Source organism: Streptomyces sp. NPDC020299 (assembly GCF_044387825.1).
Lineage (GTDB): Bacteria > Actinomycetota > Actinomycetes > Streptomycetales > Streptomycetaceae > Streptomyces.
The window spans coordinates 1-114315 of record NZ_JBIRWL010000006.1; the positions used below are offsets into that span (position 1 = coordinate 1).

Consider the following 114315-nt stretch of genomic DNA (forward strand, 5'->3'; position numbering starts at 1 on the left):
GTTGATAGGCCGGATCTGGAAGCCAGGTAACTGGTGGAGGTGACCGGTACTAATAGGCCGAGGGCTTGTCCTCAGTTGCTCGCGTCCACTGTGTTAGTTCTGAGGCAACGAACAGTTGCCGGCTAGAGCTGAACACACAAGTAAAAAGTGTGCTTGTTCGCTCGAAACCATTAGGGTTTCGGTGGTCATAGCGTGAGGGAAACGCCCGGTTACATTTCGAACCCGGAAGCTAAGCCTCACAGCGCCGATGGTACTGCAGGGGGGACCCTGTGGGAGAGTAGGACGCCGCCGAACAATTTTTGAAGGGCCCCTGGTCACCAGCGTTCAGCTGGGACCAGGGGTCCTTTTCTTTTTTCCGGAGCGCATCGGGTACCCGGCTTGCGCGAGAATGACTTGCGGTACCGAAGACAGGAGTCACCATGTCCACCAACTCTCCCGGCGACCGACCGGAGCGCGACCCGCGGCGGCGGGACAGTGGTGACCGCGGTGACCGTCGTCCCTACCAGGGTGGCCAGCGCCGTGACAACGACCGTGCTGACCGGGGCGGTTACGGCCGTCGTGACGACCGCCGTGATGACCGTGGTCCCCGCCGTGACGACGACCGCGGTGGCTATCGTCGTGACGACCGTCGTGACGACCGGGGCGGATTCCGGGGCCGTGACGACCGTGACCGTGGATTCCGCCGTGACGACCGGGCCGAGCGTCCCGAGCGTGGTGGCTTCCGGCGAGATGACAACCGAGGCGACCGCGGCGGGTTCCGCGGCCGTGACGACCGCCGTGACGACCGCCGTGGTGGCGACCGTCCCGAGTTCCGTCGTGACGACCGTCGTGACGACCGGCGTGGTGGCGACCGTCCCGAGTTCCGTCGTGACGACCGTCGTGACGACCGCCGCGACGACCGCCGTGGCGGCGACCGGCCCGGCTTCCGTCGTGACGACCGGCGGGGTGGCGACCGTCCCGAGTTCCGTCGTGACGACCGGCGGGGTGGCGACCGCCCCGAGTTCCGTCGTGACGACCGGCGGGGTGGCGACCGCCCCGAGTTCCGTCGTGACGACCGTCGTGACGACCGGCGGGGTGGCGACCGTCCCGAGTTCCGTCGTGACGACCGTCGTGACGACCGGCGTGGCGGCGACCGTCCCGAGTTCCGCCGCGACGACCGGCGCGACGACCGGCGTGGCGGCGACCGGCCCGGCTTCCGCCGCGACGACCGGCGGGGTGGCGACCGTCCCGAGTTCCGTCGTGACGACCGCCGCGACGACCGCGGTGGGTTCAGGGGCCGTGACGACCGTGGCCGCGACGACCGTGGGCGTGGCCCTCGCCGGGACGACCGCGGTGGTCGCCCCGGTGGCTTCCGGGGACGGGACGACCGTAGGGACGACCGCCGTGGCGGCGGCCGCTTCCGGGACGAGCGGGACCGGGACCGTGAGCCCATCAAGCGGCTGCCGATCCCCGAGGACGTCACCGGCGAGGAGATCGACAAGGACGTACGGCAGGAGCTCCAGAGCCTGCCGAAGACGCTCGCTGAGGATGTCGCCAAGAACCTGGTGATGGTCGCCCGGCTCATCGACGAGGACCCCGAGGGTGCCTACGGCTACTCCAAGGTGGCCCTGCGGCTGGCGTCCCGTGTCGCGGCCGTACGGGAGGCCGCCGGGTTCGCCGCGTACGCGAACCAGAAGTACAACGAGGCGCTCGGCGAGTTCCGGGCCGCGCGGCGGATGACCGGCAACGTGGACCTGTGGCCCGTGATGGCCGACTGCGAGCGTGGGCTCGGGCGGCCGGAGAAGGCGCTGGACATGGCCGGGGCGCCCGACGTGCAGAAGCTCGACAAGGCCGGGCAGGTCGAGATGCGGCTCGTCGCCGCTGGCGCCCGGCGTGACATGGGGCAGCTGGACGCGGCGATCGTGACACTGCAGAGCCCCGAGCTGGCGTCCAGCTCCGTTCAGCCGTGGACCGCGCGCCTGCGCTACGCCTACGCCGACGCGCTGCTCGCCGCCGGCCGGCGGGACGAGGCGCGGGACTGGTTCGCCAAGGCCGTCGAGGCCGACCGGGACGGCAGCACGGACGCCTCGGACCGGCTGGCGGAGCTGGATGGCGTGGAGTTCGTCGACGCTCTCGACCAGGGCAAGGACGAGGAGCACGCCGACACCGAGGAGACCGGCACCGACGGCGACGGCACCGACGGCGACGACACCGACAGCGACGACGACTGACGCACGTGCAGCGAAGGGCGGGACCCCCAGGGTCCCGCCCTTCGTCGTCTCCGAGCGGGCGTCAGAGATCCAGCGCCCGCAGCACCAGGCCCGACGCCGGCTTCGGGCCGAACGACGTCGACTTGCGGGGCATCGTCACGCCCTGCCGGGCCAGGTCGCGGACGACCTCCTCGCGGACCGGGTGCAGCAGGACCGCCGTGCTGCCGTCGCCCTCCGCCTTGGCGACCGTGGCCCCCGCGTCGTGGATGTAGGCGATGTGCGCGGGAGAGTCCTCGGGGACGTGCCAGACGTGCTCGAGGAGCGTGGCGTGCAGGACGGTGGCGTCGAGGGTGCGCCAGGCGGCCGGACGGTCCGTGGGGACCGTACGGGCCAGGAGGTCCTGGTCCGGGCGGTCCACCAGATGGAAGGCGCCGTCGCCGGCGAGCAGGAAGGCGTTGCCCGCGCAGGCCGCGTCGGCGAGGGTCGCCAAAGCCTCGGGCAGCGGCTTCTCCAGGCGGGTCACGCGGAACAGGCCGTCGAGGGCGGACAGCGCGTCGGCGACCGGCAGGCCGTGCAGCAGGCGGTGAATGGCACGGACGCGGAGCGGATAGCGGACCGTGTCGACGAGGAGGACCAGGCCGTGGTCCCAGGGGCTCGGGGAGGGGTGCTCCGCGCGTAGCAGCCGGTACGTCGCCCAGCGGTGGTGGCCGTCGGCGATCAGGGCCTGATGGCCGGCCAGGTCCGACCGGACGCGAGCCAGCTCGGCGGGGTCGGTCACCGACCAGAGGCGGTGGTGGAAGCCGTCCTCCGTGGTCGTCGACAGCAGGGCAGGGCGTTCGGCGGTGCGTTCGATCACCTCGGCCGTCACGCCGTCGCCCCGGTACGTCAGGAGCAGCGGCTCGAGGTTCGCGCAGGTCGCACGCATCAGGGCGGCGCGTTCCGCGACGACGGGCGGCATGACGTCCTCGTGCGGCAGGACCACCCCCTCCGCCGGGTCCGAGACGCGCAACGCGCCGATGAGGCCGCGCTGGACCATGCCCGCGTCGTCGCACTGCTCGTAGACGTAGAGGCCCGGTTCCGGGTCGGCGGCCAGGACGCCCTCGGCCAGCCAGCGGCGCAGCGTGTCGGCCGCCTGTTCGGTGCGGGCGCTCGGGGTACCTGCCTGGGGCAGGATCAGCCGGACGATGTTGTACGGGTCGGCGGACTGGAGGTGGTGCAGGCCGTCGGGGCGTACGACGACGTCGTACGGCGGGGAGGTGACGGCGGCCAGGCTGCCGACCCGCTCGGGGTCGTAGCGAAGGCCTCGGAACGGGGCGAGTTCCAGGCCCCGGCGCGCCGTTGCTTCCGAGTGACCTGCAGTGTTCATCCCGGCATCGTACGTGTGTCAGTGGTGTGCGGCATGATCTGGGGAAGAGCGATCGAACGAGGAGCGATGCGGAATGAGCCAGGGCGTCAGGACCCGGCCCGAGGGCAGTGCCCGCCCCCTGAACAGCGCGTACGACACGGCACTGCTCGATCTGGACGGAGTGGTGTACGCGGGTGGGAGCGCGATCGCACACGCCGTCGACTCGCTGGCGGTTGCCCGGGACGGAGGGATGCATCTGGCGTACGTCACCAACAACGCGCTGCGGACGCCGGACGCCGTGGCCGGGCATCTGACGGAGCTGGGCATACCGACGGGGGCCGGTGACGTCATCACCTCCGCGCAGGCGGTCGCGCGGCTGATCAGCGAGCAGGTGCCGGCGGGGGCGCGGGTGCTGGTGATCGGCGGTGAGGGGCTGCGGGTGGCGCTGCGCGAGCGTGGTCTCGAGCCCGTGGAGTCGGCGGACGACGATCCGGTGGCGGTCGTGCAGGGGTACGGCGGGCCCGATCTGCCATGGGGGCGTTTCGCGGAGGCGTCCTACGCCGTCGCGCGCGGGGTGCCCTGGTTCGCATCCAACACCGACCTGACCATCCCCAGCGGGCGGGGCATCGCGCCGGGCAACGGCGCGGCCGTGGAGGTCGTCCGGATCGCGACCGGCGCCGAGCCGCAGGTGGCGGGCAAGCCGCTGCCGCCCATGCACCGGGAGACGATCCTGCGCACGGGCGCCGAACGGCCGCTGGTGGTCGGGGACCGGCTGGACACGGACATCGAGGGCGCCTTCAACGGGGACGTCGACTCGCTGCTGGTCCTCACCGGCGTGACCGACGGCGCCCAGCTGCTGGCCGCGCCGCCGCAGCACCGGCCGACGTATGTGGACGCCGATCTGCGCGGACTGCTCACCGGACAGCCGGAGGTCACGGAGGCGGGCGGCGGCTTTGGCTGCGGCGGCTGGACGGCGCGGGCCGGGGACGGGCGGCTGGAGCTGGAGGGCGAGGGTGAGGCGCTCGACGGACTGCGGGCGCTGTGCGCCGCGGCCTGGACGGCGGCCGGGGACGGCTCCTGCGAACTGGACGGGGAGAAGGCGCTGGCGCGACTCGGACTCTGAACGCGGGACTCCGAGTGAGGGACGGAGGTCGAACTACCGCGCGCGCCACGGGATCGAAACCGGATGCGAGGGTAGGCTAACCTAACTACGTGTTGGTCGACAGTCCCCCCGTACAGCGCGCGGATGCCGCCCCCGCGCCCCCAACCCGCCGGGCGGTACGGTCCCTTGGGCTCCTGGTCGCGCTCGCGATCCTGGTGCTGGTCACCTTGGCCAGCATCGCCATCGGCGCGAAGGAGCTGTCGCTGGATCAGGTCTGGCACGGCCTGTTCCACGACACGGGGACGTACGGCGACGTCGTGGTCGACGAGCGGCTCTCGCGCACCCTCCTCGGACTCCTGGCCGGTGCCGCGCTCGGCCTGTCCGGGGCGATGCTCCAGGCGCTCACCCGCAACCCGCTGGCCGACCCCGGACTTCTCGGTATCAACGCGGGTGCGTCGGCCGCGGTCGTCACGGCCATCACCTACCTGGGCGTCACCAGCCTGACCGGCTATGTGTGGTTCGCGTTCGTGGGCGCCGCGGTGGTCGGGGCGCTGGTGTGGTTCCTCGGCGGCAGCCGGGGAGCGACGCCGGTACGGCTCGCGCTCGCCGGCACGGCGATCAGCGCCGCGCTCTACGGCTACCTCCAGGCCGTGATGATCATGGACGACGCGGCGCTCGGCAAGATGCGGTTCTGGACGGTGGGTTCGCTGTCCTCGGCCACCGACTCGACCATCACGCAGGTCCTGCCGTTCCTCGGGGCCGGCACGCTGCTCGCGCTGCTGCTCGCCCGGCCGCTGAACGCCGTGGCGATGGGCGACGACACCGCCCGGGCCCTCGGCGCCAACCTGGGCCGCACCCGCGCCCTGGCGATGCTCGCCGCCACCGTGCTGTGCGGGGCCGCGACCGCCGCCTGCGGCCCGATCATGTTCGTCGGCCTGATGGTGCCGCACGTCGTGCGCTCCTTCACCGGCCCCGACCTGCGCTGGATCCTGCCGTACGCCACGATCCTGTCCCCCGTGCTGCTGCTCGGCGCCGATGTCATCGGCCGGATCGTCGCCCGGCCCGCGGAGCTCCAGGTCGGCATCGTCACCGCGCTCATCGGCGGCCCGGTCTTCATCTTCCTGGTCCGACGGCGGAGGACGGCGCAGCTGTGAGCACCCATCAGAAAAGCCCCGCGGTCCGTGCCCTGCGCGGTCCCGGAGGGCTCTCCGTCCGCGTGGACGTCCGCGCGCTGACCGTCGTCGTCCTGCTGCTGCTCGCCGCGCTCACCGCGAGCGTGCTGCTGATCGGCACCGGTGACTTCCCGATCTCCGCCACCGACGTCCTCAAGACGCTGACCGGCAACGGCACCCAGATCCAGGAGTACATCGTCCGCGACCTGCGCCTGCCGCGCGTCCTGGTCGGCCTCCTGGTCGGTGCCTCGCTCGGCCTCGGCGGCGCCCTGTTCCAGTCGGTCTCCCGCAACCCGCTGGGCAGCCCGGACGTGCTGGGCCTCTCCCAGGGGTCGACGGCCGGCGCGCTCGTCGTGATCGTGCTGCTGTCCGGGAACGCCACCGAGGTCACCTTCGGCGCGCTGATCGGCGGCCTGGTGACCGGGTTCGCCATCTACCTGCTCGCCTGGAAGCAGGGGGTGCACGGCTACCGGCTGGTCCTGGTGGGCATCGGCGTCTCCGCGGTCGTCACGGCGGTCAACGGCTACCTCCTCACCAAGGCCGACCTGGTCGACGCGGCCCGCGCGGTCGTGTGGATGACCGGCTCCCTCAACGGCCGTGACTGGGACCAGGTCTGGCCCCTGCTCGGCCTGTGCGCGGTGCTCGTACCGGTGGTCCTCGCCAACGCGCGCGGCCTCAGGGCGATGGAGATGGGCGACGACGTCAGTTACGCCCTCGGGGTGCGGGTGGAGCGGGTACGGCTGGTGCTGATGGTCTCCGCCGTGCTGCTGACCGCCGCCGCGACCGCCGCCGCGGGGCCCGTCACCTTCGTGGCGCTCACCGCGCCGCAGCTCGCCCGGCGCCTGACCCGCTCGCCCGGGCCCAACCTGGTGGCCTCCCTGTGCATGGGCGCCACGCTGCTGGTCACCGCCGACTGGGCCGCACAGCGCGCCTTCGGCGCCGACCAGCTGCCCGTGGGCGTCGTCACCGGTGTCCTGGGCGGCCTCTACCTGCTGTGGCTGCTGGTCACCGAGCGCAAGGCGGGCCGGATATGAGGCCCACCCACGGCACCACCCGAGACGCGACCCGCGACACCACCGGCGAGACGACCAACCGAAGGAGCACCGTGAACCGCCTGTCCGCCGAGAACGTCACCCTCGCCTACGACCAGCGCGTCATCGCCGAGCAGTTGTCGGTGGAGATCCCCGACAACTCCTTCACGGTGATCGTCGGCCCGAACGCGTGCGGCAAGTCGACGCTCCTGCGGGCGCTGTCGCGGATGCTCAAACCCAGCGAGGGCCGGGTGCTGCTCGACGGGCAGGTCATCCAGTCGATGCCCGCGAAGAAGGTCGCGCGGACGCTCGGTCTGCTGCCGCAGTCGTCGATCGCACCGGACGGGATCACCGTCGGTGACCTGGTGGGCCGCGGCCGGTATCCGCACCAGGGGATCCTCAGGCAGTGGTCCGCCGAGGACGAGCGGGTGGTGCGGGAGTCCATGGCGCAGACCGGGGTCGCCGAGCTGGCCGACCGGTACGTGGACGAGCTGTCCGGCGGTCAGCGGCAGCGCGTGTGGATCGCGATGGCGCTCGCCCAGCAGACCCCGCTGCTGCTCCTCGACGAGCCGACCACCTTCCTGGACATCCAGCACCAGATCGATGTCCTGGACCTGTGCGCCGAGCTGCACGAGACCCAGGGCCGCACCCTGGTCGCCGTCCTGCACGACCTCAACCACGCCGCGCGGTACGCCACCCACCTCGTCGCCCTGCGCGGCGGCCGGGTGATCGCCGAGGGGGCGCCGGGCGACATCGTCACGGCCGAGCTGGTCGAAGAGGTCTTCGGGCTGCGCTGTCAGGTCATCGACGACCCGGAGACGGGCACGCCGCTGGTGGTGCCGGCCGCGCGCAGGGCACGCGAGCGGGTGAGCGCGGCCGACGCTACAGAAGCTTCCTGAGCCGGAACAGGTCGAGCAGGCTCGCTTCCAGCCTGACCCGGCTCGACCCCCAGGCCTTCGCGAAGTTCAGTTCGCCGTCGACCATCGCGACCAGGTCGTCGCCGGTCATGGCCAGCCGGATCTGGGCCTTCTGAGGTGGAGGGCCCTGAAGGGTCCTGTCGATCTCGATCCGGCCGCCGGTGAGCCGGCCGACGAAGGTGACGTCCAGGTCCGTGACGTGGCAGCTCACCGAGCGGTCCATGGCCGCGGCCGCGCGGACGTCGCCCTCGGCACCCTGCATGTTGTCCGAGAGCTTTTCCAGCGCTGCCCGGCACTCATCGATCGTCGCCATCGCGATCGACGGTACCGCAGCCCTTCGCGGTAGCGTCGGGGCATGAGCGACAGCGACTCCGTGCCCCGGGCCGAGGCGGGCGAAGAGGCGGGGGCTCCGGTCGAACTCGAGTACGAACCTGAGTGTGAACCTGAGTACGTGCCCGAGTACGACCCGGCCGCCCCCGCCCCCCTGAACGTGGCCCGCACCCCCACCGGCGACGCCGAGGTGGACGCCCTGCTGGAGCGGCTGGCCGATGCCGGCCACCTCGCCACCGCCGGGCATCTGGAGGTGTACGAGGATGTACACCGGGGGCTGCGCGACGCGCTCACCGCGCTCGACGCCCGCCCGGGACCTCCGGCTCCCGCCCGCCACCCGACCACCACCCCTCAATGAGACCCTTCGGGTCACACCTATTGATCGCCGTACCAGAGCAGGAGCTGAACCGAACGTGGCAGGAGTCGCACGCCGCCGTCTGGACGCGGAGCTGGTCCGCCGGGAACTCGCGCGCTCGCGCGAGCACGCCAGCCAGCTGATCGCCGCCGGGCGGGTCACCGTCGGCAGGACCGTCGCGACCAAACCGGCCACGCAGGTGGAGACCGCCGCCGCGATCGTCGTCGCGGCCGACGACAGCGACCCGGGGTACGTCTCCCGGGGCGGCCACAAACTGGCCGGCGCGCTGGAGGTCTTCGTCCCCCGGGGGCTGGTCGTCGAGGGGCGGCGGGCGCTGGACGCCGGCGCGTCCACCGGGGGCTTCACCGATGTCCTGCTGCGGGCCGGTGCCGCGCAGGTCGTCGCCGTGGACGTGGGATACGGACAACTCGCCTGGTCTCTGCAGAACGATGAACGCGTCACCGTCAAGGACCGTACGAACGTACGCGAGTTGACGCTTGAAGCGATCGATGGGGAACCTGTGGATCTTGTCGTGGGTGATCTGTCCTTCATCCCGCTCGGGCTGGTGCTGCCGGCCCTGGCGCGGTGCGTGAAGCCGGACGCCGACCTGGTGATGATGGTCAAGCCGCAGTTCGAGGTGGGGAAGGAACGGCTGGGCAGCGGGGGTGTCGTACGGAGTCCGCAGCTGCGGGCGGAGGCCGTGCGGGGCGTGGCCGAGAAGGCGTGGGGGCTCGGACTCGGGGTGAAGGGTGTCACCGCCAGTCCGCTGCCCGGGCCCTCCGGGAACGTCGAGTACTTTTTGTGGCTGCGTGCCGGGGCGCCCGCCCTGGACGCGGCTGAGGTTGACCGTGCAGTGGCGGAGGGGCCGCGTTGACACAGAACCGAGCTCGTACTGTTTTCCTGCTCGCGCACACCGGACGGCCGGCGGCCATCCGCAGTGCCGAACTGGTGGTCAAGGGGCTGCTGCAGGCGGGCGTGGGGGTGCGGGTGCTCGAGTACGAGGCGCGTGACCTGCCGCTGCCCGAGGAGGTGGAGCTCGTCGAGGAGGCGACCCCGCAGAGCCTCGACGGCTGTGAGCTGCTCATCGTGCTCGGCGGCGACGGGACGCTGTTGCGCGGCGCCGAGTTCGCCCGGGCGTCCGGCGTGCCGATGCTCGGCGTCAACCTCGGCAGCGTCGGGTTCCTCGCGGAGGCCGAGCGGGACGACCTCGACAAGGTCGTGGACCGGGTGGTGACGAAGTCGTACGAGGTCGAGGAGCGGATGACCGTCGACGTCGTCGTGCACCGCAACGGCGACATCGTGCACACCGACTGGGCGCTGAACGAGGCCGCCGTGCAGAAGGCGGGCGCCGAGAAGCTGCTCGAGGTCGTGCTGGAGATCGACGGGCGGCCGGTGACCGGGTTCGGCTGCGACGGGATCGTGCTGTCGACGCCGACCGGGTCCACGGCGTACGCGTTCTCCGCGGGCGGGCCCGTGGTGTGGCCCGAGGTGGAGGCGCTGCTGATGGTGCCGATCAGCGCGCACGCGCTGTTCGCGAAGCCGCTGGTGACCTCGCCGAACTCGGTGCTAGCGGTCGAGGTGCTGCCGCACGTCCCGCCGGGGGTCCTGTGGTGCGACGGCCGGCGGACCGTCGAGCTGCCGCCGGGGGCGAGGGTCGAGGTGCGGCGCGGGGCCGTGCCGGTCCGGCTGGCCCGGCTGCACCACGCATCGTTCACGGACCGTCTCGTGGCGAAGTTCGCGCTGCCGGTGTCGGGATGGCGGGGGGCGCCTCACTAGACCTCCACCCGCCCGGGTGACAGGGCACCTCGCACTTCCGTGGCCGGACCTCGTATGGTCTTCTCCGTGCTGGAAGAGATGCGGATACGGTCACTCGGGGTCATCGACGACGCCGTCGTCGAGCTGTCGCCCGGGTTCACCGCCGTCACCGGTGAGACGGGTGCGGGCAAGACCATGGTGGTCACCAGCCTGGGATTGCTGCTGGGCGGGCGGGCTGATCCGGCGCTCGTGCGGATCGGGGCCGGGAAGGCTGTTGTCGAGGGGCGGATCGCCGTGCCCCCCAAGGCCTCGGCCGTCGTACGGGCCGAGGAGGCCGGGGCCGAACTGGACGACGGGGCGCTGCTGATCAGCCGTACCGTCTCCGCCGAGGGGCGCTCCCGGGCGCACCTCGGCGGGCGGAGCGTGCCGGTGGGGCTGCTCGCCGAGCTCGCCGACGACCTGGTGGCCGTGCACGGCCAGACCGACCAGCAGGGGCTGCTGAAGCTGACCCGGCAGCGGCAGGCGCTCGACCGGTACGCGGGCGACGCCGTCGCCGTGCCGCTGGCCAAGTACGGCGAGGCCTACCGGCGGCTGCGGGCCGCCGCCGCCGAGCTGGAGGAGATCGTCACGCGCGCGCGTGAACGGGCCCAGGAAGCCGACATCCTGCGGTACGGGCTCGACGAGGTCGCGGGCGTGGAGCCACGGGCCGGCGAGGACGTGGAGCTCGCGGAGGAGGCGGAGCGGCTGGGGCACGCGGAGGCGCTGGCGTCCGCCGCCACGGCCGCGCACGCCGCCCTCGCGGGCAATCCAGAGGACCCCGAGGGCATCGACGCGGCCACCCTCGTGGCGGGCGCGCACCGGGCCCTGGAGGCCGTGCGGTCGCACGACCCTGCGCTGGCCGCCCTCGCCGACCGCATCGGTGAGATCGGGATCCTGCTCGGCGATGTGGCGGGCGAGCTCGCCGGGTACGCCGACGACCTGGACGCCGATCCGCTGCGGCTGGCCGCCGTGGAGGAGCGCAGGGCCGCACTGACCGCCCTCACCCGGAAGTACGGGGACGACGTCGACGCCGTCCTCGCGTGGGCCGAGCAGGGCGCCGCACGGCTGACCGAACTGGACGGCGACGACGAGCGGATCGGTGAGCTGACCGCCGAACGGGACGCGCTGCGCGCCGAACTGGGCGGGCTGGCGCAGGCCCTGACGGACGCGCGGACGGAGGCCGCCGAGCGGTTCGCCGCCGCGGTGACCGCCGAGCTGGCCTCGCTCGCCATGCCGCACGCGCGCGTGTCCTTCGACATCCGGCAGACCGAGGACCCGGAGGGCGTCGAGGTCGGCGGTCGGACGGTCGCCTACGGGCCGTCGGGCGTGGACGAGGTGGAGCTGCTGCTCGCCCCACACCCGGGCGCCCCGCCGCGGCCCATCGCCAAGGGCGCGTCCGGCGGTGAGCTGTCGCGCGTGATGCTCGCCGTCGAGGTCGTGTTCGCGGGTACGGACCCGGTGCCGACGTACCTCTTCGACGAGGTCGACGCCGGCGTCGGCGGCAAGGCGGCGGTCGAGATCGGGCGGCGGCTCGCCCGGCTCGCGAAGACCGCGCAGGTCGTGGTCGTCACCCACCTTCCGCAGGTCGCGGCCTTCGCCGACCGGCAACTGCTGGTCGAGAAGACCAACGACGGGACCGTCACCCGGTCCGGTGTGAAGGTGCTCGAGGGCGAGGAACGGATCCGCGAGCTGTCCCGGATGCTGGCCGGCCAGGAGGACTCGGAGACGGCCCGCGCCCACGCTGAGGAACTGCTGGCCACGGCTCGGGCGGACATGTAGCGGGCGGGGCGTTCCGGGGAGGCTCGGGCGGGTGGGCGGTTATTCACTCGTGTGGGTGATGGTTGTCGCCGTGTGGGCCGTGCCCGGCGGGATCGGGGCTCCCCGGGGCGCCCGGAACACCCGTACGTGCTGGCATCCTTGGCAGGGAACCCGGTAGGCGTAGGAGGCGCGCGGTACACCCCTCCGCCCGATACCTTCTGTACGTCCCTTCGCGACCGCCCGACGCCGAACCAGGAGCCCCGGCCACGTGAGCCCCGCGAGCAGTACCTCACCGCACGGTCAGTCGCCGCTGCGCACCGTGCAGGTCCTGGGCGGAGGCAACGCCGGCAGCAGCGCGCACGTGCGCTCCCTGGCCGCCGGACTGGTCGCGCGGGGCGTGCGGGTCACGGTGTGCGCCCCCGTCGAGGCGGATCACACCTACGACTTCACTGGCGTCGGCGCCGACCACGTGCACGTGCCCCGCAGCAGTGACCCGGTCTCGGTGGCGGCGCTGCGGGCCGCCTGCTCGCACGCGGACCTGGTGCACGCGCACGGGCTGCACGCCTCCTTCCGGGCCGTGCTGGCGCTCAGCGGCCGGCACACCCCACTCGTCGTCACCTGGCACAACCGGGCCGAGGCCGAGGGCGCGCGGGCGCATCTGCTGCGGGTGCTGGAGCGGCGGGTGGCGAGGACGGCCGCCGTGGTGCTCGGTACGACCTCGGACCTCGTGGACCGGGCGCGCCGCACCGGAGCCCGCGACGCCCGGCTCGCCGCCATCGCCCTGCCCGGGTCGCGCCCACCCGTGGACCAGGACGACCCCGACCGGCTGCGCCCCAAGGCCCGGGCGGAACTCGGCGCCACCGGCCGCCCGTTGCTCATGGCGGTCGGCTCGCTCGACCGGCGGCGGGGCTACGACGTCCTGCTGGACGCGGTCCGTCTGTGGTGCCGCCGGGACCCCGTGCCGCTGCTCGTCATCGCGGGGGAGGGGCCGTTGCGCCCGGAGCTCCAGCGGCGGATCGAGGCGGAGGAGCTGCCGGTCCGGCTCATCGGATGCCGGGACGACATCGGTGAACTGCTCGCCGCCGCCGACATCGCGCTGCTGTGCAGCAGCTGGGAGTCCCGTTCCGTCCTCGCCCAGGAGGCCCTGCACGCGCGCGTGCCGCTCGTCGCGACCGCCGTCGGCGGTGTCCCCGACCTCGTGGGCGACGCCGCCGAACTCGTCCCGTACGGGGACGCGGAGGCGCTCGCGGGCGCCGTCGTCGGGCTGCTCGGCGACCCCGGGCGGTGCGAGGAGCTCAAGGAAAGAGGCGTACGGCAGGCGGCCACCTGGCCCACCGAGGACCAGACGGTCGCCCAGGTCCTCAGCGTGTACGACGAGCTGACCCAGCCTCTGCCGCTGCCCTGAGCCCTGCGGCGGGGCTGAAGCGATCCGCCCCGCCCGCGCGGTCCGGCTCTCCGCCGGCGGCCCGTGGTTCCGGTCCGTGGTCCGGCCGGCGTCGACGCGGCTCCACCCGTTTCCCGCGACCCGAACCGCCGTACAGGTCTACGGCACGTGCCGGCGGGCCCGTAGCGCCAGGCTCAATGCCAGTACCGTCTGCGGGTCGTCGAGGTCTGTGCCCAGCAACTCGCCGATGCGGGCGAGGCGGTTGTAGAGCGTCTGGCGGTTGAGGTGCAGCTCGCGGGCGGTCTCGGCCTTGCGGCCCGCATGGGCCAGGTACGTCTCCAGCGTGGGCAGCAGCGGCGGCTTGGAGCGGTGGTCGTGGTCGCGCAGCGGGCCGATGGCCCGGTCCACGAAGGCCGCCAGGTCCGGGTGGCCGCGCAGCCGCCACAACAGCAGGTCGATGTCCAGGCGCCGGGCGTCGTACCAGGGCCGGTCGCTCAGGCCCTGCGCCGCCGTCGCCGTCTCCGCCGCGTGTCTGAGCCCGGCCGACGCCGCCGCCCAGCCACCGGCCACCCCGACGACCACCACGGGCGGCTGGGCCCCGGGCCGCTGCATCCCCGCCCGTTCCACCCCGGCCCGCAGCGCCGCCGCGACCCGGTCCGCGACCGCCGGCCGCTCCGCCTCCGAGCGCAGCCCCACCAGCAGCGGGACCCGGCCCTCGACCGGCCGCACGCCGAGCAGCACCGGCACCCCGACCGAGGCCAGCTCCTCGCCGACCGCGCGGGCCAGGACCGCCCAGCCTCCCCCACTCTCGAATCCGCTCGAGCGGGCGGTGCCCCCTCCCGGGGAGAGCGTGTCGCCGAGCCGCATCACGACCGGCAGCAGCGGGCTGTGGCCCGGCTTGAAGCCCAGCACCCGGGCCTGCGCCGGGGCGTCCTCCGCCGCGATCCGCCCCTCGGCGAGATCGGTGAGGAAGTCGCCGCGCCCCCGCGCCGCCAGCTCCTCCTCCTGCCGGGCCTGCATCAGCACCACGGCGAGGATGCCCGCGGCCCGTTCGGCGGCCATCCGGTGCACCGGGGCGAGCTGCCCCAGCACGGGCAGCAGGACCAGCCGGGCCCGCACCGAGCCCGTGCCCGGACCGCCGCCGGGCACGTCCACGAGCACCGAACCGGCCGGTGGCGGGGCGTCCTTGTGCGGGCCGCGCAGCCCCTCCCACACCTGAAGGGGATCCGCGCCCTCGGGCCCGGCCCCGGCGGCGTACAGCAGCTGGCCGTCCGTGGTCTCCAGGAAGACGGGGTTGCCGCTGAAACCGGCCAGGATGCCCAGGACCTGCGGTACTCCGCCGCCGCCGAGGAGGGCCTCGGTACAGCGCCGGTGCACCTCCTCCGCCCGCTGCAGCAGCGCGTAGTGGCCGTTGACGATCTCGGTGTGGATCTCCTCGGTGACCGTGACGAACGGCACCTCGCGGTGCAGCTGGACCAGCGGCAGCCCGGTGCCGCGGGCGGTGTCCACCAGGGCGGCGGGCAGCCGGGCGAAACGCGGCCCCAGCTCCACGACCAGGGCGGCGATGCCCCGCTCGGCGAGGGTGCGGACGAACGCCCGCTGCTCGGCCGGGCGCGTGCCGAGGCCGTAGCCGGTGGTGAGCAGCAGCTCGCCGCCCTTCAGCAACGAGGCGATGTTGGGCACCTCGCCCGCGTGCACCCAGCGGACGGTGCGCCCCAGCCGGTCGGCGCCCGCCAGGATCTCCGGCAGGCCGCTGCGCAGCCCGGGCAGCTCCAGGGCTCGCTGGACGGTGATCCCGGCGCCCTGGCCGGGGAATCCGCCGTTGTCCGCACTGCTGTTCATGCAGCGGACGCTACCTGCGAAAACTCCTGGAAGACAGCTTCTGCCCCGCGCCGGGGGCAACACCTTTGCAGCGACCTGTGCGACGACCTACACCGGCTTGATGTTGTGGTTGAAGCGGAACACGTTGTCGGGGTCGTACGCCCGCTTCACCTTCTCCAGCCGCAGCAGGTTCCCGGCGCCCAGGCCCGCTTCGACCCGCTCGGGACCCTCGTCGCCGACCAGGCCTAGGCAGACGGCACCGGCGCTCCAGGGCCGGACATCGGCGCGGGCGTCCCGTACCCAGGCGAGGGCCCGCTCGTCGTCGGCCGGGTCGGCCCAGCGGGCGAGGGGGTGCGCCACCCAGGGCGCGCCCCGGTACGGCACCGGATACCCGGCGGGCCCGGCGGCGGCGGCGCCGCCCAGCGGGAAGAGCGTGTACCGGGACCCGCTCGGCACGGGCACGGCCTCCGCGCGGGCGCAGAAGCGGTCCACCAGATCGTCGGGCAGACCGGTCAGGCACTGAGCCGACCAGTGGGCGCGCAACCCGGGATCGAGGTCCAGCAGGCGCAGCGCCCCGGCCCCCGGCAGCTCCGCCTCGTGCGGCAGCGCGAGCAGCGGCTGGGCGAGCCCCCGCAGGTCCGCCGCACCGCCCGCGTACGTCAGCAGCGCGCCGTACACGGGCCTGCCCGCGGTCGGGTACGTCACGGCGCCGCCCACCTGGTCCGGGCCGCCGGCGATGATCTCGCGGAAGGCGCGCACCACCTCCCGCCCGTACTCGGGGAGGTGCAGCAGCAGCGCGACGGAGAACTCCGGCAGCTCGTGCAGCTCCAGGGTGAGCGCGGTGGCGATGCCGAAGTTGCCGCCGCCCCCGTGCAGCGCCCAGAACAGCTCCGGGTTCTCGTCGGGGTTGGCATGGACGCGTTCGGCGTCGGCGGTGACCAGTTCGGCGCCGATCAGATCGTCGACGGCGAGACCGAAGGCGCGGTCCAGCCGGCCGGTGCCGCCGCCCAGGACGAAGCCGGCGACGCCGATGCCGGGGGCCCGGCCGCCGGTGGTGGCGAGGCCGTACGGCCGGGTGGCCCGGTCGAGCCGGTCCATCGTGGCGCCGCCTTCGACCCGTACCGCCTCCGCCGCCGGATCGACGGTCACCTCGTGCATCCGGCGCAGGTCCACTACGAGCGCCCCATGACCCGGCGGCGGGCCCGCGAGACCGTGTCCGCCGCCGCGCACGGCGATGTGCAGGTCAAGATCCCGGGCGAAGCGCACCGCTCGTACGACGTCCGCCTCGTGCGCGCACCGCGCGATCACCGCGGGCCGCCGGTCGGCCCTCGCGTCGAAGAACGCGCGGGCCCCGTCGTAGCCCGGGTCCCCCGGTGCGAACACCTCGCCGGCCAGATCCTCACGCAGCGCGTCGAGCGCCGCGCCGGCCTTGGAGTGGGAAGCCATGGCGACCCCCCTCCGGAAGGGTGCCGCTGAGGGTGCCGCTTCCAGCCTAGGCGGGCGCGCCGCGCGGGCGCGTCAGCCGCCGTACGCGCCCGAAGCCGTCAGCCGCAGAGCCGTGTCGATCAGCGGCACGTGGCTGAAGGCCTGCGGGAAGTTGCCGACCTGGCGCTTGAGGTGCGGGTCCCACTCCTCGGCGAGCAGTCCGAGGTCGTTGCGCAGGGACAGCAGTTTCTCGAACAGCTTGCGGGCCTCGTCCACGCGGCCGATCATCGCCAGGTCGTCCGCCATCCAGAACGAGCAGGCCAGGAAGGCGCCCTCGTCGCCGGGGAGACCGTCGACGCCCTCGTGCTCGCCCTCGGTCGGGTAGCGCAGGATGAAGCCGTCCGAGGTGGACAGCTCGCGCTGGATCGCCTCGATGGTGCCGATGACCCGCTTGTCGTCGGGCGGCAGGAAGCCCATCTGGGGGATCAGCAGCAGGGACGCGTCCAGCTCCTTCGAGCCGTACGACTGCGTGAACGTGTTGCGTTCCTTGTCGTAGCCCTTCTCGCACACGTCCCGGTGGATGTCGTCGCGCAGCTCGCGCCACCGCTCCAGCGGGCCGTCGGCGTCGCCGGACTCGATCAGCTTGATCGTGCGGTCCACCGCGACCCAGGCCATGACCTTGGAGTGCACGAAGTGGCGGCGCGGGCCGCGCACCTCCCAGATGCCCTCGTCCGGCTCGTCCCAGTGGTCCTCCAGGTAGCGGATCAGCTTCAGCTGGAGCAGGGAGGCGTAGTCGTGGCGGGCCAGACCGGTCATGTGGGCCAGGTGCAGGGCCTCGGTGACCTCGCCGTAGACGTCCAGCTGGAGCTGGTGCGCGGCGCCGTTGCCGACCCGGACCGGGGCGGAGTTCTCGTAGCCGGGCAGCCAGTCCAGCTCGGCCTCGCCCAGCTCGCGCTCGCCGGCGAGGCCGTACATGATCTGCAGGTTCTCGGGGTCGCCGGCGACGGCCCGGAGCAGCCACTCGCGCCAGGCGCGGGCCTCCTCGCGGTAGCCGGTGCGCAGCAGGGAGGACAGGGTGATCGCCGCGTCGCGCAGCCAGGTGTAGCGGTAGTCCCAGTTGCGGACGCCGCCGATGTCCTCGGGCAGGGAGGTCGTGGGGGCGGCGACGATGCCGCCGGTCGGGGCGTACGTCAGGGCCTTCAGCGTGATCAGCGAGCGGATCACCGCCTCGCGGTACGGCCCGTGGTACGTGCAGTGCTCGACCCACTCGCGCCAGAAGTCCTCCGTCGCCACCAGCGACTGCTCCGGCTCCGGCAGCGCCGGGGGCGCCTTGTGCGAGGGCTCCCAGGAGATCGTGAACGCGATCCGGTCACCGGGGGCGACGGTGAAGTCCGCGTAGGTCGTCAGCGACTTCCCGTACGTCTCGGCCTCCGTGTCGAACCACACGGAGTCCGGCCCGGCGACGGCGACCGTACGGCCCTCGTGCTTGTGGACCCACGGCACCACCCGGCCGTAGGAGAACCGCATCCGCAGGGCCGAGCGCATCGGCACCCGGCCGGAGACGCCCTCGACGATCCGGATCAGCTGGGGCGCCCCGTCACGCGGGGGCATGAAATCGGTCACGCGGACCGTGCCGCGCGGGGTGTCCCACTCCGACTCCAGGATCAGCGAGTCGCCCCGGTAGGTACGCCGGGCGGCCGTGGGCGGTTCGGCGTCGGCCGCGTGGGCCGGGCCGAGCCGCCAGAAGCCGTGCTCCTCGGTGCCCAGCAGACCGGCGAAGATGGCATGGGAGTCGAAGCGGGGCAGGCACAGCCAGTCCACTGTCCCGTCCCGGCAGACCAGGGCAGCGGTCTGCATGTCTCCGATGAGTGCGTAGTCTTCGATGCGCCCGGCCACGTGCATCTCCAGTCGAACGGCCACGTCGCCCCCCGGCAGATAGGGGGCTGTCGCTAGTGCGGTCAAGGGGTCGTTGTTGTGCGTCGTTGAGCGGTGAAGCAAAGCAGCCCGCCGAGCCCTGAGGCAAAACGACAGTCTTTGCTCAACGAACTGACGAGCTCTCGTTGTTCCGGTGCCTACGGGCGGGGGTGGTGCCGTGTTCTCCGGGCTGGCTCGGCAGCGAGTGTCCGAGCAGGATACGACGCACGTAGATGATCCGCGTCCCGCTCCGGGCAACCCGTGTGAGCCGAACGAGTGAGCCTCGGGTGAGAAACCCGTGCTCGTGGCACGTCCGTGGCGGCTCGTGCGCGGAGCGTGGCCGGAAGCCATCTCTCCGAGGCGCTGATACCCTGGTAGCCCGTGGACCGGTGGGCACGAAACCCCCGAACCGCAGCGACGGCGCCTCCGCGAGAAATCTCCGATTCTCCGGGCCGGCAGCCGGACAGCACCCCAGACCGCGACCACGGGAGCCCCCTCTTGGCCATGCCGCCCGCTGCTTTCCGAACCAGCACAGCCACGACGACCAAGCACATCTTCGTCACCGGGGGTGTCGCCTCCTCTCTCGGCAAGGGCCTCACGGCCTCCAGCCTCGGCATGCTGCTCAAGGCCCGCGGTCTGCGCGTCGTGATGCAGAAGCTCGACCCGTACCTCAATGTCGACCCGGGCACCATGAACCCGTTCCAGCACGGTGAGGTGTTCGTCACCAACGACGGCGCCGAGACCGACCTGGACATCGGACACTACGAGCGCTTCCTTGACCGCGACTTGGACGGCTCCGCCAACGTCACTACAGGCCAGGTGTACTCGACCGTCATCGCCAAGGAGCGGCGGGGCGAGTACCTGGGTGACACCGTGCAGGTCATCCCGCACATCACCAACGAGATCAAGCACCGTATCCGGCGCATGGCGACGGACGAGGTGGACGTGGTGATCACCGAGGTCGGCGGCACGGTCGGCGACATCGAGTCGCTGCCGTTCCTCGAGACCGTCCGCCAGGTCCGCCACGAGGTCGGCCGGGACAACGTCTTCGTGGTGCACATCTCGCTGCTGCCCTACATCGGCCCCTCGGGCGAGCTGAAGACCAAGCCGACCCAGCACAGCGTGGCCGCGCTGCGGAACATCGGTATCCAGCCGGACGCGATCGTGCTGCGGTGCGACCGCGAGGTGCCCACCGCGATCAAGCGCAAGATCTCCCTGATGTGCGACGTCGACGAGGCAGCCGTGGTCGCCTGCCCGGACGCCCGTTCGATCTACGACATCCCCAAGACGGTGCACGGCGAGGGCCTGGACGCGTACGTCGTCCGCAAGCTGGACCTGCCGTTCCGCGACGTGGACTGGCGGACCTGGGACGACCTGCTCGACCGCGTCCACAACCCCGACCACGAGATCACCCTCGCCCTGGTCGGCAAGTACATCGACCTGCCCGACGCCTACCTCTCGGTGACCGAGGCGCTGCGCGCCGGCGGCTTCGCCAACCGGGCCCGCGTCAAGATCAAGTGGGTCACCTCGGACGACTGCAAGACCCCGGCCGGCGCCAAGGCGCAGCTCGCCGACGTCGACGGCATCTGCATCCCCGGCGGCTTCGGCGACCGCGGTGTGCTCGGCAAGGTCGGCGCGATCCGCTACGCCCGCGAGAACAAGATCCCGCTGCTCGGCCTCTGCCTCGGCCTGCAGTGCATCGTGATCGAGGCCGCGCGCAACCTGGCCGACGTCTCCGACGCCAACTCCACCGAGTTCGACCCGGCCACCGCCCACCCGGTCATCTCCACCATGGCCGAGCAGCTCGACATCGTCGCGGGCGAGGGCGACATGGGCGGCACCATGCGGCTGGGCATGTACCCGGCGAAGCTGGCCGAGGGTTCGATCGTGCGTGAGGTGTACGACGGCAAGGAGTACGTCGAGGAGCGGCACCGGCACCGCTACGAGGTGAACAACGCCTACCGCGCCGAGCTGGAGAAGAAGGCCGGCATCCTCTTCTCGGGCACCTCGCCGGACGGCAAGCTCGTCGAGTACGTCGAGTACCCGCGCGACGTCCACCCCTACCTGGTCGCCACGCAGGCGCACCCCGAGCTGCGCTCGCGGCCGACGCGTCCGCACCCGCTCTTCGCCGGCCTGGTGAAGGCCGCCGTCGAGCGGAAGATCTCGAAGTAACACGAGAGTTGTACGGTGGCCGGGGCGCTCGCATTCAGAACGATCGCGCCCCGGCCGCTCGTGCACGTGTGGAAGGACAGGGCATGACGATCAAGGACACCCCGGAGGAGTGGGAGATCCGGGCGACGGAGACCCCCTTCGTGGGCAACAAGACCTCCGTCCGCACGGACGACGTGGTCATGCCCGACGGCTCGGTGGTCCGCCGCGACTACCAGGTCCACCCCGGCTCCGTCGCCGTCCTCGCCCTGGACCACGAGGACCGCGTGCTGCTCATCAAGCAGTACCGCCACCCCGTCCGGCACAAGCTGTGGGAGATCCCGGCCGGCCTGCTCGACGTACCGGGCGAGAACCCGCTGCACGCGGCGCAGCGCGAGCTGTACGAGGAGGCGCACGTCAAGGCCGAGGACTGGCGGGTGCTCACCGACGTGTACACCACCGCCGGCGGCTGTGACGAGTCCGTGCGGATCTTCCTCGCCCGCGGTCTGTCGGCGGCCGAGGGCGAGCGCTTCGAGGTCGAGGACGAGGAGTCCGACATGGAGCACGCGCGCGTGCCCGTCGACGAGCTCGTCCGTGGGGTGCTTGCCGGCGATCTGCACAACAACTGCCTCGTCGTCGGCGTCCTGTCCCTGGTCGCCGCCCGCACCGGCGAAGGCCTCGACGCCCTGCGCCCGGCGGAGGCCCCGTGGCCGGCCCGCCCGTTCGAGTCCTGAACCCGGCCGCCGCGATGGGGGTGCCCCCGCGCGAGCGTGGGAGAGGCCTGGTGTCGCAGTCGGTGCGTGCTCTGGGGGCCCCCGGCCGATGGCTGGGGAGTGCCGGGCGTCGCCGGACTGGGGGCAACCTCCCGGCCGGAGGCCGGGGGACGGACTGCCGCAGTAGGCTCCGGCGGCTTCGCCGGTGTGACGATCGCCTGATCCGATTGGGGGACGTATCCGCCGTGCTCCTCCCGGACCGTTGCAGAGCGTGAACTAGGCTCTGCAAACGCCCGGACCGGAGTTCCGGCGGGCGCCGGTGTGCGGTTGGTTGGACGGGAGTGTGGCCCGTGGCGGAACAGGCGGTGGACGCAGGCGGTGCGCGGCTGTCCGGCAAGTCGGCCGCGCCGAGTCATTTCCTGGGCCGTACACGGGAGTTGAAGGAGTTGCGCGCCGACATCGAGCGTGCGGGCCTGGACACCCTCTCCGGTCGCAAGGCCCCGCGCGCGCGTGTGCTCCTGATCGCCGGCCGCCCCGGTTCCGGGCGCACTGCGCTCGCCGAGGAACTCGTACGGCGGGTCGCCGAGCGTTACGAGGACGGGGTGCTGCGGGTCCGCCTCAGCGACCCCGACGGCACCCCCGTCCCCGTCGAGCGCACCGCCCGCGAACTGCTCACCGCCCTGGGCCTGGCCACCCCGCCCGGAGCCGCCGAGGACGATCTGGCCGAGGCGCTGCGGGCGGCCCTGGCCGAGCGCCGGGCGCTGCTCCTGCTGGACGACGCGGCGAGCGCCGAGCAGGTCGACGCGCTGCTGCCGGACGCCCCGGACTGCCTCGTCGTCGCCGTGTCCGGCGGCCCGCTCACCGGGATCGCGGACGTCCGCCCGTGCACCCTGGGCGGCCTCGACACCAAGTCGGCGCTGGAGCTGCTGACCCGCTTCACCGGCTCGGTCCGCATCACCGTCGACCCCCGGGCCGCCGAGAACCTGGTCGAGGTGTGCCAGGCCCAGCCCGCCGCGCTCACCCTGGCGGGCGGCTGGCTGGCCGCCCGCCCCAAGATGGCCGTGTCCGACCTGGCCAAGCGCCTGCACGCCGAGTCCGACGAGGGCACGCCGCTGTCCCGTGTCTTCCGGTTCGTCTACGACCAGCTGCCGGGCCCGGCCGCCCGGATACTGCGGCTGCTCTCCCTGGCCCCGGCCGGCCTGGTCGACCCGCACACCGCCTCCGCGCTGGCCGGCACCTCGGTCAGCGGCGCCCGCGCGGCCCTGGACGACTTCGTCGCGCTCAACCTGATGCGGGCGGTGGCCTCCCCGCTGCCGCAGTACGAGGTTCCCGGCTGCCTCCAGCCCCTGCTGCGCGCGCTCGCCGAGACCCAGGACCGCCCCGGCGAACTCCAGCTGGCCCGCGCCCGCATGCTGGAGCGGACCGTGCGGCTGCTGCAGTCCTGCCGGGCGATCACCGAGACGGACCAGCCCGAGCTGCGCGAGAAGCTCCAGGGCATGCCGACCGAGCTGCGCTTTCCGACGCCGAGGGCGGCCGAGGACTGGCTGCGCGTCCGCCGGCCCGCCCTGCTGGCCGCGGCCCGGCTCGCGGTCGCCGACGGGGAACTGGACACGCTGGCCCGCCGGCTGATGTCCCAGCTGGTCAGGGCCATGGCGGCACACTTCGGCACCGAGGCGGCCGCACCCGACCTGTACGGCGTGCACCGCCTCGTCCTGGACGTGGCCGAGCGCCGGAACCTGCCCCGGGAGAGGGCCGCCGCCCTGCTGAACCTCGCCGACCTGGACGCCCGGACCGGGCGCACCCGGGAGGCGCTGGCCCGCTACCGGGCCGCGCTGGACGCCGGACGCCAGGCGAACGACCCGTACGCGACCGGCCGCGCGATGGAATCCGTAGGGGGTGCCCACCAGGAGCTGGGGGACTACGACCGGGCCGCCGACTGGTTCGGGCGGGCGCTCGCCCAGCGCCTGGCCCGGGGGGAGCGTGCCGACGCCGCCCGGCTGTACGGCCGTATCGCGGGCGCCCACATTTTCGCGGGCCGCTACGGGGAGGCGCTCAGGAACTGGCGGTCGGCCGGTGCCGTGTACCGCAAGGACGGTGACATCGCCGCCTACGCAAGGGCGTTGAGCGAAGTGGCCCGGGTCCAGGAGTACGCCGGCCGGCCCACGGAGTCGCTGCGCACCTGCCAGGAGGCGGTGGAGTGGGCGCGCCGTGCCCAGGACCCCCGGCTCCAGGCCGCGATCCAGCTTCGCCTCGCCGACACCCTCGAGCGCCTCGGCGACTCGGCCGCAGCCCGACTGCACCGCTCGGCGGCCGAGCGCATGCTGGGGGAGGGGCCTCCGGAGGGCCCCGAGGCTGAGAATGAGCCGGAAGACCGCACGAGTGCCTGCGAAATCCGCAGCACATCCGGCGAAGATTGATGCAATGAAAGGCTAGACAGCCGGAACGCCTTCATTAAACTGGCTCTGCCGCACGTTCTCCGGCGGTGTCTCCCGGTGTGCCCCGGCATGCCTGGGTATGTGTAGCAATGCCCCCACACCCTCTGAGCCAAGGACCGTGATCGACGTGAAGGTCGGCATCCCCCGCGAGGTCAAGAACAACGAGTTCCGGGTGGCCATCACCCCCGCCGGCGTGCACGAGCTGGTGCGCCACGGCCACCAGGTCGTCGTCGAGCGGAACGCCGGTGTCGGCTCCTCGATCCCGGACGAGGAGTACGTCGCGGCCGGCGCGCAGATCCTGGAGACCGCCGACGAGGTCTGGGCCTGCGCCGACCTGCTGCTGAAGGTCAAGGAGCCCATCGCCGAGGAGTACCACCGCCTCCGCAAGGACCAGATCCTCTTCACCTACCTGCACCTGGCCGCTTCGGCTCAGTGCACGGACGCCCTCCTGGAGTCCGGCACCACGGCGATCGCCTACGAGACGGTCGAGCTCGCCAACCGCGCCCTGCCGCTGCTCGCCCCGATGTCCGAGGTCGCGGGCCGCCTCGCCCCGCAGGTCGGCGCCTACCACCTGATGGCCGCGGCCGGCGGCCGCGGTGTGCTGCCCGGCGGTGTCCCGGGTGTGCCGGCCGGCAAGGCCGTCATCATCGGCGGCGGTGTCTCCGGCTGGAACGCCGCACAGATCGCCATCGGCCTGGGCTTCCACGTGACCCTGCTCGACAAGGACATCAACAAGCTCAAGGAAGCCGACAAGATCTTCGGTACGAAGATCCAGACCGTCGTCTCCAACGCCTTCGAGCTGGAGAAGGCCTGCCTCGACGCCGACCTCGTCGTCGGTGCCGTGCTCATCCCGGGCGCCAAGGCCCCGAAGCTGGTCACCAACGAGCTGGTGTCCCGGATGAAGGCCGGAAGTGTCCTTGTCGACATCGCGATCGACCAGGGCGGCTGCTTCGAGGACTCCCACCCGACCACGCACGCCGAGCCGACCTTCCGGGTCCACAACTCGGTCTTCTACTGCGTCGCCAACATGCCGGGCGCGGTGCCCAACACCTCCACCTACGCACTGACCAACGCCACGCTCCCGTACATCGTGGAACTGGCCGACAAGGGCTGGGTGGAGGCGCTGCGCCGCGACGCCGCGCTGGCCAGGGGTCTCAACACGCATGACGGCAAGGTCGTTTACAAGGAGGTCGCCGAAGCGCACGGCCTGGAGCACGTGGAGCTCGAGACCCTGCTCGGCTGAGCCCGGTCACCAAGTCGCCAAGACGCATAAGGCGATACGTCAACACCGGTCGTCAACGCGCCGCACCCGGCCGGACCTTGCCCGACAAGGTCCGGCCGGGTGTGTGTATGGTCACTTTGCGACTTGCGGTCAACTCGCCTCGAACGTAACCCTTCGACCGATTCGCACACCGGTGAAGCCTGCTGTGCGACGGCCGTACGCCCTTGACAGCGGGATGTTTCATTGCCGACACATCCTGCCGGGTCCGGCGGATTGTGTTGCTGCGGACCGCCGACACGCCATAGAGTCGCCAACCGTCGGCATGGTGCCACGCTGACCTGTCTAGAAGTTTCCTGGTCACCAAGGAGGTAAGACGACTTGTGAATGAGTCGACATTTTCTCCCGGGGGTGGTCAACCAGGAATGCCTACGCGGGGTCACGGCTCCACGGGGCTCGAGGCTGTCGGCTCCGTCGCTGTCCGAACCTTCGCAGCCCACCAGAGCCAGAGCAGCCCTCACATGGCTCTGTCAGCACTCCAGAGCATGGATGGCCATCACGTGAACGCCATGGCCGGCGACGGAAGTGGCGCGCCCCACAACCACTTCGCCGACTACGACGAACTGCCCGAAGGGCACTTCTACGACCCCGATGCCGAGTACGAGCCGGATCCCGAGTACGCGGCCACGCTCGCGCCCGACGCGGCCCGCCAGCGCCGTGAGCGCGTCGGTCCGACCGGACGCCCGCTGCCGTACTTCCCGATCCCGGGCCCGCTGACCGACCACGGCCCCGCGAAGATCATCGCGATGTGCAACCAGAAGGGCGGCGTCGGCAAGACGACGTCGACCATCAACCTGGGTGCCGCGCTCGCGGAGTACGGCCGGCGCGTGCTGCTCGTGGACTTCGACCCGCAGGGCGCGCTGTCGGTCGGTCTCGGTGTCAACCCGATGGAGCTCGACCTCACCGTCTACAACCTGCTCATGGAGCGGGGCATGTCGGCGGACGAGGTGCTCCTGAAGACGGCGGTCCCCAACATGGACCTGCTGCCCAGCAACATCGACCTGTCCGCCGCCGAGGTCCAGCTGGTCTCCGAGGTCGCTCGCGAGTCGACGCTCCAGCGGGCGCTGAAGCCGCTGCTGCCCGACTACGACTACATCGTGATCGACTGCCAGCCGTCGCTCGGCCTGCTCACGGTGAACGCGCTGACGGCCGCCCACAAGGTGATCGTCCCGCTGGAGTGCGAGTTCTTCGCGCTGCGCGGTGTCGCGCTGCTCACCGAGACCATCGAGAAGGTCCAGGAGCGGCTCAACCCGGACCTGGAGCTCGACGGCATCCTCGCCACGATGTACGACTCCCGAACCGTGCACAGCCGCGAGGTGCTGGCGCGCGTGGTCGAGGCCTTCGACGACCACGTCTACCACACGGTCATCGGCCGCACGGTCCGCTTCCCGGAGACCACGGTCGCCGGCGAGCCGATCACCACGTACGCCTCCAACTCCGTCGGTGCCGCCGCCTACCGCCAGCTCGCCAGGGAGGTGCTCGCCCGGTGTCACGCCGAGTGAGTCTGCCCGGGGCCGACGAACTGTTCCGTACGACAGGGGGGATGGCGCTCCAGGCGTCCACTCCCCGGCGCCAGGCGGGCGGCGAGGCCCGGGTGCCGGCTCCCGCCGGGGAGAGCGACCCGGCGGCCGCCGCGGCGGAGGACGCGCCGCAGGCCGTCCCCGTGCAGAGCGGTGACGGCGACGGTGCGGAGCACGTGGCGGCGGTCGATACGGAGCCGGCCGAGGCCGGCGGCCGGGATCGCTCCGCGCGGGCCCGTACGGCGGCGCAGGAAGGTTCTGCCGCCGCCGCGCAGCCGCGCAAGCGGGGCCGGGCCGCCGCGCGCCGGCCCAGCGGGCGCGAGCGCCACGACGAGAAGATCACGGTCTACGTCTCCGCCGAGGAACTGATGGACCTCGAGCACGCCCGCCTGGTGCTCCGCGGCGAGCACGGCCTGGCGGTGGACCGCGGCCGCATCGTCCGCGAGGCGGTGGCCGTGGTCCTGGCCGACCTGGAGTCCCGCGGCGAGGCGAGCATCCTGGTACGGCGGCTGCGGGGCCGCTAGGGGCCTTGCGAGCGGCTGCCCTCGGGGCGGCCGGTCCGGCGTGCCCGGCTTGCAGGCTGCGGGGTCGATAGGGCGCTGCTGGGTGGCTGCCCTTGGGTGGTGGCCGGCCCGGTGTCTTCGGGTGACCTGGGTGATTCGACGCGCGGGCGTCTGAGCGGTTGCGGGTCGCGGGGTGGCTGCCTGGGAGGCGGCTGGTCTGGGTGCGCGGGGACGTGTAGATCCTGGTGCGGCGGTTGCGAGGGCCGATAGGGCTGTGCGTGGGGCGGCCGGCCCGGTGTCTCCGGGGGGCCTGGGTGACTCGACGCGCGGGTGCCTGGTCGCGAGGGTGGCTGTCCGGGCCTGGGAAGCGGCCGGTCCGTGTGGCGGCTGGGGCGGGCGGTAGTCGGCTCTGTGAGCGGGAAGCGATAGCCTGCGACGGCCATGACCTCGAACGATGTTCCCGACCCCGGCGCACGCGCCGGCCGGAGGCGTGCCCTCGGGCGGGGGCCGGGCGCGGCGCCACCCCAGGTGGAGCCGGAGGCTGTCGCCGGAGAAGCGGAGGCGGCGCCCGTACGCGACACGAACAGCGAGCCCCGGTCGGCAAGTGAGGCGGAACCCCGTCCCGATGCCGTGGCCGGGCGGGAGCCGGAGCGCGGGCCGGGGAACCGGGCTGGAGCGACGGCCGAGCCGCCTCAGTCTGACCTGGTGTCCCCGGGGACGGGCGCAGAAAGCATGGCCGGGGCGCGGTCGGAACCTGTGCCTGCATCCGCTGTCGAACCGGTGTCGACGCCGGCGGCCGGGCGGGAGCCGGAGCGCGGGCCGGGGAACCGGGCTGGAGCGACGGCCGAGCCGCTTCAGCCGGACCTGGTGTCCTCGCCCCCCGCCGGGGTGGTGGCCGGTGGCGGGCCGGGGGCGGGCGCAGAAGGCATGGGCGGGGTGCAGCCGGAACCCGTGCCTGCATCCGCTGTCGAGCAGAACGCCGGGGCCGCTGTCGAGGCGGCGGCAGGTGACGGTGTTTTCAAGGTGCGGCTCGCCAACTTCGAAGGCCCCTTCGATCTGTTGCTGCAGCTGATCTCGAAGCACAAGCTGGACGTCACCGAGGTCGCGCTGTCCAAGGTCACCGATGAGTTCATGGCGCACATCCGCGCGATGGGGCCCGACTGGGACCTGGACCAGACGACCGAGTTCCTGGTGGTGGCGGCCACGCTGCTGGACCTGAAGGCGGCCCGGCTGCTGCCCACCGCCGAGGTCGAGGACGAGGCCGACCTGGCGCTGCTCGAGGCCCGGGACCTGCTGTTCGCGCGGCTGTTGCAGTACCGGGCGTACAAACAGATCGCGGACATCTTCAACCAGCGCCTGGAGGAAGAGGCCCGCCGCTACCCCCGCACGGTGGGGCTCGAACCGCACCACGCCGAGCTGCTGCCCGAAGTCGTCATCAGCATCGGCGCGGAGGGCTTCGCCAAGCTCGCGGTCAAGGCGATGCAGCCCAAGGCGAAGCCCCAGGTGTACGTCGACCACATCCACGCACCGCTCGTCTCCGTGCAGGAGCAGGCCGGGATCGTGATCGGACGCCTCAAGGAGCTCGGCGAGGCCAGCTTCCGCACGCTCGTCGAGGACACCGACGACACCCTGACCGTCGTGGCCCGCTTCCTCGCGCTGCTGGAGCTGTACCGGGAGAAGGCCGTCGCCCTGGACCAGGAGACCGCGCTCGGCGAGCTGATCGTGCGCTGGACCGGCGGGCCGGGGGACACGACACCGATGGTCACGGACGAGTTCGACCGGCCGCCCGAGGAGCCGAAGGAGGAGAAGGAAGCGTGAGCGAGGACACCGCGGAACTCCCGGCAGGGCCCCGTACCGTCGCCGACCTCGAGCTCAAGCCCGCCCTGGAGGCGGTCCTGATGGTCGTGGACGAACCCGCGACCGAGGAACACCTGGCGAAAATACTCCAGCGGCCCCGGCGGCAGATCGCGGACGCGCTGCGCGAGCTGGCCGACGAGTACACCGTGCAGGGCCGCGGCTTCGAGCTGCGCCTGATCGCCGGCGGCTGGCGCTTCTACACCCGTCCCGAGTACGCCGCCGCCGTCGAGGGCTTCGTCCTGGACGGCCAGCAGGCCCGCCTCACCCAGGCGGCACTGGAGACCCTGGCCGTCGTCGCCTACCGGCAGCCGATCAGCCGCAGCCGCGTCTCGGCCGTGCGCGGAGTGAACTGCGACGGCGTGATGCGCACCCTCCTGCAGCGCGGTCTGGTCGAGGAGGCGGGCACGGAACCCGAAACAGGTGCGATCCTGTACAGGACGACGAACTACTTCCTGGAGCGGATGGGCCTGCGCGGCCTGGACGAGCTCCCGGAGCTCGCGCCCTTCCTCCCGGAGGCTGAGGCGATCGAGGCCGAGACCCAGGAAGCCGTACCGTCGTTCGATCCGGACGCCCCGGACCCGGACGACGGTCCCGGGACGAACATGCCCAACACGACGACGACGGAACTTTGATGCGAAGCAGCGGTAGCGGCAGCGGCAGGAACAGCGGGCGCGGTAACCACCGCGGCGCGGGCAACGACAGGGACGAGCGGCAGGGACAGGGCCGTCCCCGCAAGCCCCGCCCCGAGGAGCGCCGCTATGACGTGGGCCCCGGCGCGACCAAGGACGGCCCCAAGTCCGGGCGCGGCGGCGCGGCCCGCGGCGGCGCCAAGGGCGGCCCGAAGCAGCCCCAGAAGGGCGGCCGTACGGACCCCGCGCGCTCCCGCGAGTACGAGACCCGGGTCGAGGAGCGCAACCGCGAGCGGTACGCGGGCAAGAAGGACATCAAGCTGCCCAAGACCTTCCCGGGCGCCGAGCAGGAGGGCGAGCGGCTGCAGAAGGTCCTCGCGCGCGCGGGCTACGGCTCCCGGCGTGCCTGCGAGGAGCTGATCGACCAGGCCCGGGTCGAGGTGAACGGCGAGATCGTCACCGAGCAGGGCAAGCGGGTCGACCCGGAGAAGGACGAGGTCAAGGTCGACGGCCTGACGGTGGCGACCCAGTCGTACCAGTTCTTCTCCCTCAACAAGCCCGCCGGTGTCGTCTCCACGATGGAGGACCCGGAGGGCCGCCAGTGCCTCGGCGACTACGTCACCAACCGTGAGACGCGGCTGTTCCACGTCGGCCGCCTGGACACGGAGACCGAGGGCGTCATCCTCCTCACCAACCACGGCGAGCTGGCCCACCGGCTGACGCACCCCAAGTACGGCGTGAAGAAGACCTACCTCGCCGCCATCGTCGGCCCGATCCCGCGCGACCTGGGCAAGCGCCTGAAGGACGGCATCCAGCTCGACGACGGCTACGCCCGCGCGGACCACTTCCGTGTCGTGGAGCAGACCGGCAAGAACTACCTCGTCGAGGTCACCCTCCACGAGGGCCGCAAGCACATCGTGCGCCGCATGCTCGCCGAGGCCGGCTTCCCCGTCGAGAAGCTCGTCCGCACCTCCTTCGGCCCCATCACGCTGGGCGACCAGAAGTCCGGCTGGCTCCGCCGCCTGTCCAACACGGAGGTCGGCATGCTGATGCAGGAGGTCGAGCTCTAGGCACGGTGCCGGGTTCGGAGCCCGCGCCCCGAACGGGCGCGGGGAACTGCGCGGCCGGCCACAGTCCGCCCGAGGCCGCCGTACGTCTGCGGGTGCCGAGCTCTTGGGCGCCGGGTGACGTAGTCCCGCGGGCAGCCGGTGCGTGAGGGACCTGCCTGACCGCCTGCAACCTGCTCAAGGAGGACGGGCTGCGGTGGCAGGAGGCCAGTCAGGTCGGGTCCAAGGGGTGCGGGGCGAACATGCGGGTGGCGCCCGTCGGGCTCGCGCCGGGGCTGAGTGACGAACAGCGTGCCGGGGCCGCCCAGTTGCAGTCCGTGCTGACGCACGGGCATCCCACCGCGCTGGCCGCGTCCGACCTCACCGCGCACGCCGTACGACTGCTCGCGCACGGGGTCGAGACGGGCGGGCCGGTGCGGATGCCGGCCACCGGCCTGCTGTGCTTCCTGCTGTTTCCCGAGGAACCGGTCACCGCGCTGCGCCGGGCCGCTTGCACCTCCGGCGACTCCGACTCCATCGCCTGCCTCACAGGGGCCTTCGCGGGCGCGTTCTCGGTGCGGGCGCCTGGCCGGCCGGGTGGGCGGAGCGGATCGAGTACCGGGGCGAACTACTGGAGCTGGGCGCGCTCTGGGACGCTTAGGCCATGATCGACGATCTCGACATGGACCTGACGCCCGTGATAGCCGAGCAGCCCGACCCCCTGCTGTTCGCCACGGTCTCCGGCGCGCATCTGTACGGCTTTCCCTCGCAGGACTCCGACCTGGACCTGCGCGGCGTCCATCTGCTGCCCGCCGCGGACCTGGTCGGGCTGCGGGAGCCGGAGGAGACCCGGTCCCGGATCTGGGTGCGGTACGGCGTCGAGATGGACCTCGTCACCCATGACCTGCGCAAGTTCGTACGGCTGATGCTGCGCCGCAACGGCTATGTGCTGGAGCAGCTCCTCTCGCCCCTGGTCGCGCACACCACCGACGCGCACCAGGAGCTGGCCGCGCTCGCGCCCGGCGTGCTGACGAGCCATCACGCCCACCACTACCGGGGGTTCGCGGCGACGCAGTGGCGGCTGTTCGAGAAGACCGGCGAACTCAAGCCGCTGCTCTACACCTTCCGGGTCCTGCTCACCGGCATCCACCTGATGCGCAGCGGCGAGATCCAGGCCCACCTGCCGACCCTGCTCGGCACCGGCCCGGACGCGCCCGCCTACCTGCCCGATCTGATCGCGGCGAAAGCGGAGCGGGAGCACGGCAGCGCCGAGGTGGACCACGCACGCGTGGCCGCCGACGTCGAGAAACTGCACACGGTACTCGACGACGCCCAGGCCACCTCAGCCCTGCCCGACGCACCCACCGCGTACGACGCCCTCCACGACTTCGTCATCCGGGTCCGCCTGACAGGCTGAGCCGCGGCGGGTGCTCGACGAGGTCCGGGCAGCGCCAGGCCTGCCTGGCTGGCGCGCGGCGGATGCGGATCAGGAAGTCTCCGACGCGGCGGTGGTACGGCTCGGCACGTGCGCGTGGTCGCTGACGGTGAGAAGCCGCACGCGGTGCTCGATGAGGTCCGGGCCGCGTCAGTCCTGGCCGGCTGATGCGCGGCGGGTGCGGATCAGGAAGTCCTCGACGCGGCGGTGGTCCGGCTCGGGTGGTAGGGGGGTGCGGTGTGACCAGGTGTCCGTCTCCGCGCCCAGGCGGGCCATCCAGGCCTCGACGTCCGGCCAGGGGACCTCGCCGCGCTTCACCGCCAGCAGCGCCTCGCGCCGGTCGCCGACGTCGATCGTCAGCTCGCCCGTGCGTAGGAGGTCGCCGGCGCTCATCAGCAGCCGCAGCAGATGCATCGCGTGCTTCCAGCGCGGGGCGCCGTGGGTGCGGACGTCGGCCTCGAGCTTCCTGTGCTGGCCCAGGGCGTACCGGGTGAACGAGTCGTGGACCCGGCGGGAGAGGAACGCCCCGCGCAGCGACAGCAGTTCGCGCCCGGTGTCGTCGATGTGCTCCACCAACGGCGAGTGCAGGCACTCCAGGACGTTCGGGTTCGCGCGCAGCGCCAGCTCGCAGAAGCGCTCCAGCTCCCAGCTGAACCGCTCCTCGCCCGGCCCCTCCACATGCGTCGGCGGCTTCTCGAAGCGCCAGAACAGGGGAGTGGGGGCGAGGAAGACGCCCCGGCGGTCGGTGTCACTGCCCTCCGTGGCCAGCCCGAAGGCGCGCGACCCCATCACGCAGGAGTAGATCGTGTGGTCGCGTACCAGGTCCTCGGGGTGCATGCCCGGGAGCGTACGCGGATCCTCAGGCGAGGCGGATGGATTTCCCGTCCACCGTGATCTTCTTCGGGGGCAGCGGCCTGTCGGCCGGGCCGCGGGCCACCGTACCGTCGGCGATGTCGAACCTGCTGCCGTGGCAGGGGCAGTCGATGGTGCCGTCCGCGACCTGGTTCACCGTGCAGCCCTGGTGGGTGCAGATCGCCGAGAAGGCCTTGAACTCGCCCTTCTTCGGCTGGGTGACCACGGCCTTCTGCTCCGTGAAGACCTTGCCGCCGCCGACCGGGATGTCACCGGTCGCCCCCAGATCCTTCCCGCCGGAGGTGTTCGAGGAGGACGAGGAATCCTCGCTGCCGCATCCCACGCACCCCGCCGCGAGCGCAGCCGCACCCGTTGCGAGGACCGTGCGCCGCGCCGGGCTGTGGGTCATGTCGTCACTCCGAACGTGCGGCCACCGAAGGCACCGAAGCACCGAAGCACCGAAGGCGCCGGATAACAAGCAATGCGGAACAGACTGTCACAGATCGCGCGTTTCGTGCGTCTCAGCGGGCGAGCGCCGGACACCGGGTGAGCGCGGGCTGACTACGCTGGACGGACCAAGAACCGAAACGCACGTCAGCAAGGAGCAGCGCCGTGGCGGTACGAGCGGTCCGGGGGGCCGTCCAGCTGGAGAGGGACGAGGCCGGACACATGGACGAGCAGGTCGGAGCCCTGCTCACCGCCGTCCTGGAGCGGAACGGGCTGACCGCCGACGACCTGATCAGCATCTGGTTCACGGCCACCCCCGACCTGCACAGCGACTTCCCGGCGGCCGCCGCCCGCAAGCTCGGCATCGTCGACGTGCCGCTGATCTGCGCCCAGGAGCTGGACATCGAGGGCGCCATGCCCCGGGTGGTCCGGGTCCTCGCGCACATCGAGTCGGACCGGCCCCGCGCCGACATCGCCCATGTCTACCTCGGCGCCGCGGCCGCCCTGCGCAAGGACATCGCCCAGTGAGGACCGCACTCGTCATCGGCACCGGGCTGATCGGCACGTCCGCCGCGCTCGCCCTCTCCCAGCGGGGCGTCGTCGTCCACCTCGCCGACCACGACCCCGAGCAGGCCCGTACGGCCGCCGCGCTGGGCGCCGGCACCGACGAGGCCCCCTCCGGCCCCGTGGACCTCGCGATCGTCGCCGCCCCGCCCGCGCATGTCGCCGCCGTCCTCGCCGACGCCGTGCGCCGGGGCGTGGCCCGCGGCTACGTCGACGTGGCCAGCGTCAAGGGCGGCCCGCGCCGCGAACTTCAGGCCCTCGGCCTCGACCTCTCGTCGTACATCGGCACGCACCCCATGTCGGGCCGTGAGAAGTCCGGCCCGCTGGCCGCGACCGGCGACCTGTTCGAGGGCCGCCCCTGGGTGCTGACGCCCACCCGGGACACCGACACCGAGGTGCTGAACCTCGCCCTGGAACTGGTCTCGCACTGCCGGGCGGTGCCGGTGGTGATGGACGCCGACGCCCACGACCGGGCGGTGGCGTTGGTGTCCCACATGCCCCACCTGGTCTCCAGCATGGTCGCGGCCCGTCTCCAGCACGCCGAGGAGGCCGCCGTACGGCTGTGCGGGCAGGGCATCCGGGACGTGACCCGGATCGCTGCCTCGGACCCCGGGATGTGGATCGACATCCTGTCCGCGAACCCCGGTCCGGTCGCCGACCTGCTCACCGACGTCGCCGCCGACCTGGAGGAGACCGTGCAGGCCCTGCGCGCCCTGCAGTCCTCCGACGAGGCCAAACGGCACGAGGGCACCGCCGGGGTCGAGGACGTGCTGCGGCGCGGCAACGCGGGGCAGGTCCGGGTGCCCGGCAAGCACGGGTCCGCTCCGCGGATGTACGAGACCGTGGCCGTGCTGATCGACGACCAGCCGGGTCAGCTGGCCCGCATCTTCGCGGACGCCGGCCGGGCCGGGGTCAACATCGAGGACGTACGGATCGAGCACGCGACCGGGCAGCAGGCGGGCCTGGTCCAGCTGATGGTCGAGCCGAAGGCGGTGCCGGTGCTGACGGCCGCGCTGCGCGAGCGAGGGTGGGCCCTGCGGCAGTAGGCGGGCGGCGGGCATGCACACGTCCAGGGCATGCGCGCGTCCAGACGAGTGACCCGTACCCAGTAACCTTGTGCAGGGCGCTCTCGCTCCCCGCACCCCGCTCCCCGCACCGCACCAGGAAGGTGTCCCCCGTGGAAAACGGCGCCCCGACCGCCAAGCCCGTGATCGTCGCGATCGACGGTCCCTCCGGCACGGGCAAGTCGAGCACGTCGAAGGCCGTGGCCGCGCAGCTCGGCCTGAGCTACCTGGACACCGGTGCCCAGTACCGGGCGATCACCTGGTGGATGGTGAGCAACGGCATCGACCTGGAGGACCCGACCGCGATCGCGGCCGTCGCCGGGAAGCCGGAGATCGTCTCCGGCACCGACCCGTCCGCCCCGGCCATCACGGTGGACGGCGTCGACGTGGCCGGCCCGATCCGCACCCAGGAGGTCACCTCCAAGGTCAGCGCGGTCAGCGCGGTGCCCGAGGTGCGGTCCCGGATCACCGAGCTCCAGCGTTCGCTGGCCGCCTCCGCGGAGACCGGCATAGTGGTCGAGGGCCGGGACATCGGTACGACCGTGCTGCCGGACGCCGACCTGAAGGTCTTCCTGACCGCCTCCCCGGAGGCCCGTGCCGCCCGCCGCAGCGGCGAGCTGAAGGGCGTGGACGTCCACGCCACCCGCGAGGCGCTGATCAAGCGGGACGCGGCCGACTCCAGCCGCAAGACCTCGCCGCTCGCCAAGGCGGGCGACGCGGTCGAGGTGGACACCACCGAGCTCACCCTCGCGCAGGTCATCGAGTGCGTCGTCACGCTCGTCGAGGAGAAGCGGGCCGGGAAGTGACCCAGCTTTCCGTTCCCTCCGAGAAGGGTGCCGAGGTCGGGCGGCGCATCGGCGTCGGCCTGATGTACGGGCTGTTCAAGCCGCGCGTGCTCGGCTCCTGGAAGGTGCCCGCGACCGGCCCGCTGATCTTCGCCGTCAACCACTCCCACAACATCGACGGCCCGATGGTCATGGGCGTGGCACCCCGGCCGACGCACTTCCTGATCAAGAAGGAAGCGTTCGTCGGACCGCTCGACCCGTTCTTGCTGGGCATCGGCCAGCTGAAAGTGGACCGCAACACCACCGACCGCACGGCCATCACGCAGGCGCTCGGCGTGCTGGAGCACGGGGGAGTACTGGGCATCTTCCCGGAGGGCACCCGGGGTGAGGGCGACTTCGCCTCGCTGCGCGCCGGACTGGCGTACTTCGCGGTGCGCGGCGGCGCGCCGATCGTGCCCGTGGCCGTGCTGGGAAGTTCTGAGCGTTCGAGCCGGTTGGTAAAGGCGCTGCCTCCGCTGCGTTCCCGCGTGGACGTCGTCTTCGGCGACCCGTTCGAGGCGGGCGACGGCAGCGGGCGGCGTACCCGCAAGGCGCTGGACGAGGCCACGGAACGCATCCAGAAGCAGCTCACCGCACACCTGGAAAACGCCAGGCGGCTGACCGGTCGCTAGGCCAGACTGAGTAGTGGATCAGCCGGCACAAACCGGGCGATCCACCGATCACCACGAATGAACGACGAGGTACGGACTCCATGAACGACCACATCCAGCCCGACGGCTCGGCCGAGCACGAGTACGAGCACGGGGCGCTCGGCGATGCCGAGTACGCGGAGTTCATGGAGCTCGCCACCGAGGAGGGCTTCGCCCTCGAGGACGTCGAGGGTGCCATCGAGGCGGCCGGCCACGGCCCGCTGCCCGTGCTCGCCGTCGTCGGCCGGCCCAATGTCGGCAAGTCGACTCTGGTGAACCGGATCATCGGCCGTCGCGAGGCCGTCGTCGAGGACAAGCCGGGCGTCACCCGTGACCGGGTCACCTACGAGGCCGAGTGGGCGGGCCGCCGCTTCAAGGTCGTCGACACCGGCGGCTGGGAGCAGGACGTCCTCGGTATCGACGCCTCCGTCGCCGCCCAGGCCGAGTACGCGATCGAGGCGGCCGACGCGGTCGTCTTCGTCGTGGACGCCAAGGTGGGCGCGACCGACACCGACGAGGCGGTCGTCCGGCTGCTGCGCAAGGCCGGCAAGCCCGTGGTGCTGTGCGCCAACAAGGTCGACGGCCCGAGCGGTGAGGCCGACGCGGCCTACCTGTGGTCCCTCGGTCTCGGCGAGCCGCACCCCGTCTCGGCCCTGCACGGCCGCGGCACCGGCGACATGCTGGACGCCGTCCTGGAGGCGCTGCCGGAGGCGCCCGAGCAGTCCTTCGGCACCGCCGTCGGCGGCCCGCGCCGCATCGCGCTGATCGGCCGCCCGAACGTCGGCAAGTCCTCGCTGCTCAACAAGGTCGCGGGCGAGGAGCGCGTCGTCGTCAACGAACTCGCGGGCACCACCCGTGACCCGGTCGACGAGCTGATCGAACTCGGCGGCGTGACCTGGAAGTTCGTCGACACGGCCGGCATCCGCAAGCGCGTCCACCTCCAGCAGGGCGCCGACTACTACGCCTCGCTGCGCACCGCGGCCGCCGTCGAGAAGGCCGAGGTCGCGGTCATCCTGATCGACGCGTCCGAGAGCATCTCGGTCCAGGACCAGCGCATCGTGACCATGGCGGTGGAGGCGGGCCGCGCGGTGGTCCTCGCCTTCAACAAGTGGGACACCCTCGACGAGGAGCGCCGCTACTACCTGGAGCGGGAGATCGAGACCGAGCTCGGCCAGGTCGCCTGGGCGCCGCGGGTGAACGTCTCGGCGCGTACCGGCCGGCACATGGAGAAGCTGGTCCCGGGGATCGAGACGGCCCTGGCCGGCTGGGAGACCCGGGTGCCGACCGGCCGTCTCAACGCCTTCCTCGGCGAGCTGGTCTCGGCCCACCCGCACCCGGTCCGGGGCGGCAAGCAGCCGCGCATCCTCTTCGGCACCCAGGCCGGCACCAAGCCGCCGCGGTTCGTCCTCTTCGCCTCCGGCTTCATCGAGGCGGGTTACCGGCGCTTCATCGAGCGGCGGCTGCGCGAGGAGTTCGGCTTCGAGGGCACGCCGATCCACATCTCGGTGCGGGTGCGCGAGAAGCGCGGCGCGAAGAAGAAGTGACCGAACGCGGCGAGAGGGCGGCCCCTGACCGAGTCAGGGACCGCCCTCTCGCCGTTCGTTCGTCAGGCTCCCCGGCGCGGGCCCGGTGGGAGCGCCGCCGGGACGTGGTGCATCCCGGTGTCGTGCTGCCGCCCGAACGTCCCGATCCGCTGCCAGGACGGCTGGTGCTGTCCGGTGCCGTGGCGGGCACTGTAGGCACCGGCGCTGTACGCGCTGTACGAGTTCGAGCCGTACGAACCCGTGCCGGTGCCGTGCGGGGCGTTCCCGAAGGCGGTGAACCCGAAGTCCTCTTCCCCGCTCCGGTCGCCCGGCAGCGTCCGGAAGGTCCTCACCCACTCCGCGTAGAGCGCGTCGTAGATCGGCGTGGCCGATGGCCTGCCGGGCGCCTCCTGCCCCGACCTGGCGGACGGAATGGGGGAGAAGGACGGGCGGCGGGACGGAACGTCGTATGCGTGCACGTATGTCCAAACGACCCCAGCCCTTCGGGGATGCGGCTCGGGAACGTGGCATTAGGGGTACGGCGGCGCCGTCAGGTGCCCGCGAGGGGCAGCGCGGCCGCGACCAGTTTGCCGTTGGCCGCGGCCTTGTCCAGGGCGTCCCGGAGCAGGTCCTCCCGCGGCTGGCGTCCGATGGAACCGACCGGTGCCGCGAACATCAGTACCTGCTGGTGCTTGTTGGCGGCGGCCCGCCATCCGTCCGTGACCTGCAGCGGCTGGTGCGCCTGCCACCAGGCCACCGGCTGCCCGCCGTTCGTGCCCGGCTGGAGCACCGCGTGCAGCTGACCGACCGCCAGCAGCACCGACCACCCGTGCAGCACCGGCGGCACGGCGGCGAGTTCGGTCACCGGCATGAACCCCTGCTCGATGAGCAGGGGCAGGAAGTCGTCGCCGGCTCCGGTGGTGCCCGGGCGCACGATCGGCGCGGTCGGCTCCACGACGAGTGCCGGGTGCAACTCCCCGGCGATCAGCACCAGTCCGCTGGTCACCCCGAGCACGGCCTGCTCGGGCACGGCCTGCTCCGGCCGGCCGCCGGAGGCGTGCGCCTCGCCGCTGATGGAGCGGACGGCGCCCTGCAACTGCTCCTCGGTGACCTGGACGACCTGTGAGGGCAGGCAGCCGGCGTGGGCGAAGGCGAGGACGGCGGTCTCGTCCCCGACGAACAGAACGGTGCTGGTGCGCTCCTGCTCGGAGTCGCCCGGGGTGCGGCAGGACGTGCAGTCGTAACTGCCCGGGGCGTTCTCTCCGGCGAGCAGCCGGTCGGCTTCTTCGTCGCCGATCTCGGCGCGTACGGCGTCGCTGACGTCGAGCATGCGCGGCACGGGTGGCTCCCTCGGGATGCGTGCTGGGTCGACCGGGTGGCTCCCGGCCCATGAGTTCCGGGGGTTCCGGGCTCATGAAGAAGACAACGGGCGATCTGTGGCGGGAGTCACGCCCCGAGGGGAACGGAATCGAACCATCCACCGCACAGGGTCACGGTCGGTGCGGAACCGTCTACTCCTCGTCAACTCGGCGTGTTGTCAAGGAACTTGATCCGGTGAAGTGGGTCACAGATCAGCTGGGCGCCTGGTTGACAAATCAGGAAATCAGCGAATGAAGTGGGTGACCGAAAATCGCCGATACCAGCGGTAACGTCGAACTGGCCTGCGACAACGCGGAGTTGGTTGATACCGACTGGTCGGGGTCCTTACATTCCTCGGCCGTGTGCAACTTGCACCGCTCGGGAACGTTCGCCGGCCGCGCCGCTCAGGCATCACCGCGGCGCCGGCCACGGCGGACAGGGCGGAGCGTGCGTACCGCGTCCATGCGCGGAACCGCGCCCCGCTCAGGGGGGCTCCCGGGTTCGTGGAGAGGGAATTACATGTCCGAATGTGCCGATACCACCCGTAGCACCGCTCGTCAGGACAGCGCTCGTAAGGACAGCGCCCGCAAGGGCCGTACGGCGGCGGTCCTCGCCGGGGCGGCGCTGCTCGCCCCGCTCGGACTGCTGGCGGCGACCGGCGACGCCGACGCGGCGGGCAACGGAGTGTGGGACCGCATCGCCCAGTGCGAGAGCGGCGGCAACTGGCATATCAACACCGGCAACGGCTACTACGGCGGACTCCAGTTCTCCGCCTCGACCTGGCGCGCGTACGGCGGCACGGCCTACGCGCCGACCGCCGACCAGGCCTCCAGGGAGCAGCAGATAGCCGTCGCCACCAAGGTCCAGGGCGCCCAGGGCTGGGGCGCCTGGCCGGTCTGCTCGGCCCGCGCCGGAGCCTCCGGCGCCGCACCGGCGGCCGCCTCCACCGGCACCACGGCCACCACGAAATCGGCCCCCTCGGCCCCGTCGAAGCCGGCCAAGGCGCCGCAGCGCTCGACGGAGCACACCAACCGCAGCTCGTCCCGCAGTGCCGCGCACGGCGACTACACCGTCCGCGAGGGCGACACACTCAGCAAGATCGCCGCGCGGCACGGGACCACCTGGCAGCGGATCTACGCCGCCAACAAGTCGGTCATCGGCGGTGACCCCAACCTGATCGTGCCCGGGCAGCGCCTGGCGGTCTGAGCCGCGCCGGTCCGAGCCCAGCCACTGTCCTCCTGAACTCCTCATGAGGACAGTGGCTGTCCGCATCCGCTGGCAGACTCGCATCCATGTTGGAGACCTCGGCACGTCTGCTGCGCCTGCTCTCGCTGCTCCAGGCCCACCGCGAGTGGTCCGGCGCCGACCTGGCCGAACGGCTCGGCGTCACCCCGCGCACGGTCCGCCGGGACGTGGACCGGCTGCGCGAGCTGGGCTATCCCGTGAGCGCCAGCCCCGGCACCGGCGGTGGCTACCAGCTGGGCGCGGGAGCCGAACTGCCGCCGCTGCTCCTGGACGACGACGAGGCGGTCGCCGTGGCGGTCGGGCTGCGGACCGCCGCCGGGCAGGGCATCGAGGGCATCGGCGAGACCTCGGTACGGGCCCTCGCCAAGCTGGAGCAGGTGCTCCCGGGCCGGCTGCGCCGCCGGGTGGGCGCCCTGAACGCGTTCACCGTGCCGATGCTGCGCGGACCGCGGCCCTCCGCCGTCGACCCGGCCGTCCTGACCGAACTGGCCAACCTCTGCCGGGACGCCGAACGGCTGCGCTTCGAGTACCGCACCCACGACGGGACCCCCGGCCGCCGCACCGTCGAACCGCACCGCCTGGTGTGCACCGAGCACCGCTGGTACCTGGTCGCCTGGGACCTCGACCGCGCCGACTGGCGGACCTTCCGCGTCGACCGCATCACGCCCAGGCCGCCGCACGGACCGCGCTTCACCCCGCGCGAGCCGCCCGCCGAGGATCTCGCCGCCTACGTCTCCCGCGGGGTCTCCACGCACGCGTACGCCTCGCACGCCGCCGTCCGGCTGCTGGCCCCCCTGGCGGAGGCCGCCGAGCGGATCTCGCCGTCCGCCGGGACGCTCGAGCCCGACGGGGCGGACGCCTGCGTTCTGCGGGCCGGCGCCGCGAACCTGGACGTGATGGTGGTGCACGTGATGATGCTCGGCTTCGACTTCGAGGTGCTGGAACCCGCCGGGCTCACCGGGGCCGTCAGAGCGGCCCGCGACCGGCTCTCACGCGCTCTGGGAGAGGTTCCTCCGCACGGCGGATCTGTGCCGGATCGGTGAATTTCTTATGCGGTGTCAGCTTGTGCGGCAGTGCATGGATTCGGAAGGGAACGGCGCTTTCCGCCGGGCTGTGCGGCACTATTCGACATGCCGGACCGGCACGCGAGAATTTCGTTCGATTACCCCGGGAAGCCGCACGGAAACCCTCGTTCGGGTGACGGAGTTCGGCCGAATCGGGCGTCGTGATCCTGTGACAGAAGTGTGACGGAGAACGGACGCGCGGCTAGCGTGGCCGTATGGCACCGATTCCCACTCCGTCAGCGGAGCCCCAGGACAGTCCGGAAGGGTACGTCGGCCTCGACGCGGCGCGGGCCGAGCGACTCGCGCGCGAGAGGGGGTGGTCGACGGTGCGGTCGCTGCCGCCGGGCGCGATCATCACGATGGAGTACCGGGCGGGACGGCTGAACTTCGAGGTGCGCGACGGCCGGGTGGCTCGCGCCTGGAAGGGCTGAGGGCCGCTCAGGTCCCGCGAACCACCGCACGGCGAAGGCCCCGGGTCCTGTCCTGCGAACAGGACCCGGGGCCTTCGCTTTCGCGGGGGTGGCTGTGCGTACCGGCCCCGCTGTTCCGGTCGGCGGTCAGCCGCCCGTGACGGGGCGGGCCGCCGGGGTCGCGCCGCGCGGGACGCGTTCCGGGTGCGGCGGGCGGCGGTTGCCCGCCGGGGTGACCGGGGGGCGCTCGGAACGGGCGGCGTGCGGACTCGGCGTCCGGTGGACCTGGGGCCGGGGCGAGTGGGCCGAGGAGACCGGCTCGCGGGCCGGGGCCCCCCGCTCGGCGGGCGCGGTGCGCGGCGTGAGCGCCACCGGGGTGACCGGGATCGGCGCGGGCGCGGGCGCGGTACGGCCACGACCGAGGCGGGCGCGCAAGCGGTCGCGCAGGTCGAACAGGGCGGCCTCGGTCCGGGCGATCGCCGGCTCGCACCACGGCAGCGCCAGCAGGATCAGCAGCCCCGCGGCCCAGCCCAGCAGCACGTCGCTCAGCCAGTGCGTACCGAGATAGACGGTGGCCATCCCGACGCCGAGCGAGGTCACGGCCGAGATCGCGGACAGCCAGCGGCGGGCCCTCGGGGTGGAGGCCAGATACGCCAGAATGCCCCATGTCACCACCGCGTTGGCGGTGTGGCCGCTGGGGAATATATCGCCGCCCAGACCCATCTCGTTCGAGCCGATGACGGTGGCGTAGTGCGGTCCGAGACGGCCCATGCCGAGCTTGGCGGCGCCGACCGTGATGTTCAGCAGCAGCAGCGAGGCGCCGAGGGTCATCAGCGGGCGGAGCGTGTGCTGCCGCCAGGAGCGCCAGCCCAGCCAGGCCGCGACCATGACGGCGGTGGGGCCGCGCTGGCCGAGCACCACGTAGTAGTCGACGAACCAGTGGATACCCGCCCACTGCTGGTACGGCCGGAAGAACATGACCTGCCAGTCGAGCCGGACCAGCCAGGAGGTGGTCACCACGGCCCACACGATCGCCAGGTAGAAGGCCAGGGTCGCCGAGAACAGGACGACCCGGTGCCGGCTCATCCTCGGCACGTCGATGTGGGCCGGCCGTTCCGGCTCACGGTCCAGCCTGGCGAACACCCGGTCCAGACGACGGGTGAGCTTTCGTTCGGTACGCACCCAATCGACGTTACAGCGGGTGAGCTCTCAAGCCGGTCCAATCAGTGGCTTTGTGATGACGATGTGATGTGGGAAACCTCTCAGGAGGGCTGTCAATTACGAGGATTCGACAATCCTCTCCGCTCGTCTCCCGCAATTCCTTTGATCATGCCGGGTGTTACTTATATGGCACTTATGAATTCGTTCACCGCGCGATGGGGTGGAATTCTCCGGGTGCTCATCGGGCGCGCCGGAACGATCACGGGGGACCGGAACCGTTCAGCCAGAACGCCCCGTAGACCGCGGTGGCCACCGCCAACAGGCCGGTGACCAGCGCGGATCGGGACGTTCGCGCCCGGGCGAGGGCCACGGCGAGGGGCAGCAGCAGCGGAAAGGCCGGCAGCAACAGACGCGGCTTGGAGCCGAAGTAGCTCGACGCGCACAGGGCGAGCGCGACCACGACACCCGTGTACACCAGCAGCGGCAGCGGCTGGCGCTGCCGTACTCCGATCAGGTACAGCCAGATCACCAGTCCGACGCCGGTGATCAGTCCGGCCCCGGCGAGGGCCGACGGAAATGACGTGAACTTGTCGGCCACGAAGCGGGCGAAGGCATATCCGAAGTCGAAGCCGTTCCGCCAGCCGGCCTGGACGTCCAGATAGCCGAGCGGACCCTTGCCGGTGCGATGGCCGACCCAGAGGACATAGGCGGCGGCGCCGAGGGGGGCGAGGAGCATGCCGAGGGCGCGTGACCGGACGGGTGCGCCGGTGGTGGGGAGAGGGGAGTGCGGGGTGACGGCCGCGCCGTCCGTCGTGTCGGAGGCGCGCTCCCCGCCCCGTGCGCCGTATGCGGCGGCCGTGCTCCGATCCCGCACGAACGAGACCACTCCCGCCGTCCACACCGCCGCGACCACCGCGAGCCCCACCGGCCGGGTCAGCCCGGCCAGCGCCGCCAGCGTGCCCGCGGTCACCCACCGGCCGGTCAGCACGGCGTACAGCGACCAGGCCGCGAGAGCGGTGAACAGCGACTCGCTGTAGGCCATCGACTGCACGATCCCGACCGGCAGCACCGCCCACAGCAGCACCGCGCAGACTCCGGCGCGCGGGCCGTACCCGTGGTCCGCCACCGCGAAGATCCCCCAGGCCGCGGCGAGCGAGGCGAGCAGGCTGACCACGAAGCCGGCGTCGGCGTACGACAGCGGGGTCAGCGCGTGCAGCAACCGCTCCAGCCAGGGCAGCAGCGGAAAGAAAGCCAGGTTGGAGTGGACGTCTCCGTTCGGCAGCCGCACCTCGTAGCCGTAGCCCAGTTCGGCGACCCGCGTGTACCAGAGGGCGTCCCAGCGGGCGGTGAGCAGCGTGTACGCGCTCTTGCCGCGCGCCGCGCTCCAGGCCACCAGGACGAGCAGGCCCAGGGCGCGGACGGCGGCGTACCCGAGGAGGGCCGGGGCCGCCCGGCGCAGGGGCGTGACGCGGGGCGGTGCCACGCGCGTTGCAAGGTCGGTCACGGGCCCGATTATCTGCCGGGCGCGGAACCGGACTTTCCACCGGGTCGTGGTCAAGGGAAGGAGAAGTGGTGTACGCCACATGTTTCCGCGGTGAGTGTGAGAGGTCCGCCACGTGGATGCGGAGCGAACTCGCGTACGCTGACGTGTCACTCGCGTTCGTATGCGCGGGCCGGAGATCCCACCGCTCCTCCGGCCGAAGTCACGGGACACCCCCAGCCCGTGAGCCCGCCGAACCCGAGGAAACTTCTGGGAGGTACGTGCATGTCCGGGACGACCACGGCCGCGTCCGCGCTGCGCCGTCGGGCGGCCGGGGCGAGTGCCAACCGCTGGGTCGTCCTCTTCGTCCTGTGCGTCAGCCTGCTCCTGGTCGCCCTCGACGCGACCGTGCTGCACGTGGCGGTGCCCGCCGTCACCGAGGACCTCAGGCCCGGCGCCATCGAACTGCTGTGGATCGTCGACATCTACCCGCTCGTCTGCGCCTCCCTGCTGATCCTCTTCGGCACGCTCGGCGACCGGGTGGGCCGCCGGCGGGTCCTGCTGCTCGGGTACGCGCTGTTCGGCGTCGCCTCCGCCGTCGCGGCCGTCGCGCCGAGCGCGCAGGTGCTGATCCTCGCCCGGGCGCTGCTCGGCGTGGGCGGTGCGATGATCATGCCGGCCACCCTGTCCATCCTTCGCCAGGTCTTCCCCGACCGGCGGGAGCGGGCGCTGGCGATCGGCATCTGGAGCGCGGTGGCCGCGGTGGGGGCGGCGGTGGGGCCGCTGCTCGGCGGTTTCCTGCTCGAGCACTTCTGGTGGGGTTCGGTGTTCCTGGTGAACATCCCCCTGATGCTGGTCAGTCTGCCGGTCGGGCGGCTGCTGCTGCCCGAGTCGAGGGGGGAGCGGAACGGTCCCTGGGACGTGGTCGGCGCGCTGATGGCGGCCGTCGGGCTGTTCGGGGTGGTGCTGGGGGTGAAGCGCCTCGGAGGCGGCGAGCCGGTGGCCGACGTGCTCACGGTGGCGCCGCTGGTGGTGGGCGCGGGGCTGCTGTTCCTCTTCGTACGGCGTCAGCGGCGGCGGCCGTATCCGCTGGTGGATCTGCGGATGTTCGCGCGGCCGGCGTTCAGTACGGCGGTCGGGTGCATCGTGCTGGCGATGCTCGCGCTGGTGGGGCTGGAGCTGATCGCGGCGCAGTACCTCCAGCTGGTGCTCGGGCTGTCGCCGCTCGCGACCGGCCTCAGGCTGCTGCCGCTGACCATCGCGGCGATGGCGGCCGGGCTGGCGGGGGCGCGGATGCTGCGGCGGTTCGGGCCGCGGCGGATGGTGTGCTTCGGGTTCTGCCTGACGGCGGCGGCCGTGCTGACGCTGACCGGGATGGGCGGGCGGGACAACGTGGGCCTCCTGCTGCTCGGCTTCCTGCTGCTGGGCTTCGGGCTGGAGACGACGCTGTTCGGGGCGTACGAGTCGATGCTGAGCGAGGCGCCGGCCGAGCAGGCCGGCGGGGCCGCGGCGATCGGGGAGACCTCCTACCAGCTCGGGGCCGGGATCGGGATCGCGCTGCTCGGCAGTGTGATGAACGCGGCGTACGCGCCCGGGCTGGCGTCCGTTCCGGGTGTCCCGGCGCCCGCGGCGGCCTCGGCGGGGCATTCACTGGGGGAGGCGTACGAGGTTGCCGCGCGGCTGGGCGGGGGGGCCGGGGGTGCGCTGCGCAGGGCTGCGCGGGAGTCCTTTGTGCACGGGCTGCACGTGACCCTGCTGGTGAGCGCGGGGCTTTTGCTGCTCGGGGCGGTGATGGCGCTGCGGTTGCCGCGGGTGATGCAGTGCGAGGGCGCTGCCGGCGAGGTGCCCGCGCCCCGTGAGCCTCAGCGGTCCCGCGTGTCCGCCTGACCGCTGCGCTCGGCTTCGGCGGGGGGTCTCCCACCCACGCACCACCCGTGCGGGTCAGCTGGGAGGTGGACGTCTCCTGCGGGGGATTCCCGCCGTCGGCGGCTGACCGCGGCGCACCGAGAGTGTTGGGGTGGACGGGCCGGGCCGGGCGTCGTAACGTCGGGGCGGAAATCGTGACTAGCGGTGCTAGTTTTATCGGAGGGTCCATGTCCGCGTCCTCGAAGTTGCCCCCGTTCGACCCGGCCGACCCGCTCGGCATCGACGATCTGCTGGAACCCGAGGACCTGGCCGTGCGGGAAACCGTGCGTGCCTGGGCCGCGGACCGTGTGCTGCCGTATGTCGCCGAGTGGTACGAGAAGGGCGAGCTGCCCGGCATCAGGGAGCTGGCGAGGGAGCTCGGCGGGATCGGGGCGCTCGGGATGTCCCTCACCGGGTACGGCTGCGCCGGGGCGAGCGCCGTGCAGTACGGACTGGCGTGCCTGGAGCTCGAGGCCGCCGATTCGGGGATCAGGTCCCTCGTCTCGGTGCAGGGATCGCTCGCCATGTACGCCATCCACCGCTTCGGCAGCGAGGAGCAGAAGCAGACCTGGCTGCCCCGGATGGCCGCCGGCGAGGTGATCGGCTGCTTCGGGCTCACCGAACCCGACCACGGCTCGGACCCCGCCTCCATGCGGACGTACGCCAAGCGCGACGGCGGGGACTGGGTGCTCAACGGCCGGAAGATGTGGATCACCAACGGCTCCGTCGCCGGTGTCGCCGTGGTGTGGGCGCGGACCGACGACGGGATCCGCGGGTTCGTCGTGCCCACCGACGCCCCCGGCTTCTCGGCGCCCGAGATCAAGCACAAGTGGTCCCTGCGGGCCAGCGTCACGAGTGAGCTCGTCCTCGACGACGTACGGCTGCCCGCCGATGCCGTACTGCCCGAGGTCGTCGGGCTGGGGGGCCCGCTCAGCTGTCTCTCCCACGCCCGCTACGGCATCGTCTGGGGCGCCATGGGGGCGGCGCGGTCCTGTCTCGAGACCGCCATCGACTACGCGAAGTCACGGGAGCAGTTCGGCCGGCCCATCGGCGGCTTCCAGCTCACCCAGGCCAAACTCGCCGACATGGCGGTCGAACTGCACAAGGGGATTCTGCTCGCCCACCACCTCGGGCGGCGCATGGACGCCGGCCGCCTGCGTCCCGAGCAGGTCAGCTTCGGCAAGCTCAACAACGTCCGCGAGGCCATCGACATCTGCCGGACGGCGCGGACGATCCTCGGTGCCAACGGGATCTCGCTCGAATATCCCGTGATGCGGCACGCGACCAACCTCGAGTCGGTGCTCACCTACGAGGGCACCGTCGAGATGCACCAGCTCGTGCTGGGCAAGGCGCTCACCGGGCTCGACGCCTTCCGCTGACCCCGGGAGCGGGGCAGGGCCGGTGAGCGGCCCTGCCTCAGCTCTGGTTGAAGAAGCCGTCCGAGTGACGGGATCTGGCCTCCCCGCTGACGATCTCGGTGTCCGCGGGCGTCAGCAGGAACACCCGGTTGGAGACGCGGTCGATGGAGCCGCGCAGGCCGAAGATGAGCCCGGCCGCGAAGTCGACCACGCGCTTGGCGTCGCCGGGCTCCATGGCCGTGAGGTTCATGATGACCGGCACCCCCTCCCGGAACAGCTCGCCGATGGCCCGCGCGTCCCGGAAGCTGTCCGGGGTCACCGTGCCGATCCGGCGGCCCTTCTCCTCGGCGACGTCCGTCGCCACCTTCACCCGCGGGTCGGTCACCCAGGCATCCCCGGGCTCGCTCCCCTCGGAGTAGTCGTCGTCGTAGTAACGCTCGTCATCGTTGTCGTCGACGAGGCCGAGCCACGCACTCGCCTTGCGTACCGATCCCATGGACGCCTCCTCTCACAGCAATCTTCTTGCTTCCGCATCCCTATGGTCATCCATGATGCGGACGGCGCGCCAAGTGGATAGACGCCGCGCGGGGGGTTTGTGACGGTACTGGTGCACAGCGGATCCGTCGAGAGCCCGTGTGCCCCAAGGGTCCTGCTCTACACGACTGCTGACTGAGAGTGAAATATTATTGTCACCGGCAGATGGGTGATGCGTGGTGCGTTCGGGTGAGCGTGGGGGCTGCTCCGAAACGACTGTCGGTCGATACGATGCCGCAGCTCAACGTCGTATCACTCCACGGGGGATCATCGTGTTCGGAATCGTCAGGCCCTGCAGTCACCGTCTCGGGGAAAGCCTCAAGACGGAGTGGCTGGCCCATTTGTGCGGTCTGTGCCTCGCGCTGCGCGGGGACCACGGGCAGTTCGCGCGCATAGTCACCAACTATGACGGGCTCCTCATATCCGTCCTGACGGAGGCTCAGGCGCGGCAGGACGGCCGGCTGCGGCGTACCGCCGGGCCGTGTCCGCTGCGCGGGATGCGCACCGCCTCCGTGGCCCAGGGCGAGGGCGCCCGGCTCGCGGCGGCCGTCTCGCTGGTGCTGGCCTCGGCCAAGGTGCGCGACCATGTCGCCGACGGCGACGGACTGCTGGCCCGGCGGCCGGTCGCGCTCGCCGCCCGCCGGGTCGCCGTCAACTGGGGACGCGCGGGCGCCCGTACCGGCGCGGACATCGGGTTCGACACCGCCGTGCTCGTCGACGCCGTCGACCGGCAGCTCGCCCTCGAGTCCCTCGCGGGCCCGGGAACGCCGATCCTGGCCGTCACCGAGCCCACCGAGACGGCGACCGCCGCCGCCTTCGCGCACACCGCCGTGCTGGCCGGGCGGCCGGGCAACGCCGAGCCGCTCGCCGAGGCCGGGCGGCTCTTCGGACGGCTGGCCCACCTGCTGGACGCCGTGGAGGACCGCGCCGCCGACACCGCGTCCGGCGCCTGGAACCCGCTCACCGCGACCGGCACCTCGCTCACCGAGGCCCGCCGGCTCGCCGACGACGCACTGCACGGCATCCGGCTCGCCCTGCGCGAGGCCGAGTTCGACGACGGGAAGCTGGCGCACCTGCTGCTCGTCCACGAACTGCGCCGCTCGGTGGACCGGGCGTTCGGCACCCAGTCCTGCGGGCACGCACCCGAGGCCTCCTTCGGCCCGCCCCCGGGCCCGCACGCGCCCAAGGCACCGGGAGACCCCCACGGCAACCCCTTCGGCGGCGAGCCGCCGCGCCCGGACAAGCGGGGCTTCTGGGCGGGCTGCGCCGCCGCCCTCGGCCTGTGCTGCACCTGCAAGATGTGCTGCGCCGACGAGTACGAGGGCCCCTGGTCGCGCAAGAAGCGCGAGGGCTGCTGCAGCGACTGCGACTGCGGCGACTGCTGCGACGCCTGCCAGTGCTGCGAGGTCTGCGAGTGCTGTGAGTGCTGCTCGTGCTGCGACTGCGGGCTGTGACTGCGGCCGTGACGCCCGTTCCGGTTCGTCGGTTCGTCAGTTCTTCAGCTCCGGCGGGGAGATCCGCGACGTGCCGATCGCCGAACCCGTCGTACCCCACTTCTTCAGGATCTTCTCGTACGTGCCGTCCGCGATGAGCTTGTTCACCGCGGCCCGGAAGGCCGGTGCCAGCTTCGTGCCCTTCTTGAAGGCGAAGCCCACGTCGAGCCGGTGGTACTCGTTGAGGAACTTCAGTCCCTGCTGGTGGGCGACGGCGTAGCGCAGGCCGTTGATGGTGGACATCACGATGTCGCTGCGCCCCTGCTGGAGGGAGGACCAGATGGCGCTGGACTCGGCGTAGGTCTGCACGTGGTACGCCTTCTTGCCGGCATCGGCGCAGACCTTCTTGTTGTCCTCCAGCGTCGCCTCGAAGGTCGTGCCGGCGCTGGTGGCGACGTTCAGGCCGCACAGCTGCTTCAGGTCGGTGACCTTCGACAGCGTGCTGTCCTTGCGGGTGGCGAAGCCCTGGCCGTCGTTGATGTAGGTGACGAAGTCGATGGTCCTGCGGCGTTCGTCGGTGACGCCGAAGTTGCTGGCGCCGAAATCGTACTTGCCGCTGTCGAGGGCGGGCAGGATGGCCTCGAAGCTCGCCTGCTCCACCTTGAGCCTGATGCCCAGTACCTTCGCCACGGCCTTGGTGAAGTCGACGTCCTGGCCGGTCAGGGTCTTGCCGTCGGCCAGGTAGGTGGTGCCGGGCGGGGTGCCGCCGACGCTGACGGCGACGGTCAGGCTCTTCACCCCCGAGGGCAGCAGCCCGGCGGCCGACGCGTCCTCGCCGATGCCGGAGACGACGTCCGTGGTGGGGACCTTGTCGGTCCTGGCCGCGGCGCCCACCGCGTCGGTGGAGTCGCCCGAGCCGGAGCCGCATGCCGTGAGGAGCAGCGTCGCCGAGGTGATCAGGGCAAAAGGTGCGAAATGGCGTTTACGGGTACGCGTGAACCTGTGCATCGTGTGCTGTCTCCTGGAAAAGGAAGGCATGCGGGAGCGCGAGGGGAGGGGTGCGCGTGTGAAGGCGAAGGAAAAGAGAGAACGCAAAAGCGCAGTAGGCGCAGTAGGCGCGGAAGACGCCCGACCGGATCAGGGGATCAGGGCGCGCAGCGGGGTCGGCTCAACAGGAACAGGACCACACGCGACCGAAGTCGATGTGGGAGCGGGTGACCAGCCACTGCTGTGGATGCATGGGCCAAGTGGAACAGGCATCCGGTTTCCCGTCAACCGACTTGAGACGTACCGCTCACATCATGGACAGCCTTGACAGTGAGGGGAAACGGCGCCGTACAGTCGACGCACGGCCCTGCTGAGGGGCTCGGCCGTAGCGTGCCGTGCGGCGCGCCCGTGTGAAGGCATCACCCGTGTTCCAGCTGCGTCACGGAGCCTTCCCATGTCTTCCGACACCCTCGCCAAAGTCCCCGCCGCGCCCGACATACCGGAGCAGGCCGACACCCCGCGGATCGTTCCGCAGCGGCGGCTCGGCCAGTGGACGGCCGCCGTCGTCGTCCTCGCCCTGCTCGGCCTCGCGGTCAACTCGGTCCTGCGCAACGAGGCGTTCCAGTGGGACGTCGTCGCCGCGTACTTCACCTCCGACTCCATCCTGCGCGGCCTGTGGCTCACGCTGTGGCTGACCGCGGTGGTGATGGTCCTCGGCTTCGCCCTGGGCACCCTGCTCGCCGCGTTCCGACTGTCCGCCAACCCCGTTCTGCGCGCCGTGAGTTGGGGCTACGTGTGGCTGTTCCGGTCGATCCCGATCCTGGTGCAGCTGCTGCTCTGGTTCAACATCGGGGCGCTGTACCCGCACATCCTCGGGGTGCGGACGGTCGACCTGCTCAGCCCGGTCGCCGTCGCGATCATCGGGCTCACCCTGCACGAGGCCGCGTACGCCGCCGAAGTGGTACGCGGCGGCATCCTCTCCGTCGACCGCGGCCAGATCGAGGCCGCCCAGGCGCTCGGCCTGAGCCGCCGGCGCCGCTGGTGGCGGATCGTGCTGCCGCAGGCCATGCGCTCCATCGTGCCGCCCGCCGGGAACATGCTGATCGGCGCCCTGAAGGGCACCTCCATCGTCAGCGTCATCGCCGTCAACGACCTGCTGTTCTCGGCACAGTTGATCTACCACCGCACCTACCAGGTCATCCCGCTGCTGATGGTCGCCACGATCTGGTACACCGTCGTCACCTCGGTGCTCGGCGTCGGCCAGCACTACGTGGAGAAGCACTACGCGCGCGGATCGGAGCGCACCCGATGAGCGCCGCCAGACCGGCACTGGTGATCGTCGGGGCCGGGCCGCGGGGGACCGGTCTCCTGGAACGCATCGCCGCCAACGGGCCCGAGCTGTACGCCGGCCCGGGCCTCGACATCCATCTCGTCGACCCGCATCCGCCGGGCGCCGGACGCATCTGGCGGGCGGCGCAGTCCCCGCTGCTGTGGATGAACTCGCACGCCGAGGACGTCACCATGTTCACCGACGAGACGGTGGAGATGGCCGGGCCGGTGCGCGAGGGCCCCACCCTGCACGAGTGGGCGGGCCTGGACGGACGCACCTTCGCGGACCGCCGGATCCAGGGCGACTACCTGCGCTGGGTGTACGACCGGGCGGTGGCCGATCTGCCGCCGGGCGTCACCGTCCACCACCACCCCCGGCGCGCCCTGCGCGTCAGCGGCTCGCCCGAGGGCCGCCAGCAGGTGTGGCTGGAGGGCCGCCCGCGCCCGCTCCTCGCCGATCTCGTCGTCCTGGCCGTCGGCCACCTCGACGCCGAACCCGACGCGGAACAGGCCGAACTGGCGGCGTACGCCCGTGAGCACGGTCTGGTGCACCTCCCGCCCGACTACACCGCCGACAGCGACCTCACGGCGCTGAAGCCCGGCGAACCCGTCCTCGTCCGGGGCTTCGGGCTCGCCTTCGTCGACCTGATGGTGCTGCTCACGGAGGGGCGCGGCGGCCGGTACGAGGGGGACGCCTACCTCCCCTCGGGCCGCGAGCCGGTCCTGTACGTCGGCTCGCGGCGCGGAGTCCCGTACCACTCGAAGATCGGCTACGACTGGACCGGCGAACGCCCCCCGCTGCCCCGCTTCTTCGGGACCGCCGAGGTCGGGGAACTGCTCGCGCGGCCGGAGGGCTTCGACTTCCGCCGGGACGTGTGGCCGCTGGTCGAGAAGGAGCTCGGCTTCGCCCACTACCACCGGCTGTTCACCGCCCACCCCGAGCGGACGGCCATCGCCTGGCGGGACTTCGAGGAGAAGTACGCCGCGGGGGACGCCGCCGGCATCGAGGCCCTCGTCGCCTCCGCCGTACCGGACCCCGGCGACCGGCTGGACCTCGCCGCGCTGGACCATCCGCTGGACGGGGTGCGGTACGGCTCGCACGAGGAGTTCCAGGACGGGCTGCGGGAGTACATCGAGGGCGACCTCGGTCGACGGCACGACGCCCGGTACAGCGCCGACCTGGCGGTCTTCCTCGGGCTGCTGTCCGTCTACGGGCAGCTGATCCGGCTCGGCTCCATCGGCCCCTGGTGGCACGGCTTCTTCAGCTACCTCGCCTCCGGACCGCCCGGACCCCGGCTGCGGCAGATGCTCGCCCTGTCCCGGGCGGGACTGCTCCGGTTCGCGGGCGCCGAGCTGACCGTCGCCGCCGAGGACGGGGTGTTCCGGGCGTCGAGCCCCACCGTGCCCGGCTTCTCGGTCGAGGCACGGGCGCTGGTCGAGGCACGGCTGCCCGAGCCCACCGTCGGCCGGGCCCGCGACACCCTGCTGCGCGAACTGCACGCCGACGGGGCCGCCGAGACCCCCGACGGGCTGCTCCGGGTGGACCCCGCCGACGGGCGGATCCTCGACCGGGACGGCCGGCCGCACCCCCGGCGCTTCGCCCTCGGCCCCTACACCGACGGCCGTACCCCGGGCGCCTTCACCCGGCCGCGCACCGGCGGCCCCGCCTTCCGCCAGAACGACGCCACCGCCCGGGCCGCGCTGGCCTTCCTGCGGGACCTGGCGCGTCCCGCCGCCGCGTGACGCGGCCCCACCACACGTCCTCCAGCAAGGGGTTCACTCGATGAGCGACACGGTTGACACGGCCGACATGGTCGACATCAGGTCCGTCCACAAGAGCTTCGGTTCGCTCGAAGTCCTCAAGGGCATCGACCTGCGGGTGCGCGCCGGTGAGGTCACCGTCGTCCTCGGGCCCTCCGGCTCCGGCAAGTCGACGCTGCTGCGCACCATCAACCACCTGGAGAAGGTGGACCGGGGCACGATCAGCGTGGACGGCGCCCTGATCGGCTACCGGCGGTCCGGCGACAAGCTGCACGAGCTGCCCGAGCGCGAGGTCCTCAGACAGCGCACCCGGATCGGCTTCGTCTTCCAGAACTTCAACCTCTTCCCCCATCTCACCGTGCTGGACAACGTCGTCGAGGCACCGGTCTCCGCGCTGAAGCGGCCCCGCGGGCAGGCGGTGGAGCAGGCCCGCCGGCTGCTCGCCCGGGTGGGACTGGCCGACAAGGCCGACTCCTATCCCCAGCAGCTGTCGGGTGGTCAGCAGCAGCGGGTGGCCATCGCCCGCGCGCTCGCCCTGGAGCCGAAGCTGCTGCTCTTCGACGAACCGACCTCCGCGCTCGACCCCGAGCTGGTCGGCGAAGTCCTCGACGTCATCAAGGACCTGGCCGACCGGGGCACCACGATGATTGTCGTCACGCACGAGATCGGCTTCGCCCGCGAGGTCGCCGACACCGTCGTCTTCATGGACGGCGGCCGGATCGTCGAGCAGGGCGCACCCGCCGACGTACTCGACCGGCCGCGGCACGAGCGGACACGGGCGTTCCTCTCCAAGGTCCTCTGAACCAGGACCGCCACACACACTTCATGGTCCCCGAGAAAGGGCTCCGCCACATGAGCTCATCGCACGGCCGGGCGCTGCTGCACCTGGCCGCCGCCGTCGACCTGCCGTCGACGGACGACGCCGGTTCCCATGTGGAGCTGGCCCGGCTCGCCGAGAGCGGCGGGCTCGACTTCGTCACCCTCGACGACACCACCCTCGACGACACCTTCGAGCGTCCCGGCCCGGACGCGCTCGCCGTGCTGTCCCGGGTGGCGCCCGCCACCCACCGGATCGGCCTGGTCCCGGCCGTCACGGCCACGCACGCCGATCCCTCCCACGTGCGGACCGCCGTCGCCGCCCTCGACCGGGTCAGCCGTGGCCGGGCGGGCTGGCGGCTCGACGCCCCGGCCGGCGAGGGTGAAGTGGCCGAGGCGGCCGCACGGTTGTGGGACGGCGCGCCCCGGTCCCCACAGGGCCACCCCGTCCGGGTGGTCGACGCCACCGAGGGCCCCGCCCGGCCGGCCGCGGCCCGGCACGCCGACGTCGCCCTGGTCCACGCCGCCGACCCCGGGCAGGTCGCGGCCGTACGGGACCGGCTGCGGGCGTCGGCCGCCGAGGCCGGGCGGGACCCGGACGGCCTCCGGGTCCTGGCCGGCCTGATCGTCGACCTCGGCGACGGCGAGCACGCGGCCGAACCGGGCCACGGCGGGGGCGGCCCCCGGCAGACCGCCCGGGGCCCGCTGTACCGGGGCGGCCCCGTCGACCTCGCGGAACTCATCGCCGCCTGGCACGCGGACGGCGTCGCCGACGGCTTCCACTTCACCCCGGCCGAGCCGCGCCGGGACCTGGAGCGGCTCGTCAACGGCACCGTCGCGCTGCTCCAGCACCGCGGCCTGTTCCGCACCTTCTACCCGGGCAGCACACTCCGGGAGCACCTGGGCCTGGCCCGGCCCGCCCGTCCGGTGCGGTCCGCCCCGGTATGGAATGGCTGAACCCACATGGAATTGTTGATCAGCATATGGAAGGTTTGAGCACATGACGACGGACGCATCCGACGACTGGAAGCGGTGGCACGAGGACCGCGTGGACGCGGTGTCCGCGCCCTACGGGCCGCTCTCGCTCATCGGCACGCACTGGATCGAGGACTATCCGGAGGGACGACTTCCGGACATCCCCGGTGCCTGGGCGGTGGACGGTGACGCGGTGCTGCTCACCGCGACCGGGGCCGACGGCCTCACCGTGGACGGCCGGCCCTTCTCCGGCGCGATACGCCTGGCCGCCGACGGCGGGCCTCAGGAGTCGTCCCGGGTCGCGCTCGGCGGTCGGCGGCTGGTCGTGCTGATACGTGAAGGAGTCTGGGGAGTCCGGGACTACGACCCGGACGCCGAGGCCCGCCGGACCTTCAGGGGCATCGAGGCCACCTCGTACGACCCGCGCTGGTCGGTGCCCGGGCGCTTCACGCCGTACGACGGGACGCGTACCGTCCGGGTCGGGAACGCGGACGGGGTGGAGCGCGGGCTCGGCCTCGCCGGTGAACTGGCCTTCGCCCTGGACGGGCGGGAGTCGACACTCCAGGTGGCGCGGCAGGCGAGCGGTGCACTGTGGGCGGTGTTCGCCGACACCACCAGCGGCGACACCAGTTACCGGTTCCGCTTCCTGTACCCGGCCGCCCCCGACGCCGACGGCCGTACCACCGTCGACTTCAACCGGGCCGTCCTGCCGCCGTGCGCCTTCGCCGACCACTTCCTGTGCCCGTTCCCGCCACCGGGGAACACGCTGGACGCCGCCGTCGAGGCGGGGGAGCGGCGACTGTTCTGAAACGGCTGCGCCTGGCGGGAACTGAACGGGCGTCAATCGCCTGAATCGCATCAAGAACGCACACAGACGACACGGATCGCACACAGTCGCACGGCCGAAAGGCGCCCTTGCGCCTACCGGCCGTTCGGCCGAATACTCCCCCACAGCGCTTGTCAGGGGCACGGCATGCCCGAATCCGGGCGCCGACACTCCCTGGCTGCGCCTCACGGGCCCCGACCCCACGCGGGCCCCCGACTTCCCCTGGGAGGGAACGAAACGTGAGGATCAAGCGCAACACCCCCCGCGGCCCCATCGCGAGACGGACCCGGCTGATCGCCGTGACCACCGGCTTCATGGCCGCAGCCGCGTTCGCCGTCCCCACCGCGAGCGCGAGTGACGCCCAGACCTTCAGTACCGCCCAGCTCAGCACGGCGAGCGGTGCCGTGCTCAAGGCGGACATCCCCGGCACGGCCTGGGCCGTCGACAGCAAGACCCATCGGGTCGTCGTCACCGTCGACAACACCGTCTCCAAGGCCGAGATCGCCAAGATCAAGCGGCAGGCGGGTGCCAACGCCGGCGCCCTGACCGTCAAGCACACCGCCGGCAAGTTCAACAAGCTGATCACCGGCGGCGACGCCATCTACGGCGGCTCCTACCGCTGCTCGCTCGGCTTCAACGTGCACAGCGGGAGCACCTACTACTTCCTGACCGCGGGCCACTGCGGTGAGGTCGCCTCGACCTGGTACAGCAACTCCGGTCACACCACGACCCTGGGCACGAACGTCAGCTACAGCTTCCCGGGCAACGACTACGCGCTGGTCCGCTACACCAACTCCTCGATCGCGCACCCGAGCGCGGTCGGCAGCCAGACCATCTCCAGCGCGGCCACGCCGTCCGTGGGCACGACGGTGTACCGCCGCGGTTCCACCACCGGCACCCACAGCGGCCGGGTCACCGCGCTGAACGCCACCGTCAACTACGGCAGCGGTGACATCGTCTCCGGCCTGATCCAGACCACGGTCTGCGCCGAGGGCGGCGACAGCGGCGGCCCGCTGTACGGCGGTTCCGTGGCCTACGGTCTGACCTCCGGCGGCAGCGGCGACTGCTCCTCCGGCGGTACGACCTTCTTCCAGCCGGTCACCGAGGCGCTGAGCGCCTACGGCGTGAGCGTCGGCTGACGATCCCTCTGGTCGCCTCCGGGAGGGCCCCCGCGCGCGAACCCGCGTGCGGGGGCTCTTCCTTGCGCGGCAGGGGGCGGCGGGGGTGGCGGGGGCGAAAACAAGCCACGGCTGGATGTCACTGTCCGCTGCAGGTTACTCGCGCGTAGTGTTTGCAGTGCGAATTCCTCTGGGCGGCCGCCGGTGGTCGCGGAGGAAGGGGGCGCACGACGTCGCCGTACGCGCGTCCTGAAGTCGACCTTGTGTGCTCCCTGTGCGGTTCGGAAGAGTGGGCGCCCGTCAACCAGCCTTCCGGCCCGCGGGTTCCCCACGACCTCCGGGCCGCCCCCCCCACAGGAGGACGTGAGTTGAAGCACCGACGCATACCCGGGCGACGGATGGCCGTGGCGGGCGCGGGTGTCGCCGCACTGGTCGCCGCGGGAGTCACCTTCCAGAGTGCGAACGCCAGCGAGCCCGCGAAGTCCGCCGCACCGCAGATCCTTTCGGCCCCGGCGGCCGGAAAGCTCGCCACCACGCTCGTCGGCGACCTCGGCGCCGACGCCGCGGGCACGTACTACGACGCGAAGGCGAAGAGTCTCGTCGTGAACGTGCTCGACGAGACCGCCGCCGGAACCGTCGAGGCGGCCGGCGCCAAGGCGAGAATCGTCACGAACTCCCTCGCCGAACTCGACGGCGCCCGCACGACGCTGAAGCAGGACGCCACCATCCCCGGCACCTCCTGGGCCACCGACCCGGTCAGCAACAAGGTCGTCGTCACGGCCGACAGGACGGTCTCGAGGACGGAGTGGGCCAAGCTCACCAAGGTGATCGACGGGCTCGGTGGCAGAGCCGAACTCAAGCGGGGAGCCGGGGAGTTCAAGCCCTTCCTCGCGGGCGGCGACGCGATCACCGGCTCGGGCGGGCGCTGCTCGCTCGGCTTCAACGTGGTCAAGGGCGGCCAGCCCTACTTCCTGACCGCGGGTCACTGCACCGATGCCATCTCGGCCTGGTCGGACTCCTCCGGTGCCGTGATCGGCAAGAACGAGCGGTCCAGCTTCCCGGGCAACGACTACGGCCTGGTGAAGTACACCTCGGGTACCGCCCACCCGAGCGAGGTCGACCTCTACAACGGCTCCGCCCAGAAGATCACCGGCGCGGCCGAGGCCACCGTCGGCATGAAGGTCACCCGCAGCGGCTCGACCACCCAGGTGCACTCCGGCACGGTCACCGGTCTGAACGCCACGGTGAACTACTCGGAGGGCACCGTCAGCGGCCTCATCCAGACCGACGTGTGCGCCGAGCCCGGTGACAGCGGCGGCTCGCTCTTCTCGGGCAGCAACGCGATCGGCCTGACCTCCGGCGGCAGCGGCGACTGCACCGCCGGCGGCGAGACGTTCTTCCAGCCGGTCACGGAGGCGCTGTCGGCCACGGGCGCCCAGATCGGCTGATACGCCGAGTATCCGCCGAGTATCAAACGCCGAGTACACGGCCTCCGGAAGTCCCGCCCCAGTCCCGCCCCGCGCGCGAGGGGCGGGGCTTTCCGTGTTTGCGCAGGTGGGACGCGCCGGAATGCATGTCGCACACTTGTTCGGGGATGGGGGTATGGTGGGGGTGGGAGTAGGGAACTGATGTTCGAGAGCCGGTCGGGGCTCACCAGTGCGGGAGGTGCGTGTGCCGGGTTTCACGCATCTGCACACCGTCTCCGGGTTCTCCCTGCGCCACGGCGCCTCGCACCCGGAGCGGCTGGCCGAGCGCGCCTCCGAACGGGGCATGGACGCCCTCGCCCTCACCGACCGCGACACCCTCGCCGGCACGGTCCGCTTCGCCAAGGCCTGCGCCAAGGCGGGCGTCCGCCCGCTGTTCGGCGTGGAGCTGGCGGTGGGGGAACCAGAAGGGCGAGCGGGGCGGGACGGCGTCGAGCGCCGGGACGCCGTCGTGTCGGCGGAGCGCCGCCGTACCCCCGTCCGCGGCGGTGCCTTCATCGATGAGTCGACACCCCGCGTGACCTTCCTCGCCCGGGACGGCGCCCGTGGCTGGGCCGGCCTGTGCCGGCTGGTCACCGCCGCCCACACCGCCGAGGGCACCCCGCTGCTGCCCTGGCCCGACAACCACGCCGACGGTCTGACCGTCCTGCTCGGCCCCGCCTCCGACGTCGGCCGCGCCCTCGCCGCGGGCCGCCCCGACCGGGCCGCGAAGCTCCTCGTGCCCTGGCGCGAGGTCTATGGCGACGCCCTGCGCCTGGAGGCCGTCTGGCACGGCCGCGAGGGCACCGGTCCCGGCTCCCTGCGCCTGGCCGCCCGCACCGTCGGCTTCGCCGCCGAGCAGCGGATCCGGCCGGTGCTCAGCAACGCCGTCCGGTACGCCGACCCCGGCCAGGGCCCGGTCGCCGACGTCCTGGACGCCGCGCGCCGCCTGGTCCCCGTCGACCCCACCAAGGAGCTGGACTCCGGGGAGGCCTGGCTGAAGGACGCCGGGGCGATGCTGCGCGTGGCCGAGCGGGTCGTGGAGGCCGCGGGCTACCGGCGCGAGGCCGCCCACCGCCTGCTGGAGCAGACCCGGGCGACGGCCGCGGAGTGCCTGGTCGACCCCGAGGACGACCTCGGCATCGGCACCGTCCACTTCCCCGAGCCGCACCTGGTCGGCGCCGGCCGTCGCACCGCCCAGCGGGCGCTGGCCTCGCGGGCGGCGGCGGGCATGGTGCTGCGCGGCTACGGCACCCGGCGCGCCTACTGGGAGCGGATGCACCGGGAGCTGGACATCATCGCCCACCACGGGTTCGCCTCGTACTTCCTGACCGTCGCCCAGGTGGTGGACGACGTACGGGAGATGGGCATCCGGGTCGCCGCGCGCGGTTCCGGCGCGGGCTCCCTGGTCAACCACCTGCTCGGCATCGCGCACGCCGACCCGGTCGAGCACGGCCTGCTGATGGAGCGCTTCCTGTCCAAGGAGCGGGTCGTGCTGCCCGACATCGACATCGACGTGGAGTCCGCGCGCCGCCTGGAGGTCTACCGGGCGATCATCGACCGGTTCGGCACCGAGCGGGTCGCCACGGTCGCGATGCCGGAGACGTACCGGGTCCGCCACGCGATCCGGGACGTGGGCGCGGCCCTGTCCATGGACCCGGCCGAGATCGACCGCGTCGCCAAGTCCTTCCCGCACATCCGCGCCCGGGACGCCCGCGCGGCCCTCGACGAACTGCCCGAGCTCAGGGAACTGGCGGGGGAGCGGGAGAAGTACGGGAAGCTGTGGGAGCTGGTCGAGGCCCTCGACGCCCTCCCGCGCGGAGTCGCCATGCACCCCTGCGGAGTGCTCCTCTCCGACGCCTCCCTCCTGGCCCGTACGCCGGTCATGCCGACCAGCGGCGAGGGCTTCCCCATGTCGCAGTTCGACAAGGACGACGTGGAGGACCTCGGCCTGCTCAAACTGGACGTGCTGGGCGTGCGGATGCAGTCGGCGATGGCGCACGCGGTCGCGGAGGTGAAGCGGGCGACGGGCGCCGAGGTGGACCTGGACGGAGTGCCGCCCGGCGACCCCGCGACGTACCGGCTCATCCGCTCCACCGAGACGCTGGGCTGCTTCCAGATCGAGTCGCCGGGCCAGCGGGACCTGGTGGGGCGCCTGCAGCCGGCGACCTTCCACGATCTCGTCGTCGACATCTCCCTCTTCCGGCCCGGTCCGGTCGCCGCCGACATGGTGCGGCCGTTCATCGAGGCCCGGCACGGGCGGGCGCCCGTCCGCTATCCGCACCGCGACCTTCAGCGGCCGCTGGAGGAGACGTACGGGGTCGTCGTCTTCCACGAGCAGATCATCGACATCGTCGCCATCATGACCGGCTGCGGGCGCGGCGAGGCGGACCGGGTGCGGCGCGGGCTGTCGGACCCGGAGTCGCAGGGGCGGATCAGGTTCTGGTTCGCGCAGCACGCGGCGGCGCACGGCTATGACGCGGAAACGATTCAGCGGACCTGGGAGATCATCGAGGCCTTCGGCTCCTACGGCTTCTGCAAGGCGCACGCGGTCGCGTTCGCCGTACCGACGTACCAGTCGGCCTGGCTGAAGGCGCATCACCCGGCCGCCTTCTACGCGGGGCTGCTCACGCACGACCCCGGGATGTACCCCAAGCGGCTGCTGCTGGCGGACGCGCGGCGGCGCGGGGTGCCGGTGCTGCCGCTGGACGTGAACGTGTCGGGGGTCGCCCACCGGATCGAACTGGTGTCTGAATCGAGGGTGTGGGGGCTGCGGTTGGCCCTCTCCGACGTGCACGGCATCAGCGAGGCCGAGGCGAAGCGGATCGCCGGCGGGCAGCCGTACGCCTCGCTGCTGGACTTCTGGGAACGGGCCCGCCCGAGCCGCCCGCTGGCCCAGCGGCTGGCCCAGGTCGGCGCGCTGGACGCCTTCGGCGCCAACCGCCGCGACCTGCAACTGCACCTGTCCGAACTGCACCGGGGCGCCCGGGGCGCGGGCGGCGGCCAACTCCCCCTGGCCGGCGGGCGGCAGACCGCCCCGGCCGGGCTGCCCGACCTCACCTCGGAGGAACGGCTCAGCGCCGAGCTGGGCGTGCTGTCCATGGACGCCTCGCGCAACCTGATGGACGACCACCGGGAGTTCCTCCAGGAGCTGGGCGTGGTCTCGGCACGCCGGCTGCGCGAGGCGCGGCACGGCGAGACGGTACTGGTCGCGGGCGCCAAGGCGGCCACCCAGACCCCGCCGATCCGGTCCGGCAAGCGGGTCATCTTCAGCACGCTGGACGACGGCACGGGCCTGGTCGACCTGGCCTTCTTCGACGACTCCCACGACGCCTGCGCGCACACCGTCTTCCACTCCTGGCTGCTGCTGGTGCGCGGAGTGGTGCAGCGGCGCGGCCCGCGCAGCCTCAGCGTGGTGGGCTCCGCGGCCTGGAACCTCGCCGAACTGGTCGAACTGCGCGCCGAGGGCGGCCTCGACGAGGTGGCGGCACGGCTGGCGGAACCCGTTCCCGGGCGGCACGGGGACGCGGCCGAGGGCCGGACGATCCGCATGCCCACGGGGTACGAGATGCACCCCTGGGCCGATCTGCGTCCCGCGGGTGAGGACCCGGCGGGTGGAAAGAAGCTGTGGCACCAGAGTCCGGGGAGTGCGGGATGACGATTCTCTGCGTACGTTTCCAGCTGCCGGCGACGGACGAGGCGGCCCTGTCCGGGCTGCTCGGGTTGCTGGAGGAGTTCACCCCGGTCGTCGAGGCACTGCCCCCGGACGGGGCCCTCGCCGATCTGCGCGGCGCGGAGCGCTACTTCGGGCGCGACGCCGTCGAGCTGGCGGCGGTGATCCGGGTCCGGGCCCTCGCGCTGTACGGCGTCGACTGTGTGATCGGCGCCGGGCCGGGCCCGCTGCTGGCCCGCATGGCACTGCGCGAGGCACGGCCCGGGACGACCCGCGCGGTCCCCGCGGACCAGGACGCCGTCAGGGAGTTCCTCGCCGACCGCCCCGTGGCCGCACTCCCCGGCGTAGGCACCGCCACCGCCCGCACCCTGTGCGAGTACGGCCTCGACACCCTGGGCCGGGTCGCCGCCGCACCCCTGTCCACGCTCCAGCGGCTGGTCGGCGCGAAGGCGGGCCGCGAGCTGCACGAGAAGGCGAACGGGATCGACCGCGGCCGGGTGGTCCCGAACGCGGTCTCCCGGTCGCTGGCCGCCGAACGTCCCTTCGGGCTGGACGAACTGGACCCGGACCGCCACCGCGGGGCCCTCCTGTCCGCCGCCGACGAACTGGGCTCCCGGCTGCGCGCCCTGGAGAAGGTCTGCCACACCCTGACCCTCACCGTGCGCTACGCCGACCTCCCCCACTCTCGAACAGGCTCGAGCGGGGGGACCCCCACCTCGACGACCCGCAGCCGCACCCTCAAGGAGCCGACCGCGCACTCCGCGGCGCTGACCAGGACGGCGTACGGCATGTACGAGGCCCTCGGCCTCCAGCGCGCCCGGGTCCGCTCCCTCACCCTGCGCGCCGAGGGCCTCACCCCCGCCGACCAGGCTCCCTACCAGCTCACCTTCGACCCCGTGGACGACAAGGCCCGCCGTATCGAGGAGGTCGCGGACCGCGCGCGAGCCAAGTTCGGACCCCGGGCCGTGATGCCGGGGGCGCTGGCGGTCAGTTGGCCCAGGGCGGCGTGATGCGCGTACCGTCGGCCAGCTCCGCCTCCAGACCGACGGAGGTGGTGACCCAGGAGACCGCGGTGTGATCGGTGGGGTTCTCGACGGCGAGGGTCGTGCCGGGGTTGACGATCACGGTGTCGCCGGCCGTGATCCGCTCGGTGCGGCCGTCGAGCGTGATGAGCAACTCGCCGATGAGCAGGTGGAAGATCTCCTCGCGGTTGACGGTGTGGGCCGGTGCCTTCGTCCCGGCGGGTATCTCGCCCCGCCAGGCGCACAGCTCTTTGGCGCCGGTGAGCGGGGTGGCGTAGGAGACGAAGCGAGCACCGTGGATCTCGTGGGTGGTGGCCTCGGACGAGCGGATGACGGGCATGGGTGTCCTCTGAATCCTCTGGGGTGGCCTGGACTCGACTGGTCAAGTAGCTTGACTGTTCCGCTCAATGGTCAAGCTGCTTGACCATTTCGTCAAGGGTGTTTGAATTCCTCCGTGCAGAACTCCGAAGCCATGGCCTTGTCCGCCGCCCTGCTCGCCGTCGCCGGCGAGCTCACGCAACGCATCAACGACGGGGTCGTGGCCCGGGGTTTCGAGGGGATGCGGCCCGCGCACGGCTTCGCCTTCACCCGGCTCGCCCCGGACGGGGCGACGGTCACCGAGCTCGCCGCGCATCTGGGGGTCACCAAGCAGGCGGCGAGTCAGCTGGTCGAGGAGATCGTGCGCAAGGGGTACGCCGAACGGCGGCCGCATCCGGGGGACGCCCGGGCGCGGCTGATCGTGCTGACCGAGCTGGGGTGGGCCTGCACCCGGGCGGCGGAGGAGGCGGCCGCCGAGGTCGTGGGGGAGTGGGCCGAACTGCTGGGTGAGGGGGAAGTTCGCGTGTTGCGTGATGGTTTGGTGCGGATCGCGCCCTACGGTCCGATCAGGCCTGCCTGGTGACGGCCCACTTGAAGTCGGGTGGACCGCTGACTATCACTGGAAGTTTTTACTGACGCGTAACTTCACCCAACCGCTACTCGTCCGTAACTTGATGAGTGAACAGCATCCCGTGATCCGGATCACAGGGCGTAAGGCCGTCGAACTCCCTTGAGCCGCAAGGAGATCACCCGATGCTGCCCTGGAAGCGAGCACTCAGACCCCTGGCCGCCCTGCTCCTGACCGCCGCCGTCGCCATCGCCCCCGCCGCCACCGCCCACGCCTCCACCAACCCCAGCAGCGGCTGGAACGACTACTCCTGCAAGCCCTCCGCCGCCCACCCCCGCCCCGTCGTCCTGGTCCACGGCACGCTGGGGAACTCCGTCGACAACTGGCTGTCCCTCGCGCCGTACCTGAAGCACCGCGGGTACTGCGTCTACTCCCTCGACTACGGACAGCTGTCCGGCGTCCCCGTCTTCTACGGGCTCGGCCCCATCGACAAGTCGGCGGAGCAGCTCTCCGACTTCGTCGACAGGGTGCTCGCCGCGACCGGCTCGGCCAAGGCCGACCTCGTCGGCCACTCGCAGGGCGGCATGATGCCCCGCTACTACCTCAAGTTCCTCGGCGGGGCCGCCAAGGTGAACGCCCTCGTCGGCCTCGCCCCCGACAACCACGGCGCCACGCTGAGCGGCCTCACCAACCTGCTGCCGTACTTCCCCGGCGCCGAGGACCTGATCAAGGCCACCACCCCCGGCCTCGCGGACCAGATCCCCGGCTCGGCCTTCCTCGCCAAGCTCAACGCGGGCGGCGACACCGTCCCCGGAGTGCGGTACACGGTCATCGCCACCAAGTACGACGAGGTGGCCACGCCCTGGCGCAGCCAGTACCTGAGCGGCCCGGACGTCACCAACGTCCTGCTGCAGGACCTGTGCTCGCTCGACCTCTCCGAACACGTGGCGATCGGACTCTTCGACCGCATCGCCTTCCACGAGGTCGCCAACGCCCTCGACCCCGCCCACGCCACCGCCACGACCTGCGCGTCGGCGTTCAGCTGACCACCGCCGGGGCTTGTCCGGCCTGAGCCGCCGGACAGGTCCCGTGGGGTGATCCGAAACTAACCCCTGGGACCCGTGAAATCCCCTGCCGAGGGCGGCTCGTGGAGATCCTTATGCCGGCGTTAAGGAAGCACTGAGGCTGCGCTCAGGTAGGCGCCGGGTCAGCTGTCCGGCCACCAGGTGCGGGCGATGTCCTTGCGCACTTCGGGGCGGCCCGCGGGGCGCTCCTCGGCCTCGTCGTGGACGCGGCGGGTGTCGGGCCTCTTCAGGGGCTTGTGCACGGTTACGCGGCGCATGGTGGCCTCCTTCAGTGCCTACCGAGTTCCGTGTTGTCACGGAGGCAGACCCTTTCGGGGAGAGTTCCTCATCGGTCGGGGTCTGTCAGTGGCGGCTGTCACGATTCGGATGTCAGTGGCGGGTGTCACTCTTGCGGCATGGCAAACAAGAGTGATGAGGCGAGCGCGGTGAGTGTCGACTGGGACACCGAGGCCGCCGGCTTCGACGAGGAGGCGGACCACGGTCTGCGCGACCCGCGGGTCCGTGCCGCCTGGGCGGCCCGGCTCGAGGCGTGGCTCCCGGGCCGCCCCGCCGACGTCCTGGACCTCGGCTGCGGCACCGGCAGCCTCTCGCTGCTCGCCGCCGAGCGGGGCCACCGCGTCACCGGTGTCGACCTGTCCCCGCCGATGCTGGAGCTGGCCCGCGCCAAGCTGGCCGGCCGTGACGCGGTGTTCCTGCTCGGTGATGCGGCGGCACCCCCGGTCGGGGAGCAGCGCTTCGACGTCGTGCTGGTACGGCACGTGCTGTGGGCGCTGCCCGACCCGGCCCGCGTGCTGCGGCACTGGCGCGGACTGCTGCGGCCGGGAGGACGGTTCGTGCTGGTGGAGGGCGTGTGGGGGACGGTCTCCCCGGCCGGTATAGCCGCGGACCGGCTCGTCGGCCTGCTGGAGCCGGTCGCCCGACAGGTGCGCGTGGAGCGGCTGTCGCAGGACACAGCGCTGTGGGGGAAGGACGTCGACGACGAGCGGTACGCGGTGCTGGCGACGCTGTGAGCCCCCGGCGGGCCTCAGGCCAGCAGGGCGTCGAAGCCGCCCCCGCGGGCCAGGGCCTCCAGTTCGTCGAGCGCGGCCAAGGCCGCCTCGGCGGCTCGCGGATCCCGCTCCGCAAGTCCGCTCTCGGCGAACTCGTCCTCGTCCAGCCGCCGTACGTCGCCGCCGTCGGCGGAGCGCCACAGGTCCAGGTCGAGGTCCTCGACGACCAGCTCCGTCCCGGAGACGACCGCCGGGCGGGTGATGTCGCAGTACCAGCCCTTCACGCCACCGTCCGCGGCCCGGACCTCCTTCACCGCGTACCAGCGGTCACGCCAGTAGTACTCGGTGAAGACGTCACCGGGCTCGAAGCGCACGAAGCCGAAGTCGCGGACCCCGGCGCCCGCCCAAGGGGCCCGTACGGCGACCCGGGTGCCGTCGTCCCCGATGAGCTCGCCCTCGTAACGGATCTTCGTCCGGCCGCCCTTGACGAGCACGACCTCCACCACCGTCGCCGCGTCAGCCGAGTTCGCGGACATGACGTACCTCCGTCGCGCAGACCTCGTACCCGAACCACTTGTTGATCGCCAGCATCGGGCCGTTCCCCGCGTCGTTGCCGGTGAACGCCTCGCTGAGCCCGGCCGCGCGGGCCCGGTGCAGGGAGTCGTTCTTGGCCAGCTTGGCCAGGCCCCGGCCGCGGAAGGCGCGCGCGGTGCCGGTCATGACGGTGCCGTAGCGGGTGCCGCCGTCCGTGCGGGCCACGCTGAAGGCGGCGGGGCGTCCGTCGATCACGGCCACCGAGGTCAGTTCGCGGCTGATCAGCGGGTGGTGCCAGGTCTCTTCGAGCCAGGCCTCGTAGTCCGTGAACTCGTAGGCGATGTCGCTGGGTTCGTCGGACATCGTCTCCGCGTCCAGCTCGAACAGCGGACGCGGATCGTCCGCGAAGTCGGCCCCGGTACGGAGTTCCACGCCCGGCGGGAGTTCCGTGTGCGGCGGCAGGGTGCCGTGCGCCAGGTCCAGCCGGAGGAAGTGCGCGGAGCGGCTGGGGCGATAGCCGTGCCGCTCGGCGAAGGCGCGGCTGCCGGGCTCGTCCAGCACCCACGCGAACAGCTTCTTCGCCCCGCGCTCGGCCAGGTGCTCCTCGGCCGCACGGACCAGGAGCGAGCCCGCGCCGCGGCGCGTCCGCCCGGGGTGCGTGTACACGTTCACGTAGCCCACGCCGGGCTCCGGGCTGTCGTGGACGATGCCGACCTGGGCCGTGCCGATGATCTCGCCGTCCTCCTCGGCGACGAGCGGGCGGTAATGGCCGTCGGGGTGGGCGTGGGCGAGGTCGTGGGCGAGGGAGTCGGGGGTGACCAGAAAGAAGGGGAGCCCGAGTCGCCGGACGAGGGCGAAACCCTCGGCGTCGGCCCGGACATCGGGACGCAGGTCGCGCACGATCACTGTCATGGGGCCGCACGGTATGCGGCGGCCGTGCCCGGATGCCTCTTATTTTCCGGCGGGTACGAGAGAATCGGCCCGTGACCTTGAAGATCCACATCGACGACAGCGCGCCGCCGTACGAGCAGGTGCGGGCGCAGATCTCCGAACAGGCCCGGTCCGGTGAACTGCCGGTGGGATACCGGCTGCCGACCGTGCGCGGGCTGGCCGAGTCGCTGGGGCTCGCGGTGAACACGGTGGCCAAGGCGTACCGGGCGCTGGAGACGGACGGGGTGATCGAGACGCGGGGCCGCAACGGAACGTTCGTGGCTGCCGCCGGCTCGGCTGCTGTTCGGGAAGCGGCGGCTGCGGCTCAGGCCTACGTCGAGCGGGTGCGGAGGCTCGGGCTGGACGAGGCCGCGGCGCTTGCCGCCGTGCGGGATGCCCTGCGGGCGGCTTATGGGGAGTGAGTGGGGCTTGGGGGAGTTCGGCACCGCCGGGAGGCGACGGCGGGGCTGAGCGCCGTTGCCGCGGAGAGAAAATCGCGGCGCGAACGGTCAGCGGTGGGCCGTCAGGTCCGGTGTGCGGGTCGGCGTCAGGCCCGCCTTCGTCGCCGCCTTGCCGAAGGTCACCGCGTCGGCCACCGCCGCGCCGCCCGGGTCGTTGTTGAAGTAGGCGTAGACGTCGTCGGCCCTGGACCAGGTGATGGCGATGCGGTCGGCCCACGTCTCCAGGGAGCGGCGGCCGTAGCGTGGCCACGGCTGGGCGCGGCCCTGGTGGAAACGGACGTAGCCCCAGTCGGTGGTGCGCCAGAGCGGGGTGACCGGGCGGGCGAGGACGTCGGCCCAGCACAGGGCGGCGCCCCGGGACTCCAGTACCCGGCGGATCTCGGGCGTCCACCAGGAGTCGTGGCGCGGCTCGACCGCGACCCGTGTGCCGGAGGGGAAGCGGGCGAGGCAGGCGTCCAGCAGGCCGGGGTCGGCGCGCAGGGTCGGCGGGAGTTGGAGCAGGACCGGGCCCAGGCGGTCACCGAGGCCCGCCGCGTGGGACATCAGGCGCCGCACCGGCTCCCCGGGATCCTTCAGGCGCTTGATGTGGGTGAGGTAGCGGCTGGCTTTGACCGCGACCACGAAGTCCGGCGGCACGCGGGCCCGCCAGGACTCGAAGGTCTCCCGCGACGGCAGCCGGTAGAACGCGTTGTTGATCTCCACCGTGGCGAAGAGCCGTGTGTACTCCTCCAGCCACAGCCGCGTCGGGACCCCGGCCGGGTAGACGAGGTCCCGCCAGTCCTTGTACTGCCACCCCGAGGTACCGACGAACAGGGGCATACATCCATCAAAGCACTACAGATACAGCCCCGCGTCCGCCCCGTCCCGCGCCCCCGGAACCGAGGTCGGTGACGTGCCCCGGCGCAGCGCGTACAGCTCCGCCAGCGTCGCCCCGTCCCGGCCCACGGTGTCCTCCTGGCCGTCGGCCCCGCCGGCCTCACCGCCGAGCCAGGCCACCGCCTCCTGACGGGTCAGCCTGCCGACCTCGATCCGGGCGAGGCAGCGGCCGGGCCGGACCACCGCGGGGTGCAGGCGCTCCAGGTCCTCGTTGGTGGTGACGCCCACCAGGACGTTGCGGCCCTGCCCGAGCAGGCCGTCGGTCAGGTTCAGCAGACGGGACAGGGCCTGGCCGGCCGTGTGCTTGGCCTCGCCGCGGATCAGCTCGTCGCAGTCCTCCAGCAGGAGCAGCCGCCAACGGCCCTTGCCCGCCGCGTCCTCCTCGCCGATCGCGATGTCCATCAGATAGCCGACGTCGGAGAAGAGCCGCTCCGGGTCGAGCACGCAGTCCACCTGGCACCAGTCCCGCCAGGAGCGGGCGAGCGTGCGCAGCGCCGAGGTCTTGCCGGTGCCGGGCGGGCCGTGGAGCAGCAGCAGGCGGCCCGCGATGTCCTGAGGGGTGGTCTTCATCAGGTGGTCCATCGCGTCGGCCACCGGTGCGGTGTAGTTGGCGCGGATCTCCTCCCAGGTGCCCGCGGAGATCTGGCGGGTGGTGCGGTGCGGGCCGCGCCTGGGGGAGACGTACCAGAAGCCCATCGTCACGTTCTCCGGCTGCGGCTCGGGCTCGTCGGCGGCGCCGTCCGTCGCCTCGTCGAGCACCTTCGCCGCGAGTTCGGCGCTGGTCGCGGTCACCGTGACGTCCGCGCCGCGGTTCCAGCGGGAGACCAGCACGGTCCAGCCGTCGCCCTCGGCGAGGGTGGCGCTGCGGTCGTCGTCGCGGGCGATGCGCAGGACGCGGGCGTCACGGGGCAGCAGCGTCACGCCGGAGCGGACGCGATCGATGTTGGCGGCGTGCGCGTACGGCTGCTCGCCCGTCGCGAAGCGGCCGAGGAACAGCGCGTCGACGACGTCGGACGGCGAGTCGGAGTCGTCGACGTTGAGCCGGATCGGCAGAGCGTCGTGTGGGTTCGCAGACATGCCGCCATGATCCGGCACGGACCCGCCCCGTGCACCCGGTTTCCGCCGTGCCGCCCCCTCCGTCCTGTGACAAGTCTACTGTTGTCCCTGATGGGACGTCATGGGTGGAATTCGTATGCTCGGCGGTGGCGGCTCACCGCCCTGCTCGGTGTGGGTGTGGCCGCTCTGGCCCTGGTGGTGACCCTGATCAACACGCTTCCCGGCAGCGGCGGCACCGCGGGGACCTCACGCGACGGGGACAAGGTGCACGGCACCCCGGCCACCCCGGCGAAGCGCCCGGAGCCCTCTGTGGGCTGGGGCTTCACCCACACCCAGTTCAGCGCCGACGAGGGCGGCGGGACGGCGACGAAGCGCGTGGCGGAGCGGCTCTCGCAGAGCGGCGGGCTGCCGCAGAACCAGCACATCATGGGCTGGGGCGCCGACAACCCCGAGCCGGTCAAGGGCCGTTACGACTTCACCGCGATGGACCGGCGCATCGACTTCGTCCGCGCCTCCGGCGGCACCCCGGTGATCACACTGTGCTGCTCACCGGACTGGATGAAGGGCGGCAAGGCGGGCGTCGGCAACACCGACTGGAGCCGGTCCGCCCTGGAGACCGCCCCGACGCCCGCCCACTACCAGGACTTCGCCGACCTCGCCGCGACCGTCGCCAAACGCTATCCGGACGTACGCCACTTCATCGTCTGGAACGAGTTCAAGGGCTTCTGGAACAACGCGGACGGCCGCTGGGACTACGAGGGGTACACCCGGCTGTACAACCTGGTCTACAAGGCGCTGAAGAAGGTGGACGCGGACATCATGGTCGGCGGCCCGTACCTCGTCATGGACAGTGTCGACCCCCGCCAGAAGCAGGACGCCTCCACCGCCCTGCGGGGTGCCTGGGGTGCCATGGACCAGCGGGTCCTGGACGCCTTCGGCTACTGGAACGCGCACAAGGCCGGCGCCGACTTCGTGGTGGTCGACGGCTCCAGCTACACCAAGGACGACGACCTGCTGCCGGACGAGTTCGCGGCGACCCGCAAACTCACCGCCGTGAGCGAGTGGGTGCGGCGGCAGACCCACGACCTGCCACTGTGGTGGGCCGAGTACTACGTCGAGCCCGCCGACGGCGACGACGACCGCTCGGGCTGGTCCGAACAGCACCGGGTCGCCGTCCAGGCCACCGGGATGATCGCCATGGTCGAGGGCGGCGCCGACTCCGGCTTCTACTGGAACCCGGAGGAGGAGAAGGGAACCGGCTGCCCCGGTTGCCTGTGGACACCGACCGACACCCCGGGCGGCGGCGCGGAGCTTGCGATGTACGGCCTCGTCGAGCGGTTCGGGAAGGCCTTCCCGCCGGGGAGCAGGTACGAGACCGTCTCGGTCGCCCCGGACGACGTGCCCGACGTACGCGTCCTCGCCACCGACAAGGCCGTCCTGGTGGTCAACACCCTGAACCGGTCGATCAGCGCGAAGGTCGACGGAAAGCGGTTCGGCATGCGGGCGTACGAGGTGAAGTGGCTCGCCCGGTGAGCCGGATCAGCCCGACGAGCCACGCGCGGCTCATTTCATCGTCGTGAACCGCTGCACCAGCGAGGCCAGCACCACCGCGAGCAGCGGCAGCGAGAACCAGAAGCTGCCCTGTAGCAACCGCAGTTGCCGCACCCCGGGCCGCACCGCGACCCGGACCACCTCACGCGCGGTGAGCAGCAGCATCAGCGCGACGGCGGCGAGAGCCCCGACCACCGACCACGGGGTCCAGGTCACCTGCGGCCCGATCGGTCCGGGATCGGGCCTCGGCACCTTGCCCGCGGGCTGCTCGCGCAACGCGTACATGGTCACGTCGTCGTTGGCCAGGACCCTCGTCAGTTCCTGCCGGTCGTCGAGGTTGCGGATCAGCCGGGACTCCCAGCCCGCCGGGTAGCCCACGTCCATCCGCAAGTACGTGACCTGACTCTGATTGATCATCAGATACGAGTGGGGACCCGCGTCCTTGAGCGCCTTGACCAGGCCCGACACCAGCACCGGATCGGTCGGTGCCAGAGTCGGCACATAGTTCACGCGCTCCATGTCCTTCGCGCCCCACGGCATCGCCGGCGTCACGTTGTTCACCGTGTCGTTGCTCAGCCACAGCAGGCGCACCGTCGGCCGGTCGTGGGCGTAGACGTAGTCCATGGCCGCGACCTCGCCGGGCCGGATCCGCTCGAACGCCTCGTTGCCCCAGCGGGCCACCAGGAAGCCGCCCATGAGCAGCAGACCCGCCAGCAGCGCCGCGAGCGGGGCCAGCCGGCCGCGGTCCTTCTCGCGTTCCGCGGCGGTGGCGCCGGTGCGCGGGAAGAGGGCCAGACCGGCCAGCAGACCGGCACCGGGCAGCGCGAACATGAAGACCCGCAGGGCCATCTCACCGCCGTACGACTGCATGCCGAAGCCCAGGAACGGCACGAAGGTGAGCACCAGCAGCGACCGCTCGCGGTACCTGTTCCAGCGGCGGCGCAACCAGCCGAGGCAGGCGAACGTCATCACCCCGCCGGCCAGCAGCACCCGTGTGTACAGGACCAGCTTGTGCGTGGGGTCGCCGCCCTGGATACGACCGGACACGGACGTCGACACGTTGCTGCCGACCCCGCCGACCCCGCCGAACAGCTCGTCGAAGTGCCCGGACCAGTACGGCTCGGCCATGAAGCCGACCCACACCGCGACCAGCACCGCGAACAGCATGGGCAGCCCGCGCAGTTCCGACTTGCCGACCAGCACCAGCGCCGCGAGCACCCCGAGCATCACGAACGGGGTGAGCTGGTGCGCCGGGACGCTCGCCGCGTACAGGCCGATCAGCACCATGAGCAGCACGGCCCGCTGCCGCCGGCCGGCCGGCTCGACCTCCGCCTCGCCGGGGCGGAACCTGCCCCACAGCGCGTGCGGGGCGCGGAACCAGACCAGGAGGACCGCGACGAACACGAGGTACAGCAGATAGGTGAAGCCCTGCGGGGAGAAGTAGTCCTGGCCGACCCAGCCACCGAGCACGAACACCCACACGCCGGTCCACTTGGCCCGCCAGCTCGCCCGCAGCGCGCGGGTCAGCAGGAATATCGGGGCCAGGTAGGCGAGTTGGATGGCCAGCGGCCACCAGCGGATGATCTCCGTGAAGTCGGTGACGCCGCAGGCCCTGCCGATGAACGCGGCCGCCGCGAAGAAGCCCGGCCAGCTCCAGCGGGCGTCCAGGTCCGGCACGGCCGACCCGGTGCGGTCGATGTAGTCGATGAACCCCAGGTGCTGCCAGGCCGTCGCGAACCGCGGCTCGGTCTCGATCACGGCGGGCAGCGCGTGCAGGGACACCACCGTCGCCAGCAGCGTCGCGAGCAGCAGCGCCCGGTGCTCGCGGGCCGGCCGGAGCAGCGCGGCGAACACCACGACCAGCAGCGCCGCGCCGGCCAGCGTCGGCAGCGGCAGTACGGAGACCAGGCCGAGCCCGCCCATCCCGTCCAGGCGGCCCTCGTCGAGCCGCAGCGCCGGTACCCAGTACAGCAGCAGCGCGGCGATCAGCAGGCAGCCGAGGAGGAGACCGGTGCGGGTGGGCAGCAGGCGTTCTGGGAGCGAGCGCGGTGGCCGCGGGGGTTCCGGTACGGCCACCTCGGTCTCGATCTCCCGCAGCAGCGAGGCCTCGGCGGGGCCCAGCGACGCCTCCGCGCCCGGCTCCCTCTCCCACTCCCGTGGCAGCGGCACCCCGGCCGGCGGGGTGCCCGGTCCGGGGCGCACGTCGGGGCGGCGCTCCTGGTGGTCGAAGTCGACGTGGATGCCGAGCGCGAGGGTGTCGCCGTCCAGCGCCCAGGCCGGTCCCCGCCTGCGCGGCTCGGACACGGCGGGGACCTCGCGCGCCCCCAGGTCGGCGAGGTCCCCGTCCGGCGCCGCCGCCTCGGGGACGGTGTCCGGCGCGGCCCTGACGGTCCTGAACAGCTTCGGTGCCGCGATCGCCACGATCACCGCGAGAGAGGAGATCTCGGCCACGCCCGCACCGCTGAGGCCCATGCGGGGCAGCAGCAGCAGCGTCAGCCCGAGCACCAGCACGCACAACAGCCCCTGCAGCCAGGCCAGTGGGGCGGTGCGGCTCTGCGCGCGCAGCACCGCGAAGTACGTCTCCATCACCACGCGCAGCAGCGCGCCGACCGCGAACCAGCGCAGCAGCGGGGTCGCCGCGTGCGCGTACCCCGGGCCGAAGACGCCGAGGATCCACGGCGCTCCGAGGAACAGCAGCCCGCAGATCGGCAGCATGATCCGCGCCATCCGCTTCAGCGCCGCCCGGGTGTTGGCGGCCAGCCGCCCCGGCTCGTGCGAGCCCTCGACGGTCAGGGACGCGCCCATGTTGATGGCGAGCAGGTTCACCGTGCCGCCGATGGTGGTGGTGATGTAGAAGTACGCGTTGTCCTCGGAGCTGACCTGCGCGGCGATGATCACCGGGACCAGGTAGACCACGGCGAGGGAGAACAGCGAGCCGGTGTAGTCCCCGGCGAGGAACCTGCCGATCTCCTTCACCGAGGGCGGCTGGGCGTGCTCCTCGGTCGCCTTCACATGCCGGGGGACCAGTTTCCGGAACACCAGCAGGCCGAGCGGCACCACGGAGGTGGCGATGGCCAGCACCCAGGAGGCGAAGACGCCGGTCGTCGGCATCGTGGCGGCGAGTGAGACCAGCAGCGCCAGCTTCACCGCCGAGAACACCGTGTTGCCGACCGGCACCCAGGGCGCGCTGCGCAGACCGGTCAGCACGCCGTCCTGGAGGGTGAGCAGGTTCCAGGCGGCGATGGCCATGATGAAGCCGAGGCCCTTGACGGTCCCGTGCAGGAACCGGTACGACGGCCCCCAGGTGTCCAGGGTGAGCAGGAAGACCCCGGCCGCGAACGCCACGACGACCGAACTCGCCAGGTACGTACGGGCGATGAGGCGTCCGGTGGAACGCCCCGACACCGGGATGAACCGGGCCAGGGCGCCCGTCAGGGTCACCGCGGTCAGCCCGGCGAGGAGTTTCATCGCGGCGATCGCGGCCGAGCCCTGGCCCACCGCGGACTCGGAGTAGTAGCGGGCGGCCACCAGCCAGTAGCCCAGGCCCAGGACCGCGGAGATGCCGGTGTTGAGCATCAGCGCGTAGGCGTTGCGGAACAGCTGGTTGCCGCCCGGGGACCGGCCGCGCCCCGGCAGGCGGAGCCGGCGCCCTGGCTGCCCGGGCGCCTCGGTGGCGGTGGTCGCGGCCTCGGTGGTGGTCGTGTCAGACACGGGAACGGATGGCCTTCCGGACCTGGCGGGCTCTGCGGACAACGGCGTACCCCTTGGTGAGGGCACGGTCCCGGGCGAAGGCGCGGGCGATCGAACGGCCTTCGAGCAGCCGCGCGAACTCCTCCGCGTCCGTGCCGCGGCGCACGGTGACGCGCCGCAGCGCGTACGGGCCCTGGCGGCGGCGGGCGAGCGCGTTGCCGACGGCCAGGGCCTGGGCGAACCCCGCCGCGCGTACGGCCCGGCGCACCCGGCGGCTGGAGTAGCCGTACGGGTAGGCGAAGGAGGCGGGTACCGTGCCCAGTTCGCCGGCGACGATCTCCTGGCAGCGGACCAGCTCGGACCGCAGCGTGTCGTCGTCGAGCTGGTCGAGCTGCGGGTGGGTGTGGCTGTGCCCCCCGATCTCCACGCCCGCGCCCGCGAGGTCCCGCACCTGGTCCCAGTCCAGCATGGTGTCCAACCCGCCCCCGGTGTCGTGCACGCCCCGGATCCAGCCCGTCGAGACGAACAGCGTGGCCGTGAAGCCGTGCTTGGCGAGCACGGGCAGGGCGTGCCGGTGGACGCCCTCGTAGCCGTCGTCGAAGGTGATCAGGACCGGGCGGTCGGGCAGTGGCCGCCCCGACCGCCAACTCGCCGCCAGCTCCGCCGTCCCGATCGGCGTCCGCCCCAGATCCCCGGCCATCGCCATCTGCTCCGCGAACGCCTCCGGCGTGACGGACAGGGCCCGGGTGGCGGCGTTCGGCGAGGTCGCGACCGAGTGGTACATGAGGATCGGCACGGGTGCGTCCGTCATGCGCGGCCCCCGTCCTCGATGCGCACGACGGAGAACACGGTGCCGCCCCGCCGGGCCCGCACGCTCCCCACCGCGTAGCCTCCTGCCGCCGTGAGCACCCCGGCGACGATCGCGCCCGCCCGGCCCGCGCCGCCCGGGCGGGCCAGCAGGGCGTCCCGCAGGCCACGGGCGATTCCCGCGGGCAGTACCCGGGTGGCGTACCGGCGTTCCGACTCCAGCCCCTTGTCCGCGCCGACACTGCGGGCGACCAGGGCCTTGGAGAGGCCCTCGGCGTAGACGCGGGTGCGGAAGTAGGCGAAGTGCTCGCGCGCCCCGGGCACGCGGTGGTGGATGACCGCCCGGTCGTCGATGAGCAGGATCGCGTCGGGCCGGGCGCGGGTGAGCCGGATGCACAGCTCGGTCTCCTCGCAGCCCAGCGGGCGCCGGTCGCCGTCCCGGCCGATGCCGGTGGCGAAGCCGCCCGCCGCGTCGAAGGCCGTACGCCGGAAAGAAGCGTTTCCGCCCAGGACGTTGCGCACCCGGACTTGCCCGGCCGGCAGGCCCCGGTAGGTGCAGCCGACCACCCAGTCGAACTCCTCCGGGAACCAGGCGGGGCGCCGCCCCGACGCCCACACCGGCTCCGTACGGCCGCCGACGGCCATCACCCGGGGATCGGCGTACCCCTCGGCGAACCGCCGCAGCCAGTCCCGCTCGGCCACGGCGTCGTCGTCCAGGAAGGCGATCACCTCGCCGCGGGAGGCGGAAATACCGGTGTTGCGGCCCGCGGACAGGCCGCGGGGGCCCGCGTTGGCGAGCACCCGCACGTCACCGGCCTCCTCACCGGCCTCCTTGTACTGACTGGCCAGCCGGTCCAGGAGCATCGGATTGTGGTCGACGACCAGGAGCGTCTCCAGCGCCGGATACGACTGCGCGCGCACCGAGGAGACCGCCGCGAGGATGTCCTCCCAGCGGTCCTCGGTGTACACGCAGATCACGACGGAGATGTCGGGATCGCTCAAGACACCTCTCCCTGCCCGGCGTTCAGCATCGGCGAGTGCTGGGCGGCCATACGGCGCAGTGCCCGGCGGTTGGAGCGCTCTCTCAGGATCACCCTGAGCACCCGCAGCCCGTCCCGGACGGCCCGCAGATTGCTCGTGCCGTGGATGCGGAGGTACTCGTGGCTCGGGATCTCCTGCACCTTCAGCCCCGCCTTGACCACCCGGATGTTCATCAGGGTCTCGACCTCGAACCCGGTGCAGTCGAGGTCGATCTTGTCCAGGCAGTGCCGCCAGAACGCGTTGTAGCCGTAGCAGAGGTCGGTGTAGCGCGCGCCGAACTTACGGTTGACGACCGCGCACAGCGCCCGGTTGCCGAGCTTGCGGATGAAGGTCATGTCGTCCGTGCCGCCGCCGTTGGCGAAGCGTGACCCCTTGGCGAAGTCCGCGCCGGAGACCAGCGCGGAGACATAGCTGACGATCTCCTGCCCGTCGGCGGAGCCGTCCGCGTCGACCATCACGATGATGTCGCCGCTGCACGCCTCGAACCCGGAGATCAGGGCATCCCCCTTGCCCTTGCCCCGCTGTTCGACGACCTTGACCTTCGGCCACAGCTCGCGTGCGACCTCCACGGTGTCGTCCGTGGAATTGCCGTCCACGAGAACGACCTCGTGTATCCAGTCCGGCAGCGTCTTGAAGACGTACGGGAGATTCTCCGCCTCGTTCATGGCGGGAATCACCACGCTCACCGGCGGCGCGATGGCCAGGTGAGAGGAGACGGGCCGATAGGTGGTGGCGATGAAAGGATCATTGCCTGGATTGGGCGGGTGGAGAACGGAACTCATGAACGGTTGTCCCTCTCGTCCGGTGGGCCGCCCGCCCCTGGGCGGCCCGCTCTGTGTCCGGTTCGAAAGGGGGGTTCTCACCCACGGCACGGCGAACGGATCTCCGAGCACACGGGTGAGCTGGCAAAGCTGGCCGGCCTGCCGCGAATCGTCGGCAGCCGGTCGCGCGGCACGGCTCGGTCACCCCATTCGGTCACCGAGCTCGGCACCCCCCTACCGCGCCCCGCGCCGGAACGCCGTGGCCCTGAGCCCTCCCCTGGAGCCGTTGTCGACGGACCGATGCGGGTGAGATGTCTGACGGTATTGACGATTGAACCCGTATGGCAAGGCCTGGACCGAAGCCTCACGTTTTTGTTGGTTTCGTCATTACATGTGTCTCGAACGGACCTTTCCCATCCGTTTGAGAATTCTGTCCGCCGGTTCGAACAGTTCCGGCCGCGACATCACCGTGTTGCGCAGCGCCCGGACCGGGGCGCGCCGCGCCCGGTGTCCGACCGCCATCGGGTGACGCCTGGTCACCCACCCTTCGGACACGGCGATTTCGCGTGTCTTCAGGGAGTCCTTGTATTCCTTCTGGCCCCGGCCGAGATCGAGATGGGCGATGCCGTCCGCGGCGGCCGCCTCGGCCATCCGCAGATGCAGGATCAGTCCCGGTGAGTACTTCGCGAACGCCGGGTCGTACGCCGGGAACCAGCAGGCCAGTATTCGCTCGGTGCGCAGCCCGAAGTGGGCGGCGACCGGCCGGCCGTCCGCGTACAGCACCGACAGGATCCCGGCGAACGGTTCGGAGCGGGTGTGGAAGAGCCGGGTCACCAGCCGGGTGATCCACTCGTGCGCGAAGCGGTCACTGCGCCCCGTCCGGCGGTACTGCGCGGACTTCCACGCCATCAGCGTGTTCAGGGCCTCGGGGTCGCGCTCGTCGTGGACGTAACGTACGGTGCCCGCGTCCCGGCCGAGCTTGCGTTCCTTGGCGAGCGTGCTCCGGGTGAACTTGGGGGAGTGGGCGCGAAGTCGGCCCAGATAGGCCTCGTAGCCCTGGTCGACGTCCATGACCGGGGACGGGAAGGTGCCGGAGGCCGAGGCCTCGAACGGCTGCTGGCCCTGGACCAGATGGTCGAACTCCCACAGCGCGAGCCCGCAGGCCCGCAGTAACTCCTGGGCGTCCCAGGTGAAGCCGGGCCGGTGCACCAGGCCCTGGCAGTCGGAGACGCCGAGACCGACCGCCCGGCCGACGCCGGTGGCGGATCTCTGGTACGGGAAGAAGGCGGCGGCCTCGCCGTCCTCGTGGACCACCGCGATCCGCACGCCGCGTCTGACCCGGCCCACCGCGAGCGCGAACTCCGGGGACAGGAACGGGTTCGCCAGTTCGGGGGTGCCGTGGAGATGGGCCTTGGCCTGCATCGCCGTCCAGGCCGCCCGGTCGGCGGCGCTCAGTTCACCGGGGCGGTACACCCTGATGTCCACGTCACACGCCCTGTCTTCTCGCCGTACGGCCCTGTCTTCTCGCCGTACGGCCGTGCGGCAGCCGCAGCAGGACCAGCAGGAGCAGGAGGAGGCTGAGCACGGTCACGGCGGCGGCCCCGCCGCGCACCGACCAGCGGTGCACGGCCAGCATGCCCTGCGCCACCAGCATGTTCACGGCCACCGCACCGGCCACCGAGGCGAGCGAGCGGCCGAACGGATCCAGCCCGCGCAGCGCCGCCGCGATGGCCGCGGCCGGGGCCGCGAGCAGGAAGAACAGCACGCACGGGCCGCGCAGGAACCAGTGCGAGCCGGTGAGCGCGAGCAGCGCGCCGACCCCGCTCACGGTCGTGGCGGCCCCCGCGAGCAGCGGCGACAGGTCCCTCCCCGGCCCTGGTCGCGCACGCTCGGTGCCGTCCGTTGCGGCTGACTTGATGCCTATGTTCTGCATGGGCGACTTTGCCCCCCGAAGCGCCGGATGCCGGGCTTCAATGTCGCGCAGCCCCGAGGGGGCCGTCAAGATGCGGAGGCCCCGCGCACGGCATCTTGTCCGGCTTTAAACATGCGCTGGGGTGTCGCTTGAAGGTCACCTGTGAGTCACCTCGTCGAACATAAACAAACAGGCAGAGAGCGTACGAAATCGATCCTGTTGGGGCGTCAAAAGTCTTGGCATGAACACTTCCCGTCAACACGCGTAGTTGCTACGACGGTTGAGGCAGAGATCCTGCTAAAGGGAGGTTCCATGAGACGTTCCCGGTTTACGGCATTCGTGACCTCACTCCTCCTCGCCACCGGCCTCGCCCTCACCGGGGCGGCCACGGCGCAGGCTTCCCCCCTCGCCGCGACCGGCGGTTACGTGGCGCTCGGCGACTCCTACTCCTCCGGAGTGGGTTCGGGCAGCTACATCAGCTCCAGCGGCAGCTGCGACCGCAGCACCAAGGCGTACCCGTACCTGTGGAACGCCGCCCACGCCCCGTCCTCGTTCGCCTTCAACGCCTGCTCCGGCGCCAAGACCGGCGACGTGCTCGCCAATCAGCTCGGCTCGCTCAGCACCTCGACCACCCTGGTCTCGATCACCATCGGCGGCAACGACGCCGGCTTCGCCGACGTCATGACGACCTGTGTGACCGGATCCGACAGCACCTGCCTGTCCCGCATCAACACCGCCAAGGCGTACGTCGACTCGACGCTGCCCGGCAGACTCGACAGCGTCTACTCGGCGATCAGCGGCAAGGCCCCGTCCGCCCGTGTCGTCGTGATCGGCTACCCCCGCTTCTACCAGCTGGGGACGACGTGCATCGGCCTCTCCGGGACCAAGCGCGCCGCGATCAACGACGCCGCCGACTACCTGGACACCGCCATCCAGAAGCGCGCCCTGGACCACGGCTTCGTCTTCGGCGACGTCCGCACCACGTTCTCCGGCCACGAGCTGTGCTCCGGCAGCGCCTGGCTGCACAGCCTCAACCTGCTGGACATCAGCGAGTCGTACCACCCGACCGCCTCCGGCCAGTCCGGCGGCTACCTGCCCGTGTTCACCAACGCGGCCTGATCCGCTCAGTCAGAGGCCGAAGCCGAGGAGGAGGCCCCGTCCGACGGGGTCTCCGCCGTCGCGCAGGTCACCGAGAACGGCACCTGGTCGGACGTCGTACGCACCGGGCCGCGCACCTCGACGCCGATCGCGTTCTCGACCGTCCCGCTCTCCGAGTACGTCGTCACGACCACCTTGTCCTGCTTGGACTTCCCGCCGCCCGCCGGGAACGACAGCGTCTTCCACCCCGAGTCCGAGACCGAGCCGCTCTTCGCCACCCACCGGTACTCGACCTGCGCGGGCAGCCGGCCCACCGTGAACGTCGCCGTGAACGCGGGCGCCTGAGCGCTCGGCGGCGGACAGCTCCCGGAGTACTCCGTGTGCGCCCCCGTCAGGGTGACGTGCACGGACTGGGCCGGGGCGGAGCTCACCGGGCTGCTGCTCGGCGAGGGCGGCGGGGCACCCTTGGTGGAGTCGGTGGTGCGGGTGGGGGCCGGGGAGCTGAAGCCGCTGCCCTTGTCCGTGCTCGCCCCACCGCTGTTCTTGTCGTCCTCGCTGCCGTGGTTGAGCAGCGCGTACGTCAGCCCGGCCAGCGCCAGGGCGACCGCGACCAGGCCCACGACCAGGACCACGCCGGCCCGCCGGTCGCGGCCCCGCTCCGGCACGGGCGCTGTGGCGGTGCGGACCGGTACGGGTCTCGGCGGTGTCGGGGACGACGGCCGCATCGGACGGGTCGGGGCCGTCGGGGCGTACGACGCCACGGGCACGGTGTCCGCGCGCGGCGCCCCGCCCGCGGCGACGAGCCGCAGGTCCTGCTCGGCCAGTTCGGCCGGCAGCCGTTCGGCGGGGTCCTTGCGCAGCAGCCCCTCGATGACCGGGGCGAGCGGCCCGGCCCGGCGCGCCGGCGGCAACTCCTCGTCGACGACCGCGCGCAGGGTGCTCAGCGGCGTGTCGTGACGGAACGGGGAACTGCCTTCGACGGCCGCGTACAGCAGCACGCCCAGCGACCAGAGATCCGACTCGGGACCGGGCGTGCGCCCCAGCGCGCGCTCCGGCGCGAGGAACTCGGGCGAGCCGATCACCTCGCCGGTCATGGTCAGCGCGGAGCTGCCCTCGACCGTGGCGATGCCGAAGTCGGTGAGCACCACCCGGCCGTCGTCGGCCAGCAGCACGTTGGCCGGTTTCACGTCCCGGTGCAGCACCCCGGCCGCGTGGGCGGCGCGCAGCGCGGCCAGCACCTCGGCGCCGATGTGCGCGGCGCGCTGCGGGGGCATCGGGCCCTCCGCCTCCAGCTGGTCGCCGAGGGACATCCCGCGCACCAGCTCCATGACGACCCAGGGCCTGCCGCCCTCCATCGCCACGTCGTACACCGTCACCACATTGCGGTTCGCGACCCGCGCCGCCGCCCAGGCCTCGCGCTCCAGCCGGGCATACATCCGCTCCACGTCCGCCGTGGGCAGCCCGGCCGGGGCCCGCACCTCCTTCACCGCGACCTCACGGTGCAGTACCTCGTCGCGGGCCCGCCACACGGTTCCCATTCCGCCCTCGCCGAGCGGGGACAGCAGACGGTAGCGGCCGGCGATCACACGTTCACTGCCCGATTGTCCGGACACGGGTGCCCCCCACGGCATCTCGCGTGATTTCTCCACAAACGTAGCTCAGCCCAGTGCGGATGCCGCCCCCTTGAGCACCAATCCGGCGCCCAGGACCAGCACGACGAACGCGGACGCCAGGGGTGTGCTCCGGCGCACGAGAGCCGCCGCGGGGCCCGCGGTCCAGCGGGGGCGCTTGTTCAGCACCCGGTTCATTCCGCTACCCAGCTTGACGACCGCGAACCCGGCCGCGGTGAGGGTGAGCGCCAGCCCGACCCCGTACGCGACGACCAGCAGCAGCCCGAACCACGCCTGCCCGAGGGCCGCGGCGCCCACCAGCACCACGACCGCGGAGGGGCTGGGCACGAGCCCGCCGGCGAACCCGAGCAGGATCGTGCCGCGCAGGGTGGGGGCGGTCTCGTGGGTGTGGGTGAAGCCGCCGTGGGTGTGCTCGACGGCGGCGCCGTTGTGCTTGTGGTCGTGGTCGTGGTCGTGGTCGTGGTCGTGCGAGTGGTCGTGGTCATGGTGCTCGTGCGCGTGTCCGTGCTCGTGCTTGTGACCGTGGCCGTGATCGTGACTGTGATCGTGCCCGTCCCCATGGCTGTGGCCGTGGCCGTGGCCGTGGCCGTGGCCGTGCGCCTGCTGCCGGTTGCGCAGCGCCCGCCGTACGAGGTTCGCTCCCGCGATGGTCACCAGCAGGCCGCTCGCGATGCCCAGCCAGGCGATCACCGAGGGGGTCGCGGCCGATCCGGCGGTGACGAGGAGCCCGAGGGCCACCACGCCCAGGGTGTGGGTGACCGTGACCGAGGCGGCCAGCGGGAGCACGTCCCGCATGCGGGCCCGGCCGCCCCGGGCGGCGGCCGTCGCGGCCATCAGGGTCTTGCCGTGGCCCGGCGCGAGGGCGTGCATCGCGCCGAGGCCGATCGCGATGAGCAGGGCCAGGGAGGCGAAGCCGAGGGTGAGGTCGTGGCGCGCGACGAGGTTGTCCAGCGCGCGGGTCCAGCGGTCGGCGCCGCGGGGCAGGATGGAGGAGGCGGGGGCGGCCTGGTGCTCCGCGGCGAGGGCCGGTCCGCCGGGCCGCGCGTGCACGGAGGCGCTGACGGTGTCGGCCGGGGAGGACAGCAGGTCCTTGGGGTAGGCCGTCAGTTCGTGGGACACCGATGTCTTCGGCACGTCCGACGCGGTGAGCGTCGTGCGGTCGCCGCGCGCGGTGATCTCCCGCCAGCCCGGTCCCGTGGTCGTGCCCGCGCTGTGGAAGCCGAGGGTCACGGTGTCGCCCTTGGGGAGCGGGGCGGTGAACCGGCACTCCACCCGCAGGGTGTTGAGCCCTGCCTGGCCGGGCCGCAGTTTCGCGTGCGCGGTGCCGGCCGAGAGGGCGGTCGTACGGCCGTCGACGGTCAGCTTGCTGCCCTCGGCGGCCGTGGCACACCGCTGCCGGGCCCACTCGGTCAGGCCGCCAAGCCGCTTGATGTCGGGCTTGGCCTGGGTGGCCGGGATCTCGGCGAGGTCCTCGACGTGGTCGACGCGGAGCTGTCCGGGGGCGGCGACGAGACCGTCGTACCGGTTGACGGTGAAGTTGCCGAGCGGGTGGGCGCTCGCGGCCGTGACGGGCAGCAGCACGAGCGCGCCGGCGGCCAGGGCGGCGGCGAGGAGGCGGCGGGGCTTCACTTGGCCGCCTCCAGCGCCTTGCGGGCCTCGCGGGCGCCGAGCGGGGAGAAGCCCGGGTTGAGCTTCAGGGCCGCGGTGAGCGAGGCGCGGCCGTCCTTCCGGTGGCCGGTGGCCAGTTCGATCATGCCGCGGTGGTAGAGGAAGGAGGCGTTGTGGTAGCCGGTGGCGGTGGCCCGGCGGGCGTGGTCGAGGGCCTCCTGGTCCTTGCCGTTGACGTGCAGGGCCCAGGCCAGGGCGTCCGCGGTGTGCACGGTGTGGCGCCGGGCCCACTCGGCGCGGGCGGCCCGCAGGGCGGCGGCCTTGTCGCCGTGCTCGGCGGCGGCCAGCGCGGTGTCGAGGTCGGCGTTGACGCCGTTGGCCTTCGCCAGGGAGATCCATGCGTCGACGAGGGCGTACTGGTCCTCGGCCTTGGCCTTGTCGCCGTCCTGGCCGCGCGCCTCGTACAGCTCGCCGAGCTCGACGAGGGGGCCGGGCAGCGGATACCGCGAGACGACGAGCTCCATGCCCTTGATCGCGGCGGCCCGGTCACCGCTCGCCGCCTGGGCGCGGGCGCGGCCCTCCAGGGCGGGGAGGTAGTTCTCGTCGGCGGCCAGGGCGCGTGCGTACCGGTGGAGCGCGGTCTTGTAGTCGCCCTGGTTCCAGGCGAGTTGACCGAGCTGGGCGGAGACGTAGGCGATGTCGCCGCGGGAGGTGGCGTTGGACAGGGCCTGCTCCAGCACCCGGCGGGCCGTCTTCACGTCGCCGCGCAGCTCGTGCACGTAGGCGTACCGGGTGAAGACGGGTACGCCGGGCTTGCGCTCGTCGGCCGTGTCGGCGGCCTTGGACGCCTCGTCGTACCGGCCGAGTTCGACGAGTGCGTCGATACGGGAGGACAGGGCGCGCTCGCTGTAGGGGTTCTGCTTCAGAGCCCGGTCGGCGTAGGTGAGGGCCAGTGCGAACTGGTGCCGGGCGGCGGCGAGCGCGGCGAGGCCCGCCAGCGCCTGGTCGTTGTCCGGGGACAGCCGCAGCGAGCGCTTCAGGGCCTTCTCCGCCTGCGGATACCGGGAGGGGTCGCCCTTGGTCCGCGCCTGCTCGTCGTAGGCCAGCCCGAGGGTGGCCCAACTGCCGTAGTCCTTCGGCTGGGTGCGCAGATGGGCCTGGAGGGAGGCGATGGTCGCGTCGAGGTCGCCGCTCGCGAGCAGCCCCGGGTTGACGGCACTCGAGGCCGCCGCCACGGTCGCGGGCGAACCGTCCCGCGCCGCACCGAAGGCGATCGCCCCGCCGGTCAGCGCGACCGCCAGCAGCGCCGCACACCCGGCGAGCCGAGCCGCCCGCCACCGCCGCCCGGCCTCCCCGACCCGCCGCACGGCGGCGACCCGCACATCCGCCCCGGACGCCTCGCGGTCCGCCGCGGGAATGAGCTCTGCTTCAGTGGACCCAGTTTCAGTGGACCCAGTTTCAGTGGACTCGGTTTTCTGACCAGGGAGTTCAGCCCGCGGGGCGGGGGATGTCTCAGCGGCGGGCGGGAGTTCGTCCCCGTCCACCTCGGACACGGGGTTGTCGTTCGTGCGCGGGGACATGCCCTCTCCTGGGTCGCCTGGTCGTTGCGGGAAGTCGTGGGACGGCGCGGCCCGCGCCGTGGGGGAATGGATGCGCGGGCCGCGCCAGTCGGTGGGGGTGGAGCGTGGGGCTCAGTACGGGCGCTGGATGCGCCGGCGCCACCACGCCACGGCCGCACCGATCAGCAGGATTCCGGCCGCACCCGAGGCCGCCGACCCGGCGATCAGGACCTTGTTGTCGGTGCCGCCGCCGGAGCCCGCCGGCTGGAGCGCGTCACCGAGCTGGCTGCGGACGTCGGCGCCGCTGGTCGTGCCCTTGGCGAGAGCGCCGCGCGAACCCGGGGTCGGCTCGGCCACGTACGGGAAGTACTTCTCGAACTTCTTGTCGTTCGCGTTGACCGCGTCGCTCAGGTCGTTCTTGGCGCCGACCAGTTCGCCCTCCATGACCTGGAGCGCCTCGTCGACCACGTCGTCGGTGAGGCGACGGCCGTTCGGGAAGCCCGCGTTGTCACCGTCGAGCACACCGAGCCGCTTGGGGTGCATGGCCGGCTTGATCGAGGTGTTGAGGCGCAGCTGTTCCGAAGGCTTCACGTAGGGCGGCTGGTTGAGGCCCTTGACGCCCTTCAGGAACACGTCGACCAGGTCGTTGCGCGGCTCCTTCGGAGCCTTGATCTTGTAGATCGACTCGATGAGCTTCGGCAGCTCGGGGTTGGTCACGTTCTTCAGGAACTGCGCGTCGTACGCCGGCGAGGACGCGTTGAACTTGTCCTTGTCCTTCAGCGGGTTGACGACCTCGTTCACCAGCGGGTTGCCCAGGCGCGAGACCTGCGAGTAGTAGCCCTGCGCGTTCTTGCGCTGCGTGGTCGAATAGATGCCGACGATCGGCTGCTTGCTCGACTCGCGGATCAGGTCGTTGGGCACCTGCAGGGCGATCGTGTTGACGTTGTAGCCCTTGAGCGTGTCCCGGCCGACCTCGCTGAGGTTCCCGCCGTACAGCAGGTCGAAGACGCGCAGGTCCAGGAAGAACGGGTCGTCCGCCTGCCCGGCGAAGGTCGCGCCGCCGTTCGCCGTCTTGTAGATCGCCTGCGAGCGCAGCTTCGCGTAGTCCGGCATCGACGCCTTGCCGACGTCCGACGGGGCCACCGGCACGCTGTCCGCGACCCGCGACTTGTAGACCTGCTTGCCGTGCTTCAGCTTGATCAGGTCGATGTCGTACGTCTGCGTGACGTTGAGGTCGGGGTCTTTCAGGCTGTCGACCACACCGGTGTTGTAGAGGAAGGTGTTCTCGTTCTTCCGGTGCGTCTTGAAGGTGTAGCGGAAGATCAGGTCGTCCTGGGCGTCACCGTTGTTGTCGACATGGAGGTCGTACTGGGCGTCGTCCGCGAACGTGAAGAAGTTCGGTCCGCCGGCCGGGTCCTCCATGGGGATCCAGTTCGCCACGATCGTCGTCGTGTCGGGCTTGTCGGGGCTGACGAACGCGTACACGTCGGTGTTGTCGTACTGCGGGGTCCCCGAGATGAGCGGGGCCTCGCGGTGGCTGGAGGCGAAGGCCGCCCCGGGTGCCAGTGCGGCGGCGCCGGCGGCTGCGAGCCCACCGGCGGCCAGCGCACTGCAGACGAGAGTGGCGAGGCCCTTGCGCCCCGCGCCGCTCCTGGAAAAGTGAGGTGTCATGCCGTCCGTCCTCAGTCCCAACTTGCTTGACGGACGGGTATACGGAGCAGAGGGCGGGTTCGGATTGGTCTCGAAGAAAAAATCTTTTTCGAGTTCGTGACCCGCGTTTTCGGCCCTGGGATACGTAAGCCCTGCTGGAGGTGTGTCCGTTGGGCAGGGCCGGGGTGACAGGAGCGGGTGTGGCGGGATGGGGCCGGTGCGGCCGCGGAGAGGGGGACGGGGTGGACGCGGACGAACTCCTGGTGCGCGTGGCCGGCGGTGACCAGAAGGCGTTCGAGCAGCTGTACGGCATGGTGTCCGGGCCGGTGTTCGGGCTCGTGCGCCGTGTGCTGCGCGATCCCGCCCAGTCGGAGGAGGTCTCCCAGGAGGTGCTGCTTGAACTCTGGCGCTCCGCCGCCCGGTTCGACCCCGGCCGGGGCAGCGCCCTGTCCTGGGTCCTCACCCTCGCCCACCGTCGCGCCGTCGACCGCGTGCGCAGCGCCCGCGCCGCCGGCGAACGGGAGCAGCGCGAGGCACTGCGCGCCTCCGGCCCCGCCTTCGACCAGGTCGCCGAGGAGGTCGAGGCGGGGCTGGAGCGCGAGTGGGTACGGCGCTGCCTGGCCCGCCTCACCGCGCTGCAACGGCAGTCCGTCACCCTCGCCTACTACGACGGCTACACCTACCGCGAGGTGGCCGAGCGGCTGTCGCTGCCGCTGGGTACGGTCAAGACGCGGATGCGCGACGGACTCACCCGGCTGCGCCAGTGCCTGGGAGGTGCCGCATGAGCCTGCTCGACCGGCTGCTGCGCCGCGAGGACCTGCACTCGCTCGCCGCCCCCTACGCCCTGGACGCCCTGGAACCCGCCGAGCGCGTCCGCTTCGAGAAGCATCTGAGGAACTGCGACCGCTGCACCGCCGAGGTGCGCGCACTGGCCGAGGACGCCGTGCGCCTGGCCTGGTCCACGGCCGCCCTGCCGCCGGCCGCGATGCGCGACCGGGTGCTGGCGGCGGTCCGGGCCACCCCGCAGGACCCGGCCCCGGCGCAGGCCCGGGAACACTCGCCCCAACTCCCGCCGCACGTCTGGGGTGCGCAGCCCCCTCCGGCCCGCACCCGTGCGCCTCGCCCGCGCCCCCTCTTCGTCCCGTTCGCCACCGTCACGGCCGCCGCCGCACTCGTCGTCGCCGGGCTCTTCGCGGTCGAGGCCAACCGGACTCAGGACCAACTCGACGCCGCGCGGGCACAGTCACGTGACATCGCCCACGTTCTCTCCGCCTCGGACGCGCGTGCGACCAGCGGCAAGGACACACAGGGAAGGACTATCGGAGTGATCGCTTCCGCCTCCGAGGGCCAAGCCGTCGTCACGCTCAGCGGATACAGCGCTCCGCCCAGCGGACGGGTGCGCCAGCTCTGGCTCATGCGCCCCGGCGTGCAACCGCGCTCCCTGGGGCTTTTCGACGGTGACACGCCCTTGATCGCAACAGGTCTGGGCAAGTCGGCGATGTCACTCGCCGTAACCGTGGAGCCCGACGGTGGGTCAGTGCAGCCCACCACGCAGCCAATTGCCCAACTCGCGTTGAAATCGGTCGGATTCGGAGAGTAATCATCAACCCCCTTGCTGGGTAGGTGAATCCTGCGACCGTGATACACGCATGCCTCGCCGGGGCGATAGGGTTACCCTGCCCGGGCCGGGTGGACTCGTACGGGTGGGGAGTGACATGGAGCAGATAACAGTGCGCAGCAGGGCGCGGGTCCCTGCGATCACCTGCGGGAGCAGCGCGACCAGCTCGCGCTTGGACCGCCATCTGTCGGTATTGGGCGGTCCCGCCATACCGCAGCGGGAGACGGTCGAGGCGACCTCGCTGATGCGTGAGCTGACCGCACGTGAGCCCGCGCACGAGCGCAGCGGCAGGGGTGCCCGGGTCCGCCGGGTCTCGCTCTTCGCCCCCCTGCGCCGACTGCGCCGCTCGCTGTTCGGCGGCAACAAGCACTGAGCCCCGCCCGCGCTCAGACCACCACACCGTCCCGGCGCAACGCTGCGATCTCGTCGTCCGTCATCCCCACGGCACGCAGCAGCGCACCGGTGTGCTGTCCGAGCGCGGGCACGTCACCCATCCGAGCCTCGTCCCCGCCCGGCAAGGTGATCGGTGGCAGCAACGCCCGCAACGGCCCGACCGGCGAACCCACCTCCCGCCACCGCTCCCGGGCCGCCAGCTGCGGATGCTCCGCCACCTCCCGCAGGTCCCTCAGCCGGGCACACGCGATGCCCGCCGCCTCCAGGCGCGCCAGCGCCTCGTCCGCCGTCAGCGCGCCCAGCGCCTTGGCGACCAGCGCGTCGGTTCGCTCCCGGTTCGCGACCCGCGCCGGGTTCGTCGCGTACGCGGGATCCGCGCCCAACTCGGGCTGTCCGACGACCTGCTCGGCCAGCCGCCGCCACTCCCGGTCGTTCTGCACCGACAGCAGCACCCGCCCGCCGTCCGCCGTCGGATAGGCGTCGTACGGCGCGATGACGGCGTGCGCCAGGCCGGTGCGCGCCGGGGGAGCGCCGTCGTGCATCGTGTGGTGCAGCGGGTGGCCCATCCACTCGGTGAGCGCGTCCAGCATCGACACCTCCACCGGCCCGCCGCGCCCGGTCGTCCCGCGCCGCACGAGCGCCGCCAGCACCCCTGAGAAGGCGTACATGGCCGCCGCGATGTCCGCCGCCGGGATCCCCGCCTTCACGGGCTGCTCCGGCGTCCCGGTCACCGACACCAGCCCCGTCTCACACTGCACGAGCATGTCGTAGGCACGCTTGTCCGCGTACGGGCCCGATGCCCCGTACCCCGAGATGTCCACCGCGACCAGCCGCGGATGCGCCGCGCACAGCGTGGCCGCGTCGAGGCCGAGCCGGGCCGCCGCGCCCCGCGCGAGGTTCTGCACGAACACGTCCGCGTCCGCGACCAGCCGCAGTACGAGATCCAGGCCGCGCGGGTCCTTCAGGTCCAGCGCGATGGACTCCTTGCCGCGGTTGCACCACACGAAGTGCGAGGCCAGCCCGCGTGCCGCGGAGTCGTAGCCGCGCGCGAAGTCGCCGCCGTCGGTCCGCTCCACCTTGATGACCCGGGCGCCCAGGTCGGCGAGCTGCCGGGTCGCGAAGGGCGCGGCCACGGCCTGTTCGACGGCGACGACTGTGATGCCCTCCAGGGGCAGGGGGAGTCGGTCCATGGGAAGTCGGTCCATGGGGTGGATCATCGCCCCCGACCGGCGGTTCTGTCAGCCGTGCGCGTAGCGGCGGACCGCGAGCGGCGCGAAGACGGCGATCAGCGCGGCGCACCACACCAGTGACCCCGCGACCGGATGGGCCACCGGCCAGGCCGCCCCCTCGGGCACGGGCGCGTTGCCGAACAGGTCCCGCAGCGCCGTGGTCACCGCGCTGATCGGGTTCCACTCGGCGAGCGTGCGCAGCCAGCCGGGCAGGTTGCCGGTCGGGATGTAGGCGTTGGACAGCAGGGGCAGCATGAAGGTGGCGCCGCCCAGCTGGCCGGCCGCCTCCTCGCTGCGGGTCAGCAGCCCGAGGAAGATGCCCACCCAGGTGCAGGCGAACCGGAACAGCAGCAACAGCGCGACCGCGGCCACCGCGTCGAGCGCCGATCCCTTCACCCGCCATCCCATGGCCAGTCCGACCAGCAGGAACGGCACCGTCCCGGCGGCCGTGGTCACGAGGTCGGCCAGCGCCTGCCCGAGTGGGACGGCGGCCCGGCTCATCGGCAGCGTGCGGAAGCGGTCCATCACGCCCCGGTGGGTGTCCTGGGCCGCCTGGAACATGCCCGCCATGATCCCGCCGGCGGTGGTCGCCACCAGCAGTCCGGGGACGAGGAAGGAGCGGTACTGCGCGCCGGGCATCGCCAGCGCGCTGCCGAAGACGTAGCCGAAGAACAGCAGCATGCTGATCGGCATCGTCTGGGTGAGGATCAGCAGTCCGGGGTTGTTGCGGATCCGGCGGAGCTGGCGTCCCAGCATCGCGCCGCTGTCGTACGCCAGCATGCTCATGCCGCGGCCTCCTCGAGGTCGGTGCGGTCGGTGCGGTCGGTGCTGTCGGTCAGCCGCAGGAACACGTCGTCGAGGGTCGGGGACCTGAGGCTCGCGTCGAGCAACGGCAGGCCGGCCGCGTCGAGTTCGCGGACCAGGCGGGGCAGGGTGAGGGTGGTGTCGGTGGTGACGGCGCCGACGCTGTGCCGCTCGTGGTCGAGCGCCGGCTGTCCGCCGGTGATCCGGTCGAGCACGGCGGCCGCCTCGTCCAGACTGCCGGGATCGGCGACGACGACCTCCGCGTACACCCCGATCGCCGCCTTCAGCTGGGCCGGGGACCCCTGGTGCGCGACCCGCCCCCGGTCCACCAGGGCGATGTCGTCGGCGAGTTGGTCGGCCTCCTCCAGGTACTGGGTGGTGAGCAGCACGGTCGTGCCGTCCGCGTTCAGCTCGCGCACGGCGTCCCAGATCCGGTTCCGGCTGGCCGGGTCGAGCCCGGTCGTCGGTTCGTCGAGGAACAGCACGTCCGGGCGGCGTATCAGGCTCGCCGCGAGGTCCAGGCGGCGCCGCATCCCGCCCGAGTAGGTGGACGCGGGCCGGTCGGCGGCCTCGGCCAGGCCGAAGCGGTCCAGCAGCTCCGCGGCCCGCTCGGCCGGGCCCCGGACCCGGTGCAGCCGGGCGAACAGCCGCAGGTTCTGTCGCCCCGTGAGGTCGCCGTCGACCGACGCGTACTGCCCCGTGACACCGATCCGGCGCCGCACGGCCGCCGCCTCCCGTACGAGGTCGTGCCCCGCGACCCGCGCCGAGCCCGCGTCGGGCGTGAGCAGCGTGGTCAGCAGCCGTACGGCCGTCGTCTTCCCCGCCCCGTTCGGGCCCAGCAGCCCGCAGACGGTGCCCTGCGCGACGGCCAGATCCAGCCCGCGCAGGGCGTGCACAGCGCCGAAGCGCTTCTCCAGACCTTCACTGAGTACAGCGTACGTAGAAGTCATGTGTCGACCATAGCGCACTACGTACGATGTACGTAACTAAGATGGTGGGGCGAGGTGATGATCGATGGCAGGCCGAGGGGCCGTACCCGAAGTGATCTGGGCGCGCCCCGAGCGCGCCGGGCGAGGCCCGCGGCCGGCGTACACCCGCGCCGACATCGCGGCCGCCGCCGTACGCATCGCAGATGCCCAGGGGCTGGACGCGGTGTCCATGCGGCACGTCGCGGCCGAACTGGGCTGCGGCACGATGTCGCTGTACAACTACGTCCCCCGCAAGGAGGACCTGTACGAGCTGATGGTGGACGCGGTCAGCGGCGAGCACGAGCTGTGGGAGCCGGCCGGTGACTGGCGGGCCGACATGCTCCGCGTCGCCCACCAGACCCGCGGCCTGATGCACCGCCACCCCTGGATGCCGCGCCTGATGTCCCCCGTGTACGGCTTCAGCCCCCACGCCCTGCGCTACATCGAGCACTGCCTGGCCTGCCTGGACCCGCTTCCGGCCGCCTACGGCACGAAGATCGAGCTCGTCGCGATGCTGAACGGCGTGGTGACCACGTACGTCCGCAACGAACTCGACACCGCCGAGCGTGTTCGCTCCCTGCCGTGGTCCGAGGACGAGGAGAACGCGGTCCGCATCGCCTATCTGGGCGGTCGGATCGCCTCCGGCGCGTATCCGCGGATGGCGGCGGCCTTCACGGCGGATTCCGGGCCGATCGATCTGGAGGCGGTGTTCCAGCGGGCGCTGGAACGGGTACTGGACGCCTTCGACCCGGACCGGGGCGCCCGCTGACCGACCGATGGCCCGCTAAAGCAGCGCGAACTGCCCCTCCGGGCCCTCCTCGTGGTGGTCGAGGACGGAGGCGGGGCGGTGGGACCACTCCGGGGCCGGGAGTACGCCCGCCTCGCGGAGGTCGGTGGCCGTGACCGGGGCCGTCTGCTCCAGCTCTTCCCGCCGCGGCTTCAGCTCCGCCAGGAGCGCGAGCACCGTGATCAGTTCCAGCAGCTCCGATGTCCAGGTCTGCGGCCAGGAGCCGGGGCTGATCGCGGCGAGGGTGCCGGGCTCGGCGGGGGTGGTGCGGGTCGCGAACCACTGCTCCACCACCCGGACCCCGGCGACCTCGAAGTCCCATGCCTGTGGCGGTACCGGCGAGATGCGGCCCTCGTCGAGATGCAGGGTCTCCTCGTCGCGGTCGTAGTGCAGGGTCAGCATGGGGGTCCCCCCGCTCGAGCGCAGTCGAGAGTGGGGGAGGACTGGCAGGGGCGCGCGGACGTAGGGGCGGCGCCCGCCGGGGAGCTTGGGACGTTCGCCGTCGCGGCGCATCAGCCAGAGCATGCGGTGGCCCAGCCGTACGCCCCGGGCCCAGAGTTCGGCGTCGCCGGTGAGCGGGACGGAGAGGTCCGGGCGGGTCGTGGCCAGGATCCAGGCGAGCACGTCCAGCGGGGCCGGGGACAGGCCCAGACGGGCGGCCAGGAAAGCCGGCAGGCCCGGTGCGAGGTTCGGTTCCCCGCCCCCCGGGCGCCGGTACAGCGGGCGGATGCGGCCCGGCCGAAGGAGGGGGAGGCGGGAGGTGGCCAGGAGGGGTGAGCCCAGGGCGGGGATGTCCCCGGCCGTCTCCACGGTGAAGACCTGGTGCTCGTCGGCCACCCGCCACAGCTCGGGGCGGGCCGCGTCCAGCAGGCGGTGGTCGGGGATCAGCCACTGCTCGTCGAAGGGGGCCGCGAGCACCCGCACGGGTTCCGGGCAGGGGCCCGAGGCCCGCACCAGCTTCTCCGTGCCGCTCGACTGGCCGGGCAACTGCCCCACCGCCGAATGCGGCGTCCGCGAACGCGTCGACTCGAACAGAGCCTCCCGATCCGCCCCCTCGGCCTTCAGCAGAACATCCCACCGGGCTCTCAGCGAGCCCGGATCAGGCGCCGTCGGCCAGGCGCGGCCCAGCCGCAGCGGTGCGACGGACCACGGCATGAGGTCCGCCAGCAGCGGAGCGTCGTCGTGCGTCACGCTGGGCATCGTACGGCAGCCCCCAGAAGAGACACGGGCCCACCACCGCGCACCCGCGCCCGCCACGACGTCCCGTCGCGGCCTGCGCGCGGATGTGGCCCTGCACGATCACTCCGTGGGCGGCCGGCGTCTCATCGCGGACTCCGCGCGGCGCGATTGCTTACGGTGACCCATGGGCGGCTGACGGTCGGTGCGCCCTGGTGATGAGCCGGCGGTCCGTCGTGGCTTTCGTGCGGGCGTGCCCCGTCATGACGCACCGCAGAGCGCCGCCTGCGCAACGCGGCTGCCGCCCGGCCACGCCCCTCGCTGCGGGCTCCGCAGACGGCCGGCGGGCCGTCGCGGGCTCCGCGCGGCGCGACCGGCGGCTGACGGGGCGCCACAGCCTGCGGGGGTGCGCTGTGGTGATGAGTCGGCGGTCCGGCGCGGCTTTCGTGCGGGTCGGCCCTGTCGTGGCGTACCGCAGGCTGTCGGCTGCGCAACGCGCCTTCCGCGCGGACGCGACCCGTCGCCGCGAGCTCGCCCGGCGGCCCATCGCGGAACCAGCGGAGCGCCTACGCGTCCAAGGTCACCGTGAAGGAGAAGCGGTCGCCCCGGTAGTGGATGATCGCCACGTCCAGGGCACGGCCGGCGGTGTCGTAGGTGATGCCCGTGTAGTGGAGGATCGGGCTGAGCAGGGGGACTTGGAGCAGGCGCGCGGTGTCGGGGTCGGCCAGTCTGGCCTCCACGGTGTCCGTGATGCGGCTGATGTCCGCCCCGACCACATCCCGCAGCACCTTGGTCATCGGCCAGCGCACCAGGTCGTCCAGGTCGATGCGCGCGGCCAGTTCGGGACGGATGTGGTTGCGGGCGTGGTTGGTCGGCTCGCCGGTCTTCTCGTCGCTGCGCAGCCGGTGGTACGTGGCCACCTCGGCGAGGTCCGGGAAGTACTCGGCGAGTTCGGCCGGCACGGCCGCCCTGCCGTGGTCCAGCAGTTCGGTCGTCATGCCGGACTGCTGGGCCACGATCGCGTCCACCGAGCCCAGCAGCCGCACGGGAGCGCCCCGCAGGGCGTCCGGCTCGATGAACGTGCCGCGCCGGCGGTGCCGGGTGATCAGCCCCTCGTCCTCCAGCTCCTTCAGCGCCTGCCGCATGGTCAGCACACTGACCCCGTAGTGCTCCGCCAGCCGCTCCTCGGTGGGCAGGCGGAGCGGATCCCGCGGCGAGCGGCCGAGTATCGAGGCGCGCAGCGACTGCGACACCTGGTACCAGAGCGGCAGCTTGCGGTTCAGGACGATGGAGTCGGGGGCGAAGGAGGTCACGGGGCCATCCGTACCTGGAGCAAATCCTCAGTGCAAGGGGCGGAAGTGCCGCTCGAGGCCCTGCCACACGTCGTCGTACCGCTGCTGGAGGTGGTCCGCCCGCTCCGCGTGGGGCGTGAGCGTCACCGGCCAGCGCGTCTCGAACATGAACGCGAGCCCGTCATCGATTTTCTGCGGCTTCAGCTCGGCCGCGCTCGCCCGGTCGAACGTCTCCCGGTCCGGGCCGTGCGCCGACATCATGTTGTGCAGCGAACCGCCGCCCGGCACAAAGCCCCCTTCTCCGGCGGTCTTCGCATCGTAGGCGCCCTCGACCAGGCCCATGTACTCGCTCATCACGTTCCGGTGGAAGTACGGCGGCCGGAAGGTGTCCTCGCCCACCAGCCAGCGCGGCGCGAAGACCACGAAGTCGACGCCCGCCAGCCCGGGGGTGTCCGAGGGGGAGGTCAGCACCGTGAAGATCGACGGGTCGGGATGGTCGTAGGAGATCGTGCCGATGACGTTGAAGCGGCGCAGGTCGTAGACGTACGGCACATGGTTGCCGTGCCAGGCCACCACATCGAGCGGCGAGTGGTCGTACGTCGCCGACCAGAGGTTGCCGCAGAACTTGTTCACCACCTCCACCGGCCCCTCGACGTCCTCGTACGCGGCGACCGGCGCCCGGAAGTCACGGGCGTTGGCCAGTCCGTTGGCGCCGATCGGGCCGAGATCGGGGAGGCGGAAGGGGGCGCCGTAGTTCTCGCAGACGTAACCACGGGCAGTCGGGCTCTGCCCGCCATCCGATGCCGTGTCGAGCAGTTCCACCCGGAAGCGCACCCCCCGCGGCACCAGCGCCACATGTCCCGGCTCCGCGTGCAGCAGCCCGAACTCCGTGCGCAGCAGCAGCCCGCCGCGCTCCGGCACGATCAGCAGCTCACCGTCGGCGTCACTGAAGACGCGCTCCATGGAGGAGTTGGCGTGATAGAGGTGCACCGCCATGCCCGCGCGCTGGGCCGCGTCGCCGTTGCCGCCCAGGGTCCACAGGCCCGCCAGGAAGTCCGTCCCGGCCGGCGGCTCGGGCAGCGGGTTCCAGCGCAGCCGGTTCGGGTCCGGCACGGTCTCGGTGAAGGGGGCCGTGCGGATCGCGCCGTTGTCGGTGCGGACGAAGGAGGGGTGGGCGGCCGAGGGGCGGATCCGGTACAGCCAGGAGCGCCGGTTGTGCGCCCTGGGCTCGGTGAACGCCGAGCCGCTGAGCTGTTCCGCGTACAGGCCGAGCGGCGCTCGCTGCGGGGAGTTGCGGCCCTCGGGCAGGGCGCCGGGCACCGCCTCCGTAGCGTGCTCGTTGCCGAATCCGGACAGATAGGCCAGTGCCTCCGCGGTCTTGCGCGCGTCCCCGCTCATGATCGCTCCCTTGCGAACCTGATTCCTATGTATCACCGTAGGATTGCGTTTTCGCGGACGCAAGAGGGACCGGCGTCCTGCGGGGGTCCGGCGTCCCTCGGGGGTCCTACAGGGGTCCTCCGCGAGAGGTAGGGACGGAACCAGACTTCAGAAGGATTCGCGTCCCGGCGCGCTGTTCTAGAGTCCCGGGCATGTCGTGGAAGCGGGGGCTGCTCGCCGCGCTCGTCGTCTGCGTCCCGCTGCTGACCGGACCGGCGGGCTGCGGCACGAGCGACGCGAGCGAGAGGAAGGACGGGGGGTCACCATCATCGGTGGGCAGACTCCTCGACGAGACGGACGGGGAAGGGCGGCACTACCGAGAGGTCGGCAAGGACAAGGCACCCGAGGTCGGTATCGAGGTGACGCCCGACGCCGGCGGCAGCTGGGACGTCCGGCTGACCGTCCGCGACTTCCGCTTCTCCGCGCCGGGCGCGAAGGCGCAGGCGGTCGCGGGGCGGGGGCTGGCCTACCTCTTCGTCGACGGCGGTCAGGTGACCCGGCTGCGCACCCCCGGGTACCGGCTCGCCGCCCGGTTCGTCCCGCACGGTACCCACCACCTCACCGCCCGCCTGTACGCCGACGACGGCACGGTGTGGGCGGTGCACGGCAAGCCGGTGGAGAGCACGGCCGACATCACGGCGTCCGGGGCGGAGTCGTCACCGCAGTCGCCACCGGAATCGCCACCGGTGTCGTCGCCGGTGTCCTCGCCCTGACCCGGGCGAGATGAGTGCATGGGCCATCCGTCTCCGTACCAGGGGGCGAGGTTCACCGGAGTCCGGCGGGAAGGCATCATGAAGCCCGTGCCCCACGATGCGACATCGCTGCGCCGGGCGCCCGTGCAGCGGCGCAGCGCAGAACGGCTGACCAGGATCCTCGACGCCTGCGCCGACCTCCTCGACGAGGTCGGCTACGACGCGTTGAGCACGCGGGCCGTGGCGCTGCGCGCCGGGGTGCCCATCGGCTCCGTGTACCGCTTCTTCGGCAACAAGCGGCAGATGGCCGACGCGCTCGCACAGCGCAACCTCGAGCGGTACTCCGAGCGTGTCACCGACCGCCTGAAGGACGCCCGGCGAGGGGACTGGCGGGCGGCGATGGACGCCGTCCTGGACGAGTACCTGGCCATGAAGCGCACTGCGCCCGGCTTCTCCCTCGTCGACTTCGGCAACCAGATCCCGGTCGGCGCCCGGCACGCCGAGCCCAACCACCGGGTCGCCGACCGCCTCACCGACCTCCTCTCCGGCTATCTCGGCCGCGACCCCGACGACGAACTCCGCCGCGTCTTCCTGGTGGCCGTGGAAGCCTCCGACACCCTGGTCCAGCTCGCCTTCCGGGTGGACCCGGACGGCGACGAGGCGATCATCGGGGAGATCCGGGAGCTGCTGAGGGCGTATCTGGGGCGGGTGCTGGACTGAGGCGCCGCCCGTGGCTCAGCGCCGACGTCGCCGCGGACGCGGAGTGCTGAGTGCCGCGCACGCCGACGCCCCGAGCGGTACGCCGCCCCACGCCATCCCGGGTCAGACCCTCCCCATCATGCATACCGGTCGGTATGCTCCCCTCATCCGAGGCGTCAGCGCCGCCGCCACCACCGGGAGGACCCGTGTCCCGCACCGCCCTGCGAATCTGCCCCCTGTGCGAGGCCACCTGCGGCCTGACGCTCACCATCGACGGGACCCGGGTCACCGGTGCCCGGGGTGACCGCGACGACGTGTTCAGCAAGGGGTTCATCTGCCCCAAGGGCGCCTCCTTCGGTGCCGTCGACGGTGACCCGGACCGGCTGCGCACGCCCCTGGTCCGCAGGGACGGCGAGCTGCGCGAGGCGAGCTGGGAGGAGGCCTTCGATGCCGTCGCCGCGGGAATCCGGCCTGTCGTCGAGCGGTACGGGGCGGACTCCGTCGGCGTGGTCCTCGGCAACCCCAACGTGCACACCATGGCCGGCGGACTCTACCCGCAGGTCCTGGCCGGCGCGCTGCGCACCCGCAGCCTGTTCACCGCCTCCACGCTCGACCAGATGCCCAAGCACGTCTCCAGCGGGCTGCTGTTCGGCGACGCCAACGCCATCCCCGTGCCGGACCTCGACCACACCGACCACCTGCTGCTCATCGGCGCCAACCCGCTGGAGTCCAACGGAAGTCTGTGCACGGCCCCCGACTTCCCCGGCAAGCTCAAGGCGCTCAAGGCCCGCGGCGGCACGCTCGTCGTCATCGACCCGCGCCGCACCCGCACCGCCAAGCTCGCCGACCGGCACATCGCGATCCGCCCCGGCACCGACGCGGCTCTGCTGGCGGCGATGGCGTACATCCTCTTCGAGGAAAAGCTGGTCGACCTCGGCGAGTTGACGCCGCACGTCCAGGGGCTCGGCGAACTGGAGGCCGCCGTCGCGGACTTCAGCCCGGAGGCGGTGGCCGAGGCCTGCGACGTACCGGCCGCCGAGATCCGTACCCTCGCCCGCGAACTCGCCGCCGCCCCCACCGCCGCCGTCTACGGCCGCATCGGCAGCTGCACCGTCCCGCACGGCACCCTCGCCAGCTGGCTCGTGGACGTCCTCAACATCCTCACCGGCAACCTCGACCGCCCCGGCGGTGCCCTCTTCCCGCAGGCGGCGACCGACAAGACGCCCCGCCCCGCCGGACCCGGCCGCGGGTTCGCCCTGGGCCGCTGGCACTCCCGGGTGAGCCGGCACCCCGAGGCGAAGGGCGAGCTGCCGCTCTCCGCGCTCGCCGAGGAGATCGACACCGCCACCGAGGAGGGCGAGCCGATCCGCGCCCTCATGGCGGTCGCCGCCAACCCCGTGCTGTCCGCCCCGGACGGCGACCGGCTCGACAAGGCCCTGGCCTCCCTGGACTTCATGGTCAGCGTCGACCCCTACCTGAACGAGACCTCGCGCCACGCCCACGTCGTGCTGCCCCCGCCGCCGCCGTCGCAGAGCCCGCACCACGACTTCGCCTTCAACACCCTCGCCGTACGCAACCAGGTCCGCTACAACCGCCCCGCCGTTCCCCTGGAGCCCGGCCGGATGGCCGAGACCGAGATCCTGGCCCGCCTCATCCTCGCCGCGACCGGCATGCACGGCGCCGACCCGGCGGCCGTCGACGCCATGGTGGTCGACCAGACCCTCGGCAAGGCCGTCCAGGACCCCCACTCCCCGGTGCACGGCCGTGACCCGAAGGAACTCGCCGCACGACTCACCGGCGACACCGGCCCCGAGCGGCGGCTCGACATGATGCTGCGCCTCGGTCCCTACGGCGACGGCTTCGGCGTACGACCGGACGGACTGAGCCTGGCCAGGCTCCTCGAACACCCGCACGGCATCGACCTCGGCCCGCTGGGCTCCCGCCTGCCGCAGCCGCTGAAGACCAGGAGCGGCAAGGTCGAGCTGCTCCCGCGGCCCATCGCGGACGACCTGCCCCGCCTGCGCGAGGCCCTGCGTGAACGCGCCGACGGGCTCGTTCTGGTCGGCCGGCGCCATCTGCGGTCCAACAACAGCTGGATGCACAACGTGCCCGCCCTCACCGGCGGCACCAACCGCTGCACCCTGCACATCCACCCCGAGGACGCCGAACGCCTGGGCGTGCGGGACGGGGCGGCCGTCCGCGTCAAGGGCGCCGGGGGAGAGGTCACTGCCCCCGCCGAGGTCACCGACGGCGTGCGCCCCGGTGTGGTGAGCCTGCCGCACGGCTGGGGGCACGACCGCCCGGGCACCCGGATGAGCCACGCCGCCACCGACCCCGGCGTCAACGTCAACCAGCTCCTCGACGGCAGCCTGCTCGACCCGCTGTCGGGCAACGCGGTCCTCAACGGAGTGCCCGTCGAGGTCGCCGCCGTGACCGAAAAGCTCACCCCCGTGACCTGAGCAAAGCCGTGACCTGGCATTTTGCGCTTATTGCTCGCAGGTCAACGTCTTGTTAACACCGTTTGAACGGACCTAACGTCAACGCACCGCCTGCCCGGTGGGATGTTCAAGGGCGAACGTTAGGTATCCACTCATGCTGACCATCCTCGGCTTCGCCATGATCGCGACCTTCCTGGTCCTGATCATGCTGAAGAAGATGTCGCCGATCGCGGCGCTCGTGCTGATTCCCGCGCTGTTCTGCGTGTTCGTCGGCAAGGGCGCCAAGCTCGGCGACTACGTCCTCGACGGCGTCACCAGCCTCGCCCCCACCGCGGCGATGCTGATGTTCGCGATCGTCTACTTCGGTGTGATGATCGACGTCGGCCTCTTCGATCCGATCGTCCGGGGGATCCTCAAGTTCTGCAAGGCCGACCCGCTGCGGATCGTCGTCGGCACCGCCGTCCTCGCCGCGATCGTGTCGCTGGACGGCGACGGCTCGACCACCTTCATGATCACCGTCTCGGCGATGTACCCGCTGTACAAGCGCCTGAAGATGAGCCTGGTCGTGATGACCGGTGTGGCAGCCATGGCCAACGGCGTGATGAACACGCTGCCCTGGGGCGGCCCGACCGCCCGCGCCGCGACCGCGCTGAAGCTCGACGCCAGCGACATCTTCGTGCCGATGATTCCCGCGCTCGCCGTGGGCCTGCTGTTCGTCTTCGCCCTCGCCTACGTCCTCGGCCGCCGCGAGCGCAAGCGGCTCGGCGTGCTGACGCTGGACGAGGTGCTGGTGGAGGAGCCGGAGACGGAGACCGTCCTGGTGGGTGCCGGTTCGGGCAAGGGTGCCGCTGCCGGCAAGGGTGACGGCAAGGCCCCCGTGCGCACCGGTGGCGCGGGCTCCGGCACCGACGCGGACGCCCTCGGGGACGAGGACGAGGACGACGGTCTGCAGGGCCTCGACCCGGACCGGCCGACCCTGCGGCCCAAGCTGTACTGGTTCAACGCGCTGCTCACGGTCGTCCTGCTCACCGCCATGATCATGGAGTGGCTGCCGATCCCGGTGCTGTTCCTGCTGGGCGCGGCCCTCGCGCTGACCGTCAACTTCCCGCACATGCCCGACCAGAAGGCCCGCCTCGGGGCGCACGCCGAGAACGTCCTCAACGTCTCCGGCATGGTCTTCGCCGCCGCCGTCTTCACCGGCGTCCTCCAGGGCACCGGCATGGTCGACCACATGGCCGAGTGGCTGGTCTCCAACATCCCCGACGGCATGGGCCCGCACATGGCCTTCGTCACCGGCGTGCTGAGCATCCCGCTCACGTACTTCATGTCGAACGACGGCTTCTACTTCGGCATCCTCCCGGTGCTCGCCGAGGCCGGCCACGCACACGGCGTCTCCTCCCTGGAGATCGCCCGCGCCTCCCTCGTCGGCCAGCCGCTGCACATGTCCAGCCCGCTCGTCCCGGCCGTGTACGTGCTGGTCGGCATGGCGAAGGTGGAGTTCGGCGACCACACCAGGTTCGTGGTCAAGTGGGCGGCGCTGACATCGCTGGTGGTGCTCGGGGCAGGAATCCTCTTCGGCATCATCTGAGCCCCGCATCCCGTCCCCCTCGTCCCGTCCCCCTCGTCCCGATCCCCCCATCCGATCTCCCCGTCTGATCTCCCAGGGAGGAAACGTCCATGGCGCCCGGTGGGAACCGCGGCTGGCTGCTCCGCCTCGTCATCGCCTTCGGCTTCGCGCAGGGGGCGGTGTCGATGGCCCGGCCCGCCGTCTCCTACCGGGCCCTCGCGCTGGGAGCGGACGAGCGGGCGGTCGGTGTGATCGCGGGCGTGTACGCCCTGCTGCCGCTCTTCGCGGCCGTACCGCTCGGCCGCCGCACCGACCACGGCCGCTGCGCGCCCCTGCTGCCCGTCGGCGTGGTCCTGATATCCGGCGGCTGCGTCCTCAGCGGCCTCGCCGGCTCGCTGTGGGCGATGGCCCTGTGGAGCGGGGTGATGGGCCTCGGCCACCTCTGCTTCGTGATCGGCGCCCAGTCGCTGGTGGCCCGGCAGTCCGCCCCGCACGAGCAGGACCGCAACTTCGGCCACTTCACCATCGGCGCCTCGCTCGGCCAGCTGATCGGGCCCGTGGCGGCGGGCGCGGTGATCGGCGGCCCCGACATGGCGGGCTCCAGCGCGCTGGCCCTCGTGGTGGCGGGGGCGGGCGCCGCGGTCGCCTTCACCTCGCTGTGGCGCATCGAGGACCGTACGGCCGTCACGTCCCGCGGCGCGGGCGGCGAGCGGGTGCCGGTCGGCCGCATCCTGGGCGCCAGGGGAGTGCCGGCGGGGATGCTCATCAGCCTCTCCGTGCTGTCGGCCACCGACATCCTCACCGCCTACCTGCCGGTGGTGGGCGAGCACCGGGGCATCGCGCCGTCGGTCGTCGGCGTCCTGCTCAGTCTGCGGGCCGGTGCGACCATCGCCTGCCGGCTCGTCCTCACCCCGCTGCTGCGGCTGCTCGGCCGCTCCCTGCTGCTGACCGTGACCTGTCTGCTGGCGGCCGTGCTGTGCGCGGGTGTCGCGCTGCCGGTGCCGGTGTGGGGGCTCGGCCTGATGCTCGTCGCGCTCGGCTTCTGCCTCGGGGTCGGTCAGCCGTTGTCCATGACGACGGTCGTCCAGGCCGCCCCCGACGAGGCCCGCTCCACCGCGCTCGCGCTGCGTCTGACCGGCAACCGTCTCGGCCAGGTCGCCGCGCCCGCCGCCGCGGGCCTGGTCGCCGGGGTCGCGGGGGTGGCCGCGCCGTTCGTGATGCTGGGTGCGCTGCTGCTGCTCTCGGCGGGCGGTGCGCTGCGTGGTCCCGGGGCCCCGGAGGCGGCGTCCCGGGCGGCCGGGCCGGCGGCGCGGGAGGGCCGTACGGGGCCTGCGTTGCGCCGGTCGGGCGACAGCTGACGGCGCGTCGGGCGCCGCTGCCGCGAGGGCAGGGGTGGTTGTGAAAGAGAGTCAGATAAAAGGTCGATTTGTATGAAAATCGTCTGACTTGGAGGACTGCCCATGCCCACCTTGACACTCCCACCCGCCGTCGCCGGCCGGCTCGGCGTCGGTGCCCTCACCGTCCTCACCGCGGCGGGAGCCACCTGGCTGGCGGCGCCGAGCGCCGTGGCCCAAGGGGAGGCGGGTGACATCAGGATCCACCGGGTGGGCGTGCCCTTCGGCGTCTCGAAGGACGACCCCGTGGTCTGCCGGTTCTACCTCGACGCCGTCAACTTCGACACGCTGCCGAGCGTGGCTTACACGATCGTGGCTCAGCCGCCGCTGCCCACCAGTGCCACCGTGACCGGGACCATCGCGCTCGGCCCGGGCTCCGGTGCCGGGCACACCGATCCGCTGGGGCTGGCGGACGGGCAGTACCGGCTCACCTGGACCGCGGGTGCCACGCCGAGGGAGAAGATCTTCCGCGTCGACTGCCACGGCCAGCCGGACCACGGGCCCGGCGGGGACCCCGGCCGCATCGAGGACCACGGGCATGACGGGGCGGCCGCGCCGCACGACGGCGACGGTCCGCGCGACGAGGGCGAGGGGGCGCGCGGCGACGGTGACGGGTCGCGCGGCGACAGCGAAGGACAGCGCGACGGTGACGGTCCGCGGGGCGGTGTCCACGCGGGCGGTGGCGGTCTCGTCGACACGGCCGGGGCGTACACCCCGCTGACCGCGGCGGCTGCCGTGGGCCTGGTCGTGGTCAGCGGAGCCGTGTACTTCCGGCTGATCCGCCGGCGCCCCCATGGTGCCGCGTAGGCGCAGACGCAGGCCCTGGCACCGGACCCGTGCCTACCGTCTCGCCAGGACGGCCGTGCTCGTCACCGTCCTGGCGACGGTGGTCCGCTGCGGCGGGCACGAGGGGCCGGCGGCCGGCCCGGCCGGGGCCGGCGGGCCCACCCAGGCCGGGCGGGCCGCACCTCCGCCCCAGCCGCTGCCGCGATCACCGGCGACCGCCCTGCGGGTCCCCTCGCTGGGGGTGGACGCGCCGATCGTGGGCGTACGGCTCGGCCCCGACCGCCAGCTCCAGACGCCACCGCTGGACAAGCCCAAGCTCGTCGGCTGGTACCAGGGCGGGCCCACCCCCGGTGAGACGGGTACGGCCGTCGCCGTCGGCCACCGCGACACCCGGACCGGCCCGGCGGTCTTCGCCGCCCTCGCCCAGGTGCCGCCGGGCAGCCGGATCGAGGCCGGGCGCGCCGACGGCCGTACCGCCGTCTACACCGTGGACCGCGTCAAGGTCTTCGACAAGGACGACTTCCCCGACAAGGAGGTGTACGGCCCGAGCCGCCGCCCCGAACTCCGTGTCCTCACCTGCGGCGGCCTCTACAACCGCAGAACGGGCTACACCAGCAACGTGGTCGTCTTCGCCCACCTGACCGCAACGCGGTGACCTCCGGCGGTTCGCGGGCGCCGGCCGACGGTTTCCGCTGCGGCTCGCCGGCTCCTCTGCGGTCACCGCAGGTCCCTCGCCCCCGCCGCCCCTACCCATTCCCATCCCCAGGGGCTCCGCCCCTCCGACCCCGCCAGGGGGCTCCGCCCCCTGTAACCCCCGCGGGGCTCCGCCCCCGCACCCCACCGGTGGCTGCCGCCCCCAAGCCCCTGCGGGGCTGCGCCCCCCAAGCCCCTGCGGGGCTGTGCCTGTGCACCCAACCGGGGGGGCTGCGCCCCCAAGCCCCCTGCACTCGACCGGGGGCTGCTGCCCAAGCCCCTGCGGGGCTGCGCCGCCTGGACTCCCGTGGGGCTGTGTCTGTGCACTCGACCGGGGGCTGCGCCCCCAAGCCGTGGCGGGGCTGCTGCCCTGAACCCCTCGCGGGGCTGCGCCCTGCGCCCCCAAGTCCCTGCGGGGCTGGGCCCCTGCACCCCGCCGGGGGGCCAGGGGGCGCAGCCCCCGGACGGGGTCGAAGGGGCGGAGCCCCTGGAGGACGGGAAGGGTAGGGGCGGCGGGGGCGAGGAACCTGGCGCTGACCGCAGCGCCGTCGACCGTTCGAGCGGCGGCCGGTTCGCGACGGGCGGCGCCCGCACGCGGGAAAGCGCGGCAGCGATTCAGCGCCAAGCGCAGCGCTGAATCGGGGCGTCCGCTTTCTCGCCTGGCGGACGACGGCGCCCGATCTCGGCCGTTCTCTTCCCCCGGGTGCACACATTCCGTTAACTTCCGTGACTCACAGGCCTCTTACGACCGCGACCGCCCCCGGGGACAGCTGCCATGACACGCGCCATCTCCCTGCACGACGTGAGCAAGACCTACGCGCGAGGCGTCCGCGTGGTGGACCGGTTGTCGCTGGAGATCACGCCGGGGGAGTTCCTCGTGCTGCTGGGGCCCTCCGGCTGCGGCAAGTCCACCGTGCTGCGGATGATCGCCGGGCTGGAGGAGATCGACGAGGGTGAGCTGCTGCTCGACGGCGAGTACGCCAACGACCTCGCCCCGTCCGACCGGGACATCGCGATGGTCTTCCAGAACTTCGCGCTCTACCCGAACATGACCAGCCGCGACAACATCGGCTTCCCGCTGCGCATCGAGACCCCCGGCGCGGACCCCCGTACCCGCGTGGACGCCACCGCCCGCATGCTCGGCATAGAGGACCTCCTCGACCGCTTCCCGAGCCAGCTCTCCGGCGGCGAACGCCAGCGGGTCGCCATGGGAAGAGCCATCGCCCGCCATCCGTCCGCCTTCCTGATGGACGAGCCCCTGTCCAACCTCGACGCCAAGCTGCGCAACCACCTGCGCGCCGAAATCTCCCAGCTCACCCGCGAGTTGGGCGTCACCACGGTGTACGTCACGCACGACCAGGCCGAGGCCATGTCGCTCGGCGACCGGGTCGCCGTCCTGCGCGGCGGTCTGCTCCAGCAGGTCGGCACCCCGCGCGAGGTGTACGCGCTGCCGCGCAATGTCTTCGTCGCCGCCTTCATCGGCACCCCCCGCATCAATCTGATCCGCGGCCTGGTCCGCGCTCCGCTGGACGGCGCGATGACCATCAGCCTCGGCAAGCAGGCCCTGCCCCTGCCCGAACCCCTCTGCCTGGACCACCGCCTGCTGCGCGTGCAGCAGGGCCGCGAGGTGATCGTCGGCCTGCGCTCGGAGGCCGTCCGCATCGCCAAGCACAAGGCCGCCCGCCCCGGCGAGGTGCCGATCACCGGTCTCGTGCGGCACCTGGAGTTCCAGGGGCACGAGATGCTGGTCCACTTCGACACCGGTTCACGCCCCGCCCTCGTGCCCGAGCTGGAGGCCCCGCGTCCGCTCGCCCGCCCCGCCCGGCGCCGCCGCAGGGAGGGCCCCGGCGTCCTGGACCGGCTGCGGGAACGGGCGAGCTCACTGCGCGCCGGCCCGGTGGTGGTCCTGGAACCCCCGGCCGACGCGGACCCCGGCCCCGAGCCCCCGGAGGGCCGGCTGCCCGGCGACCTGGTCGTGCGCACCACCCCCGACCTCCAGCTCCGCCACGGCATGCAGATCCCCCTGCTCGTCGACCTCGCCCACCTCTTCGTCTTCGACCAGCACGGCGACCGGATCTGCCCGTCCCCCGCGCGATTGCCCGACCTGGAAGAGTGAGCCCCCGAAAGGGCGTGCTGGCGCGCGAAAACTATCGCCGCTAGTTTGTGAGCCGTGCGACGGCCCACGAGTCGGACGACTCGACACGGCATGCCACGCCCAGCCGGGAGGAAGCAGCATGAAGCCACACGACGGCCTCTACATCGACGGCGCCTGGCGCCCCGCCGCGGGCGGCGACCTGATCGAGGTCGTGAACCCGGCCGACGAACAGGTCATCGGTCGCGTCCCCGCGGCCTGTGCCGAGGACGTCGACACCGCGGTGCGCGCCGCCCGCGCCGCCCTCCCGGCCTGGGCCGCGACACCCCCGGCCGAGCGAGCCGCCCGGCTGGCCGCGCTGCGGGACGCGCTCGTGGCCCGCCAGGAGGAGATCGCCGAGACGGTCACCGCGGAACTGGGCTCGCCCCTGAAGCTGTCGCAGGCCGTCCACACGGCCGTGCCGATCGCGGTCGCGGGCTCGTACGCCGAACTGACCGCCACCCACCCCTTCGAGGAGAAGGTCGGCAACTCGACCGTCCACCTCGAACCCGTCGGCGTGGTCGGCGCGATCACCCCCTGGAACTACCCCCTGCACCAGATCGTCGCCAAGGCCGCCCCGGCGCTGGCCGCGGGCTGCACGATCGTCCTGAAGCCCGCCGAGGACACCCCGCTCACCGCCCAGCTCTTCGCCGAGGCCGTGCACGAGGCGGGCGTCCCCGCCGGGGTGTTCAACCTGGTCACCGGCCTCGGCCCGGTCGCCGGCCAGGCCCTCGCCGAGCACCCGGACGTCGACCTGGTCTCCTTCACCGGCTCCACCGCCGTCGGCAGGCGGATCGGCGCGGTGGCCGGCGGCGCGCTGAAGAAGGTCGCCCTCGAACTCGGCGGCAAGTCCGCCAACGTGATCCTGCCGAGCGCCGACCTCGCCAGGGCGGTCAACGTCGGCGTCGCCAACGTGATGACCAACTCCGGCCAGACGTGCAGCGCCTGGACCCGCATGCTGGTGCACACCGACCAGTACGACGAGGCCGTGGAGCTGGCCGCGGCCGCCGCCGCCAAGTACGGCGACCGCATCGGCCCGGTGGTGAACGCCCGGCAGCGCGACCGCGTGCGCGGCTACATCGAGAAGGGCGTCGCCGAGGGCGCCCGGCTGGTCGCCGGTGGTCCCGGATCCCCGCGCGAGCGCGGCTACCACGTCAGCCCCACCGTCTTCGCCGATGTCACGCCCGAGATGACCATCGCCCAGGAGGAGATCTTCGGCCCGGTCCTCACCGTCCTGCGTTACGTGGACGAGGAGGACGCCCTGCGCATCGCCAACGGCACGGTGTACGGCCTCGCGGGCGCCGTCTGGGCGGGTGACGAAGCCGAGGCGGTGGACTTCGCCCGCCGCATGGACACCGGCCAGGTCGACATCAACGGCGGCCGCTTCAACCCCCTCGCCCCCTTCGGCGGTTACAAGCAGTCCGGGGTCGGCCGCGAACTCGGCGCCCACGGACTCACCGAGTACCTCCAGACCAAGTCCCTCCAGTTCTAAGGAAGTACGCGAGCCATGGCCGTACGAGCCGCCGTCCTGCCCGCCATCGGCGCACCCCTGGAGATCACCGGAATCGAGCTCCCGGACCCGGGCCCCGGGCAGGTCCGCGTCCGCCTCGCCGCCGCCGGTGTGTGCCACTCCGATCTGTCCCTGTCCAACGGCACTATGCGGGTACCGGTCCCGGCGGTCCTCGGCCACGAGGGCGCGGGCACGGTGGTGGCCGTGGGGGAGGGCGTCACGCACCTGGCCCCCGGCGCACCCGTGGTCCTCAACTGGGCGCCGTCCTGCGGCTCTTGCCACGCCTGCACGCTGGGCGAGGTCTGGTTGTGCGCCAACGCCCTGAACGGCGCCGCCGACGTGTACGCCCGTACCGCCGACGGCACCGAGCTCCATCCCGGCCTGAACGTCGCCGCGTTCGCCGAGGAGACGGTCGTCCCCGCCACCTGCGTACTGCCCCTCCCGGACGGCGTCCCGCTCACCGACGCGGCCCTCCTCGGCTGCGCCGTCCTCACCGGCTACGGCGCCGTCCACCACTCGGCAGGGGTGCAGCCGGGCGAGACGGTCGCGGTGTTCGGCGTGGGCGGCGTCGGCCTCGCCACCCTCCAGGCGGCCCGGATCGCCGGAGCCGCCCGGATCATCGCGGTGGACGTCTCCCCCGGGAAGGAGGAACTGGCCCGCGGCGCGGGCGCCACCGACTACGTCCTCGCCTCCGAGAACACCCCCCGCGAGATCCGCGCGCTCACCGGAAAGCAGGGCGTCGACGTCTCCGTGGAGTGCGTGGGCCGCGCGGTCAGCATCCGCGCGGCCTGGGAGTCCACCCGCCGGGGCGGCCGTACGACGGTCGTCGGCATCGGCGGCAAGGACGAGCAGGTCACCTTCAACGCCCTCGAGATCTTCCACTGGGGCCGCACCCTGTCCGGCTGCGTCTACGGCAACTGCGACCCGGCCCGCGACCTGCCCGTGCTCGCCGAGCACGTACGGGCGGGCCGCCTGGACCTCGGCGCGCTGGTCACCGAGCGGATCGCCCTCGACGGCATCCCGGCCGCCTTCGAGAACATGCTGGCGGGCAAGGGCGGCCGGGCGCTGGTGGTGTTCTGAGCCTCAGGGCACCCGCTCGGACCGCGGCTCCGGCTCGGGAGCCGCGGTACGGGCCGCCCGGGACCGGGACACCGCCACACCGGCCAGACACAGCACCCCGCCTGCCAGCGTCAGCAGCCCCGGCACCTCGCCGAGCGCCAGCCAGGACATCAGCACGACCAGCGCGGGCACCGCGTACGTGGTCGCGCCCATGCGGCTCGCGGTCGTACGGGCGAGGGCGTACGCCCAGGTCGTGAAGGCCAGCGCGGTCGGGAAGACGCCCAGGTAGACCATGTTGAGTGTGGCCGAGAGCGGGGCAGCGGCCGCGTCGTGCACCAGCTGCCCGGCGAACGGCAGGCAGACCACGGCCCCGATGAAACACCCCCACGTCGTCGCCTGGAGCGCGCTCGCCCGGGCCAGGGCGGGCTTCTGGGCGACCACCCCGGAGGCGTACGCGACCGCCGCGAGCAGGCACAGCGCCACCCCGAGCAGCGAGGAACCGCCCTCGCCGGACATCGAAAGGCCCACGGTCACCGCACCGGCGAACGACACCGCCATCCCCGCGAGCAGCCGCGGCGGCATCGGATCGCCGAGCAGCCGCGCGCCGAGCAGGGCGATCAGCAGCGGGCCGATGTTCACGACCAGGGCGGCCGTACCCGCGTCGACCTGCTGCTCGCCCCAGTTCAGGACCACCATGTAGCAGCCGAACCAGAGCAGCCCGGATATCGCGATCCCGCGCCAGGCCGGCCTCGGCGGCATCCCCTCCCGCCGGACGAGACAGATCAGCCCCAGCGCCAGCGCTCCGGACAGCAGCCGCCCGAGCGCCAGCGCACCCGGTGAGTACGCGGCACCCGCGCTGCGGATCGACACGAAGGCGGAGGCCCACAGCACGACGGTGACGACGGCCGCGCCGGCGGCGAGCACCTCGGGGCGTCGGGCCTTCGTGGACGGGGTGGCGTTCATCATGCTCCTGAGGTTAGGAGGAGAGGTGGGGTGCGGGCTCGCGGATTTCGGACGGGCAGCCGGGCTCAGCGGAGCGCGCCCTCCGCTATCCCCAGCAGTTCGGACAGCGCCCGTTCGCCCGACGGAGTCACCTTCACCGCGCGCTCCGAGCCGATGCGTACGCACCAGCCCGCGTCCAGGGCGTGCCGGCACAGGGCCGCGCCCGCGACGCCCGCGAGGTGGGGGCGGCGCTCGGTCCAGTCGAGGCAGGCGCGGGCCAGGGGTCGGCGGCCCCCGCGCTCCAGGCCGATGCCGGCCGAGCCGAACCACTCCAGGCCGGCGTCCGTGAGCGCGAACCCGGTCTCCTGCTGCAGCAGCCCGCGCGCGGTGAGCGCGTCGGTGACCGCGATGCCCAGCCGCCCGGCGAGGTGGTCGTAGCAGGTGCGGCCCCGGGCCATGGCCGACCCGGCGCCGGCCTCCCGCAGGGTGCGCGGGCGCCGGGCGGCGGCGGGCGCGACCTGGGCGGCCAGGTCCTCCACCAGTTGCGCGACCCGCGGGCCGGCCAGCCGGACATACCGGTGCCGGCCCTGCCGTTCCCCGGTGAGCAGCCCTCCGGCGACCAGCTTGCCCAGGTGCTCGCTGAGCGTCGACGCGGCGACCCCGGCGTGCCGGGCCAGCTCACCGGCCGTCCAGGCCCGCCCGTCCAGCAGCGCCAGCAGACACGCGGCCCGCGTCTCGTCGGCGATCAGCCCGGCGAGCGCCGCGAGGCCCGGTGCCTGGGGGTCCCTGGTGGTCATGCCTCCCAGCATGCGGCACGAACACTTCGGTGGCCGCCGAAGTGTCACCCGCCTGCCTGCTACTCGCCGCGGCCGACCTGCTCGTACTGCCGCACCAGCCCGTCCAGCAGTGCCGTCAGGCCCGTCTCGAAGGCCCGCTCGTCGATCTTCTCCGGCTGGTCGGCGAGCAGGTGGGCCTGGCCGAGGTGGGGATAGTCCGCGGGGTCGTACGCGCTCTCGTCGTCCACGAAGCCCCCGGCGAAGGAACTCAGCGCGGAGCCCATGATGAAGTACCGCATCAGCGCGCCGATGGAGGTGGCCTGCGCCGGGGGCCAGCCCGCCGCCACCATCCCGCCGTAGACGGCGTCGGCCAGGCGCAGCGCGGCCGGGCGGCGCCCGGGGCCGCGGGCCAGGACCGGGACGACGTTCGGGTGGTCGCGCAGGGCGGCCCGGTAGGAGACGGCCCAGTCGTGCAGCGCGGTCCGCCAGTCCCGGCCGTCCTCGAACATCGACAGATCGACCTGGGCGCTCACCGAGTCGGCCACCGCCTCCAGGATCTCGTCCTTGGTGCGGAAGTGGTTGTAGAGCGAGGGCCCGCTCACGCCCAGTTCGGCGGCGAGCCGGCGGGTGGAGACCGCCGACAGGCCTTCCGCGTCCACGAGTTCCCGTGCCGTCGCGACGATCCGGTCGGTGCTGAGGAGGGGCTTGCGCGGTCGGGCCATGGCGCACATAGTAGGGCTGCGTACCGAAACTAGCAGTGCTAATTTAAATGTGCGGCTTTCAAATGTGCGACTTTCAAAAGAGGTGATCTCGTGGTGTACCTGGGGCTCAGTGCGGAGCAGACCGCGGTCCGGGAACTCGCCCAGGACTTCGTGGCGCGTGAGATCACCCCGCACGTGGTCGCCTGGGACCGGGCCGAGGAGGTCGACCGCGGCATCGTGAAGCAGCTCGGCCGGCTCGGTTTCCTTGGTCTGACCATCGACGAGGAGTACGGCGGCTCCGGCGGCGACCACTTGGCGTACTGCCTGGTCACCGAGGAGCTGGGCCGCGGCGACTCGTCCGTGCGCGGAATCGTCTCCGTCTCGCTCGGCCTGGTCGCCAAGTCGATCGCCGCCTGGGGCGACGAGGAGCAGAAGCGGAGCTGGCTGCCCGGGCTCACCTCGGGCGAGTACGTCGGCTGCTTCGGCCTGACCGAGCCGGGGACCGGGTCCGACGCGGGCAACCTCGCCACCCGCGCGGTGCGCGAGGGCGACGACTACGTCCTCAACGGCACGAAGATGTTCATCACCAACGGCACCTGGGCCGATGTCGTCCTGCTCTTCGCCCGCTCCACGGACGCCCCCGGCCACAAGGGCGTCTCCGCCTTCCTCGTGCCCGCTGACACCCCGGGCCTGACCCGCCGCGCCATCCACGGCAAGCTCGGCCTGCGCGGGCAGGCGACCGCCGAACTGGTCCTCGAGGACGTGCGGGTGCCCGCCTCCGCGATGCTGGGCGAGGAGGGCAAGGGCTTCTCCGTCGCCATGTCCGCCCTCGCCAAGGGCCGGATGTCGGTCGCGGCGGGCTGCGTCGGCATCGCCCAGGCGGCGCTGGACGCGGCCGTCCGCTACGCCGGGGAGCGCGAGCAGTTCGGCCGGAGCATCGCCCACCACCAGCTCGTCCAGGAGCTGATCAGCGACATCGCCGTCGACGTGGACGCGGCCCGGCTGCTGACCTGGCGGGTCGCCGACCTCGTCGACCGCGGCCTGCCCTTCGCCGTGGAGTCCTCCAAGGCCAAGCTCTTCGCCTCCGAGGCGGCCGTCCGCGCCGCGAACAACGCCCTCCAGGTCTTCGGCGGTTACGGCTACATCGACGAGT

Annotated in this window: 98 protein-coding genes, 1 rRNA gene and 2 pseudogenes (1 of these 101 only partly in view); 63 read left to right on the forward strand and 38 right to left on the reverse strand. The window is 72.3% G+C overall.

The window, feature by feature from the left end:
- Positions 1-177 precede the first annotated feature (177 nt).
- Positions 178-294, forward strand: a 5S ribosomal RNA gene (gene rrf / locus ACH45E_RS16805).
- Positions 295-1439: 1145 nt separating this feature from the next.
- Positions 1440-2210: a tetratricopeptide repeat protein gene (locus ACH45E_RS16810; RefSeq protein ID WP_361441434.1), complete on the forward strand. Its 771-nt coding sequence runs from the start codon at positions 1440-1442 to the stop codon at positions 2208-2210.
- Positions 2211-2271: 61 nt separating this feature from the next.
- On the opposite strand, the gene ACH45E_RS16815 is transcribed toward ACH45E_RS16810, so the two are convergent.
- Complete coding sequence (locus ACH45E_RS16815; protein ID WP_361440292.1) at positions 2272-3555, reverse strand: DUF1015 domain-containing protein; 1284 nt, start codon at positions 3553-3555, stop codon at positions 2272-2274.
- A 73-nt stretch (positions 3556-3628) separates the two neighbouring features.
- On the opposite strand from ACH45E_RS16815, the gene ACH45E_RS16820 reads away from it, so the two are divergent.
- The 4 genes from ACH45E_RS16820 (at position 3629) to ACH45E_RS16835 (ending at position 7738) form a co-directional block, all read left to right on the forward strand.
- Complete coding sequence (locus ACH45E_RS16820; RefSeq protein WP_361440295.1) at positions 3629-4657, forward strand: HAD hydrolase-like protein; 1029 nt, start codon at positions 3629-3631, stop codon at positions 4655-4657.
- 89 nt (positions 4658-4746) lie between these two features.
- On the forward strand, positions 4747-5790 hold the full coding sequence (locus tag ACH45E_RS16825) for an iron chelate uptake ABC transporter family permease subunit (protein ID WP_361440298.1): 1044 nt from the start codon (positions 4747-4749) through the stop codon (positions 5788-5790).
- Positions 5787-6842, forward strand: coding sequence for an iron chelate uptake ABC transporter family permease subunit (locus ACH45E_RS16830; protein ID WP_361440301.1), 1056 nt, complete (start codon positions 5787-5789; stop codon positions 6840-6842). The genes ACH45E_RS16825 and ACH45E_RS16830 overlap by 4 nt, the downstream gene beginning before the upstream one ends.
- Positions 6839-7738 carry an ABC transporter ATP-binding protein gene (locus tag ACH45E_RS16835; RefSeq protein ID WP_361440304.1) on the forward strand — a complete coding sequence of 300 codons (900 nt, stop codon included), beginning with the start codon at positions 6839-6841 and terminating at the stop codon, positions 7736-7738. The genes ACH45E_RS16830 and ACH45E_RS16835 overlap by 4 nt, the downstream gene beginning before the upstream one ends.
- Here ACH45E_RS16835 and ACH45E_RS16840 read toward each other — a convergent pair.
- Positions 7722-8069: a sterol-binding protein gene (locus ACH45E_RS16840; protein WP_361440307.1), complete on the reverse strand. Its 348-nt coding sequence runs from the start codon at positions 8067-8069 to the stop codon at positions 7722-7724. The genes ACH45E_RS16835 and ACH45E_RS16840 overlap by 17 nt on opposite strands.
- Positions 8070-8111: 42 nt before the next feature.
- Here ACH45E_RS16840 and ACH45E_RS16845 point away from each other — a divergent pair, with 42 nt between their 5' ends.
- The 5 genes from ACH45E_RS16845 to ACH45E_RS16865 all read left to right on the forward strand — a co-directional run bounded on the left by ACH45E_RS16845 (position 8112) and on the right by ACH45E_RS16865 (position 13398).
- Entirely contained in the window at positions 8112-8444 is a 333-nt protein-coding gene (locus ACH45E_RS16845; protein ID WP_361440310.1) for a hypothetical protein, read from the forward strand.
- Between the two features lie 55 nt (positions 8445-8499).
- Positions 8500-9315, forward strand: coding sequence for a TlyA family RNA methyltransferase (locus ACH45E_RS16850; RefSeq protein WP_361440313.1), 816 nt, complete (start codon positions 8500-8502; stop codon positions 9313-9315).
- Positions 9312-10217, forward strand: coding sequence for an NAD kinase (locus tag ACH45E_RS16855; RefSeq protein ID WP_361440316.1), 906 nt, complete (start codon positions 9312-9314; stop codon positions 10215-10217). The genes ACH45E_RS16850 and ACH45E_RS16855 overlap by 4 nt, the downstream gene beginning before the upstream one ends.
- 54 nt (positions 10218-10271) lie before the next feature.
- Positions 10272-12014, forward strand: coding sequence for a DNA repair protein RecN (gene recN, locus ACH45E_RS16860; protein ID WP_361441437.1), 1743 nt, complete (start codon positions 10272-10274; stop codon positions 12012-12014).
- A gap of 247 nt (positions 12015-12261) precedes the next feature.
- On the forward strand, positions 12262-13398 hold the full coding sequence (locus ACH45E_RS16865; protein WP_361440319.1) for a glycosyltransferase family 4 protein: 1137 nt from the start codon (positions 12262-12264) through the stop codon (positions 13396-13398).
- A gap of 138 nt (positions 13399-13536) precedes the next feature.
- Here the strand turns inward: ACH45E_RS16865 and ACH45E_RS16870 are convergent, their stop codons facing one another.
- The 3 genes from ACH45E_RS16870 to ACH45E_RS16880 form a co-directional block, all read right to left on the reverse strand.
- On the reverse strand, positions 13537-15219 hold the full coding sequence (locus ACH45E_RS16870; protein ID WP_361440322.1) for a PucR family transcriptional regulator: 1683 nt from the start codon (positions 15217-15219) through the stop codon (positions 13537-13539).
- 87 nt (positions 15220-15306) lie between these two features.
- Entirely contained in the window at positions 15307-16644 is a 1338-nt protein-coding gene (locus tag ACH45E_RS16875; RefSeq protein ID WP_361440325.1) for an FAD-binding oxidoreductase, read from the reverse strand.
- Positions 16645-16716: 72 nt separating this feature from the next.
- On the reverse strand, positions 16717-18519 hold the full coding sequence (locus tag ACH45E_RS16880) for a glycoside hydrolase family 15 protein (RefSeq protein ID WP_361441439.1): 1803 nt from the start codon (positions 18517-18519) through the stop codon (positions 16717-16719).
- A 522-nt stretch (positions 18520-19041) separates the two neighbouring features.
- On the opposite strand from ACH45E_RS16880, the gene ACH45E_RS16885 reads away from it, so the two are divergent.
- From ACH45E_RS16885 to ACH45E_RS16935, 11 genes and pseudogenes are all read left to right on the forward strand, one after another.
- Positions 19042-20709 (forward strand): CTP synthase, encoded by a 1668-nt coding sequence (locus ACH45E_RS16885; RefSeq protein WP_361440328.1) that lies wholly within the window; start codon positions 19042-19044, stop codon positions 20707-20709.
- Positions 20710-20792: 83 nt separating this feature from the next.
- The gene (locus ACH45E_RS16890; RefSeq protein WP_361440331.1) at positions 20793-21419 is read left to right on the forward strand and encodes an NUDIX hydrolase; all 627 of its coding nucleotides are present in this window, start codon (positions 20793-20795) and stop codon (positions 21417-21419) included.
- Between the two features lie 329 nt (positions 21420-21748).
- Positions 21749-23815 (forward strand): tetratricopeptide repeat protein, encoded by a 2067-nt coding sequence (locus ACH45E_RS16895; protein ID WP_361440334.1) that lies wholly within the window; start codon positions 21749-21751, stop codon positions 23813-23815.
- Between the two features lie 136 nt (positions 23816-23951).
- Positions 23952-25076 carry an alanine dehydrogenase gene (gene ald, locus ACH45E_RS16900; protein WP_361440337.1) on the forward strand — a complete coding sequence of 375 codons (1125 nt, stop codon included), beginning with the start codon at positions 23952-23954 and terminating at the stop codon, positions 25074-25076.
- A 401-nt stretch (positions 25077-25477) separates the two neighbouring features.
- The gene (locus ACH45E_RS16905) at positions 25478-26614 is read left to right on the forward strand and encodes a ParA family protein (protein ID WP_361440340.1); all 1137 of its coding nucleotides are present in this window, start codon (positions 25478-25480) and stop codon (positions 26612-26614) included.
- Positions 26599-27156, forward strand: coding sequence for a hypothetical protein (locus tag ACH45E_RS16910; protein WP_361440343.1), 558 nt, complete (start codon positions 26599-26601; stop codon positions 27154-27156). The genes ACH45E_RS16905 and ACH45E_RS16910 overlap by 16 nt, the downstream gene beginning before the upstream one ends.
- Positions 27157-27867: 711 nt before the next feature.
- Complete coding sequence (locus ACH45E_RS16915; RefSeq protein WP_361441442.1) at positions 27868-28953, forward strand: ScpA family protein; 1086 nt, start codon at positions 27868-27870, stop codon at positions 28951-28953.
- A complete protein-coding gene (gene scpB / locus ACH45E_RS16920; protein ID WP_361440346.1) occupies positions 28950-29624 on the forward strand; it encodes an SMC-Scp complex subunit ScpB in 675 nt (224 codons plus the stop codon). Before ACH45E_RS16915 ends, scpB begins: the two co-directional genes overlap by 4 nt.
- Positions 29624-30691 carry a pseudouridine synthase gene (locus tag ACH45E_RS16925; protein ID WP_361440349.1) on the forward strand — a complete coding sequence of 356 codons (1068 nt, stop codon included), beginning with the start codon at positions 29624-29626 and terminating at the stop codon, positions 30689-30691. The genes scpB and ACH45E_RS16925 overlap by 1 nt, the downstream gene beginning before the upstream one ends.
- Positions 30692-30840: 149 nt before the next feature.
- Positions 30841-31328, forward strand: a pseudogene (locus ACH45E_RS16930) (ADP-ribosylglycohydrolase family protein); the annotation flags it as partial.
- A 3-nt stretch (positions 31329-31331) separates the two neighbouring features.
- Complete coding sequence (locus ACH45E_RS16935) at positions 31332-32084, forward strand: nucleotidyltransferase domain-containing protein (protein WP_361440352.1); 753 nt, start codon at positions 31332-31334, stop codon at positions 32082-32084.
- A 168-nt stretch (positions 32085-32252) separates the two neighbouring features.
- Here ACH45E_RS16935 and ACH45E_RS16940 read toward each other — a convergent pair whose 3' ends face one another.
- Positions 32253-32939, reverse strand: coding sequence for a DNA polymerase beta superfamily protein (locus tag ACH45E_RS16940; RefSeq protein WP_361440355.1), 687 nt, complete (start codon positions 32937-32939; stop codon positions 32253-32255).
- A 22-nt stretch (positions 32940-32961) separates the two neighbouring features.
- Positions 32962-33363, reverse strand: a complete 402-nt coding sequence (locus tag ACH45E_RS16945; protein WP_361440358.1) for a Rieske (2Fe-2S) protein — start codon at positions 33361-33363, stop codon at positions 32962-32964.
- 203 nt (positions 33364-33566) lie between these two features.
- Here ACH45E_RS16945 and aroH point away from each other — a divergent pair, with 203 nt between their 5' ends.
- The 5 genes from aroH (at position 33567) to der (ending at position 38047) form a co-directional block, all read left to right on the forward strand.
- Positions 33567-33929 (forward strand): chorismate mutase, encoded by a 363-nt coding sequence (aroH, locus tag ACH45E_RS16950; RefSeq protein WP_361440361.1) that lies wholly within the window; start codon positions 33567-33569, stop codon positions 33927-33929.
- Complete coding sequence (locus ACH45E_RS16955; RefSeq protein WP_361440364.1) at positions 33926-35011, forward strand: prephenate dehydrogenase; 1086 nt, start codon at positions 33926-33928, stop codon at positions 35009-35011. Before aroH ends, ACH45E_RS16955 begins: the two co-directional genes overlap by 4 nt.
- 131 nt (positions 35012-35142) lie before the next feature.
- The gene (cmk, locus tag ACH45E_RS16960) at positions 35143-35835 is read left to right on the forward strand and encodes a (d)CMP kinase (RefSeq protein ID WP_361440367.1); all 693 of its coding nucleotides are present in this window, start codon (positions 35143-35145) and stop codon (positions 35833-35835) included.
- Between the two features lie 62 nt (positions 35836-35897).
- Entirely contained in the window at positions 35898-36485 is a 588-nt protein-coding gene (locus tag ACH45E_RS16965; RefSeq protein WP_361441445.1) for a lysophospholipid acyltransferase family protein, read from the forward strand.
- Between the two features lie 80 nt (positions 36486-36565).
- Positions 36566-38047 (forward strand): ribosome biogenesis GTPase Der, encoded by a 1482-nt coding sequence (gene der, locus ACH45E_RS16970; protein WP_361440370.1) that lies wholly within the window; start codon positions 36566-36568, stop codon positions 38045-38047.
- 62 nt (positions 38048-38109) lie between these two features.
- Here the strand turns inward: der and ACH45E_RS16975 are convergent, their stop codons facing one another.
- Together ACH45E_RS16975 and ACH45E_RS16980 are read right to left on the reverse strand one after the other, a co-directional pair.
- Entirely contained in the window at positions 38110-38505 is a 396-nt protein-coding gene (locus ACH45E_RS16975) for a hypothetical protein (protein ID WP_361440373.1), read from the reverse strand.
- A gap of 71 nt (positions 38506-38576) precedes the next feature.
- The gene (locus ACH45E_RS16980) at positions 38577-39365 is read right to left on the reverse strand and encodes a hypothetical protein (RefSeq protein WP_361440376.1); all 789 of its coding nucleotides are present in this window, start codon (positions 39363-39365) and stop codon (positions 38577-38579) included.
- Between the two features lie 539 nt (positions 39366-39904).
- On the opposite strand from ACH45E_RS16980, the gene ACH45E_RS16985 reads away from it, so the two are divergent.
- The 3 genes and pseudogenes from ACH45E_RS16985 (at position 39905) to ACH45E_RS16995 (ending at position 42125) form a co-directional block, all read left to right on the forward strand.
- Positions 39905-40591, forward strand: coding sequence for a transglycosylase family protein (locus ACH45E_RS16985; protein WP_361440379.1), 687 nt, complete (start codon positions 39905-39907; stop codon positions 40589-40591).
- Between the two features lie 86 nt (positions 40592-40677).
- Positions 40678-41631, forward strand: a pseudogene (locus ACH45E_RS16990) (helix-turn-helix transcriptional regulator); the annotation flags it as partial.
- A gap of 278 nt (positions 41632-41909) precedes the next feature.
- Positions 41910-42125: an I78 family peptidase inhibitor gene (locus ACH45E_RS16995; RefSeq protein WP_361440382.1), complete on the forward strand. Its 216-nt coding sequence runs from the start codon at positions 41910-41912 to the stop codon at positions 42123-42125.
- 126 nt (positions 42126-42251) lie between these two features.
- Here the strand turns inward: ACH45E_RS16995 and ACH45E_RS17000 are convergent, their stop codons facing one another.
- A complete protein-coding gene (locus ACH45E_RS17000) occupies positions 42252-43286 on the reverse strand; it encodes a phosphatase PAP2 family protein (protein WP_361440385.1) in 1035 nt (344 codons plus the stop codon).
- A 238-nt stretch (positions 43287-43524) separates the two neighbouring features.
- Positions 43525-44769, reverse strand: coding sequence for a mannosyltransferase family protein (locus ACH45E_RS17005; protein WP_361440388.1), 1245 nt, complete (start codon positions 44767-44769; stop codon positions 43525-43527).
- Between the two features lie 261 nt (positions 44770-45030).
- On the opposite strand from ACH45E_RS17005, the gene ACH45E_RS17010 reads away from it, so the two are divergent.
- Together ACH45E_RS17010 and ACH45E_RS17015 are read left to right on the forward strand one after the other, a co-directional pair.
- Positions 45031-46632, forward strand: a complete 1602-nt coding sequence (locus ACH45E_RS17010; RefSeq protein WP_361440391.1) for an MFS transporter — start codon at positions 45031-45033, stop codon at positions 46630-46632.
- A 206-nt stretch (positions 46633-46838) separates the two neighbouring features.
- The gene (locus tag ACH45E_RS17015) at positions 46839-48029 is read left to right on the forward strand and encodes an acyl-CoA dehydrogenase family protein (RefSeq protein WP_361440394.1); all 1191 of its coding nucleotides are present in this window, start codon (positions 46839-46841) and stop codon (positions 48027-48029) included.
- A 37-nt stretch (positions 48030-48066) separates the two neighbouring features.
- On the opposite strand, the gene ACH45E_RS17020 is transcribed toward ACH45E_RS17015, so the two are convergent.
- Complete coding sequence (locus ACH45E_RS17020; RefSeq protein ID WP_361440397.1) at positions 48067-48504, reverse strand: cell division protein SepF; 438 nt, start codon at positions 48502-48504, stop codon at positions 48067-48069.
- A gap of 310 nt (positions 48505-48814) precedes the next feature.
- On the opposite strand from ACH45E_RS17020, the gene ACH45E_RS17025 reads away from it, so the two are divergent.
- A complete protein-coding gene (locus ACH45E_RS17025; protein WP_361440400.1) occupies positions 48815-49996 on the forward strand; it encodes a DUF5685 family protein in 1182 nt (393 codons plus the stop codon).
- A gap of 36 nt (positions 49997-50032) precedes the next feature.
- Here ACH45E_RS17025 and ACH45E_RS17030 read toward each other — a convergent pair whose 3' ends face one another.
- On the reverse strand, positions 50033-50983 hold the full coding sequence (locus ACH45E_RS17030) for an ABC transporter substrate-binding protein (protein ID WP_361440403.1): 951 nt from the start codon (positions 50981-50983) through the stop codon (positions 50033-50035).
- A gap of 433 nt (positions 50984-51416) precedes the next feature.
- On the opposite strand from ACH45E_RS17030, the gene ACH45E_RS17035 reads away from it, so the two are divergent.
- The 9 genes from ACH45E_RS17035 to ACH45E_RS17075 all read left to right on the forward strand — a co-directional run bounded on the left by ACH45E_RS17035 (position 51417) and on the right by ACH45E_RS17075 (position 63933).
- Positions 51417-52274 (forward strand): amino acid ABC transporter permease, encoded by an 858-nt coding sequence (locus ACH45E_RS17035; RefSeq protein WP_361440406.1) that lies wholly within the window; start codon positions 51417-51419, stop codon positions 52272-52274.
- Positions 52271-54034 (forward strand): FAD/NAD(P)-binding protein, encoded by a 1764-nt coding sequence (locus ACH45E_RS17040; RefSeq protein WP_361440409.1) that lies wholly within the window; start codon positions 52271-52273, stop codon positions 54032-54034. The genes ACH45E_RS17035 and ACH45E_RS17040 overlap by 4 nt, the downstream gene beginning before the upstream one ends.
- A gap of 40 nt (positions 54035-54074) precedes the next feature.
- Entirely contained in the window at positions 54075-54854 is a 780-nt protein-coding gene (locus ACH45E_RS17045; RefSeq protein ID WP_399040899.1) for an amino acid ABC transporter ATP-binding protein, read from the forward strand.
- Between the two features lie 50 nt (positions 54855-54904).
- Positions 54905-55825, forward strand: a complete 921-nt coding sequence (locus tag ACH45E_RS17050; protein ID WP_361440412.1) for an LLM class flavin-dependent oxidoreductase — start codon at positions 54905-54907, stop codon at positions 55823-55825.
- 43 nt (positions 55826-55868) lie between these two features.
- Entirely contained in the window at positions 55869-56651 is a 783-nt protein-coding gene (locus ACH45E_RS17055; protein WP_361440415.1) for a DUF1684 domain-containing protein, read from the forward strand.
- Between the two features lie 257 nt (positions 56652-56908).
- Entirely contained in the window at positions 56909-57808 is a 900-nt protein-coding gene (locus ACH45E_RS17060) for a S1 family peptidase (RefSeq protein WP_361440418.1), read from the forward strand.
- A 347-nt stretch (positions 57809-58155) separates the two neighbouring features.
- On the forward strand, positions 58156-59235 hold the full coding sequence (locus ACH45E_RS17065; protein ID WP_361440421.1) for a S1 family peptidase: 1080 nt from the start codon (positions 58156-58158) through the stop codon (positions 59233-59235).
- Positions 59236-59458: 223 nt separating this feature from the next.
- The gene (locus ACH45E_RS17070; RefSeq protein ID WP_361440424.1) at positions 59459-62908 is read left to right on the forward strand and encodes a DNA polymerase III subunit alpha; all 3450 of its coding nucleotides are present in this window, start codon (positions 59459-59461) and stop codon (positions 62906-62908) included.
- Positions 62905-63933: a DNA polymerase thumb domain-containing protein gene (locus tag ACH45E_RS17075; protein ID WP_361440427.1), complete on the forward strand. Its 1029-nt coding sequence runs from the start codon at positions 62905-62907 to the stop codon at positions 63931-63933. Before ACH45E_RS17070 ends, ACH45E_RS17075 begins: the two co-directional genes overlap by 4 nt.
- On the opposite strand, the gene ACH45E_RS17080 is transcribed toward ACH45E_RS17075, so the two are convergent.
- Positions 63911-64285 (reverse strand): cupin domain-containing protein, encoded by a 375-nt coding sequence (locus tag ACH45E_RS17080; RefSeq protein WP_361440430.1) that lies wholly within the window; start codon positions 64283-64285, stop codon positions 63911-63913. The genes ACH45E_RS17075 and ACH45E_RS17080 overlap by 23 nt on opposite strands.
- A gap of 114 nt (positions 64286-64399) precedes the next feature.
- On the opposite strand from ACH45E_RS17080, the gene ACH45E_RS17085 reads away from it, so the two are divergent.
- Complete coding sequence (locus ACH45E_RS17085) at positions 64400-64846, forward strand: MarR family winged helix-turn-helix transcriptional regulator (protein WP_361440433.1); 447 nt, start codon at positions 64400-64402, stop codon at positions 64844-64846.
- Positions 64847-65016: 170 nt separating this feature from the next.
- Entirely contained in the window at positions 65017-65877 is an 861-nt protein-coding gene (locus tag ACH45E_RS17090; protein WP_361440436.1) for an alpha/beta fold hydrolase, read from the forward strand.
- A gap of 161 nt (positions 65878-66038) precedes the next feature.
- Here ACH45E_RS17090 and ACH45E_RS17095 read toward each other — a convergent pair whose 3' ends face one another.
- Positions 66039-66173 carry a hypothetical protein gene (locus ACH45E_RS17095; protein WP_361440439.1) on the reverse strand — a complete coding sequence of 45 codons (135 nt, stop codon included), beginning with the start codon at positions 66171-66173 and terminating at the stop codon, positions 66039-66041.
- Between the two features lie 138 nt (positions 66174-66311).
- Between ACH45E_RS17095 and ACH45E_RS17100 the strand changes: the two genes are divergently transcribed.
- Positions 66312-66926: a class I SAM-dependent methyltransferase gene (locus ACH45E_RS17100; RefSeq protein WP_361440442.1), complete on the forward strand. Its 615-nt coding sequence runs from the start codon at positions 66312-66314 to the stop codon at positions 66924-66926.
- Positions 66927-66940: 14 nt separating this feature from the next.
- Here the strand turns inward: ACH45E_RS17100 and ACH45E_RS17105 are convergent, their stop codons facing one another.
- Positions 66941-67441, reverse strand: coding sequence for a DUF402 domain-containing protein (locus tag ACH45E_RS17105; protein WP_361440445.1), 501 nt, complete (start codon positions 67439-67441; stop codon positions 66941-66943).
- On the reverse strand, positions 67422-68351 hold the full coding sequence (locus ACH45E_RS17110) for a GNAT family N-acetyltransferase (RefSeq protein WP_361440447.1): 930 nt from the start codon (positions 68349-68351) through the stop codon (positions 67422-67424). Before ACH45E_RS17110 ends, ACH45E_RS17105 begins: the two co-directional genes overlap by 20 nt.
- 71 nt (positions 68352-68422) lie before the next feature.
- On the opposite strand from ACH45E_RS17110, the gene ACH45E_RS17115 reads away from it, so the two are divergent.
- Positions 68423-68791 (forward strand): GntR family transcriptional regulator, encoded by a 369-nt coding sequence (locus tag ACH45E_RS17115; RefSeq protein ID WP_361440449.1) that lies wholly within the window; start codon positions 68423-68425, stop codon positions 68789-68791.
- A gap of 87 nt (positions 68792-68878) precedes the next feature.
- Here the strand turns inward: ACH45E_RS17115 and ACH45E_RS17120 are convergent, their stop codons facing one another.
- Together ACH45E_RS17120 and ACH45E_RS17125 are read right to left on the reverse strand one after the other, a co-directional pair.
- Positions 68879-69649 (reverse strand): DUF72 domain-containing protein, encoded by a 771-nt coding sequence (locus ACH45E_RS17120; protein ID WP_361440452.1) that lies wholly within the window; start codon positions 69647-69649, stop codon positions 68879-68881.
- 15 nt (positions 69650-69664) lie between these two features.
- Positions 69665-70783 carry a DUF5925 domain-containing protein gene (locus tag ACH45E_RS17125; RefSeq protein ID WP_361440455.1) on the reverse strand — a complete coding sequence of 373 codons (1119 nt, stop codon included), beginning with the start codon at positions 70781-70783 and terminating at the stop codon, positions 69665-69667.
- A gap of 90 nt (positions 70784-70873) precedes the next feature.
- Between ACH45E_RS17125 and ACH45E_RS17130 the strand changes: the two genes are divergently transcribed.
- The gene (locus ACH45E_RS17130; RefSeq protein ID WP_361440458.1) at positions 70874-72295 is read left to right on the forward strand and encodes a xylan 1,4-beta-xylosidase; all 1422 of its coding nucleotides are present in this window, start codon (positions 70874-70876) and stop codon (positions 72293-72295) included.
- A 30-nt stretch (positions 72296-72325) separates the two neighbouring features.
- On the opposite strand, the gene ACH45E_RS17135 is transcribed toward ACH45E_RS17130, so the two are convergent.
- From ACH45E_RS17135 to ACH45E_RS17160, 6 genes are all read right to left on the reverse strand, one after another.
- Positions 72326-76024 (reverse strand): lipopolysaccharide biosynthesis protein, encoded by a 3699-nt coding sequence (locus ACH45E_RS17135; protein ID WP_361440461.1) that lies wholly within the window; start codon positions 76022-76024, stop codon positions 72326-72328.
- Positions 76017-76814, reverse strand: coding sequence for a polysaccharide deacetylase family protein (locus ACH45E_RS17140; protein ID WP_361440464.1), 798 nt, complete (start codon positions 76812-76814; stop codon positions 76017-76019). The genes ACH45E_RS17135 and ACH45E_RS17140 overlap by 8 nt, the downstream gene beginning before the upstream one ends.
- Positions 76811-77812, reverse strand: coding sequence for a glycosyltransferase family 2 protein (locus tag ACH45E_RS17145; RefSeq protein WP_361440467.1), 1002 nt, complete (start codon positions 77810-77812; stop codon positions 76811-76813). The genes ACH45E_RS17140 and ACH45E_RS17145 overlap by 4 nt, the downstream gene beginning before the upstream one ends.
- On the reverse strand, positions 77809-78633 hold the full coding sequence (locus ACH45E_RS17150) for a glycosyltransferase family 2 protein (RefSeq protein WP_361440470.1): 825 nt from the start codon (positions 78631-78633) through the stop codon (positions 77809-77811). Before ACH45E_RS17150 ends, ACH45E_RS17145 begins: the two co-directional genes overlap by 4 nt.
- 366 nt (positions 78634-78999) lie before the next feature.
- A complete protein-coding gene (locus ACH45E_RS17155) occupies positions 79000-80097 on the reverse strand; it encodes a GNAT family N-acetyltransferase (protein ID WP_361440473.1) in 1098 nt (365 codons plus the stop codon).
- Between the two features lies 1 nt (position 80098).
- On the reverse strand, positions 80099-80545 hold the full coding sequence (locus ACH45E_RS17160) for a hypothetical protein (RefSeq protein WP_361440476.1): 447 nt from the start codon (positions 80543-80545) through the stop codon (positions 80099-80101).
- A gap of 291 nt (positions 80546-80836) precedes the next feature.
- On the opposite strand from ACH45E_RS17160, the gene ACH45E_RS17165 reads away from it, so the two are divergent.
- Positions 80837-81643: an SGNH/GDSL hydrolase family protein gene (locus ACH45E_RS17165; protein WP_361440479.1), complete on the forward strand. Its 807-nt coding sequence runs from the start codon at positions 80837-80839 to the stop codon at positions 81641-81643.
- 5 nt (positions 81644-81648) lie between these two features.
- Here ACH45E_RS17165 and ACH45E_RS17170 read toward each other — a convergent pair whose 3' ends face one another.
- The 4 genes from ACH45E_RS17170 to ACH45E_RS17185 form a co-directional block, all read right to left on the reverse strand.
- Entirely contained in the window at positions 81649-83253 is a 1605-nt protein-coding gene (locus tag ACH45E_RS17170; RefSeq protein WP_361441451.1) for a serine/threonine-protein kinase, read from the reverse strand.
- A gap of 27 nt (positions 83254-83280) precedes the next feature.
- Positions 83281-84882 (reverse strand): sulfite exporter TauE/SafE family protein, encoded by a 1602-nt coding sequence (locus ACH45E_RS17175; protein ID WP_361440482.1) that lies wholly within the window; start codon positions 84880-84882, stop codon positions 83281-83283.
- On the reverse strand, positions 84879-86441 hold the full coding sequence (locus ACH45E_RS17180) for a tetratricopeptide repeat protein (RefSeq protein WP_361440485.1): 1563 nt from the start codon (positions 86439-86441) through the stop codon (positions 84879-84881). Before ACH45E_RS17180 ends, ACH45E_RS17175 begins: the two co-directional genes overlap by 4 nt.
- A gap of 111 nt (positions 86442-86552) precedes the next feature.
- Entirely contained in the window at positions 86553-88091 is a 1539-nt protein-coding gene (locus tag ACH45E_RS17185; protein ID WP_361440488.1) for a DUF4331 domain-containing protein, read from the reverse strand.
- Between the two features lie 221 nt (positions 88092-88312).
- Between ACH45E_RS17185 and ACH45E_RS17190 the strand changes: the two genes are divergently transcribed.
- The 3 genes from ACH45E_RS17190 (at position 88313) to ACH45E_RS17200 (ending at position 90061) form a co-directional block, all read left to right on the forward strand.
- Positions 88313-88855: a sigma-70 family RNA polymerase sigma factor gene (locus ACH45E_RS17190; RefSeq protein ID WP_361441454.1), complete on the forward strand. Its 543-nt coding sequence runs from the start codon at positions 88313-88315 to the stop codon at positions 88853-88855.
- A complete protein-coding gene (locus ACH45E_RS17195; RefSeq protein ID WP_361440491.1) occupies positions 88852-89670 on the forward strand; it encodes an anti-sigma factor in 819 nt (272 codons plus the stop codon). The genes ACH45E_RS17190 and ACH45E_RS17195 overlap by 4 nt, the downstream gene beginning before the upstream one ends.
- A gap of 115 nt (positions 89671-89785) precedes the next feature.
- Positions 89786-90061 (forward strand): hypothetical protein, encoded by a 276-nt coding sequence (locus tag ACH45E_RS17200; protein WP_132853822.1) that lies wholly within the window; start codon positions 89786-89788, stop codon positions 90059-90061.
- A 13-nt stretch (positions 90062-90074) separates the two neighbouring features.
- Here the strand turns inward: ACH45E_RS17200 and ACH45E_RS17205 are convergent, their stop codons facing one another.
- The 3 genes from ACH45E_RS17205 to ACH45E_RS17215 are packed head-to-tail and all read right to left on the reverse strand — an operon-like array spanning position 90075 to position 93064.
- Entirely contained in the window at positions 90075-91271 is a 1197-nt protein-coding gene (locus ACH45E_RS17205) for a CaiB/BaiF CoA transferase family protein (RefSeq protein WP_399041030.1), read from the reverse strand.
- A gap of 48 nt (positions 91272-91319) precedes the next feature.
- Complete coding sequence (locus ACH45E_RS17210) at positions 91320-92096, reverse strand: ABC transporter permease (RefSeq protein ID WP_361440497.1); 777 nt, start codon at positions 92094-92096, stop codon at positions 91320-91322.
- Positions 92093-93064, reverse strand: a complete 972-nt coding sequence (locus ACH45E_RS17215) for an ATP-binding cassette domain-containing protein (RefSeq protein ID WP_361440500.1) — start codon at positions 93062-93064, stop codon at positions 92093-92095. The genes ACH45E_RS17210 and ACH45E_RS17215 overlap by 4 nt, the downstream gene beginning before the upstream one ends.
- Positions 93065-93128: 64 nt before the next feature.
- Here ACH45E_RS17215 and ACH45E_RS17220 point away from each other — a divergent pair, with 64 nt between their 5' ends.
- Positions 93129-93851 (forward strand): TetR/AcrR family transcriptional regulator C-terminal domain-containing protein, encoded by a 723-nt coding sequence (locus ACH45E_RS17220; protein WP_361440503.1) that lies wholly within the window; start codon positions 93129-93131, stop codon positions 93849-93851.
- Between the two features lie 15 nt (positions 93852-93866).
- On the opposite strand, the gene ACH45E_RS17225 is transcribed toward ACH45E_RS17220, so the two are convergent.
- From ACH45E_RS17225 to hmgA, 3 genes are all read right to left on the reverse strand, one after another.
- Positions 93867-95069 carry a type ISP restriction/modification enzyme gene (locus tag ACH45E_RS17225; protein WP_361440506.1) on the reverse strand — a complete coding sequence of 401 codons (1203 nt, stop codon included), beginning with the start codon at positions 95067-95069 and terminating at the stop codon, positions 93867-93869.
- A gap of 542 nt (positions 95070-95611) precedes the next feature.
- Positions 95612-96358: a GntR family transcriptional regulator gene (locus ACH45E_RS17230; protein WP_361440509.1), complete on the reverse strand. Its 747-nt coding sequence runs from the start codon at positions 96356-96358 to the stop codon at positions 95612-95614.
- Between the two features lie 27 nt (positions 96359-96385).
- On the reverse strand, positions 96386-97735 hold the full coding sequence (gene hmgA / locus ACH45E_RS17235; protein WP_361440512.1) for a homogentisate 1,2-dioxygenase: 1350 nt from the start codon (positions 97733-97735) through the stop codon (positions 96386-96388).
- 191 nt (positions 97736-97926) lie between these two features.
- Between hmgA and ACH45E_RS17240 the strand changes: the two genes are divergently transcribed.
- The 10 genes from ACH45E_RS17240 to ACH45E_RS17285 all read left to right on the forward strand — a co-directional run bounded on the left by ACH45E_RS17240 (position 97927) and on the right by ACH45E_RS17285 (position 110764).
- Positions 97927-98487 (forward strand): hypothetical protein, encoded by a 561-nt coding sequence (locus tag ACH45E_RS17240; RefSeq protein WP_361440515.1) that lies wholly within the window; start codon positions 97927-97929, stop codon positions 98485-98487.
- A gap of 78 nt (positions 98488-98565) precedes the next feature.
- Complete coding sequence (locus tag ACH45E_RS17245; RefSeq protein WP_361440518.1) at positions 98566-99186, forward strand: TetR/AcrR family transcriptional regulator; 621 nt, start codon at positions 98566-98568, stop codon at positions 99184-99186.
- 185 nt (positions 99187-99371) lie between these two features.
- The gene (locus ACH45E_RS17250) at positions 99372-101624 is read left to right on the forward strand and encodes a molybdopterin oxidoreductase family protein (protein ID WP_361440521.1); all 2253 of its coding nucleotides are present in this window, start codon (positions 99372-99374) and stop codon (positions 101622-101624) included.
- 133 nt (positions 101625-101757) lie between these two features.
- Positions 101758-103191, forward strand: a complete 1434-nt coding sequence (locus tag ACH45E_RS17255) for a citrate:proton symporter (RefSeq protein ID WP_361440524.1) — start codon at positions 101758-101760, stop codon at positions 103189-103191.
- Between the two features lie 89 nt (positions 103192-103280).
- Positions 103281-104528: an MFS transporter gene (locus ACH45E_RS17260; protein ID WP_361440527.1), complete on the forward strand. Its 1248-nt coding sequence runs from the start codon at positions 103281-103283 to the stop codon at positions 104526-104528.
- 102 nt (positions 104529-104630) lie between these two features.
- Positions 104631-105371, forward strand: coding sequence for a hypothetical protein (locus ACH45E_RS17265; RefSeq protein WP_361440530.1), 741 nt, complete (start codon positions 104631-104633; stop codon positions 105369-105371).
- Complete coding sequence (locus tag ACH45E_RS17270; protein ID WP_361440533.1) at positions 105358-106005, forward strand: class F sortase; 648 nt, start codon at positions 105358-105360, stop codon at positions 106003-106005. Before ACH45E_RS17265 ends, ACH45E_RS17270 begins: the two co-directional genes overlap by 14 nt.
- A gap of 813 nt (positions 106006-106818) precedes the next feature.
- Positions 106819-108159, forward strand: coding sequence for an ABC transporter ATP-binding protein (locus tag ACH45E_RS17275; RefSeq protein WP_361440536.1), 1341 nt, complete (start codon positions 106819-106821; stop codon positions 108157-108159).
- 118 nt (positions 108160-108277) lie between these two features.
- Positions 108278-109666: an aldehyde dehydrogenase family protein gene (locus ACH45E_RS17280; protein ID WP_361440539.1), complete on the forward strand. Its 1389-nt coding sequence runs from the start codon at positions 108278-108280 to the stop codon at positions 109664-109666.
- 15 nt (positions 109667-109681) lie between these two features.
- Positions 109682-110764, forward strand: coding sequence for a zinc-binding dehydrogenase (locus tag ACH45E_RS17285; protein ID WP_361440542.1), 1083 nt, complete (start codon positions 109682-109684; stop codon positions 110762-110764).
- Between the two features lie 3 nt (positions 110765-110767).
- Here ACH45E_RS17285 and ACH45E_RS17290 read toward each other — a convergent pair whose 3' ends face one another.
- From ACH45E_RS17290 to ACH45E_RS17300, 3 genes are all read right to left on the reverse strand, one after another.
- Positions 110768-111706, reverse strand: a complete 939-nt coding sequence (locus tag ACH45E_RS17290; RefSeq protein WP_361441457.1) for a DMT family transporter — start codon at positions 111704-111706, stop codon at positions 110768-110770.
- Positions 111707-111771: 65 nt separating this feature from the next.
- Positions 111772-112482, reverse strand: a complete 711-nt coding sequence (locus ACH45E_RS17295) for a winged helix-turn-helix domain-containing protein (protein ID WP_361440545.1) — start codon at positions 112480-112482, stop codon at positions 111772-111774.
- Positions 112483-112541: 59 nt separating this feature from the next.
- A complete protein-coding gene (locus ACH45E_RS17300; RefSeq protein ID WP_361440548.1) occupies positions 112542-113183 on the reverse strand; it encodes a TetR/AcrR family transcriptional regulator in 642 nt (213 codons plus the stop codon).
- A 93-nt stretch (positions 113184-113276) separates the two neighbouring features.
- Between ACH45E_RS17300 and ACH45E_RS17305 the strand changes: the two genes are divergently transcribed.
- Positions 113277-114315 carry the 5' portion of an acyl-CoA dehydrogenase family protein gene (locus tag ACH45E_RS17305; RefSeq protein ID WP_361441459.1) on the forward strand. It continues 113 nt past the right edge of the window, so only the first 1039 of its 1152 coding nucleotides appear in the window; the start codon lies at positions 113277-113279; its stop codon lies off the right edge, out of view.

Bases quoted from the DNA above. Each gene is read 5' to 3' on its own strand.
- ACH45E_RS16940 (WP_361440355.1), bottom strand. From the start codon at position 32,939: ATGCACCCCGAGGACCTGGTACGCGACCACACGATCTACTCCTGCGTG.
- ACH45E_RS17185 (WP_361440488.1), bottom strand. From the start codon at position 88,091: ATGACACCTCACTTTTCCAGGAGCGGCGCGGGGCGCAAGGGCCTCGCC.
- ACH45E_RS17245 (WP_361440518.1), top strand. From the start codon at position 98,566: ATGAAGCCCGTGCCCCACGATGCGACATCGCTGCGCCGGGCGCCCGTG.
- hmgA (WP_361440512.1), bottom strand. From the start codon at position 97,735: ATGAGCGGGGACGCGCGCAAGACCGCGGAGGCACTGGCCTATCTGTCC.
- ACH45E_RS17100 (WP_361440442.1), top strand. From the start codon at position 66,312: ATGGCAAACAAGAGTGATGAGGCGAGCGCGGTGAGTGTCGACTGGGAC.
- ACH45E_RS17290 (WP_361441457.1), bottom strand. From the start codon at position 111,706: ATGAACGCCACCCCGTCCACGAAGGCCCGACGCCCCGAGGTGCTCGCC.
- ACH45E_RS17125 (WP_361440455.1), bottom strand. From the start codon at position 70,783: ATGTCTGCGAACCCACACGACGCTCTGCCGATCCGGCTCAACGTCGAC.
- ACH45E_RS17265 (WP_361440530.1), top strand. From the start codon at position 104,631: ATGCCCACCTTGACACTCCCACCCGCCGTCGCCGGCCGGCTCGGCGTC.
- ACH45E_RS16835 (WP_361440304.1), top strand. From the start codon at position 6,839: ATGAGGCCCACCCACGGCACCACCCGAGACGCGACCCGCGACACCACC.
- ACH45E_RS17270 (WP_361440533.1), top strand. From the start codon at position 105,358: ATGGTGCCGCGTAGGCGCAGACGCAGGCCCTGGCACCGGACCCGTGCC.
- ACH45E_RS17080 (WP_361440430.1), bottom strand. From the start codon at position 64,285: ATGCCCGTCATCCGCTCGTCCGAGGCCACCACCCACGAGATCCACGGT.
- ACH45E_RS17095 (WP_361440439.1), bottom strand. From the start codon at position 66,173: ATGCGCCGCGTAACCGTGCACAAGCCCCTGAAGAGGCCCGACACCCGC.
- ACH45E_RS17200 (WP_132853822.1), top strand. From the start codon at position 89,786: ATGGAGCAGATAACAGTGCGCAGCAGGGCGCGGGTCCCTGCGATCACC.
- ACH45E_RS17050 (WP_361440412.1), top strand. From the start codon at position 54,905: ATGAGCTCATCGCACGGCCGGGCGCTGCTGCACCTGGCCGCCGCCGTC.
- ACH45E_RS17210 (WP_361440497.1), bottom strand. From the start codon at position 92,096: ATGAGCATGCTGGCGTACGACAGCGGCGCGATGCTGGGACGCCAGCTC.
- ACH45E_RS16890 (WP_361440331.1), top strand. From the start codon at position 20,793: ATGACGATCAAGGACACCCCGGAGGAGTGGGAGATCCGGGCGACGGAG.
- ACH45E_RS17205 (WP_399041030.1), bottom strand. From the start codon at position 91,271: ATGGACCGACTCCCCCTGCCCCTGGAGGGCATCACAGTCGTCGCCGTC.
- ACH45E_RS17240 (WP_361440515.1), top strand. From the start codon at position 97,927: ATGTCGTGGAAGCGGGGGCTGCTCGCCGCGCTCGTCGTCTGCGTCCCG.
- ACH45E_RS16815 (WP_361440292.1), bottom strand. From the start codon at position 3,555: ATGAACACTGCAGGTCACTCGGAAGCAACGGCGCGCCGGGGCCTGGAA.
- ACH45E_RS17040 (WP_361440409.1), top strand. From the start codon at position 52,271: ATGAGCGCCGCCAGACCGGCACTGGTGATCGTCGGGGCCGGGCCGCGG.
- ACH45E_RS17020 (WP_361440397.1), bottom strand. From the start codon at position 48,504: ATGGGATCGGTACGCAAGGCGAGTGCGTGGCTCGGCCTCGTCGACGAC.
- ACH45E_RS16935 (WP_361440352.1), top strand. From the start codon at position 31,332: ATGATCGACGATCTCGACATGGACCTGACGCCCGTGATAGCCGAGCAG.
- ACH45E_RS17255 (WP_361440524.1), top strand. From the start codon at position 101,758: ATGCTGACCATCCTCGGCTTCGCCATGATCGCGACCTTCCTGGTCCTG.
- ACH45E_RS17120 (WP_361440452.1), bottom strand. From the start codon at position 69,649: ATGCCCCTGTTCGTCGGTACCTCGGGGTGGCAGTACAAGGACTGGCGG.
- ACH45E_RS17055 (WP_361440415.1), top strand. From the start codon at position 55,869: ATGACGACGGACGCATCCGACGACTGGAAGCGGTGGCACGAGGACCGC.
- ACH45E_RS17010 (WP_361440391.1), top strand. From the start codon at position 45,031: ATGTCCGGGACGACCACGGCCGCGTCCGCGCTGCGCCGTCGGGCGGCC.
- ACH45E_RS17260 (WP_361440527.1), top strand. From the start codon at position 103,281: ATGGCGCCCGGTGGGAACCGCGGCTGGCTGCTCCGCCTCGTCATCGCC.
- ACH45E_RS17295 (WP_361440545.1), bottom strand. From the start codon at position 112,482: ATGACCACCAGGGACCCCCAGGCACCGGGCCTCGCGGCGCTCGCCGGG.
- ACH45E_RS16885 (WP_361440328.1), top strand. From the start codon at position 19,042: ATGCCGCCCGCTGCTTTCCGAACCAGCACAGCCACGACGACCAAGCAC.
- ACH45E_RS16870 (WP_361440322.1), bottom strand. From the start codon at position 15,219: ATGAACAGCAGTGCGGACAACGGCGGATTCCCCGGCCAGGGCGCCGGG.
- ACH45E_RS17075 (WP_361440427.1), top strand. From the start codon at position 62,905: ATGACGATTCTCTGCGTACGTTTCCAGCTGCCGGCGACGGACGAGGCG.
- ACH45E_RS17105 (WP_361440445.1), bottom strand. From the start codon at position 67,441: ATGTCCGCGAACTCGGCTGACGCGGCGACGGTGGTGGAGGTCGTGCTC.
- ACH45E_RS17035 (WP_361440406.1), top strand. From the start codon at position 51,417: ATGTCTTCCGACACCCTCGCCAAAGTCCCCGCCGCGCCCGACATACCG.
- ACH45E_RS17165 (WP_361440479.1), top strand. From the start codon at position 80,837: ATGAGACGTTCCCGGTTTACGGCATTCGTGACCTCACTCCTCCTCGCC.
- ACH45E_RS17030 (WP_361440403.1), bottom strand. From the start codon at position 50,983: ATGCACAGGTTCACGCGTACCCGTAAACGCCATTTCGCACCTTTTGCC.
- ACH45E_RS17280 (WP_361440539.1), top strand. From the start codon at position 108,278: ATGAAGCCACACGACGGCCTCTACATCGACGGCGCCTGGCGCCCCGCC.
- ACH45E_RS17215 (WP_361440500.1), bottom strand. From the start codon at position 93,064: ATGACTTCTACGTACGCTGTACTCAGTGAAGGTCTGGAGAAGCGCTTC.
- ACH45E_RS17140 (WP_361440464.1), bottom strand. From the start codon at position 76,814: ATGACGGACGCACCCGTGCCGATCCTCATGTACCACTCGGTCGCGACC.
- der (WP_361440370.1), top strand. From the start codon at position 36,566: ATGAACGACCACATCCAGCCCGACGGCTCGGCCGAGCACGAGTACGAG.
- ACH45E_RS16840 (WP_361440307.1), bottom strand. From the start codon at position 8,069: ATGGCGACGATCGATGAGTGCCGGGCAGCGCTGGAAAAGCTCTCGGAC.
- ACH45E_RS16945 (WP_361440358.1), bottom strand. From the start codon at position 33,363: ATGACCCACAGCCCGGCGCGGCGCACGGTCCTCGCAACGGGTGCGGCT.
- ACH45E_RS17180 (WP_361440485.1), bottom strand. From the start codon at position 86,441: ATGTCCCCGCGCACGAACGACAACCCCGTGTCCGAGGTGGACGGGGAC.
- ACH45E_RS17015 (WP_361440394.1), top strand. From the start codon at position 46,839: ATGTCCGCGTCCTCGAAGTTGCCCCCGTTCGACCCGGCCGACCCGCTC.
- ACH45E_RS17300 (WP_361440548.1), bottom strand. From the start codon at position 113,183: ATGGCCCGACCGCGCAAGCCCCTCCTCAGCACCGACCGGATCGTCGCG.
- ACH45E_RS17090 (WP_361440436.1), top strand. From the start codon at position 65,017: ATGCTGCCCTGGAAGCGAGCACTCAGACCCCTGGCCGCCCTGCTCCTG.
- ACH45E_RS16925 (WP_361440349.1), top strand. From the start codon at position 29,624: ATGCGAAGCAGCGGTAGCGGCAGCGGCAGGAACAGCGGGCGCGGTAAC.
- ACH45E_RS17195 (WP_361440491.1), top strand. From the start codon at position 88,852: ATGAGCCTGCTCGACCGGCTGCTGCGCCGCGAGGACCTGCACTCGCTC.
- ACH45E_RS17170 (WP_361441451.1), bottom strand. From the start codon at position 83,253: ATGCCGTGGGGGGCACCCGTGTCCGGACAATCGGGCAGTGAACGTGTG.
- ACH45E_RS16965 (WP_361441445.1), top strand. From the start codon at position 35,898: ATGTACGGGCTGTTCAAGCCGCGCGTGCTCGGCTCCTGGAAGGTGCCC.
- ACH45E_RS17110 (WP_361440447.1), bottom strand. From the start codon at position 68,351: ATGACAGTGATCGTGCGCGACCTGCGTCCCGATGTCCGGGCCGACGCC.
- ACH45E_RS17220 (WP_361440503.1), top strand. From the start codon at position 93,129: ATGGCAGGCCGAGGGGCCGTACCCGAAGTGATCTGGGCGCGCCCCGAG.
- ACH45E_RS17285 (WP_361440542.1), top strand. From the start codon at position 109,682: ATGGCCGTACGAGCCGCCGTCCTGCCCGCCATCGGCGCACCCCTGGAG.
- ACH45E_RS16905 (WP_361440340.1), top strand. From the start codon at position 25,478: ATGCCTACGCGGGGTCACGGCTCCACGGGGCTCGAGGCTGTCGGCTCC.
- ACH45E_RS16985 (WP_361440379.1), top strand. From the start codon at position 39,905: ATGTCCGAATGTGCCGATACCACCCGTAGCACCGCTCGTCAGGACAGC.
- ACH45E_RS16820 (WP_361440295.1), top strand. From the start codon at position 3,629: ATGAGCCAGGGCGTCAGGACCCGGCCCGAGGGCAGTGCCCGCCCCCTG.
- ACH45E_RS16915 (WP_361441442.1), top strand. From the start codon at position 27,868: ATGGCCGGGGCGCGGTCGGAACCTGTGCCTGCATCCGCTGTCGAACCG.
- recN (WP_361441437.1), top strand. From the start codon at position 10,272: ATGGTCTTCTCCGTGCTGGAAGAGATGCGGATACGGTCACTCGGGGTC.
- ACH45E_RS17225 (WP_361440506.1), bottom strand. From the start codon at position 95,069: ATGCCCAGCGTGACGCACGACGACGCTCCGCTGCTGGCGGACCTCATG.
- ACH45E_RS17275 (WP_361440536.1), top strand. From the start codon at position 106,819: ATGACACGCGCCATCTCCCTGCACGACGTGAGCAAGACCTACGCGCGA.
- ACH45E_RS17045 (WP_399040899.1), top strand. From the start codon at position 54,075: ATGAGCGACACGGTTGACACGGCCGACATGGTCGACATCAGGTCCGTC.
- ACH45E_RS16875 (WP_361440325.1), bottom strand. From the start codon at position 16,644: ATGGCTTCCCACTCCAAGGCCGGCGCGGCGCTCGACGCGCTGCGTGAG.
- ACH45E_RS16845 (WP_361440310.1), top strand. From the start codon at position 8,112: ATGAGCGACAGCGACTCCGTGCCCCGGGCCGAGGCGGGCGAAGAGGCG.
- ACH45E_RS17130 (WP_361440458.1), top strand. From the start codon at position 70,874: ATGGGACGTCATGGGTGGAATTCGTATGCTCGGCGGTGGCGGCTCACC.
- ACH45E_RS17160 (WP_361440476.1), bottom strand. From the start codon at position 80,545: ATGCAGAACATAGGCATCAAGTCAGCCGCAACGGACGGCACCGAGCGT.
- ACH45E_RS16995 (WP_361440382.1), top strand. From the start codon at position 41,910: ATGGCACCGATTCCCACTCCGTCAGCGGAGCCCCAGGACAGTCCGGAA.
- ACH45E_RS17150 (WP_361440470.1), bottom strand. From the start codon at position 78,633: ATGAGTTCCGTTCTCCACCCGCCCAATCCAGGCAATGATCCTTTCATC.